This window comes from Halalkalibacter sp. HAAS-P014, from assembly GCF_056619965.1.
Genome location: NZ_JBWQTV010000013.1, coordinates 173,014 through 288,356 on the forward strand (window position 1 = coordinate 173,014; position 115,343 = coordinate 288,356).

Genomic DNA, 115,343 nt, shown 5'->3' on the forward strand with positions numbered 1-115,343 from the left:
CCAACCTTTCCGTACGTTTCAAAATAGCCAAAAGCACCAGATCCCCGTGCGTGTACGACACGTTCAGGTATTTCTTCACGGTCAAAGTGGGAAATTTTCTCGATGAAGTGATAATTTTCTAGAGTGGCAGGACCACGATCGCCAATTGTACGGATGTTCTGATTATCTCGTACAGGGTGTCCTTGGCGAGTTGTCAGCGTCTCGCGCTTTTCGTCATCCTCATTGGATGGATTCATATCTTTATTATCTGCCATAATGCAAGCCTCCTAAAATTAGTACATCCTTTATTTTCCTCCCTGTTGGAAATTTTATACGGTAGTGGGATTAATTTAATGGAGTAATATTGCTAAGAGTAGATGGTTATAAAAACTTTCTATGCAGATTCATCGATTAGGTATGAGCCAGTTGCCATGACAAAAAGCTTGGAGAATCCTCCAAGCTTACGCATACGTCTCTATTTTTACTCTTGATCCTGATACCCGTTTTTCCGTGCTTGCATTTCATCAGCGATTTCGGCATCAAAAGCCTTTATACTTTCAGCGCGACGGTGGTTCTTTTCTTTGATGGCTTCTCGTTGCTCTTCTTGTAAATCAGACTGCAACGTTTCTTCAGCAGCCTCAATATTGTGCTGTGTATTATCCTTCATTTGTTGCAGACGCTCAACGTTATTCTCTCGATTATCCGGCTTTGCCATGTCTATTACCCCTTTTTCTTCAGAAATAGCTGCTTTAAAAGCGCAATCTTAGTATGACAAAGATCGCTAATGATATTCAGAAAAGTAGATATACTTAAGATTAAGGTTAGATAGGTGACACAAGCGAACAACAAAAAAGAAGCAACCACCCGTCAGCCTGCAAAGAGAATGGGGGAGTTGCTTCTTTTTAACATTAAATGGAAGATGGGAGCGCGAGAACCGTCAACACGCTTCAGCTGGGAGCGCTTCCACACTCACTCCTAAGAAGCGTGCGTTCCAGGTGTCAAATCACCTTTGTCTAAAGGTCTATCTTTTGAATTTAGACTAACTGCTGCAAAAATACCGATAGTCGCACAAACAATAATATAAATGAAGGCAGAAACATACAAGCCATTCGAAATTTCAATTAAAAAGCCCATCACCATAGGTGCTAATAATGCACCAATCATTCCGCCGAGATTAACCATTCCAAAAGTTGAGCCTAATACGTTTTTAGGGAATAGCTTATGTGGCAAACTAAAGACTGTCGCTACCACTGGCCCGTGGAATAGCATACAAATTGACTGATAAACAATAACGAGAGTAACGGACGATGCATTGTATAACAAGTACAATGAGCCAATCATAACGAGAAGACTTAAAATGGAAAGGTGCTTTTCTTTTCCACTTAGACGCGACTTAATCAGTTGACCACCGAGAATAACCCCAACTGCTCCAAAAAGGGCAGGTACCGCTGTGAGTAGCCCCATCGACATTAAATCAAGGCCTCTAACATTGACAAGATATGGAGGCATCCAAGAAATGAGTCCCCATACAACTGTACTTACTGCAAACCACATAATCGCCAAGTGCCAGCTTGTTGGAACCTTTAAAATATCTTTAAAAGATGACTTTTCAATTCGATCTTGTTTCATCATTTCAACTAGCATATTTTCTGGTCTTAAATAATGCCACATGAGCCAAGCAAAAAAGATCCCAATTAATCCAATGGCAATAAAAAGGTTTTGCCAACCGATCCACACGAGTAGTGGTGTAGCAATTAAAGGTGCGATGACCCCACCGAGTGAATTGGAAGACATCATAATGGTCTGAGCACTTGTCCGTTCTTCTTTCGGAAAGGTATCGGCTATGGCTTTCGAACTTGCTGCCGGATATCCACCTTCCCCGAGACCAAACATAAAACGAATGATGATCATAGACAAAAGAGACCAAGCCATCCCAGTTAAAACGGTAAAAAACGACCAAACGAGTATGGCAATCGTAATGACTTTTCTTGATCCATATTTATCTGCAAGCCAGCCTCCAGGCAATTGCATTAAAGCATAACCAGCAAAGAAACTACTTAACACGATCCCCATGACAGACGGGCTAAGGTTAAAATCCTTGGCAATTTCGACAATCCCGACATTCATTGCCATCCTATCTAGATAAGACAAACACCATCCTAAAAATAGGAGGATAAGTATCGTTTGCCTTTTACTTTTCTTCGGTGTATTCATAACATTCACTCCTTATCATTTGCTTATATGTAATGAAACTTCCTTGCTATCTTTTTGTGACTGGTTTAGATAATCGAACACGAGTGAGATAAACATCTTTCCAGCGGTCAGAATGGACTGCTCGTCCACATCAAATTTTGGATGATGATGTGGGTAAACCGCTTGAATATCAGCATTTCTTCCGCCTACATTGAAAAAGGCACCAGGTCGCTCTTTTACATAGTAAGCAAAGTCCTCCATCGCCATTTGTAACGGGGATTCCGAAACATTTTCTTTGCCAACGACATCTTCGCCGATTCGTTTAATACGAAGGGCTTCGTCCGAATCATTACAGACAGAAGGGTAGCCGTATTCATAATTGATTTGACAGGTTGCACCTGCTGAGCTACATGCCATTTCTGCGATCTTTCGAATGTTTTCTGCTGCAAGCTTACGTGCTTCCTCTGAAAATGTTCGAACAGTTCCAGCCAACGTCACTTTATCAGGAATAATATTAAAGCTGCTTGCACCATCAAATGAACAAACGGTAATCACAGCAGGGTCTGTCGCATTAATACGACTAGCAGCGATCTGTTGAATATTCGTTACGATTTGACTTCCAATTAAGACAGGATCAGCGGCAAGGTGAGGGGAAGACCCATGTCCACCTTTTCCTTCAATGACAATTTCAAATTTGTCTCCAGCTGCCATCATGTAGTTTTCTTTAAAGCAAACTTGTCCTACAGGTACGTTTGACAACACATGAGCGCCGTAGACTACATCTACATCTGTTAGACATCCGTCTTCAATCATCGCTTTTGCCCCACCAGGAATGACTTCTTCAGCAAATTGGTGAATGAACAGGACATTGCCATGTAGTTCCTCTTTTACCTTACTAAGCGCACGGGCTGTGCCTAGTAGGGAGGCAGTATGAATGTCATGACCACATGCATGCATCACGCCTTCAATTTTTGACTTATAAGGAACAGACTTAGCATCTTGAATAGGAAGTGCGTCAAAATCAGCACGGAGCGCAACCGTTTTGCCTGGTTTTCCTCCTTTGAGTAACGCTGTAACGCCACGGCCTCCTACTCCGGTTTTCACCTCTAGCCCCAACTCTTTTAAATAGGTTGCGATCATTTCTGGGGTTCTTTGTTCTTCAAATGACAATTCAGGGTACATATGCAAATTACGTCTAATTTCGACGAGATCTGCAAATATTGTTTCTAGTTCTTTGAATGCGGTTTTTTTCATTATTGCTTCTCCTCCTAGCCCTTTTTTTGTTAACGTTTTCAAATAAAAGAATAGTAACACTTTTCTGCGTTTCCTAAATATTATATAATCTCAAGTAGAACATCAATGTGTAGTTAAACAAGGTTAGTATAGTGTAATTGTTGATATCAACAACTGGGGTGGGGAAGGTATGCAAGGGAATGAAGTTTTTCTTAAACAATTAAGTCTAGAAAATCAAAGGGCGCTGGACCATGTCATGAATCTGATGGAAAGTTTTCGAGCGATGAATTCGAGTCTTGAATTGGATGAGGTCTTGAAAAAAATCATGCATTACGCGCTAAATATTGTCGAAACAGCAGAGGCAGGATATATCCAAATGTTAGATGAAGCGTCGAATAAACTGGTTATAAAGGCGTATGTGGGTTTTAATGATAGCATCAACTCCTTTAAAGTAAATGTCGGGGAGTCAATCACTGGAAAAGTTTTCAGAGATGGTTGTGTGAGGCTCATGTCTTCAAGAGATGAAATTTATCAGAGTATGGGTGATTTGAGTAGGGAAAATTTTGAACTGATCGATAAGGCTCATGATAAGAATCAAAATATAAAATCGGTTTTAGCTGTCCCTGTATCATTCGGAACAAACCGGATTGGGGTGATGGCGCTTCATTGTTTTGATATCGAAGACGGCATTAGTGAAATTGATCTCCAACTGTTACAAAGTTTCGCTTCGCAGGCAGCGATTGCCCTTTATAATGCTAAACTCCATACAGAAGTACAGGAAACGTTGCATGAAGCAACCCATTTATCACAAAGGCTCAAAGAATCAAATACCTTATTAGAAAAAAGGACAAACATTCACAACCTACTAACGGAGTTATCCGTTCAGAACAGAGGTCTCGATGCGATTATTGTAGAAATGAATAAATTGATGACAAGAACGTTTGTGTATGTCGATTATCTTGAAGGAACATTTTATCCCAAACACAATCACCAAATCGCTAGAAGGATAGATGATGTTTTCCTTCTTTTCCGAACGAAAGCCAAACCCGCATACGTATCGATCTATGACAGTGCTTCGGTAGGTGGCTATATTTATCCGATTAGGTCCGGTTCGATCTTATTAGGCTGTATCATTGTCGAAGGTAACGCGCCTTTATCACAACTCGATCATCTAATCATTGAACAGGGAGCACCTATTCTATCTCTTGAAATTATGAAAAGAAGATCGCAAACGGAAATTATGTATAAGAGAACCTATGAAACCTACCAACAATTTTTGAAAATAAAAAGTCCGAAGCAGGCAGAGCTTGCTGCTGAGGAATTAGGGATCTATCATCACCCGTTTCTTCTAACGGCCCTAATTGAGTTAGATGGAAACATCGATCTGCATTCTCTTGAAAACGAGGCATTGCTTCTACTAGCACACCTGAAAGAGCAAATGTCCTTTAAGGATAGTGTGCTATTTAGCTATAATAATAAAATTACGATATTTTCTGCTTTTCAAAATGCGAGTCAGGAAGCCTACTTGACAGAAGCAATTGTAAGCGCTCTAAAATGGTGGAACGAGCGTTATACCGTAGTAGCCCGAGGAGGAATTAGTACAGGATACTACCATCCTGGACAAGCCGAAGAAAATCATTTAAAAGCAGAGAAAGCTCTTCTGTACCTGAGAAAACAAATGGAAAAAGGCATGATTCATTATAAAAAAATTGGGGTCAGCAGCTTTTTTTTAGACCGTTCTCCAGCAGAAATCGATGCATTCATGAAGGATACATTTTCGCAATTATGGATAAATCATGAGAAAAACGATGAATTGTTAAATACCCTTTTTACATACATTCAGAATAACCGGTCCATGGCTGCGACTGCTAAGGAGCTCCATATTCATACAAACACACTCTATCATCGCATTAAGAAAATAGAGGATACTCTTAGTTTGGATTTTAACCATTACGAGGATTTTCTTAAAGTGCAGCTTGGATTCTATCTTTTTAAAAATTTCTTGGAGCATTAGGGGAGTATGGGGACGGATGTGGCCTCTCCCTAGAGGTAAGGCCAAAATGAAACTTATAGAAGTCATGGATAAGCTGGTAACTATATAGCGAACAGGGAATTAATGTTAAAATTATTATGGGTTGCTACAAAAGGATTGAGGTGAAAAAACGTAGAATATCCTCAATGGATTAAAACAGGTATATCAAAACGTTTTATTAATGAGTTACAAAGCTTTTGCTTGAGGGTGTGGTAATATATGAACAGGGAAAGGCTGTACGAGAAGCTTAACGATTACAAACGTGCGAGTACGAGACTTAATGAAGCAACAGAAATTCAAATAGAATCAGATATTGTTTTTGATGGTGTTATCCAGCGATTTGAGTTCACATTTGAATTAAGTTGGAAGTGGATGAAAATGTTCTTGGAATATACAGGTATAACGGAAATTAAAAGTCCTAGGGCAACGATAAGGGAAGCATTTACATACGGCTTAATTGAAGACGGAGAACAATGGATTGATATGATGGTAGATCGGAATAAAGCTTCTCACCTTTATGATGAGGAAGAAGCGAAACTAATATATGAGAAAGTGAAGAGCCATTATAGCCAGTTGTTAACCAACTTGTATGATAAATTAGAGGAAGAAATCTCAAAGGTATAATGAGAGTGTAAATCAACAAAACAGGGTCTTTAACGAAAGCGTAGGAGTTGTCAATTGGACAACTCCTACGCTTTCGTTTTTACCTTTAATCCTCTTTTTGGTGGCTAGACCAACTCTCCCGTTGCTCATCCTTTTCCTCGAAAAAATCAGAAGCTTTGACTGCGCGCAACATACTCCGGGTGGTGACCGGCCCCGCAGTCCTCTTCGCTAATTGAATGTAAAACAACTTCAGCAAAAGCTTCTACTGCTGGAGACAACCATTTTTTCTTTTTTATTAGCATATGGGGGTAAATGGGGTCGAATTGTTCGGAATGACCTAACATTTTTAGCTTTCCACTCTTAACTTCTTCTTTAACAAGTGTACTGCATTAAAGAACAAGGTAAATAAGGAATAAAAATACCAAATAAAGTAAAAAGTAACCTTAACAAATGGAAAGTTGAGGTTACATCGTGAATAATTTTAACCCTACAGCTAGAGTACGGAGATTCAAGGCGCATGTTAGTGCTATTGGTACTACACAACTACACCTCCGAAATCCATATATCATTGCTTGGTGGTCAGCAGCATTCCCTGGTTTTGGTCATCTTCTTCTATCTAAATATCTTAGAGGTTATGCGCTATTTCTTTGGGAAATCCTCATAAATAACATGACAAACTTAAACCTTGCTATGGTGTACTCGTTTACTGGTAATATGGAAATGGCAAAAAGCGTGCTGGAACCTAAATGGTTTCTCATGTATATCCCTGTCTACCTTTTTGCAATTTGGGATAGTTATCGAACAGCAGTTGATATGAATAAAATGTTTATTTTAGCCGAGCGGGAAAATGCCGACTTTAATTCATACACAATAGGTCCTATTGAAATTAATTATTTAGATAAGAGAAGCCCCATTATGGCAATTGTATGGTCGCTTTTTACACCAGGATTGGGACAATTTTATATACATAGAGTCGTAACAGCCATTTTTACGATGGTTTTTATCATTGTTTTTGTTTACTTCTCGAATGTTCTTGTTGCTATTCATTATCTTTTTTTGGGTGAGATTAACCTGGCTACAGAAGTTGTTGACCCACAATGGCTTTTATTTCTGCCTTCTCATTACGGGTTTGCCGTATACGAATCATACGTTAATACGGTTGAAAATAATAAACTATATGAGAGCGAACAGCGCAAATTTTTTAAAGAAGAATACCAACAATATCGTGTGAAATTTCCTGAATCAATGGGTGAGGTGAAATAAAATGCAGATATTCTCGACTTTTGAGCACTCATCATACCTTGAATTGGCTATTACGTCTTTAGAAAAAGTAGGTGTGAAAAAAGAATGTATACTTGCCGTTCCCCTTATTAACAGAGTAGAGGAAAGAAGGTTATTTGATACACTTCATCGTGCAGATGGTATTAGCCTTTTTGATAAGGGAGCAGCGATAGGGACGGCATTTTCCGTTATTGGAGCAAGTGTAGGTTTTGTTTTAGAGTGGGGTCCTATTTATTGGGGATTAATCGGTGCAGCAGTTGGATTCATACTTGGCTTTATGATCGATTACATCATTTTTAAAGTTGTTCATAAACGAAAAAAGGTAGTAAAAGGGAAAAAGTCAGAAGTGGTACTGGTTGTTGACTGTCCGATAGAATTAGCTGAGAAAGTGGAAGAGGTACTATGGGAGCACCTTGCACTCGGAGTGGCAAAAGTTGGCGCTAGATAAAGATTCAACTTTAATTAAATATAATGAGAATCATCAGTGCATCCTAAATGAAGAGGGGGTACTTGTTTAATGAAATCAAATAAAATATTCGATAAATTATTATTACATACCTTACTTGTTTTAGGACTTGGATTGTTACCTGTAGTATTCAGGAAACCACCAATAAAAGACTGGCTGCTGGTATATTTGTGGAATGCCTTTACGAATGGAATCATTGATAAGGTTGTTGTCTCGAACAATATAGTCAAGTACCCTGTGCGATTATTACCGAAAATGTTTAAAATCCATATATTGTTTGATTTTTTATTATATCCGATTATAACCGTTGCCTATAACCGAATGACAGCAAAAGACAAACCGTTGATGATCGTTTTAAAGTTGCTTTATTTCACAATCCCAATGATTTTGATAGAACTATGGGCAGAAAGAAAAACGGGTTTAATAAAATTTAACAGAGGATGGAAATGGTATCATTCATTTATCAGCCTTAATATTAAGTCTTTGTTAACGAGGCTATGGATTGGATGGGTGAGAAAAGTTGAGGATAAACAACAAAATATTTAAAGTGAGCGTGGGGGTGGTTCACCTGCTTCTTTGAATCTCATGCTACATACTGACTGAAAGAGTTAGTAAAGGGTTCACCTTGCACTAGGAGTTGTACGATGATTACTGAATATGGTTAAAACCAGTTTGCATTCTCCTTATAACAACACCTCTTCAAAAATGCGAAGAGGTGCTGTTATAAATTTTATTGGTATTGTTTCATCCATTCTTGGAAGTTTGCAATGACTCCGTCTAAGTAGGCGATCGTTGTTTCGTCTGTTAAGTTCCCATCAGCATCAAACTTTTCATGAACAGCGCCTACGTATACTTCGTTTCCACCAAGTACTGGAGAACTCAATCCACCAGCAAATAAAATGTCACGCAGGTGCATCTGGGCTTTTACTGATCCGAGAATGCCCATTGAAGAACCCATGATAATGGAAGGTTTTCTTTGCATTACTTGGTCAACGCGGCTTAACCAGTCAATCGCATTTCCTAATACACCAGGAATAGATGAGTTATATTCAGGTGTTACCCAAAGAACAGCATCAGCTGCCTTTACTTTCGCTTTCAAATTAAGAACTTCTTGTGGTGCATCTAATTCAGTATCTTGGTTGTACATTGGTAGTGGAGCTAAGTCTAAAATTTCTAGATCAAATTGATCTGCGTAACGTTTTTGAACATGTTTTGCCAGTTGTAAGTTATATGAATCTTTCCGAATACTTCCTACGATTGCTACTACTTTCATTTTGTTAACCTCCAAATGTTAAATGTTTTGGATCATGTCTTTTCTTTGATCTTTTACTGCTTTAAAAAGCTATATATTGCCATTAAATTATGAAAAAATTACTCAGATTCGAGCTGAATCCATTGCTGAGACCAGCTTTCGATTGTCCTTAAGACAGGTTCCATTGAAAGTCCCTTTTCTGTTAAGGAGTATTCAATGACTACGGGTGTTGTGGGTATAACCTCACGTTTCACGATCGCTTGATGTTCTAAGTCTTTTAAACGGTCAGATAATACTTTTCCACTAATCCCTATAGCAGATTGAATTTCACTGAATCGTTGCGAACCTGCTAATAATTGATAAATTACTAATGCGGTCCATCTTTGACTTAAAATGGAGATGGCTTTTTCGACTTTTGGGCAAATCGATGGTTGCTTCATATGTTAACAACACCTCACTTAGTTAGATTATACCACAAAAGCCCAATTAATTTACAAAAGCAAATGTAGTTACTTGACAAAAGTTAGTTATGAAAATAAACTAAGTTACATAAGGTAAGTAATAAAAAGGAGATAACATTCATGAACCAAAACGAAATAGGGAAACTTATTTTAAGAGTGGTGTGAGGTTTTACATTCTTTATTCATGGATTATCAAAATTTCAGGATACAGCAGTTTTTTTGGTAGCATGGGAATTCCTGGATTTTTGGCATGAGTTGTAGCTATCATTGAATTAGTAGGTGGGATCCTAATTATTTTTGGCTTAGGAACGCGAATTGTTTCGCTCTTGTTTGCACTGGTTATGATAGGAGCTATTTTTATTGTAAAGCTTCCAGCTGGTTTTTTGGGTAATGGGGAAATGGCAGGATATGAATTAGACATAGTATTACTAGCGATGTCTATTTACTTTATTTTAGCCGATAAATCAAAATTTTCTTTAGACCATAAACTATTTAATAAAAAGGAAGATGATAATGGGATTTCACTCTAAACCAACAACATTTGTATCGCACGTCAAAGTAAAAGTAGCAGATTTAGAACGTGCAATAGCATTTTATCAGGGGATTCTTGGCTTTGAAGTTTTAGAACAAACAACGTCGACGGTAAAACTTACAACGGATGGAAAAACAAGTATTTTATCACTTGAACAGCCCGAGGATGTTATGCCAAAACAGGGTAGAACAACAGGGTTATATCATTTTGCCATTCTTTTACCGGAAAAGTCGGACTTAGCCAATATAGTAGTTCATTTAACGGAAAATGGCATCCGCTTTGGGGCTTCTGATCATCTTGTAAGTGAAGCCTTGTACCTCCATGATCCAGATGGAAATGAAATAGAAATTTATATTGATCGAGATCCTTCAGAATGGACGTGGAGTGGAGAAGAAGTAGCGATGACGGTTGATCCACTAAATTTTGAAAAACTAGTAACTCATGTAACAGAGAGCAAATGGACTGGCATGCCAAAGGAAACAGTAATGGGTCATATTCATTTACATGTTGCTGAACTAGAAAAGACAGAAGAATTTTATGTGAAAGGCCTTGGATTTGATGTAGTCAATCGATTTGGAGGGCAGGCGCTATTTCTTTCTAGTGGCAAGTACCATCATCATGTCGCTGTCAATGTCTGGAATGGAGTCGGGGCGCCGAGGCCACCCAAGAATGGTGTAGGCCTTGAATACTTTGTACTAACCTACCCAAGTGAAGCAGCCCGCCAAGAAGCGATCGACAACTTACAAAAAATCGGGGCTGCAATCACTGAGGAAAATGACACCATGATCGCACACGATCCTTCAGGAAACGCAGTTGTGTTGGGTGTGTGAGTGGCAGTGAAAAGGGGGGGTTTTTCCTTTTTTGCTGCCTTATAGGCAATATGCGTAGCCGTTATCCTCTTTTGAAAGCCTTACTATGAGTGGGTTTCTCATAGTAAGGCGTGTGACGTGTGGGGCCATTGCGCTTCTTCGAGGTTCTTTTACTCGTGTTTCCCTCAATGAATTAAAGTAAACAAAATAATGGATTTCTGACTTGAAGTAACAGTTGTCTGATAAGGGAAGCTGCCGTAATGGCAGCTTCTTTGGCTTATTATGCTAACAGAACAGAAGAGTTGAATAAGCAATAGGCCGTCATCAAGCCGATGAAGACCCGGATGAGGGAGAATGGCAAGGGAAAAGGTCATCATCAAGCCGATGAAGACCCGGATGAGGGAGAATGGCAAGGGAAAAGGTCATCATAAAACTGATGAAGACCCGGATGAGGGAGAATGGCAAGGGAAAAGGTCATCATAAAACTGATGAAGACCCGGATGAGGGAGAATGGCAAGGGAAAAGGTCATCATCAAGCTGATGAAGACCCGGATGAGGGAGAATGGCAAGGGAAAAGGTCATCATCAAGCTGATGAAGACCCGGATGAGGGAGAATGGCAAGGGAAAAGGTCATCATAAAACTGATGAAGACCAAACCGGAGGAGAATATCAAGAGAAAAGGTCATCATAAAACTGATGAAGACCAAACCGGAGGAGAATATCAAGAGAAAAATCCATCATCAAGCCGATGAAGACCCGGATGAGGGAGAATGGCAAAGGAAAAAGGCATCACGCATCGTGGCGACGGTTCATTTCAAGTATTTAAAGAAAATGTATGATTTAATGGAAAGTACAGTATAAAGATCAAGAAAGGCGACCGATTTCGATCGCCAAGAGAGTATCCATTCTTTTTTATTATAACCCTGGTGCTGGAATGATTGTCGCAAACCAGAAACTGATCACAGGAAGTAAAGCTATGATAAACAGAAGAAACATCCACGTTAATCCTTTACGATCCAATGCAGAACGAGCATCGCGCACAAGTTCACGAAGTCGTGGTAATTTACTCATACGTAACATTATCAGTTCAAGCACTAAAAGTAGCACTGTAGCTACCGCAGATACGAGACAGAAAGGACAAATCGCTTCAATGACAAACAATTGTAAATACACAAAGAATGCAGAAGACATTACACCAATAATTGTAATGGGTGTTAACACTTTAAGCACTAAAGGATGACGTGTTTGAAACCACACTCCAGAAAGTACGAGAGTTGTAAGGTAATAGAATCCTCCCATTAGAGCAAGTGGAATTCCCATCACATAAGCCCATTCACTCGTCATAACTGCCCACGGTGTTCCAGTTACATCAAAGCTTGCCGGTAGTGGAAGTACCCAGAAATGAACCCCCGTTAAGAAAATACTCACAGCCCAACCAAGTGCGGCAATCGCCGTAAAGAGCGCAAATAATTTCGGTACAGCCGATCCATACGAATGTGCAAAACCAACTGTTGTTTCTTGACTTACTTCTTTTTTAAAATTTATTGTTTTTTCTTGTACTATCTCTTTCAAAGTAATCCCTCCATTCTAGGTGTTAAAAGGGTATAAAGAGGGTATTAGTTGAAGTTTTTAGTATTATTGCTGTGGGAACCATTCTTCTTGTAGGGTGTAACGGAGATACATCTAAGGAGTTAAAAGTACCTACATTAACAGGTGCGAATCAAAAAGAGCATCACTTCATCATGTGACGCTCTTTTTGATTCGTTAAACTTATAGCTCAATTAAGTGAGCTTTAACCTTAACTCTTTCTAAAGCTTAAAATTTTCGCCTTTAAAATTTGGCAAACTTCATTATGTTCATTGAACGTTTCGCACTCAACCAATAGAAGAGCTTGGTTCGGTTTGGATGTAGAAGGTTTGATCTTTTTAATTGTGCTCTTTACATGTAAAACATCATCTGGGCGGGTTGGTTGTGGCCATTTAATCTCTCCACCAGCCCCAATTACTCCATGAGCAAAAGGGAGACTCTCTGTCAATAATCTCATAGTAATCGCTGCAGTATGCCAACCACTGGCAGCTAATCCTTTGAAAAAAGTATCTTCGGCTAGGTTCTCATCACAATGGAAAACTTGAGGGTCAAACTCATGAGCAAATCTTTTAATTTCGTCTGCACTTAATTTATATTTTTTACTGATAAAACTGTCACCAACTTGTAAATCATCAAGATAAAGGGCCATAGAATATCCTCCTTCAATTTTTTTTATGTATATCCATATATTGAGATGCTGTAAAAAAACAACATTTTTATACTTTTCTGAAAATTATAATATATATGTGTAATGGTATTGGTAAGCGTAGTTTCTGTCAAGAAATAAGCATGGGACGGTTTGACGATGACGTTTTCGTTTGAAATAATAATACTGACATATTTAGGAGGCAATAACATGGAGAATTTCACTGATTATTTAGCGACTATTGATAACCCACAACATCGGGCCCGAACGGAAGAAGTTTTGACTTGGATAACTGAGAAATTTCCCAATTTGGTGCAGGAAATTAAGTGGAATCAGCCTATGTTTACCGATCATGGCACTTATATTATTGGCTTTAGTGTAGCCAAACAACATTTGGCTGTTGCCCCTGAGAGAGTAACGATTTCTCGTTTTATTGAAGAAATTGAAAAGGCCGGCTATAGTCACACTAAGGAGTTGGTACGGATTAAGTGGAATCAGCCGGTTGATTTCTCATTGCTTGAGAAAATGATCGAGTTTAATATTTTGGATAAGGCAGACTGTTCGACCTTTTGGCGAAAATAGACAGTTGCCCAATAAAAGGAGCTACCAAATGGCAGCTCCTTTTATCATGCTCGATCTAACAGCTTGTTAGGTGAATAAGACATGTTAAAATTAGTATGATAGGACAGTAGAAATAGATTAGAAAGTAGGAATAAAAAGTGTATAAAATCGGAGTTGTTGGGCCTAGCACGTCCGTAAAGCGGATTCTCAAATTAGCTTGTGAAATGGAACAACAAATGGAATTTATCCCTTACTCATATACAGAGGTAAAAGAGGTAGAGAATATTGTAATTGAACATAAACACGAAGTTGATTTTTGGCTATACTCTGGTTATATCCCGTATATGACTGCGAAACAAAAACAGTTAACTGACGAAAACTCAGTTTACATATTCTCAACGGAATCCAGTATCTATAAAGCTTTTATGGAACTTGTTTATTCTCAAGGAACATTAGTGAATCGATTAAGCATAGATATGATCCCTGCTACTGAGGTAGTGGAGGGAGAGAGCTTGGAACAAGTGAAAAAATTGGTGAAGGACGTTTACGTAAAAACGCTTGATGTGGACATTGATTCCAAGGACCTGTTTCAGTTCCATTATGATTTATGGCAACAACAAAAGACCGATGGTGTTTTAACGTGTTATCCAACTGTTCATGAGGCTTTAACGAAAGCAGGTGTTCCGGCTTATTTGCTGTATCCGACTCGTATTGAAATTTTTCAAACGATACGGGTTTTCTTTGAAAAGATAAAGACATCCTACTATAAAGATACTCAGATTGGTGTTGAAAAAATCGATCTGAAAGATTTTGACTCGATCAAAGAGAAAATGGAGAAAACCTACCAAATCCAGTATTTGGAGCTTAGGATGAAGGAAATGCTTATCCAGCTTTGTGAAAAGGTTGATGGCTCTCTATACGAGGAAGGGAATGGACGTTATACGATCTTTAGCTCTCGAGGTGCCATTGAAAGAGAGCTTCAGACGTTAAAGGAAACAGCTCATTCCTTGTCACTTGAAGCAGATACTCCTGTTTCCGTGGGGATTGGTTTCGGAAAAACAGTATTATCGGCAGAAATTAACGCTCATCGTGCCCTCCAGCAGTCGAAGAAAAAAGAAGAACAAGGGATTGTTATGGTTCAGGATGATGGAACCATTATTGAGTCGGTAAAACAGGACAAAGAACTTAAGTATGCCTATCGTACAGATGATAAAGATTTTTTTGAGAAATTAAAAAAAGGGAAAATCCCTATCAAAACGTTTAAGAAAATAGAAGCCTTGATACATAAAATGGGGTGGAGGGATTTTACGACTAAAGATTTGGCAGCCCATCTTCAAATGGGTGAACGAAATGCCCAGCGTATCGTTGCTGCAATGTGTGAAGTGGGTGTTGCACAGTATATAGGGGAGGAGTCACACCACCACCGAGGGAGACCAATGAAAATTTATCGTTTAAACTAAGCATTCCATAAAAGGGTGCTTTTTTATTTGGGGTTTTATGGAATGAAAAAAATTGTTGAAGGGAGACGTACTTTATCGTAATATGTATATAACGAAATTTTCGTTATATATTCGCAAAATTAAGTTTTTTGTTCATAAAACTTTTTTTGTTTATAACACATGAATCTTTTAACTGCTTCTTTCATTAACAGGATGTATTTAACGAAAGTTTCGTTAAGATTTTTTTAAGTTAGGGAGGATTATTTTGGAATTGAAACAAATCTTGCAACAGATTGAAGAGGTTTCTCAAAATGTTTTGGAATGGCGTCGTTACTTGCATCAACATCCTGAGTTATCTTTTCAAGAGTACGAAACATCCCAATATGTATATGATGTACTTCAAGAATTTGGTGGATTTGAACTCGAGCGACCAACAAAAACAAGTGTTGTTGCACGTCTAAAAGGGGAGAATCCGGGTAAGGTTGTAGCATTACGTGCAGATATGGACGCACTTCCGATTCAAGAAATGACGGAACTCCCTTTTTCTTCCACGAAAGAAGGGTTGATGCATGCATGTGCGCATGATGGTCATACAGCTATGCTGCTTGGGGCAGCAAAAGTATTGAAAGACTATCGACATTTATTACATGGTGAGGTTGTTTTTATCTTTCAACACGCAGAGGAATTACCTCCTGGAGGCGCACAGGAAATGGTTGCAGCAGGAGTGTTGGATGGAGTCGATCAAGTAGCAGGTATCCACTTAATGTCAACCATCCCATCTGGAGTAATAGGCATTCGTCAAGGATCGATTACCTCGGCTAGTGATGTTTTTGATATTAAAATTCAAGGAAAAGGTGGACATGCTTCAACTCCTGAACTTACGGTTGACCCATTAGCTGCTGGGGCACAAATTGTGACAGCCTTAAACCATATTGTATCTCGGACTATTTCCCCGCTCAATTCTGCAGTTGTTTCGGTAACGAAGTTCCTAGGAGGCGGTACTGCTCTTAATGTTATTCCAGATTCAGTTGAAATTGGTGGTTCTGTTAGAGTTCTTGATGGAGATACGAGAGAATTAATTGAACAAAGAATCAAAGAAATAGCCGATGGAATTGCGAAGGCAAATGGAGCTACGGCAAAAATCGAATATCAGTATGGCTATAATCCAGTGCAAAATGACCCGGACGTTACGGAATGTTTACAGGCGATGCTTGAAGAACATTTCAAAGATAACACTATAGAAAACATTAATCCAATGCTAGGTGGGGAGGATTTCTCAGCTTTTAGTGATGAGAAACCGGGTTGTTATGTCATGATCGGTGCAGGGGATGAACAGAAGGGCATTGTGTATCCACATCATCATCCTAAATTTGATATCGATGAGGATGCTTTAAAAGTGGGGCTGAAGTTCCACGTATTAACAGCTTTAACACTGACTTCGAAATAAATAACGAATAAATTGAAAAGGAGAGGGTTCCCTTGCCCAGGAAATTGAAAAACGAGAAGAGGACTATATTTGATCGACTGTTAGATTCGATCGAGTATGGTGGTAATAAGTTACCTGATCCAATTGTTTTATTTTTCATTCTGTGTGGACTAACATTAATTGCATCGTTTGTGACAAGTTTATTCAATGTATCTGCGACCCATCCGGTTACTGGGGAAGAAGTCGTGGCTAATAACTTACTAAATGGGGAAGGTTTAGTTACTATTTTAACAAACATGGTTACAAATTTTAGTACCTTCCCACCTCTTGGGCTTGTTCTTGTCGTAATGATCGGTGTAGGACTTGCTGAACAGAGTGGATTTTTTAACGCGATCATGAAACGTGCCGTTATCTCCACCCCAAAAAGGCTACTAATCCCTTCCATTATCCTTCTAGCGATAATAGGGAATGTAGCTGGAGATGCAGGTCCAGTTGTCCTGCCACCTCTTGCGGCTACGATCATGATGGCGTTTGGCTATCATCCACTAGTCGGCTTGGTAGCGGCGTATGCTTCTACTTTAGGAGCTTTTGCTGCTAACTTTTTCCTTGGAATGTCAGATACATTAGTCGCCGGATTTACAGGGCCAGCTGCACAAACTGTGGATCCTAACTATCTCGTAAATCCAGCGATGAACTATTATTTTATCGCTGTTTCAGCCGTAGTTCTGCTATTTGTAGCAATTTGGGTCACTTATAAGTTTACGATTCCACGCTTTGGTACTTATACAGGAGAAATTCATGAACTTGAGGGAGTTACTCCTGAAGAAAAACGTGGATTAAGATGGGCAGGGGTTTCCACTACGATTTTCACGATTGCAGTCCTTTTCTTAGTTCTTCCTGAAAACGGGATTTTACGAAACCCTGAAACTGGCTCAATCATTGAAAATTCTCCATTAATGGGTGGGATTGTCCCATTACTGGCAATCTTTTTCTTCATCCCTGGTCTTTTTTATGGAATTGGAGCAAAATCGATCAAGAGTTCACGTGACTTTGGCGAAGCACTTGGAAAGTCGATGTCGACAATGGGTCCATATATCGTGTTAGTCTTTGCCGCTTCACAATTACTAGCGTTTTTCGCTTCTAGTAATTTAGGTCCCATCATTGCGATTAAAGGATCAGAGTTCTTGAATAATATTGGGGTTACGGGTGTTCCTTTAATTGTTATGTTTATTCTTTTTGTAGCTTTTATCAATCTATTAATCGGCAGTGCTTCGGCAAAATGGGCGATTTTGGCTCCGATTTTCGTTCCTATGTTTATGTTTTTGGATTATCATCCTGCATTTACACAAGCAATGTATCGGGTCGGTGATGCGATTACTAATCCGATTACACCAATGGTGCCATATCTCGTGTTGCTATTGTCATTTGCAAAGAGATTTGATAAAAACATCGGGTTAGGAAGCTTAATTGCTGCGTTATTCCCGTATACACTTTTCTTCGGGTTATTCTGGATCGTGATCGTTGTCATTTGGTACTTACTAGGTATTCCAGTAGGTCCTGAGGGGCCAGTTCATTTATAAGGTGAGTGGGTAATGTTCGTACCAAATTAAATGATTTAATAAAGTATTGGGGCTGTTGCGATGAGCAGTCCCTTAAGTTTTGACTAACAGTTGCATGAAAAAAAGGATAGATGAAAACATGAATTTAGATCATGTTCATCTATCCTTTATTTTTGTATGAAATGTTTGACACTACATTTGTGTTTTTAGGGAAGAGTTACTTTTAATAAAAAAACCCTAAGACGCTTTTATTCATTTACTGGTAATGAAAAAGAAAAGGTTGTTCCTTCACCGGGACGGCTGTTCACAGTAATGTCAGTATCGTGTAAATCCATGATTGATTTTACAATAGCCAAACCGATGCCGACACCGGTCTTGTTCGATCTTGCTTTATCTGTTTTGTAGAACCTCTTCCATATGTGTTCGAGTTGTTCTTCGCTAATTCCCTCACCTTGATCTTTAATTTTGATATGGACATGATTTGAATGTTTTTCTAAAAAGATTTTGATAACCGATTTGTCAGGTGAGATTTGAATCGCATTTTGTACGAGATTGATTAGAGCCTGTTCAATCCGATCTTGATCAGCAAAGACGATAATTTCTTGATGATCGGGGGTGATCTGGATTTCCATTTCTTTAGCAGCCAAGTGTGGTTCTAGTTTCACAGCAAGCATTTGTAATTGTTTTGTTAGATTATATTGGTTCGGCACAATCTTTACCTGACCTGCTTCTAACCGAGTCATATCTAGAGTATCATTGACTAATTTGATCATTCGTTCTGTTTCATCTTTCATCAATAAGTAGTAATGTTCCCTTCGTTTTTCAGGAATGGTACCGTCAAGCAACGCAATTAAAAACCCTTTTATCGAAGTTAGTGGAGAGCGTAAGTCGTGAGAAACATTGGCAATAAACGTTTTACGAGTTTCTTCTAAGTTGTTCAGCTCAGCAGCCATATGGTTAAATGTTTCTCCGAGTTGACCGATTTCGTCACGCGTTTTCACATCGACCGATTGTGTAAAATCACCTTTGGCAAATTGCAAGGCGCTGTTATTCATTTCTTGTAAGGGTGCAGTGATTTTCTTTGAAATAAACCAAAGGAAAATGCCTGTTACGGCAATAATGATCGTAAATGTAATGAAAATCATAAAGACGATTTGTTGGTATTCGTGGTCTAGATCATGAAAAACCATCACCATCACAAGTTGATTGTCGTGGTGATCTGTTAGTGGTGACGCTATGAAATAGCCTAAAACGCCATCGGTCCAACCACCGTTCGTAATCATCTCTCCTTTGGCAGCAGCTCGTATCCACTCCTGGTCAATGTGCTTTTCTTGAATGACAGTCTGATTAGGAGTATAGATTTTTTCCCCTAGGGAGTTAAAGATATATATGCTAAAATCTTTTTGACTTAAAGATGGTTGAAGGGAGGCAGCTGCTTCTTGTTCGTCCCACTGAAACCGTTCCATTGCTTCAAAGTGATTCGTAACTTGATCGTAATGATGAAAGTATGTTTCTTCATAATCGCTATAAAGATTAATATGAAAAAGCCAAAGAAAGACTAATCCGAACAACAAGAACGATAGAAGGATGATCAACGCATAACTAAAAAATAACTTTGTGAAAATCTTTTTTGTTTTAATCATTCTTTTATTTCCTCAAATCGATAGCCTATTCCACGAACTGTCGTTATGGACCATTGAGAAGAATAGGAGTTTAATTTATCTCTTACACGTTTAATATGAACATCAATCGTTCTGGGATCACCATCGAAGTCATACCCCCAGACACGATCTAATAATTGTTGTCTTGAGAGGACTTGATTTGGATTAGAAGCAAAGAAATAGAGTAATTCGATTTCCTTCGGTGGCATTTTTACTTCTTCCTTACTTATGAAAACTTTATACTCCTGCATGTTCATCGCTAAATTAGAGAAGGTTACATCTTCTTTGTACACTTCTGAAGATTTGGTCCGTCTTAAAGCCGCCTTCACTCTAGCGCACAGCTCATGTGGGTCAAAGGGTTTTACAATATAATCATCTGCACCAAGCTCTAACCCTTTCACGATATCGTAGCTTTCCCCTTTGCCAGTAAGCATAAGGATCGGTATATTTTTATCTTCTATTCGGATGGTTTTACAAACTTCCCACCCATCGACTTTCGGCAACATTAAATCTAAAATAATACAGTCTGGACGTTCTTTAAAATACATCTCTAGTCCCGATTCACCATCGTAGGCAGCTACCGATTGAAATCCCATTTTCACCATATACAAATCAATGAGTTCGGTAATATTTGGATCATCTTCTATCGTTAAAATTTTGATTAAACTGTTCATAACGCAATCCTTCCTCACTTGTACTCGTTCGTTCTTAGTATGCGTAAAAGCCTGTCCGATATGGAAAAGCTAATCCCTAGTTTTACACAAAAATATGAATAGAGTGTTAACGCTGTGGAAATATTTTTTGTTAACGTTATGTTCATATTAAGATATTAAAATCGCAATTGCACGTTCGGAAAACGTTGTCTGAACGTTGGTTAAAAATCGTAGGAAAGAGGATGGAAATGAGAAAGTTAGCTACGTTTGCGTCAAATCGTAAAGGCGTTTGGTTGATTTTATTAGTCTGGGTGTTGGTTGCTGGGTTATTAAGTATGGCTCCTTCTGCGAATGACTACACCGTAAATACAGGAGAAAATGATTTACCAAAGGATGTACAATCAGTCATTGCTAGTGAAAAGCTGAATGAATATTTCCCTGATGAGGGTGGTCTTTTAGCATTACTTGTTTTTCAAAATCAAACAGAGTGGAATGAAGGTAATGTTGCTGAAGTTGATCAAGTCAGCCGGTGGTTAGATGAAGAGACTGAATTCACAACCATTGACTCAGTTGTTCCGTTTCACCAGTTTCCTGATCAGGTAAAAGAGATGTTTGCTTCTGAAGATGGCTCAACGATTGTATTACCAGTTGTGCTGTTTGAAAATCTTGAAATGGCTGATATTCATGATACAGTAAGTGGGATAGAGGAATACGGTCAAACTGTGTTAGAAAGTGGGACACTACTGGTTACTGGTCCTGCAGGAATTGCTTCTGATACAATTGCGATCTTTTCTAATGCTGATCTAGTTTTATTATTTTCTACTATTATTTTGGTTCTGATCTTGCTCATTGTGATTTATCGTTCACCATTGCTAGCTATTATTCCTTTAGTTGCAGTTGCGTTTACGTATCAAATCGTTGATCGTGTATTAGGGTTATTCGCAGCAAATGGAGTGTTTGGAATAGAATCACAATCGTTATCGATCGTAATGATTTTATTGTTTGGTGCAACGATCGATTATAGCCTGTTTGTTTTTTCACGCTTTAGAGAGCAACTAAGAGTTAGAGAAGATAAGCACAAAGCAATGGAAGAGGCTGTAAAAGGAGTCGCGGAACCAATTATTTTTAGTGGTGGAACAGTGTTTGCAGCGATGCTTGTTTTGCTTCTTGCTCAATATGGACCGTACCAAAACTTTGCACCTGTTTTTGCGATTACCATTGCGATCGTGTTACTTGCTGGGATCACACTAGTTCCTGCTTTATTTACGCTTGTAGGACGTCGTTCTTTCTGGCCATTTATTCCAAAGGTTGGGGAGAAGACGTTGGAGAAAAATCGTTTTTGGGGTAAAATAGGTTCATTTGTGACAAATAAGCCTTTAGTTGCTGGAGGTTTAGTGCTTGTTTTTCTACTTATTAATGCAACAAACCTTGGTAATATTCAATATTCTTTTAACATCATTCAATCTTTTCCAGAGGATATGAATTCTCGTGTTGGGTTTGAACAGATCGAAGACCGTTTTCCTGCGGGGGAACTTGCACCAACGACGGTGTTAATCGAGAACAAGGATGGATTTGTATTATCTGAAGAAGAAATCATATCACTTGAAAATCTGAATCAGGAGTTAGTACAATTAGACGGAGTGAGTTCTACAACATTGCCGGATCGAGAGGGAATTGAAGCAGGTGGTGGTCATGGAAATCGCTTGTTAAGTGAATCAGAGCAAGCCTTAAAGTTTGATCTCATTCTTTCGATGAATCCATACGAACAACAATCTCTTGATCTTCTAGACTATTTATCCACTGGAAAAGATGAGTTGTTAGAGAACAGTGGATTAGGTAGTGAGCAATATACATTGCATTTTGCTGGAGAAACAGCAAAATCGGCCGATATTCGAGCAATTAGTGATCGGGATACATGGGTTGTAGCTAGTGTTGTGACTCTTGTTATTTTTATCATGTTAATCTTTCATACCCGTTCTGTGGTCGCACCGATTTATATGATGACGACAATTTTAATTTCGTTTGCTTCGGCCTTGGGATTTAGTTGGTTTTTCTTTGAGCATGTTTTTGGTTTCGAAGGGATGAGTTATCGAATTCCGTTATACGCATTTGTTTTCTTAGTAGCACTTGGGGTCGATTACAATATCATGTTAATTTCTCGTATTCGTGAAGAAAATCGCAAGTTTACTATAAAAGAAGCAACACGACGTGGTGTAGCATTAACAGGTGGAGTAATTTCGTCTGCTGGTTTACTATTAGCAGCTACTTTTGCTGTCTTGATGACACAGCCGATCTTAGAGTTATTTATGTTCGGTTTTATCGTTTCGGTTGGAATTATTATGGATGCCTTCCTCATTCGTGGAATGCTTGTCCCAGCGATCGTTACACTATTAAAACAATGGAATTGGTGGCCTAGTAAAAAACAGATTCATAAATCAAGGGAGGTATCATAATGAACAGATCTAAATTATTATTACGTTTTTCAGCTATTTATGCCGTGATTGGTGTTTATATTGGTTCACATATGGCAGGGGCAGGTTCTCATTTGTTCCGTCCTATTCATACACACATATTAGTTGTTGGGTGGTTGTCTTTATTTGCCTTTGCTTCCTTTTATGCACTATATGCCATCCCTAAACAATCTAAACTGGCAATATTTCATGTTTGGAGTTCAATATTAGGGACATTTGGCCTTACTGCTGGAATGTATCTGTATTATTTTAATCCTGAGTGGATATCAGAAACATTTTCTCTAATCTTTTTCATCGTTGGTGGTTCCATCTTAATGATAGGTTTTGTCGTGTTTGCAGTGATGACGTTTGTTTTTGGTAACAAGATCGTGGACAAAGAGTGAGAAAAGACAATTTAAGTTAGACTAGCAGAAAGCACAGACTGTTCAAGTGAGTCTGTGTTTTTTCGTGCTCCAAACCGGATAAAAGAGCACTGCGGCCACTCATTACATTTGTAACTACTCTGTATATCCTTGGATCAAGTAAGCTAATAGTAATAAGACGTACGAGGAGGGGATTTTATGGCAGTGGTGCAGATGAAAAATGTGGTGAAGCGTTACGGCTCACAGTTAGTTCTAGATAATGTGGAGGTGAAAATTCGTGAAGGAGAAATCCTTGGCTTATTAGGTCCAAATGGAGCAGGGAAAACGACATTCATTCATGCTTTAGCAGGGATGATCGGTTTTGATTCTGGAGAGGTGAAAGTATTTGGCAAGGAACTCCGATCAAATATGATGGAAATCAAACGGCAGATTGGTCTAGTAACACAGGATATTACTGTATTTACTGATCTGAGTGCTAGAGAAAATCTGGAGTTTTTCGGTGGTATCTATGGACTCAAGGGAGAAAAATTGAAAAACCGGATAGACGAAACTTTAGCATTTGTTGGCCTCACAGAGCATGCCCGTAAGCTTCCTACGAAATTTTCTGGAGGGATGCAGAGGAGGCTCAATATTGCTTGTGCGCTTGTACATCAACCTAAGTTCTTAATTATGGATGAACCGACAGTGGGGATTGACCCACAATCGCGCAATCATATTTTAGAAACAATACGCAAATTGAATGAGCAAGGCACCACCATTCTTTATACTACGCACTATATGGAGGAAGTTCAAAATCTCGCTTCGCGTGTCGTGATCATGGATCAGGGACATGTCATTGCCGATGGGACGATCAGCGAGCTAGTGAGCAAAATCCAGCATGAAGAAAAAATTAAGATGGAGGTAGTGGAGCCAACAGATTTGCTTTTAGAAAAGCTTCGTAAGCTAGAAGGGGTAAAAAGAGTAACCTTAAATGGTAAGGAAATACAGATCATTTCCCAAGTAGGCGCGGGGAGTCTGGATCGTGCTTTATCCATCGCCAAGGATTTTGGTGGAATCCATTTTGTTTCTGCAGAAAAGCCAACCTTGGAGGATGTATTCTTAACCCTAACAGGGAAACGCCTCCGTGATGGTGGGGAGGAGTAAACGATGATTCTAAGATCAAGCTATTATATTTTTCGCCGTATGCTGCGCAATTATATTGGCATGGCGATCCTGATATTGCTCCCCGTAGCATTAATTACTGTATTAGGTCTAATCGCCGACGATGCCGTAAATGGATCTCTCGGCATCCCGGTGAAGGATGAAGTTGCGATCACGATGATGCTTGCCTTCCTTTTGTTCGGTGGATTTTATACGATGGAGTATGTAAAAGGGGATCTGATGTCTTCTATGAAATGGCGAGTGTATGCCTTGCCTTATCGTCCTCATCATCACGCTTATGCCATTTTAATTACTAGTTCACTTTTTAATGTACTGCAGAGCTTTGTGGTTGTCATATATACATTCTTTTTCTATGATGTTAACTGGGGAAATTTGGGTTTTGTGCTTTTTACCTTGTTGGTCGTCTCAACCGTTAGTCAATTCGTATTTATTACCTTTGTGTTAGGGGTGAAAAATTACAAAACGGCAGAACGGTTAGGAACTGGATTTGGTTTGGCTTGCTTAATGGTCGCAGAGGTGTGGTTCCTATTGCCTGATGGTGTATTCTTTGAATTTCTATCCACGTACAGTAATCCCTTTTCCTTGGGGCAAAACATGATTTATGCCAACATTACAGGGCAAAACTGGGATCAAGCAATCATCAGTTTCTTCATCTTACTTGGCTTCTCCATCGTACTAGCAATCGTTGCTTCGTTATTAGGAAGGAGGGAGCTTGAATGACGGTATTTAGCTTTGTATTTAAACGGTTTTTTCGTAAAAAATCAAATAGTATCTTTTTGCTCGTTCTCCCGGTTGGGGCCATCTTTCTTCCAATAGGAGAATGGCCTCCCTTGCCACTTGGATTTCACTACTATGGAATCATCTTAATGTTTATTGCTTCAAAGCTTGGAGGCATCATCCTAGAGGATCGAGTTAATAAGACGCTATTACGGCTCAGTGTGGCGCCGATCAGTCATTTTCAGTACTTGTGGCAAAATTTATTAGCCTATACCGTTATATTGACTGCTGTTAATCTAGTGTTTGTCATGTTAGGGGTGCTCGTTCACGGAGACAGCTTACCTTCACCGGGGATATTATTCCTCATTTACACTGTCTATTCCATGACCGCGTTAGGATTTTCCTTAGCATGGTATTCGTTATTCCGGAACAAGGAGGCGGCTTTTAGCATTTTAGGTGGCATTATTATTATTATGGCAATGCTTGGAGGAATCATGTGGCCGGTAGAGATTATGCCTGAATCTTTTCAACGTGCCGTGATGTTATTGCCAACCTATTGGATAGCAGAAGCAACGATCCTTGTGGCCTATGGTGCACCGATCGATGAACTCCTCACTCCGGTAGTCGTCATGCTCTTTTTCTGTATCGCGTTCATTTTATTAGGTAGCAGAAGAAGACTCGCATAGAATCATACACATAAAAAATGGAGCTGTTTAATGATTTTTCCTATTATTTTGGTACGATAGAGGTATGATGATAAGGACGTGAGCATGAATGAATAACAAATGGGAAAAATGGACTCCAAAGTCAGCAATGATGATTTGGCGTACACTTGGATTACTTCTACTTAGTTTGCTATGGCTATACGACGGTGGCAACGAAGGTGGAGTAATCCTTCTGTTGTTTCTTGCAATCATGACATTGGCTCGTTGGCGCTTTCAACTGCCGGGGTGGACCACTCTCATCGACCAGGCAGTATGTGTAATAGCTGTTCTTTTTATTCCCTTTGCAGCCTATGCTTTGGCGTTGCCTGTATTTGAAAGTATGTATAAGAAGCAGCTTTGGTTTAGTTTGCCAACGGTCATTTTTGCCGTCTTTCACCCAGAAACAACGATCTTTCTTATTGCGGTCTTTATTCAAGCAGGCTTGTCTGGGGCCATTCTTGGTGGATGGTACCATGATATGAAACGATATCAGAAGGAATCTGACCAGCAAAGACGGGATCGTTACGAATTAGAAAATGTAAAAGAAGAACTCCTTTTATCTAGTGTGCAAGGGGCGAGAATGGCCGAGCTAACAGAAAGAAACCGAATCGCTCAGCAGCTCCATGATGATGTTGGCCACGAACTAACAGCATCCGTCCTTGCCTTGCAAGCATTTGAGGAACTTTGGAAACAAGGAGATCCTGAAGCAAAAGAAATGTTTTCTCAACTGCAGCAACGGCTCTCCAGAAGTGCCGTCTACTTACGGGAAACCGTACATAACTTAAAACCTGTAAAAGAACTTGGGATAGAGGGGCTTCAAGAAATCAGTGACCAATTTAGCCTATGTCCGGTTAACTTTCATGTTTATGGCGATACGTCTAAAGTTCCTGCCCACTTGTGGGGGATCCTCTATCCGACTTTAAAAGAGGCCTTAACGAATATTATTCGACATGCCGTACCAACCCGAGTAGAAATATCCTTAGATATCAGCCTTCATATTTTGAGGTTATCTGTCTATAACGACGGGATTGAAAAAGGAGAAGGTCAAGGAACGGGTGTAGGCTTGAGAAACCTTCGTCACCGGGCTAAAGCGGTGAGAGGCAGTATATCTGTTGATACTGCTAATGGCTTTTTGTTAATCTGTGTTCTTCCCTTAGAGAATGAGAATAAAGGAGGTGCCATCTATGAAAATTTTGATCGTTGACGATGACCCGTTGGTATGTAAGAGCTTAAAAGTTCTTCTCTCGCGTGAAGAGGACATCGATGTTATAGGGACTGCTCATAATGGTGCCGAAGCGATTAGTGCTTGTCGGATAGAAGTACCGTCCATTGTTTTGATGGATATCCAAATGCCTGTTATGGATGGCATTCAGGCAACAAGGCAAATCAAGGCAGAATGGCCACACGTGCAGGTTATGATGCTAACAACTTTTAAAGATGAAAAGAATATTCGTCTTGCTATTCTAGCAGGAGCCGTTGGGTATTTAATTAAAACAACAGAGGTCTCCAGCATGGCACAGAAACTACGGGCAATAGTAACTGGCTCCACTGTTTTGGATGCAGATGTACTAAGAATACTTACCAATCCTGTCGAAAGGGAGGAGATAGAGCAGTTAACCCCACGCGAAAAGGACATTGCCTCACTAGTTTCCCAAGGTCTTTCCAACAGGGAAATAGCCGAACAACTCTATATTAGCGAAGGCACGGTTCGCAACACCTTGTCTGTCATTTTAGAAAAATTACAGCTTCGCGATAGAACGCAGTTAGCGATTTATTATTTGAAAAGATAAGTGTATAAAAGAACAAAGCATTTCGTGGAAACAAAAGAGTGATAAAACAGTCAGGATCTCAAATAAAAAGACCGTCTCATGGACGATCTGATTATAGGACATATCAAAAATTGAGAAGATGAATTGGGGTTTTTCTTTTGAAATTAAGATTCATTTTTCCATGTTTCCTACTAACCTACTCGCTTTTTCTACTAAGCTTATGGGAAAGAGACATTATGGCCCAAATAGCAGTCGGAAGTGTGATCGCTCCAATTATCATAAATGCTAATAAGCGAAATACACTGCCTAAGTCAGCAACAACTAGTATACTTGCAGCAACTAAGACGAGAAAAAGGATTGGGAACGTTTTTGTTAGATTGGCTAAATCTCTTCGTCCTTCTGCTCTCCACTTATTGGTGTATACGGCAGTTACAGTCCATGACATTGGAATGGTGATCGCAGTGAGGATGACAGCCATTACAGCTAGTGTCAATTGTAACGAATCTGAACTTAGTAATGTTCCAAGCCAAATGAGCGAGGTTATAAAAACCAATGAAATGGCCGTCCATTTCATGGAACTCCCTAAGTTATCGTGCTTTTCAACCACCGTCTCACGATCGCTGTAAATGGGCTTCGTGCCAGGTGCTGCGCGAAATAAGTGAATATTTCCTTGAGATGTAATATGCGTCCATCCAGAAGCAGAAAAGAAGTCTAGATATTCGTCGACATCCTCTTTTTTTAATGAGCGATAATCAACACTATAGATATAATCTGAGCTTGGTCCTTTTTCGAGTGTATACCCCATAAACTTAAAGGAGCTGACATGCCAACCTTTTAAAGAAAATCGGCGTAATTTTTCCATATCCTTATCCTCAGCAAAAGCTAACCCACCTGACATAACATATTTACTTTGTCTCATCCTTCCTCCTCCTTCTTTAATCCCTCTTCTGCTAAGAGAATCATTTGTTTTCTTAGCTTCACAGCATCTTCCAATACTTCTCTTCCTTTTTCAGTAAGCAGATATGTTTTACGTCTTGAATCCGTTCCATCATGCAAATAAATCCACTCTTGTTTTAATAACTTTTTAATAATCGTATACATGGAAGCAGGGCCAATTGAGATTGCGCCATTTGTTGCCTCTTCAATTAAGCTCATAATAGCGTAACCATGCCTCGGTTTCGTTAAAGCAGCCATAATATAGAACATTGAATCTGTTAATTGCTCTGTTGATTTCAACGTAGTACCTCACCTTCTATATGACGATCAAAATATATCATAAAGTGATATATATCCAAATATAATATATCATTATGTGATACTTATGTCTATAGATATATCACAATTTGATACATTAGTCGTTTTTGAAAGTGAACAAAGACAAGTTTGATGGGATCGCAAGTAGTTGTTATATACATGTATCAGAGCATCGATGGGGGGCGAATGGCTAGTTTATGTCTTATGGTGAAAACCAGTTTAATAAATAGCACTCATTTAGAAAAAAATAATATAGGAAGATTTATGTTGACGTGAAACCAAAAGGTGTTATATCATTCAATGTGAAACCAAAAGGTGTTATGTATTCATCGTATAAAGGAGAAATGAAAATGGAAACATTACAAGATATTAAACAAACAGTTATATTTGAAGCACCTATCCAAAAAGTATGGGATACGGTATCAACTTCTGAAGGGATTGCATCGTGGTTTATGCCAAATGATTTTAAACCTGAAATTGGACATGAGTTCCATGTACAATCTCCATTTGGTCCATCTCCATGTAAAGTGCTAGAAGTGGATGAGCCGAACAAGATTTCATTTTCATGGGATACAGATGGCTGGGTCGTTTCTTTTCTATTAAAAGACTTGGATGGAAAAACGGAGTTTACCCTTATCCATGGTGGCTGGAAATCACCAGATACGGTTCTTCCAAAAGCGAACGAGAAAAGCTCTGTTATTCGTGAGAGAATGGATAATGGATGGGTTGGGATTGTTAATGAACAACTTCGAAAGGCAGTTGAAGGATAAATGGGAGCAGCAAAGCATGATGTATTTCAAGCTATTGCTGATCCAACTAGAAGAGAAGTACTGCGATTGCTTGCCAACAAAGACTTAGCTATCTCAGAAATAACATCTCATTTTCCAATTAGTCGTACAGCCATAGCAAAACATCTTCATATCCTATCAGAAGCAAATTTAGTCAGTGGGAGAAAAGTAGGTAGAGAAAAAATTTATCAATTGCAGCCTGAACCATTAACAGAAGTCAAACAATGGCTAGCTTATTACGAGCAATTTTGGAATAACAAGTTAGCGATGCTTAAACATATAGTTGAAAATGATGATGAAAATACATTTCCAGGTATAAAAAAAGACCGTGAATAATGTGTGATGTAATTCAAAAGCTGACAATTTATTGTCAGCTTTTTTCATGAATTTCAACTAATGGGGGTTCTTTATTTTAGGCTGACTCGCATACTTTGTTGTTTTTGGGCTTACGTGTATTCACATGTTCGTTCCATGTCGCTGCAGCACTCGCTTTCCGTGGGCTAGAGCTAGGAATACGGCTATTTTTAAAGGGGGGTTCTCTCTCTGACGCCTTCTTTTTCCTTTTCCTCTTATTTCAGGGTTCCAGTCACTCCCTCTGACGCCTTCTTTTTCCCCTTCCTCTTGTTTCAGGGTTCCAGTCTCTCCTTCTGACGCCTTCTTTTTCCTCGAGGTGGTGCCAGCCTCCTCGGCTGCGCCTGTAGCGTCTCGCCCCTACCTCTAAATCCCACAGGAGTCGAGTGACTTCCACTTCATTTCACTACGAGTGAAAATTTTCTTATAGCAATAATCTTTACGAGTACACCCTTATTTTAATATCATTTTCCTAATACTCAACTTCTTGTCATTTATGTTAGGGTTAGATTAACAGTTTTCTCGAGGAACTTGGAGGGGAAATTTACTGAAGGTTATTAATCAGTAAAAATTAATAATATAGAAACTAAAATGTGAGGTTGAGTAAATGCTTTTAATTCTAATTTTTATGATTATCATTTTGCTAGTTTGTGTACTGGAATTTTCAAAACTGCGAAAACAAAATGATAAGGTAATTGAACAAAATTATCTCATTATCCAACTTTTAGATGAAATCAAGAGACAGAAGTAGGTGTGATTGATTTTATCAGTCGTTCTTTTTTTTCGATAATCACGAATAGCACACACTGCAAAAATGGATTGTCTTATAACCAGACAACCCAATTTTGTTGTTAATTATTCAATTCCAACGTTTCATTCATGTTTGTCGCTTTAGAGCTTTGCCCTGTCATGCGTTTATAGTAAAAGACAATTTTCTTTATGAAATTTCCTTCTTCCCAATATTCGGCTGCTTCCGCTTTTACCTTGATCAAGATTACGTTAGGGTCATCGTAAGAAGTTTGCATAATTTTCTCGTGTACTTTGCTCCACAATTCCTTTTTCTTGTCTAAATCTTCAACGATTTCCGCTCTTCCACGGACGGAAACATACGATTTACCTACATATGCCACATTAACATCTTGATTATGTAATATTTCATCATATTTATTCGTCTCTTTTTTAGTGAAGAACCATAAGTCGCCATCAAACTCTACTTCTTGTGTTCTCATGGGACGAGAAACAAGTCCTTCTTCAGTAGCCGTAGTCAACATGGCAGTGTCTACATCTTTAATTAACTTTCTTAATGTTTCAATTTCATCTTGCTTCATCATGTTAGACATTTCTATCACCTCTTTCGTGGTTATATACTCCCCTCTATACCAACTTTTATTCAGTATAGTGGATCCTAACTTCCTCTTTATCCGATAATAGGGAATTAATGTTAAAATGAATGAGTAGGATAGTTGAAGTAAAGTCAAGGGAGGGGAATTTATCTGGCTAATAATAAATCTAAAAAAGTCAATTTGTGGATTCCATTGCCATTGTTATTTTTAAACATTCTGTTGACCTATTTATTGTTTGCAGAATTAATAGATGCTTCCGAACCGAATTACGGGAGTTTAGCTTTTTTAACACCGATCATTGGTTTAATTTCTCTTCTGTATATTAAAAGATTTAGAAAAGAAGACTTTAGTTTTTTAGTGCGATTCTTACAGGCGTTAAATTGGTTTTTTATTATTTTTCCAATAGCTGTTATTCTGTTTGTTGTTTTTGTTTTTGTATAGAATAATTTGTTGTATCATATTGGAATAACGGGTGCGATGCATAAAGAGAGGGATTACTCTTTTGTTTATTGAGAGAGTTTAGTTTAATATGGAAATATGATAAACTGAAATTAGTACCTGGTTATAAGACTACATATATAATGCTTATTAGCCAACTTAGGAGGACGAAATGGAAGATTTGCTTAAATTGAAAGGGAAAAATATTGTAATCATGGGCGTTGCAAATGAACGAAGCCTTGCTTGGGGTGTAGCTAAGTCACTTTATAAAGCTGGTGCGAATCTTATTTTTACCTACCGATTAGAACGTTCACTGGGAAAATTAAATAAGATATTAATGCAAAATGACTATCCTGCTCCATTAATCGTGCAATGCGATGTAAACAATGATGAAAGTATTAAAGATGCCTTTCAAAAAATTGGGGAAGAATTCGGAACGATCCACGGAATTGTACACTCAGTTGCATTTGCAAATTCAGAAGATTTAAAAGGGGAATTTATAAATACTTCAAGATCTGGCTATGCTTTTGCACAAGATACGAGCGCGTACTCTCTAATAGCGGTTGCCAGAGAAGCAAAACCTTTTATGACAGAAGGTGGTTCGATCGTGACAATGAGTTACCTTGGAGCTGAGAAGGCTGTGCGTGGTTATAATGTTATGGGAGTAGCAAAAGCAGCACTTGAATCGTCAGTAAAATACCTTTCAGCAGACTTAGGAAAAGAGAATATTCGAGTGAATGCTATTTCTGCTGGAGCGATTCGAACACTTGCAGCTAAAGGAGTTGGTTCCTTTAATGAAATCCTTCATAAAATTGAAGAAGTGGCACCTCTAAAACGAAACGTAACACAAGAAGAGGTGGGCGATATGACTCTCGCGATGCTTAGTAATCTATCTAGAGGAGTCACAGGTGAAATTGTATATGTAGATGCAGGATATAATATAATCGGTTAGGCTGATAAACCGACTACTTTTTTTCTTGTTCAAGGAACACTAGCCTTTAACAGGAGATAAAATAGCCCCGGAAGACAAACTTTCGGGGCTATCAATACGTACGTATAAGTCACGTAAGATCTTTGCTGCTAGTCATTTCTTAATTTGGAACGCCAAGTGCAATTTTTGCGTAACGAGACATTCGCTCTTTTGACCATGGTGGACTCCAAACGACATCGACATGGACTTCGTTGATCTCCTTAACTTGAGAAACTCTTGATTTCAAATCAGCGATAATTTCTCCTGCCATCGGGCACCCCATGGAAGTCATTGTCATTTCGATGGAAGCATTTTTTTCTGCATCAACATTTACATCATAAATAAGTCCTAAATTTACAATATCAACGCCCAATTCGGGGTCATTTACCTCTTCTAATACTTCATATATAGATTCAATTAATGGTTCTTTCATTTTATTCACCCTTTTCATCTATTGATTAAGAACTTCTGTTTCCACTATAACCAATAAGTTAGTGTTGGTTTGTGAGTTGAATCACAAGCCTAATGTGCAAGGTAACAAATGAACCGTATAGTTCTAAATAGATTGGCGAACCTATCATATAGGTGATGTAGATGAAGAAAAGTATGTTTCTTGTAATGCTTGGTTTTAGTATCTTAATTTGTGGAGGAAATGGTGGAGTAGTCTATGCCACTACAAACGAGGAGCCTCGGCCTTTGGAAGAGGTATATCCAGAATTTGGGTATAAAACGATTGAAGAAGCTGTCAAAGAATCTGAACACCATTTTGGCCAAAACGTAAAGCTCCCTCTTAGAATTCCACCTATAAGCTTTACTCATCATTTTGGAAGGTTTAATGATGTAAAAGGTGAGATAAATGACTCTTTTGAATTACTATTTATTAATGATCAATATCCTAAAAATCAGTATGAAATCGTAATTCGACCACTTAAGCACAAAATTCCAATCAAGGATAAGCGAGTCGTTGAACGGCTTACCTTGAAAAATGGGAATGAAGCAAAATTGGTGGACATATCAGAATCATTTGAAGCCCTTATCTTTGAAAGGGATAACTGGCAATATAGGTTAAGTATAAATAAAACCATTTCTGATAAGGTTACTCCTGAAGTTTTAGTTGAGATAGCTAATTCTATTGATTTTCCCAAGGAGAAGAAAAATCGATTAGAAAGATGAAGTGGCAGTAATTTCGCATACAAATAGGCCTAAAATATACGATTAATGAATAAAAAAAGTATACTGTGGGCTTTTTTTAACGTTTTTTAGTAAAAGAAGAAATTTTGTATGGATACAAGAAAAACAAACAAAGAAGCAAAGATAATCATATAACCCCAAACTCGTTTATTCTTCTGAAGTTCAATTATCCCTGTAATAAATATAGATGCAGCCACTAACAGCATTAAATAATGCATAAACTCAAAGTTTTGAGTTACTAGACTAAAACCTGCGAACGCAACAATAACGATTGATAGGATTATTCTAACTACTATTAACATTTTTATCCCCCTTTAAAGAAACTAGTCCTTTTCGTTATTCAGTTTAACTGGCCTCTTGAAGATTTTTACCAATTTTATCATAATCGCTTCTTTTACTAAACTGTATTGATATACTGTATATAAGGCTGTGCTCCTTAAATACGAGTGGGGAAGCTTTTACTTGAAGGAACGGAGCGATTAAGAAATTGAACATGTGCTAAAAGGGTGAGTGTATTAATGAACGTGTTCTTTGATATTTCGTGGCAATTATTTCATTTATTTCTTATAGCAATTTTAATAATTGGTGTAGGTGTTATTCTAAGTTTTTTTATAAAAAATAAAATCTTCCTGGTTGGTATCTTACTAACTTTAGTGATAGCGACCGTATTTTTGATTGACCAAACGAAGTATATAACTTTTCAAGAGCTAGTTTCAGAGCAATTAAATGAGGAAAGCACGGTTAAAAGTATATCCATTGCAGTGAATGACCTATCCGGAAATACTCCTAAAACAGAAGCAAGAGCAACGATTGAAGATGAGTCCATCATTAGTGACATCTTGGGGGATTTTTCAGGCATTGAACTAAAAAAAGATGAGGATGCTCTGTTTCTTAATAAGAAGTATACAATAGGGATTACCAGTAATAATGAGGTTAGGGAAAAGTTCTCGAGGACAGCTATTTTCTATTTACAAATGGATAGTCATTATATTGATGAATATAGAATCGTAAATGATTACAATCATTTAGTAACAATTGAATCTCTCATTGATAATGAAGAAGTAGAATGGGAGCATGTAAATAATGGTTTCTGATATTACGTTCACAGGTGCATGTTAAAAGGAGTTGCCGTAACGGCAGCTTTTTTTGTTGTTGTTCCGAGGAGGAAGAAGAGGGATTCAGATAGGCGATGAAGACCGAACCGAGGTAGATAAGCAAGGGAAAAGGTCATCATAAAGGAATTGAAGCCCCAATACTAATAAACTTATGAAGCGCGAGAGCCGTCCCTACGCTCCCCCCGCGCTCCTCCTCAATTAAGGATATCATCTCGTTGATCAATATATATATTTCCAAGCTGATCAATTTGTGCATAGAAAACGTCTTTTACATTCACAATATTATGTTCTTGCAAAATTTGTCTAACCCAGGTCATATCTTTTCCTAACAGTTTTAAGCTATTAGATAGAACTTGGCCATCAATTATAAAAGCTTGGGCGTTACCTCGACTAAGTTGAATATTAACAACATCCTTTTGCATTGCACTTAAATATGCAGGCTTTGCGAGAGCGGTGATCGTACCATCCGTTTCTAAAAATGCCGTTTCAATTTGGTCCACGTAGAAGAATCCTTTTTTACGTAATCCAGTCAATAGACTATCCATAGTTAGCCTCGATTTTTTTAGTCCATCTTCAAGTATTTGCCCGTTTTTGATAAGGTATGTTGGCTCATCCTCCAAAACTTTTCTCCCTAATAAGCTCTTTAGCGCACCTATACTGCTTAGAAACGTATAAAAACAGAATAAGATCAATCCAACCATACTTATTAAAATAGGGGCATCTTTCATAAGCATAGAACTTGCTACGATCGAACCAATTGTAATTCCAGCTACAAAATCGAAAAAAGTCATTTGAGCGATAAGTTTTTTGTTAAGGAGACGACACAAAATATAGAGAATAACAAAACCGATCGTAGTACGAATGAACATTTCAAGAATGCTCATCATATCACCTCGAGACGTAGAATTTAAGGCACCGTTAAACAGGCAATTAATGGCTTTATTAGTATTCTCACCCTGAAATCTCACATGCAATATTTCGGTTTGGAAATAGTTGATTTTTTTTGCGATGGATTTTGAATACAGCGAAGAACAAAAACGGCTGTATAAATTATCCAATTTTATCAAAATCAATTGACAATGTTTATCATTATCAAGTATACTGAGCTTGCGACATCGATAATCATTATCACTATAAAATAAAAAAGCTTCTCCAGACGATCTTTTTTTATGCCTTTAGTTGAGAATGATTATTATTAATTGGTAAGCAGGCTAGTTGGAACAAAACAGAAAGAGCAGGGTAGGTTATGAAACTTAGATACTTAGTCATTGCATTAGTTCTATTATCCTTTGTTTCTTTATTCATTGGTGTGATAGGAATTAGTCCGTTAGACATTTTTCAGCTAACAGAAGAACAGTTGCAAGTATTATTAGTCAGTCGGTTTCCTCGCCTGATCAGCATTATTCTTGCTGGGGTAGGGATGAGTATTTGTGGATTGATTATGCAGCAGCTTACGAGAAATAAGTTTGTCTCGCCAACGACAGCAGGTACATTAGATTCTGCTAGACTGGGAGTTTTAGTGTCTCTGATGCTTTTTACATCTGCCAGTGCTTTTGTCCAAATGTTAGTGGCCTTTACGTTTGCCTTAGCAGGTACCCTAATTTTTATGCAGATTTTAAACAGGGTGAAGCATAAGGATGTTATTTTTATTCCACTTGTTGGATTAATGTTCGGGAGTATTGTAGGTTCTATTACGACTTTTTTTGCTTACCAAAACGATCTAATTCAAAATATGTCATCTTGGCTGCAAGGAAATTTTTCACTAATCATTAAAGGTCGTTACGAACTTTTATACATAAGTATTCCGCTTATGATTATTGCCTACCTCTATGCCAATCGCTTTACGGTGGCAGGTATGGGTGAAGAGTTCTCTGTTAACCTCGGGCTTAATTATAAAAGGGTCGTAAATATTGGTTTAATCATAGTTGCTGCGGTTGCGTCAGTTGTTCTGCTGACAGTCGGGATGATCCCATTTTTAGGTTTAATCATTCCAAACATCGTCAGTATCTACAATGGAGATAATCTAAAAAGGAATCTCCCTCATACGGCGCTGCTTGGTGCAGTATTTGTGCTCTTATGTGATATAGTAGGACGCCTTGTTATTTATCCGTATGAGATTCCAATTGGAACAACGGTTGGGGTAATCGGAAGTGCGATTTTCCTTTACTTATTGATGAGGAGAAAAGCCTATGAGTAATAAAGCGAAATTAATCATATTATTTATTCTATCACTTGTGTTTACGGCCTTGTTTATCTTTTATAACCTCAATTTTAGTAGTAACTTAGATTACATACTGCCTAGACGAGGTACAAAAATTTTAGCCATTATTATAACGGGGGCAGCGATTGCCTTTTCAACAGTCGTCTTTCAAACGATTACGAATAATAGGATTTTAACTCCAAGTATTATTGGTTTTGATTCACTGTATATCTTAATTCAAACATTTCTAGTGTTTGTTTTAGGATCTGCTAGTTTTCTAGTGATGAATAAAGAAGCAAATTTCCTATTATCTGCTGGCATCATGGTGGTCTTTGCAGGACTGTTTTATAAGCTGCTATTTAGTCAGGGTAGAAATATTTACTTTCTGCTGCTAGTAGGAATTGTGCTAGGGACATTATTTTCAAGCATTTCTACCTTCATGCAGGTCTTAATTGATCCGAATGAATTCTTCATCGTTCAAGACAGGATGTTTGCTAGTTTTAATAATGTAAATACCGATATTTTAACGATATCGATCATTTTATTTATTCTTGTTACGATTTACGCTTGGAAGTATTTGAAGTACTTAGATGTTCTTTCACTTGGTAGAGATACAGCAGTTAATTTAGGTGTCGATTATGACCATGTAGTGAAGAGACTTCTTGTTGTAGTGGCACTTCTCGTTTCCATATCAACAGCATTAGTTGGTCCTATCTTATTCTTAGGCTTACTTGTAGCAAATGTAGGGTATGAATTTCTGAAAACTCATAAGCACTCATACCTGATTACAGGTGCGATGTTAATTAGTATTGTGGCTCTTGTCAGTGGCCAGTTTTTAGTGGAAAGATTATTTGCTTTCTCAGTACCCATCAGCGTAATCATAAACTTTATCGGCGGTGTGTACTTTATTTACTTACTTTTAAGGGGGAATAAATAATGGTAGTTGTAAATGGCGTTTCAAAGAAGTACGGAACTAAAAATGTCGTAGAAGATGTTTCCGTAGAAATTGAAAAAGGAACAATTACTTCGTTTATTGGACCGAATGGAGCAGGGAAAAGTACACTCATATCAATGATTAGCCGTCTAATTGCGAAGGACTGTGGCCTGATTAGCATTGATGATAAGGAATTGAGTGAATGCAAGAGTGAGGATTTGGCGAAGAAAATCTCAATTCTTAAGCAGTCCAATCACCTGAATATCCGTTTAACTGTACGTGACCTTGTTGCTTTTGGAAGGTTTCCTTATTCAAAAGGTAACCTGACAAAAGAGGATTGGAAGCACGTCGATCAAGCGATTGATTATATGGAATTACGTGATATGCAAGATAAATTCCTCGACCAATTAAGTGGAGGACAGCGCCAACGAGCTTTTATTTCGATGGTTATTGCTCAGGATACTGAGTATGTTTTACTAGATGAGCCACTCAATAATTTAGATATGAAACATTCTGTGCAAATCATGCAGGTGTTACGAAGATTAGTAGATGAGCTTGGAAAAACGGTTGTCATTGTCATTCATGATATTAACTTTGCTTCCTGTTACTCGGATCATATCGTTGCTCTTAAAGATGGGAAAATTGTCAGGAAGGGTACTACACCTGAAATTATTAACCCAGAAGTATTAAAAGAAATCTACGATATGGATATTCACATCGAGAACATTAACCAAAACCGCATCTGCGTGTATTTCTAAAAAAAAGAAAGTTGAAGGATTAAAAAACCCTCCAACTTTCCGCTCACTAAAAGGTAAATTGTTACTTTATAGGATACCTTGAAGTAAACTGATCACTTATTTCATTATACTATAAAATAACTTTACATAAAATTATTTTATAAAAGGGGAAAGAGAAAAATGAAGAAACAGTTATTATTAGTCATCTTTGCTTTTATTGCAGCAATCATGCTAGTGGCTTGTGGAAGCCAGGAAACTGGTGGGGATGAGACAAGTGAACCAGCTGAAGAACTAGAAGTACAAGAAGAAGTTGTTGAAGAAGCTTCTGATATAACAATTACACATGATTTAGGGGAAGTAACAGTACCTGTTAACCCTGAAAAAGTCGTGGTGTTTGATATGAATGCATTAGAAACTTTAGACAAAATGGGTGTAGAAGTAACAGGTGTTCCTCAAGCGAGCATCCCTGCTTACTTATCTCAATATGAAGATTCAAGTTACGAGAATGTTGGTGGACTAAAAGAGCTAGACTTTGAAAAGATTGCTGAAATCAATCCAGATTTAATCATCATTGCCGGTAGACAGCAAGAGCAATATGACGAATTAAGTTCAATTGCTCCTACGCTTTATCAAACGATTGACTATGATAATTATTTAGATTCAGTTAAAAGCAACATGATGGAGTTAGGCCAAATCTTTGACCAAGAAGATTTTATTGCAGGAGAATTAGCGGCGATTGAAGATGCCATTGCAGCATTACAGGAAAAAGTATCAGCTGATAAAACAGGTTTAGTTGTACTTGCTAACTCAGGTAATGTTAGTGCTTACGGTGTCGGCTCACGTTTTGGTATTATTCATGACGAATTTGGAATTACTCCAGCTGATGAAGATATCGACGTATCAACTCACGGTGCGAACGTATCATTTGAGTACATTGTTGAAAAAGACCCTGATTATTTATTCGTGGTTGACCGTGACCTAGTTGTTAACGGTGAACCTGCTGCTCAAGAAACAATCGAAAACGAACTAGTTCAAAATACGAAAGCTTACCAAAATGGAAACATCTACTACCTAGATCCTAGCTACTGGTATATAGCTGGTGGTGGCCTTGTGTCTATTTCAGAAATGGTAAAGGCAATGGAAGAAGTAGTTCAATAATTGGAAAGGAGCTGTCTCATAGTGTTTGTGGGACAGCCTTTTTTTGACTGGGATGGTAAGAATAGGAGGAAAAGAAGATATGTTGATTCAAACAAGAAGGATTACAGTCCAAACAGGCTATAGTGACCAAGTGGTAGAGCGATTTTCACAGGACAGTCCAATTGATGAAATGGAAGGACTTGTTGATCGAACTGTAATGGTAAACCGAAAAAAGAAGGATCAAGAAAAAGTGATGGTCATGATACGCTGGGAGTCATTAGAGACATGGAAGAATTGGGAGAAAAGTGATGTTCACATCCAAGGCCATAAAAACAACAGAGGAAAGGCAAAACCAGAATATATCCTCGATACCAATGTTAGCATGTATGAAGTAAAAACCGTTAAGCAGCCACAGTCGTAAAAAGCGCAAAGTGGGACGGCTATCATAGATAAAACAAGAAAAGAGTGATTGTGAATGGAAAAAGTAGAACAATATATCGAGTCTGCGTTTCATACGAATGATGCTTTTCTAGAAGAAATAAAAGAGTCAATTGTTGAACGAGGGATGCCATCTATTTCTGTATCTCCAAACGCTGGAAAACTGCTTACGATGTTAGTTACGATAACTGGGGCAAAGCAGGTACTTGAAATAGGGGCACTAGGTGGCTTTAGTGGAACGTGCTTGGCAAGAGGTTTGAGTGAAGAAGGGAATTTAACATCGCTTGAGCTCAAAGAAGACTATGGCAAGCTAGCAGAGGAGAATGTAACGAAGGCTGGTTTAGGTGAAAAGGTCTCCTATATGATTGGAGATGCATTAGCAAGTTTAGAAACACTTGTGAGCGAACAAAAGAAATTTGATTTCTTTTTTATCGATGCAGATAAAGGAAACTATGAAAATTATCTAGAGTACTGCATTAAGCTATCAGAACCAGGTGCCTTAATTGTTACGGATAATGTCTTAGCAGGTGGTAGCGTAGCTGACGAGCAAATCAAACCGAGGAGATATACCGAGACAATGAAGAAGTTCAATGAAATTGTAGCCAATCATCCTCAATTAGAATCGTTGCTTATTCCAATCGGTGATGGAATGACGGTTTCGAGAGTGAAGGAGTAGGCCGGGGTTTGCTGCTGTTTAGAAATTTAGACTGAGTGGGGGATGTCCGAAGGTATGAGTTATACCTTCGGACATCCTTTTTTGGTGGTGGAGGTGGCCGTGGCTGTGCTCTGTCTGAAGAAGCAGCGAGAATGCTAATAAGTCTTGAGAGTTGCAGATAAAATGGGGATTTTCGCTAAGAAATGAGTTTTACCGTTATATTGGGATTTTCGCCGTTATACTAGATTTTTCGCTGTTATATTTGAAGTTTCGCCGTTATATCGAGTATATCACCGTTATATTGGAGTTTTCGCTAAGAAAAGTCTGGAGGGGAGGGCAGGTTGATAAAGCAGCATGAACTTCTGTCAAATTATTATTTATAGAGCTATGATCATAGCTTAAATAAGTCTTTTCATGTGAGTATGTACCTAAGATCTAAGTTTTGCACCATATGGAGGAATATGGTACATTGGATAATGCTTTTTTCAAAAAGGTAGGATTTTGCCTAGTTTTTACGGTAAAAAGTGTATAAAGTATTCAATTTTGGGGTGGAGAAGATGAAAAAATTATTTTTGCTAGGAGTTTTGGCTTTGATACTAGCAGCATGCTCGTCAAATGATGAAGTCATGCAAGAGGAAAAGAGTGAAAATCTATCAAATGAAGAAGAGATTACTGAAGGTGAGATCACTGAAGATGAAGTGGATGCAGGAGAAAATCAACTGTTAGTGGAAATCGATGGAGAACTAGAAGTATTGCCTGTAAAGAAACTTGATACAGTGCATGGGCATACAATGATGATCTTAGACGATTTAAGGGAATTTAGTAATACCAGGCATACAATTGAAACCAGCGATCGCCGATTTAGCATCCGAATGGAACAGGTTGAAGATGATTTAGATGAGTTGACCAAGAGTTATAGAGATGGTAGTTCTGATAGAGAAGTAATAGATTTATCTCAGCATGAAGAGTTAAATTTTGATTTTTATGTTGATCAGAATGAAGAATCTAGCAAACGTTTTTTACGGTTGTATAAGGATTTAGAAAACGGTGAAGTATTAGTGGTTCGAGTGGGAATTTCGAGGGGACAAAGTATGGATGAGTGGTTGGCAAAAGCCCATGCGATGCTGGGGACATTAGAGTACTTCGGGGTAGAAGAAAAACCTTTTGTCAACCAATCAGCCTATGAAAGTGGGTTTGAATTGGAGAATATGCAATTCAGCAATCCTGATGATATAGATACACTTATTGCTCAAGGCGAATCAGGCGAACCAGAAAATGGATTTGGTATTTCATATTCAAGCTTTAATGCAACAGACCATTATAGTGAGGTGGAAGGCTTAAAAGAGTATGAAGGGGAATGGGCAAATGGTAGATACCATGGTGAAGGTAGGTATTATTCCTCCGTCTATATGGCCTCTATTAATTCTGATGGAGAAATCGAGCATGGTTTAGCACATACGGCTTCTACTCTCCACTATTTAGAATACAAAGGAGAATTTAGCGAAGGAGAAAGGCATGGGTACGGAATAGAGTTTTTCCCTTCAACAGATGTGAAACTCCAAGTGGATAGTGATGATGAAGAAGGGGCGTTATTTTTCATCGATGCAGGTAGTATCCACTATGAAGGAGAGTGGCGCGATGATAAAAGGCAAGGATATGGAATTATGTATGATGAAGATGGCAATGTCGAATACGAAGGCGAATGGATGAACAATTATAAGCATGGCCATGGAACCCAGTATGATGTCGATGGAAATGTGGAGTATGAAGGTGAATGGTCTTATAATAAGGTTCAGGAGTAAATGTCGATGTGGTAGGTGCACCACTCGAAAATTGTTGAAAATAGTCTAGCTGGAGACCTATAGCAAATGTGCTATGGGTCTTTTTTTGTTTGGTTGTTTATATATTGTCAAAATTTCCAGGTCGTCTTTTCGTGCAATAAAATTACCGTTGGTTTAATTCATCGGCCGAAATACGGGACTATTGTCGAAATCTGTCTATCAAATTATATAGACGGTACTGGGATTCTGAGTATATTTAAGATTAGTAGTAGTTTATTAAATTGTGAGGAGGCTTCATATTTGATTGGCAGATAGCGCTTTTAAATAGATAATATTACTAAATTTTTTATTGAATATGAGGGGGAGTAAGATGAAAAAGGTTTTGTTTTTATGTGCCTGGGTCTTTATATTAGCAGGATGTGGTCTTGACACGGAAGCGGCTCGAACTGTACAAGAAAAAATAAACAGTGATCCAGAGTTGCAACGATATTTAGAAAGCGATGTAGAGGTTATCCAAGTGAAGAAGTCTTTAAAATTGGAAGGATACTCCTTTATAGGTTTCAACATACAAGCCAACTACAACGATACGTTTGAAAACTTAAGTCTCGTTGAAAAAGAAGCTGCCCTAGTAAAGGTGTTAGAAATTATTAAGGAAGAAGCGTCGATTGGTTATCAGTTTAGTTGTGGCAAAAAAACGGTTTGCAGTTTTAATGACATCACTTTCAGCAACGGAACGAATACTTATGGATTTGAATCGATTAGCTCGGATCGAGAGAAATTACTAGTGGATGGCGAAGCAGTAGACATTTCAGAACCTGCAACTATAGCTGTTACTACAAATCAAACGTCAATAGCTTCTTCTGACTGGGATATTTACGAATATATGAAAACAGAGTATGACAGTATCACAGATTACGGTACAAATTACAATCCTGACATTCATGATGCTCAAGTCGCAAAGCTAGCTAGTAATAAATTTGGTATTTCTGAGGAAGAAGCCGGTCAAATCTATATTGATATGGAAATGGCCACATACTCTAGCAGCCAGCCAGCTGGTTCTCCGTATACAGAAGAGGAACTGCGACAGGACCCTTCTGCTCCGTCTCGAAATCCAGATGATTATAACTCTGACGGTGAATTTGTTCCAAGTAATGGTCCTTCAAATAACCCTGGCGATTACAATGCTGACGGAGAGTACAAGCCAGTGGAAGGAATGAGTCAGAAAGAGATAGAAGAGGAGCTGGAAAAAATGTTTGGTCAGTAGGTTGATGATAGTGGAAGACAGGGTTCTCGTGTTTCCTCAAAAAATCCTCGCTACGCCTTATGATAAAAGTGAGTAGCGAGGATGTTTTGATTGTAAATGTTGTAATCTTTAATTTTTAGAGTATTCTTCACTATTGATAAGACGAATTAAATGCTCACTTTCCATTACTTCTGCATTGGTATGAGAGATATTATTTATTGTAGCTAAGTGATGTTGCTCTGCTGTTAACTGTCCGTATCCACAGTCTGGGTGTGCAACGGTCCCTGTCAAATCTGCTAAGAAAGCTACATCATATCCGTTGTATAATGCGTCTCTTGCAGTTGCAGAACAACAAACATCAGTCGCGACACCAGTAATCACAACGGTATCAATTCCATTTGCTCTTAGAATAAGGTCTAGATTTGTACTAAAAAAAGCACTGTAATATTGTTTTTTGATAATGATTTCTCCGTCCTTTGGGGCACAATCGGGATAAATCTCAACATTTTTTGTCCCCTCTAAAAAGGCTTGGCCATTTTGTGTCCATGTTAATCTTGAATTCATTGGGGAAAAATCTTTTAGGTCTTCTCTCCAGACGTGAGAGGTATAAAGTACCATTAACCCTTTCTCGCGACAAATATCTAAAAACTTGTTTAAATTTGGGACAAATTTTAATCCCATTTCGGAAAAAACAGGCCCTGATGGATCGATAAATCCATTTGTCATATCAACGACTATAACGGCTGTTTTTTCAGGCTTTATTTCGGTTAAAAACTTCGGCATGAAACTTCCCTCCTAAATGTTTGGATTTTGAAGAAGTAATGATAGAAAAACAATATGTCAATTAGGAAGAGGGTATTCCGTTTATTTTTACATTATCAGTAATAGAAACATGTTGGGAATGTAGTCCTTCCTTGAATATACGGAAAGTGAACTAGGCAATTCCTTACATTTCATGTAGTAACTTTAACCTGCTGCCAATATAATAGACTGAAAATATAGAATATTTTTAATTTGTGTAAGGTGGGTGGTACATATCTTCAAGAAGTCTTATTTCACAGAAAAAATAAAGCGCTTACAAAATGTTTTGTCTAGTGAAATGGAGAAAGATTTAATAATCAATTTTAGAGATTAAAAAATAAGGGGGATATGTATGAACTTTAAAAAAATGTTGTTTACCTTATGTAGTGGTTTTACGATTTTGTCACTAGCAGCTTGTGGAAGTGAGCCGACAGATTCAGGAAGCGGTGAAGGAGTAGATCAAAGTGAGACTAGTGATGATGTAATTACGTTGAGTGTTGGGCATGTTGCACCCGAATCGCATTCTTACCACCTAGGTCTTGTTGAATATGCTGATGCAATTGAGGAAGCGACGGGTGGTCAAGTGCAGATAGAGATCTTCGCAAATGGGCAAATCGGTGGTGAGCGTGAAATGGTCGAGCAAGTGTCATATGGATCTTTAGACATGGTGCTATCCACGAGTGGTCCAGTCGGAAACTTCATTGAAAGCTTTGCTGTTGTTGAAATGCCTTTCATCTATAAAGACTTAGATCACGCCTATCGAGTGCTTGATGGGGAGATTGGCCAGGAATTATTGGATGAGTTAAGCAACATTAATATTAAAGGGATTACATTCTTTGAAAAGGGTTACAGTCAATTTTCTAATGATAGCAGAGATATTTATTCTCCTGAAGATATGGAAGGGTTGAAAATGAGAACGATGGAGAATGATGTCTACATTGATATGTATCAAGCTGTAGGTGCTGATCCGGTTGCAATTGCTTGGCCGGAAGTATTTACTTCTGTTCAACAAGGTATTGTGAATGGAGTTGATAATACGATCGGGGCTTTGGAGTCAACACAAATTTATGATGTACAGGAATCAATCAGTTTGGCTGGGTTGTATTACTCATCTGCTGCTTTAATGATTAACCAAGATAAGCTTGAAAGTCTCCCTGAAGATATTCAAGAAATCATCGTTTCAGTAGGGAAAGAGGTTACGCCTGCTCAAAGAGAAATTAACCAAAGTCTTGAAGCTGAACAGCTTGCAACGATGGAGGCTGCTGGAGTCAATATTATCGAAGCAGATGAAATTGATCTCGACGCTTTTAGAGAAAAAGCTGAACTAATTTATGATAAATATTCTGATAGATTCGGAGATTACATTGAAAGAATACAAGAATTAGAATAGGGAACTTTTGTGAAGAAGCAGAGGTAGCGGCTGCTTCTTCGCTTAACTTATAGGGGGAGGAGATGGAATGTGGGGGAAATTGATCAATAAAACAAACAGATCGGTTGAAAATGTCACCTGTGTTTTATTAGCAGGGATGGTTCTCTTAATCTTTTTACAAATAATATCGAGGGCGTTGTTCAATACATCATTTACTTGGACTGAGGAGCTAGCTCGATATTTGATGATTTGGCTTACGTTTTTAGGCGCGAGTGTCGGATTTCAATATGGAGCGCATATTTCAATTGAGTACTTCATCTCAAAAGTAAAACAAGACTTTGCTAAGTGGATTCAAGTATTTGCTTCTGCCGTTTGTCTAATCTTTTTGGCAATTTTGTTTGTGAAAGGGATTGAAATTGTTGAACGGACAATGATTCAAAAGTCAGCGGCACTGCGATTGCCTCTCGGATACGTCTATACGATTATGCCGATTAGTGCGGTGTTAATGGCGTTAAATCTTATTGATGTGACCATTAAATCATTCCGGGTACATCCGGCTTCGATTGGGAAAGAGGAGGGCGAAGTGTAATGATGACATTATTGTTTGTAATTTTACTTGTCCTCTTCGTTATTAATGTTCCTATTGCCTTAGCATTAGGGATTGCTACGGTTACAATTTTTTGGATTGGTGGGGATGTCCCACTCATTACATTGCCTCAAAGGATGTTTGCAGCATTAGACTCGTTTCCATTAATGGCAGCACCATTTTTTATTTTGGCTGGTAAGTTAATGGAGCATGGTGGAATTTCGCATAGAATTGTGGAGTTTGCCAAAAGTCTTGTAGGTTCATTTAAAGGTGGCCTTGCCCATGTCTCGATTATGACCTGTGTTATCTTTGCAGCCTTATCCGGGTCGGCTGCTGCAACAACGGCAGCTGTCGGTGCCATCATGATTGGAGCCATGGTTAAAGAAGGGTATAACCGGAATTTTTCTTCTGCTGTTCAAGCAGCTGCCGGTACAACTGGAATGATTATCCCTCCGAGTGTCCCACTAGTCATGTATGGAGTTGCTGCAGGAGCTTCGGTAAGTGACTTATTTATGGCTGGAATAGGTCCTGGAATCTTAATAGGGGTTTCGTTAATGGCTGTAGCCTTTTTCATTTCCAAAAAAGAAGGGTACGGCGCCACGATTGAAAAAACAAGCTTCAAACGAGTGATAGTAACGTTCAAAGATGCATTTTTAGCATTGCTCATGCCTGTTATTATTCTTGGAGGAATTTATGGAGGAATCTTCACACCGACTGAGGCTTCGGTAGTCGCTGTTGTTTATGGATTTATCGTTGGTTCATTTATTTACCGTCAACTAACACCAAGTGTGATTAGAAAGATCTTAGTGGAATCTTCTATTACATCTTCTGTTATTTTACTCATTATTGCGACTGCTTCACTGTTTGGCTTATTAATTACAAAAGAACAAGTTCCACAAACAGTAGCCAACACTTTTTTAGAATTAGACCTATCACCTATCATTATCATCTTGCTAATCAATTTATTTCTATTAATTGTTGGAACATTCATGGAAACAATCGCATCCATCATCATTTTAACACCAATCTTGTTACCGGTTGTAACAAGCATTGGAATGGATCCTGTACACTTTGGCATTATTATGGCTGTGAATCTATCCGTTGGACTCATTACACCACCGGTTGGAGTGAACTTATTTATTGCTGCCCAAGTTGGCCAAACAAAGTATGAAGGAGTGGTGCGTGCTGTATTGCCATTCTTGCTTATTATGATCATTAACTTGATGTTAATTACATTTATACCGGGCTTAAGTACCGGGTTACTAAATTAAAATAATAGGGGGATTTCGCAAATGATTATTGGAGATTTGGCATCAAATTGTGCAAGACGTTACCCTGAGCGTGAAGCAACTGTATATAGAGGTAGAAGACAAACTTTTAAACAATTTAACGAACGTGTCAATCAAGTAGTAAATGCTTTATATGAACTTGGTTTACAAAAAGGGGATAAAGTGGCGGTTCTAAGTAGGAATAATCCAGAAGTGTTAGAGGTTTGTATGGCCTGTGCGAAGTCTGGAGTCGTCTATGTTCCGCTAAACTTCCGGTTAACAGGGAGAGAGCTTGAATTTGTCATTAATGATGCAGGTGTGAAGGCTGTGTTTGCCGATGAAACTTATTATGGGACGTTAAAAGAGATCGAAGAAAGTCTCGAAATCTCACACTTAGTTGCGTTAAACGACGAGTATGAAAGTCTGCTGAAAGAAAAAGAAACAAATGAACCAGTTAAGAGTACGTCTCCTGAGGATATCTTTGCAATCTTTTATACAAGTGGTACCACCGGTAACCCTAAAGGTGTAGTGTTATCACATGAAAACTTTCTAACAGCAGCTATAAACCATACGATTGCATATGGTTTAAACTCCTCTGACATTTGTCTCCACGTGATGCCTTTTTATCATACGATGGAATGTTCAATGGCCATTTGTCAGTTTTATGTTGGAGGAACGAATGTCATTTTAGAGAGCTTTGATGCCCACTTGTTTTGGGAACTCGTTCAAAAAGAAGGAATTTCGCACATTACAATGGTTCCAACGATGTTAACAGAATCGATTAAAGCCTATCAAGAAGGAAATTATAGTAAGAACAGATTAAAAGCTATTTCAGTAGGAGGGCAAGCGATTCCTGTAGAGCTTATGAAAAAGGCGGTTCATACACTAGGAGAGAATCTAGTATTTACAGTTTATGGGCTAACCGAAGCCTCTCCATTGATCACGTACTTAGCGAAAGAAGATGTTGTAGTTGAGGGAGAAAAAGCCAAGCGCCTTGCCTCAGTTGGAAAAGAATTTTTTCACTGTGAAGTAAGGGTTGTTGATGATAATGGGAGAAGCGTGGCGCCACATGAGCTAGGTGAAGTGATTGTGCATGGACCGAATATCATGAAAGGGTATTGGAACCGGCCTGAGGCAACCGATGAAACATTAAAAGATGGCTGGCTCTATACAGGTGATATCGGAAAATTAGATGAGGATGGCTATCTTTATATTATTGATCGCAAAAAAGATATCATTATAAGTGGTGGAGAAAATATCGCACCACGAGAAATAGAGGAAGTGTTATATAGTCATGAGGCTGTTGTTGAATGTTCAGTGTTTGGAGTTCCGGATGAAAAATGGGGAGAGCAGGTAGTTGCTGCTGTAGTTGTAAAAGATGAGCAGATAGCAAGTGACGACTTGTTGAGCCATTGTAGCCAATATTTAGCTAAATATAAAGTACCGAAAAAAATTGTCGTTCAGGAGAAATTGCCAAGAGACCCAGTTGGGAAAATTCAAAAACGAGTCATTCGCGATCAGTATTTAGCAGAAGTCGTTGGGGAGAAAGAAGGGTTAGCATGAAAACAGGAAAACGCTATAACGAAATCAATATCGGTGATAAGGATACATTCAGCAAAACCATAAGTGAAGCAGAGATTGTCATGTATGCAGGGCTAACAGGGGATTTTAACCCGATTCATATGGATGCAGAATACGCTAAAGAAGGCAGGTTCGGCGAAAGGGTTGCACATGGCACAATTACGTTAGGTCTGATTGCTCCGATCATTGGAATGCAAATGCCGGGACCGGGTGCAGTATTGCTAGATTTACATTCCCGTTATCATGCCCCAGTTAAGATAGGAGATACGGTTACAGCTTATGCAGAAGTAACGGAGAAAATAGAGAAGAATAAGTTTATTAAGATGGAGGTTGATTTTAGAAATCAGCGTAATGAGACTGTAGTGACGGCGACTGCGATAGTGCTGCCACCGGAATAAGATGTGTCAGAGCTGAGCATGGGAGTGTGGCGAACCTAATTATAAAGAGCTGTCTGTTGGTGAACAGATAGCTCTTTTTGTTATTGGAGGGTCTTCTATACCTGTTTATACGGTTTGTAGGCTCCTTCCACAGGAGAGAAGCCCGACTGGTACCCTGAAAATCGAGAAGCGAGAAAAAGAGGGACTCAGAGAGGCCGACTGGCACCCTGAAAATCGAGAAACAAGAAAAGGAGGGACTCAGAGAGGGCGACTGACACCCTGAAAATCGAGAAGCGAGAAAAAGAGGGAGTCAGAGAAGGCGACTGGCACCCTGAAAATGGAGAAACAAGAAAAAGAAGGACTCAGAGAGGGCGACTGGCACCCTGAAAATCGAGAAGCAAGAAAAAGAAGGACTCAGAGAGGCTGTATATTGGAAATAGTTGTTTACTAGAGTGGGATAAGGCAGACTGCGCTACGTTCTCGCGAAAATAGACTGAACTAAAAAAATCGTTGTTTCATAAGAAAGTAGAGTTGGAAAACATTCTCTGTTACACTACTGCTAGAACAAAAAATCTAGGTTGGTGTGAATGAAATGTTAATCGGTCATATAAAAGAAATCGTACGTCACCCGGTCAAATCCTTTCGTGGAGAACGTGTACCAAAAACCAAAATAATGGAATACGGGTTATATGGAGACCGCAGCCATGCTTATGTAGATGAAACGAAAAAAGGAGATTTCTTAACGATCACTCAGTTCCAAGAAATGGTTCGCTATCAGGCAAGATTTGTGGGAGAAGAATCAATGGACGAATATCCGAAAGTCGAGGTCATCACGCCTGAGGAAAAGGTGTTTGATTGGGAAGATCAAGAATTAATTCAAGAAATGGAGATCAAATCGAAGAAAAAAATCTCTACGAAAAAATATACTCCCTCACATGTACCCATTGGAACAATTGCAGTGGAACACGTTCTACTTGCAACAGATGCTTCATTAGATAAGTTGAATGAACTATGGGGGAAAGACGAAGTTGATTTGAGACGGTTTCGTCCTAATTTATTCATCTCATTAAAGGAAAAGAAACCTTTTATTGAGGAAGAGTGGATTGGTCGACGAATTAAGATTGGATCTGAAGTCGAAATGGAATTCGTGGGATATTGTAAAAGATGCATGATTATCACGGTTGATCCCGATAATGCAGAACGAGATGCGAGTTTGCATAAAACAGTTATAGAGGAAAATAACAATCATTTTGGCGTTTATGCTTCAGTGATCAAAACAGGGGACATTCACGTAGATGATGAAGTTCATCTTCTTGATTGAACACCGGTCACTAGGGATATGAGTGTTTACATAGTAGGTTCAGTTTAATGATCTTTTCAAGGCCAATTCGTACAGTAATTGGCCTATTTGGTTTTACGAATATATCAATGCTGGATTAGTTTTTTATGGGAGGTATTTTGCTGAAAGCTGTGTGAAACAGAGGGGAAGTCCTTCATATAAGCTAATGAAGACCAAAACGAAGCTGAGATGCCGAGGAAAGGGTCTTCATAAAGCTGATGAAGACCAAAATAAAGCAGGAACGCTGAGGAAAAGGTCTTCAAAAAGCCGATGAAGACCAAAACGAAGCTGAGATGCCGAATAAAAGGTCCTCATAAGCAGATAACAGGTTTGATGAAGAAAAAATGGAACAAAGTGTTAGTTCTTAATGTTAAACTAGTGGTAACAACACTGGTAAATTTTGTATTGAAACTAGTCTAATTATTGGGGGGAGTCCTTTTGGAGGAAATAACAAAAATCAGAAATGAGCTATCAGTAAGAGGGAAAAATGGAATTGGTTTTTTGTTGTCTGCTGTTGTCATTTGGTCAATCATTACGATAATCTTTTTACAGCCAATCGAAACCCATCAGAAAAACATATTTATGTTATTTTCAACAGGTTTAATGTTTCCACTATCTGTGGGGATGTCTACGTTAATTAAGGCTGATTGGAGACTAAAAGGTAACCCACTAGGTGATTTAGGATTATATTTAAACTTGGCTCAGATTCGATTATAAGAGTAAAGCAAAACGGCTTAACTAGGAGGTCACATTGAATCAATACGTTCAAAATATGATTGCTATCGTTATTATTGTTGTCCTACTTTTATTATTATTCCAGTTTTGGATCAGTCTTCATTTCGGGTTCGGGCAAATACTTTTAATCTTAGCAGGAGGTTATGGGATTTACCTAAACTATCATTCTCTCAAAGCAGAACGGAACAATGATGAAAATCGCTCTGTTCATTAATAAACAGATACAAATTTACGTTTACAGTGAAAAAAGAGCACGAGAAAAGACTATGGTGGGAACATGAATCGAACTTAGGTTTGTAATCGTAGAAAGAATACATATTTCTATAGAGGGGGAGAACGTAATGGAATTCGGCTTTATTTGGATAGCGATAGGGATTGCTGCAGCGGGTTATTTTATTGGAGAGGGATTGAAAAATTTTAAAAACCCCAATGCGAAAAGTTTTTTAGAATCCTTGGATGAAGGTGATGAACATGGGCTTATTAAAGAAAAAGATGTACATCATTTTATGGGCATATCAAAAGACGATGCGAAGTCTTTAATTCAAGATCACTCAGACATTCCACACATTATTATAAATGGAAGCGTGTACTATCCAAAGGAAAAATTGCGGGAGTGGTTAAGGTCTTTAGGAGAGTGATTGTTTGAATTGTAGCGAGCTAATGGAGGGATTTTATGAAAGAGAAAAGGAAGAAATGGGCGATTTCTTTCGCTCTCGTTGCTTTCGTAGTATTCACTGTATTTTATATCGCTCGTCCTTTTTGGATTGATGCACAAATTGAGAGAAAAGTAGAGCTTTTACAACCACATTTGGAACAACAATATCCAAGTGAGAAATGGGAAATTACAACGGTTGCTCATCGAGAAGAGGGTTACAATCACCTAAATCCGTATTATATTGGAGTCATTTTTAAAAGTGAACCAGATGTTATTTATCATTATTGGGTAGAAACTGCCGATGATATTTATCAAATCATGTATACAACGAACAAAAATTTAGAAGAGTTACAGTATAGGGAAAGTGAGTAATTTACTGATATTGACTTATAAAAATACCACGAGGGTCCAAAGATGTTATTTGGATCTTTTGAAGTGCTCATTTTATTTTAATAAGTAGCAATATGAGTATATTCTACCAGTAATTGCAAACACTACGCTAAAGATGTTTTAGTTGAGGAGTTTTGTAATGACTGGAAAGACTTTCAATATACGTCATATTTTCATTATCTTCATATTATCTACAGGGCTAACAAATCACGTTATTATCATACCTCTTTTATTAAATGCAGCCGGAAGAGATGCGTGGTTTTCCATTCTCATGTCCTTTTTTCCAGTTATTATTTGGCTTGCCCTCCTATTTATAGTAATGAAGCGTCTTGGTCAGGAGAAGCTGTACGATTGGCTGAAAAATAAATATGGAAATGTGATTGCAAACCTAATCATTATCCCTTTTTTTATTTATGCGATTGTTAATTTTTATATCACATTCAGAGATACGACCACTTGGATTGATTTATCCTATTTGCTATATACGCCCAATTCAATTGTTGCGTTTGTTTTTTTAGTTTTGCTTTTTCTTGTTGCAAGATCTGGGGTACATTCGCTTGTTATGTGCGGGGTTGTTATTTTACCATTTGTTGTAATATTTGGTTTTTTTGTAGCGGCAGGAAATATGCCAGAAAAAGATCATTCGTTGCTTTTTCCTATACTTGAGCATGGATGGAATCCGGTTTTTCACGGGATGGTTTATGTGATAGGTGGGACCTTTGAGATGATTCTCCTTCTTTTGATGCAACACAGAATAAAAGGTGAAATTCGCTTCTTTCATCTTATTATTTTGAGCCTTATCTTAATAGGTTTAACATTAGGGCCTACGATTGGAGCGATTACTGAATTTGGCCCTATAGAAGCCATGCAACAACGATATCCTGCCTTTGAACAATGGAGACTATTAACACTTGGTGAGTTTGTTGACCATCTCGATGTTATGTCCTTTTATCAATGGATGTCTGGTGCATTAATTCGACTCGCATTTTTCCTTTTTATCATAAGCAATCTCTTTTTACGTGACGATTCAAAGCATCACTCGAAAGTTTTATTTCTGATTATCATTGGCTTTGTCATTTTGAATGCTATACCAATTAGTGATGAGATTTTCTTACATATATTATTGAATTGGTTTTATCCAATTAATATTATATTCGTAGGTTTACTCACCGTTTTACTATTTCTATTGAGTCAATTTGCAACCATGAAAAAAGGGGGCAATGCTGATGAAAATCACAAGCAGACTCTCTAAATTACGAAAACAACAGCTCAATACTAATAAAAGTGAAACAGATAGCAAGGATAGTCAAGAGTTACTGCCGGAAAAAATAACAGAAGAAGCGATTTTAGAGACATTTTTAAATACAGAAGATGTCATTACACAAAACTATATGCTCGGAACTAAAGATGAACCGGTTCGAATAATATACTGTGAAGGTTTAGCAAACTCAAAGGAGTTATATCAATTTTTCTTGCCTCGTATTGAGGAAATTATTAATGAATCAGAAAATGACTATCAGTTTTACAATCAGTTACAAAAACGGCTACCTATTCGTCCTCTTGCTACCGATGAGAGTATGGAAGAGGTTGTTTACAATGTTTTTTCCGGTGACTTAGTTTTATATTTCAAAAGTACTAGACGAATCTTCTTCTTAACGATTTCAGAGGAGCCTAATCGTACACCTGAAGAATCAAATACAGAAATATCAATTCGTGGTCCAAAGGATGGATTTACGGAAGATTTAAGTACAAATGTTGCGTTGGTGAGAAAACGATTACGGACAAATACACTGTATAGTGAAACATTCATTGTTGGGAAACGAAGTAAGACAAAGGTTTCATTATTATATCTAGCAGACGTTGTAAATCCAGAAGTTATTGAAGAAGCAAGAAAGCGTATTAAGGATATTGATATTGATTTGCTGGAATCTAGTGCAAAGCTAGAGGAACTTCTAGCAGACTCACCTTATTCCATTTTTCCACTATGTGAGTTTGCGGGTAGACCCGATTATGTTGTTAACTGTCTCAACTATGGGAAATTTGCAGTATTGGTTAATGGCGTACCAAACGGTATTATTGCACCTGCTACATTTACAGTGCTATTAAAAACACCAGAGGATTTACATACGCCATACTATTTTGTTTCTTTTGAGGTTATGTTGCGTTTTACTGGTTTAGTTATAGCCATTTTTCTACCTGCACTATGGGTTGCGATTATGACTTTTCATTTAGAACAAGTGCCATTTCCATTATTAACAACAGTTGCTTTATCAAGGCATGGGATCCCCTATCCCACTGCACTTGAAACCGTAATAATGTTACTCTTTTTAGAACTATTTCGTGAAGCGGTCGTCCGGTTAGCCAAGCCGGTCGGGCAAACTGTAGCCGTAGTAGGTGGCCTTATTATTGGAGATGCAGCCATTCAAGGGGGGCTAGCTTCTGCTACTTTACTTGTGGTTATTGCATTGTCCATTGTTGGGACCTTTACACTTGTGAATCAATCTTTAAACGGGACAGTGACGCTTTTAAGGATTTACTCTTTTATATTAGCTGCATTTTTAGGGATTTTTGGTTTTATTATCAGTCTTTTTTCAATCCTATGGTACTTAACAACCCTTACATCTTTTAATGTGCCATATTTATCAACAGGTGGGACGATTAATTTTAAAGAGTTTTTATCTACCTTTGCCAGGTTACCGTGGTCGATGATGAAGAAACGGCCTTCTAGCATGAAGACTCAGGATAAAACTCGAAAGGGAGAATCATCATGAGTTTCTGCTTTTCTCGCTCAGCATTGGTTAGTATGTTGCTCAGTGTGATTGTTCTTTCTGGTTGTTGGGATGCAAAATTAATGAACGAAATGTACTATGCAGTAGCAATAGGGATTGATTACGATGAAAAAGTGGAAGAGTATATTGTCTACGTTCAATTTATTGATTTTGCATCAGTTGCTGCAGCAGATGTTGGACAACCAGCTGAACAATTTCCACCTTGGATTGGACGAGCTACTGGGGAGACGGTCAATACTGCCGTATCAAATTTATATGAAGAAGCACAGCAACGTGTTTTTTGGGGACATATGTCTGCATTAGTACTCTCGGAGAGTGCAATAAAACAAGGTCTAGGCGATAACCTTGATTTTATCAGGTATCCAGAATTTAGATATACACCTTGGGTATTTGGAACAGAAGAATCACTAATGGATATTCTTTCGATGACATCGATTTTTGAACTTTCACCATTACAAACGATCCTGCATGATCCAATGCCTACCTTTGAACAAAGCTCAATGATACCAAGAGTTCGTTTGAATCACTTTTTTACTTCATTATATGAACCAGGTGCAATACTAACCCTCCCGAACCTAGTAGTATCAGATGAAAAGTACTACGAAGATACAGAGGCAAGGGAAAAGTACTCGATAAATGGTGCTTTTTTTATACAAGAGGAAAGCTATAAAGGGTTACTAGAAAAAGAGCAACTAGCTGGGTATCGTTGGCTCCAGGAAGAAACCTTCCGTACAGGACTTCCTATTGACGGTGACAAGGGCCCCAAAGCGATAGCTATCTTAATAAGTCCAGATGTTGAAATTGCGTATACTGAAAGAAATGGAGAAGTAAAATTTGATTTGGATTTATCGTTTGAAGTGAATTTGACCGAAGTATTAGAACCGACTTCAGGAGAAGAGGTTGAAGATAGAGTAAAGGAAGAGGTTATAAAGGAAATAAGAGAAACGTATCTTGAAGGGTTGAAAATTGGAGCAGATATTTATCAACTACGAGAACGAATTTATCGTGATGACGTTCAACTGTGGAAGGAATTAAATCAAGATAAACCTTTCGAGTTAACAGAAGACTCACTAAATGAAATTAATGTCGACGTTAATTTAATCCATACAGGGAAATACCAACTAAAAAACAAAAAACTTTATAATGATAAATTATGGGAAAAGGTGAACTGAAGTTTTACGTTACAATTGGGTGGTAACCGCTAAGTTTTCTTTAGTGGTTAACCCATTTAATACACAAAGAAAGTGTGCAATAAAGAAAGTTTTTTTACATATATTGAACTGCCTACCCTAAGAAAAAGCTTTAATTAAATCGAGCATATGGAGGTTCCAAAAGGGGGAATTATCTTGGGTGTAATGGAAATTTTGGCCTTTGCAGTAGCTGCTGGTGCGCTTTCTTTTGCCATTTCTTCGGATGAAAAAGTTAAGAAACTGGAAAAGAGAATAAAAGAGTTAGAGGATAAAATAAAGGAAAAATAGTGTGTTGTAAGGAGCCGGATGGTAGGTATTCGGCGATAATGAGAAAACAATTACTGAAGCTGTTTTTTTACTTTAAGAAGGGAGGAGAAATTATGTTTTCATTTAAACTTAATGAGGATACTGAATTACGATTGTTAGAAACAAGACATGCAGAAAATCTATTTCTATTAACGGATCAATCAAGAGAGTATCTTAGAGAATGGCTGCCTTGGGTTGATTTTACAAAAGAGGTAAGCCATTCAAAAGAGTTTATCGAAGGGACACTGAAGCAATTCAGCGAGAATAATGGCTTTCAAGTTGGAATTTGGTATAAAGGTGAATTAGCAGGAGTCGTAGGCTTACATGGTATAAACTGGGCCAATAAATCAACTTCATTAGGGTATTGGTTAGGTGAAGAATTTCAGGGGAACGGGTTAATGACTAGTGCTTGTAAATCAGTTATCGACTATTGCTTTAATGAACTAAACGTAAAAAGAATCGAAATACGTGCAGCAACTGAAAATCGAAAAAGCCAAGCGATTCCTGAAAGACTTGGTTTTCAAAAAGAAGGCTGTCTCCGAAGTTCGGAATTCTTATATGACCGGTATGTTGACCATTACGTCTATGGATTGATAAAGGAAGATGAGAAGCGACTTACGTAAGAAAAGAGATACTAGAGCAAAAGGGCGCCTTTCTATATTGCAAAATTAGCACATAGGAACATAAAGCTGATGAATACTAAAAACAAGCAGGAAAGCAGAGGAAAGGGTCTTCATAAAGTCGATGAAGACCAAAAACAAGCAGGAAAGCAGAGGAAAGGGTCTTCATAAAGCTGGTGAAGACCAAAAACAAGCAGGAAAGCAGAGGGAAAGGTCTTCATAAAGCTGATGAAGACCAAAAGCATGCAGGAAAGCAGAGGAAAGGGTCTTCATAAAGCCGATGAAGACCAAAACGAAGCAGAAAAGCAGAGGGAAAAGTCTTCATAAAGCTGATGAAGACCAAAAGCATGCAGGAAAGCAGAGGAAAAGGTCTTCATAAGCAGTTAAAGACTTACATCGAGTCTCTAAGGTTATGTTAAAAATGCTTAAAATATACAATAAGGGGATTTGAAATGAGCAATTTAACAATTAAAGAACTTCAATCACAAGCTGAAATTATAAAAGTCTTTCCAGTTATGAAACGACTACGAACTCACCTTGATGAAGATACCTATCTGGAATTAGTTTTGGAGGCAAAAGAGAAAGATAGGTATAAACTGTTTGCGTTACTTGATGAAGGAGAAATAGTTGCAGTGGCAGGCTTTAAACCTATGATCACATTATATTATGGGAGATTTGTTTGGGTTTGTGATTTAGTAACGGATCCTACTAAGCGTTTAAAAGGCTATGGTGAAAAACTGCTTACATACGTTCATGAATGGGCAAAGGAAAACAATTATGAAACTGTTGCTTTATCTTCGGGATTACAGCGTACGGACGCACATCGTTTTTATGAAGAGAAAATGGATTATGACAAAGTTAGTTATGTATTTAAAGCAAGTCTGAAATAAGTGGGAGTAGGGAGGGGGGATAGATGTATGGGATAGAGTCTACTTTTTGGCTGAATTTATTATGGTTGTTAGCTATTGTAGTAGTATTGTTGGTTGCGTTTCATACACTGATGAGAAAATGGCTAAAAGTTGAGAGAAAGAAATTCTTTACCTATAACCACGTTAATGAGAAACATAAAAAGATAGATTGGACGATTAGAATCACTACCATCGTCATTATCTTTATAACCTATTTTATAAACATCATGAGAGGCCCTACGGATTCACTTTGGTATTTACAACCGTGGTTTATTTTATTCGTTTTTATTGTTGTTTCTGAAATGGGTAGAGCAGTGATGGAGTGGAAGTATGCAGAAAATCCAAATGATTATAAATTGACAGTTAGTCAAATAGTGTTTGCTCTTTTATTGTTCTTTACCTTGTTCAAGACTGATTTTTGGGGGCTAATTTAATTTGATTGCTTTGCAGGAAGGAGGGAAGAAAATGACTGTTGCTCAGTTATGGTTATTGCTCATTATCCCCATAGCCATAGGTATAACGGTATCGCTAAGTATTGGAATATACAAAAAGTCAAAAGTGTCAAAAATCGCTATCTATACCGTTATTACGTCTATTTTTGTAGTGCTTCTTAATGTTCTTTTACTAGGTAGTGATGATCTAGGATTATCACTTAGTACGATTACGTGGAGCGTTATTCTCTCAATTATCGCAGCAGGGTTTACACATGTTGATATAGCTAATTTTAGTAGGAAAGAAGTCAACTAAAATGGAGCTAACTGATGCAATCTCTTACTAACAGGGATTGCTTCTTTTTATTGAATTAGGTGGGATGGGAGTTAAAATCTTAATATGAGGTATGCTTCAATTGTTGGATAAACAAGAGAGAAAGAAAAAGAAGGCTGTATAACGATATCAAACATAACAAGCAACGTTTCAACTTCGGTTGGAACGTTGCTTGTTTATGTTAAAGCATTCTTTACGTTCTTGGAGTTACTAGAGTGTTAAAAGCTGCACTGCCTCTATCAATGGAATGGAGCAGTGCAGCTCTCTGTTCAATTATAGATCCGTAACGGCGCCTTTAGAAGCGGATGAGACAAGGCGAGCATACTTGTTTAAGACACCTCTTGAGTAACGAAGTGGTGGGGCTTGCCATTCTTTTAAACGTTGTTCTAATTCTTCTTCACTAACATCTACAGTCAATTCTTGTGTTTCACTGTTTATCGTAATGGTATCTCCGTTTTTTAGAAGTGCGATTGGTCCACCAACTTGCGCTTCAGGAGATACATGTCCAACAACCAACCCATGTGTCCCTCCTGAAAATCTTCCGTCAGTAATCAAGCCTACTTTTTCGCCTAATCCTTTTCCGACGATGATCGCGGAAATGGATAACATTTCGGACATGCCTGGACCTCCTTTTGGACCGGTATAGCGAATGACTACGATATCTCCAGGCTTAACCTCATTGTTCAAGACAGCTTCTGTTGCTTCCGGCTCTGAATCAAAGACTTTTGCGGGACCCGTCATCTTTTTAACTTTCAAGCCGGACATTTTCGCAACCCCTCCTTCGGGTGCCAAGTTCCCTTTAAGAACAAAAAGTGGTCCAGTTTCACGAATCGGATCGTCAAATGAGCGTATAATGACTTGACCTTCTTTTAATGGTTCCTGTTCTGCCAAGTTTTCAGCGATTGTCTTACCTGTGACCGTTAAACAATCACCATGAAGGAGCCCCTTTTCTAATAAAAGTTTCATGACAGCCGATACCCCACCAACTGAGTGCAAGTCGTGCATAACATATCGACCACTTGGCTTTAAGTCAGCAAGATGTGGTACTTTCTTACGGATCCGTTCAAAATCGTCTAATGTTAAATCAACATCTACAGAATGAGCAATTGCTAAAAGGTGCAGAAACGCATTCGTCGAACCACCAAGTGCCATCACAACTGTTATCGCATTTTCAAAAGCCTTTTTTGTCATAATGTCTCTTGGATAAATTTCTTTTTCTAAAAGATTCACAACGGCATGTCCTGATCTTTCACAATCATCGAGTTTTTCCGGCGTCTCGGCAGGGTTGGATGAACTTTGTGGAAGACTCATTCCCATCGCTTCAATGGCAGAGGCCATCGTATTTGCTGTATACATTCCGCCACATGAACCTGCACCAGGACAAGCATGGCACTCAATGTCTTTTAAATCTTCCTTATTGATCGCACCAGCGTTATACTGACCTACTGCTTCAAATACAGAAACGATGTCAATATCTTTTCCTTCTTTCGACTTCCCGGGAGCAATCGTTCCTCCATAGACAAATACAGCCGGAATATTCATTCTGCCGATCGCAATCATGCAACCGGGCATATTTTTATCACAGCCCCCAATTGCAACCACGCCATCTAGTCGTTCAGCCCCAACTACCGTCTCAATCGAATCGGCAATCACTTCTCGACTTGGAAGAGAATAGCGCATTCCTTCATGCCCCATGGAAATTCCATCGGAAACCGTAATGGTATTAAAAATTAATGGAGAGCCTCCTCCGCTTTTCGCGCCACTCTTAGCCTTAAGAGCTAATTGGTCAATATGCATATTACAAGGCGTAACTTCACTCCATGTACTCGCAATACCAATCATTGGCTTTTGAAAGTCTTCATCATTAAATCCAACTGCTCGCAGCATCGCTCTATTCGGGGAACGGTTTTCCCCTTCGCTGATATCGATACTATGGATTCGTAAATCTTTCTTATCCACCTTAAATCCCCCTCGAAATTTTTATTATTCTCGGTAAGTATTTCCTTTTTTGTGCTTGTGTAAACAGAACAGATATATATGAAGGACAAGTGAAAGTGGAAATGCAGAGGAAGAGGTCTTCATAAAGTCAATATAAAATTATTATTGTTGGTTTTATTAGTGATGAGAAGGTTCCTAACCGTAAGCTTATTAATAGGTGTATGTATGCTAAAATAATGAATATAAGAAATACTCCATTTAAAGATGGCATGTAAAGGAAGATAGATAACGATGGTAACGGTTATGAGTAAAGCAGAGCTAGTAAAAGCAGTCAAAAATAAAGAGAAAGTGATTGTCATAAAGGGAAAATTAGCACAAACACTGAAACCCTTGGCAAAAGTAAAGAAGACTCCGGATGTTCACGAAGGAATGAGCCATAAAGCACTTGCTGCTAGCATAGCTGGATCTAGTGCAGGAGCATTGGCAGTACCAGTCCTAATTACAATTGTTGTTACATTAGGGGTAGTGATAGTTGTTGCAATCTTACTGAACTATAATGTGAGGTTAGTAACAAATGTGGTTACGGGGGAGATTGAATTGGTGCTTGAGAGGAAATAGAGGTATGTAGTAGTGAGTGACGGGGGATTAGCGCTTGCCATCGATGTGAAAGGGGGTGCCAACTCGGCATCCCCTATTAATCTATTCTTAATCTTCGTATCTTAAATTCCAACCGTTAGTAACGGTATCATATTTTCTAATTAGAGCTCCTTCTAATCTTTTTGCTTCTTCTACAGAGTTACAAACTTTTAAAGAAACCGTGATTTCATGTCGGTGATCAAATAATTCTCTTTTACAGCTTGCAGATCCTCTCCAATGTTCTTGGAGCCTTTTTCTTAATCCTTTAGGACTTTGGTTGGGGCGGTCTTCAATGCCACGCCCTACGTATTTCACTGTTCCTTTATGATGCATAATATAGACTCCGACTTGGTTTGGGGCTCTATCCTTTACCTTTTCAAAGCTGTTCATCGTATTTACAGCAGCGCTTGCGGCACTTGCTAACTTCTTTAATAGGCTCATAGTCTTATCTCCTCTTTATGTAATAGATAAAGTTTATTCTAATAAGGTAAAATTGCCTACTATTATTTTTCGTCAAATAACGACAAGTTTCGGAAAACTCCATGGCATCTTTTAATAAAATAAAACGTACCGACGTCGTTATGATGGATATGGGAGAGAAACAGGAGCAACCACGGTGTTGCTCCTGTTTCTCAAATTTTTGAAAGGATCTATCCGTTAGTTAATCATTACATGAAGCGATACTTGGTGGCGAGGCCAGAACGCTTCAATCACGAGTGCTTGTGGCTGTAAGTTAGCTGGAACAGTAAATTCGTTGTTTGTATCCGAAATTCTTTCTGTATGGATGATTCCGTCTAACAGATACGTTAACTCTGTTGTATAGTTCTCATTTGGCTTTTCAATAAAGGAGACTGAAATGGTATCTCCTTCCTTAATATCATGTAGATCATAGTGAGGGTCTTCTACTATTCCTTTTGGGAGAACGTACGGTTCTAAGCGGATTCCGTCTGTTCCTGAAGAGTTGTAGCGCGATATTGGGTCAGCGACTGCAACTTCTTTATCGTTAATCATGATTACGGGTGATGGAAAGCCGACTTGGTTGATTTCCTCTAACTCCTGCGACACTTGATGGTTATTCAGCCAAGATGGCACAAGCGTGAGGAAAAGGATGACGATAGGCGTAACGGATAACAAGGCCTTCTCTCTTCTATTCGTGAAATGTGGTAACTCATCAAATGCAAAAAAGATGGCAGCCACGACAACGGCGATTGAGACAAATTCACTGAATTCATTAAAGAGGAGCAAGCTTATTAGTACAGCACTACCTATATGTAGGATGAAATTAACGACCAGGCGTGAAAAGCCTTTTAGTAACCTGGTGACATAGCCTGCTAAAACCGTTACGGGAAGAGCCGTTAATAAAATGATCGGCACGCCGTATAGCATGAACCAAAGGACAAAGATTAAGGTATCCTCGAATCTGTAATCTGCGGCCACTCCATTTGGGCTAAACAAGTGATGTGACAGAGGCAAAATAAATAATAAAATAAGGTACGCGATCAAGCTTTTGAAAGTGACTTTTGCTTTGTGTTTGAACATATAATCCCTTTCTAAACTAGTAGTATTGTTGGTAGTTTTCAATTTTGTGAGTAAGTTACGCTATTGCAATTTTAACATAGTATCATTGTGTTGCCTGTCACCACCCGAAATTCCTCAAGTTAACTGATTATCAATGTATGCAGCTCACTTCAACATGATGGTTACCTCTCTGCCACAAGTATGGTAAACTATGGTGGATTTTAGAGTGGAGTGAATAGTTTGTTGCTTTTTTAGTAAGGGTATGCGGGAGTGAAGAAAGCTAATAGAAAAATAGAAAAAGGGAAACTCTCTGAAACATTTCAAGGTTGTGTTGATTGATTACGAACAAAGGTGTGACACGGTGAGATATTCAACATTTTTTATAATTATTTGTACGTTATTAGTAACAGGTTGTTCGTTTGGAAAAAATTTGGAACAAGCTAATGAGATAAGGGTTATTGGTCAAATGAAACCGACAGAAGAAAATCAGTATCATCTCTATAGTTACTTTGATTTTGACGGCAGCCCGGCGCCTCCAGAACCATTTGTATCTGATGATGAAAATCAACAGTATCAATATGAGGTTTACAACTCCATGAACGTTGTTTTAGAACTTGGAAAACTTCATTTATTTAGTGTTCAAGGAGCTGAAGGTGGCGAAGAACAAATTGATGTTTTGAACATTGAACAATTTCCCACTTTTGTATTGTTAGATAAGGAAGGGGTCTTATTGCAAACTTCTGATATAGATTCAGTAAACGCGCTGTTAAGTGAAATTCCCGATATTGAAGAGAGGGAGAAACAATAGGGACATAAGTAATCTCAATGTAAGGGGGGATTTTCTTGAGCGAAGAGAAAAAGGGTCTGTATATCATGATTGTCTTAGGGGCAATTGGAACTGTCTTGGTGTTAGTCGGAGCGCTGCAATTTTTTGAAATGGACGGTATGAACGGATTCATGACCATTTTGATTGGGTTTTTACTAACGATGACATATATTAATTACTTAGAGATGAAAGCACGTGTCCCAAAAAAGGTCATTTGGCTGCGAGTGATTTTTTCAATCTTGTTATTTGTTATGTTAACTCTCTTTATTTATTAAGTAGTTAAACGAGGAAGTGCAGATGAAAAGGAGGGAATCGCTAAATAGGACGTTTCGCCGTTATATTAGGGTTTTTACCGTTATAATGAATCTTTCGCCGTTAAATCGAGATTTTCACCGTTAAATCGAGATTTTCGCTAAGAAAGTCAGAAGTAAGAGCAAGGTTGGTGGACTGCGGTATAGTTTCGAGAAGAAATGTGGATTTTTTGAAGAAGATGCTCTGCTTTCACTAAGATGAGGGCAAACATCAACTAGATATTTGCTTTTCTGAGATGAAATACATTGTTTCGTTATCGGTGTTAAACAATACAGCAGTCCTCTTTTTACTCATGCGTCATCGGTATCGTAAATCCAAACATCTTCATGAGACTCAATGACAAAGCCACCATGAAGGTCGTCCTCATGATCAAACAATTGCTCAACCTTTTCTTTAATGGATCTGACTTTTCCTGCGTGGTCATTTTGACCTTCCTTATAGAGGGACTTGATGAGACCATCGAAATCGTTAATGATTTCTGCTTTTTTTCGCTTGGACATGGATATCACCTCCTGTGTTGGTGTTACCTTCATTATACCAGTTATCGGTAGTACTATGCTAGGAGCTCGGGCTCGGGGTGGCGATAGTTGCCTAATTATTCTGAGGGGTCAGACCCCTGTTTTGATGTCTACCTTAGTCGTTGTAAGCTTCACATGCGTAATCTAAGCTACTTGTAAAATAGCAGGAGTTGTAACTGCTACTACTTTCGACATAAAAATTGTGAAAGAATTAGCGAAAAGTACAAAAGTACAATAATTAGGAATAAAATAACAAAAAATTACAAATATAAAAAGGAATATTGACTAGCTTGATGGAATACTACTACTCTATCAAGTCTTTTTTTGTTGAATAGAGTTCATATTAACCGGGAGGATTGTCATGCAAAGAAAGTGGAACTGGGTATGGTTGCTTCTTCTTTTCTTGAGCTTTGGCGAAATGGGACAGGTTCAGGCGAATTTTACTATTCAAGAAGGAACGCAATATCACCCGATCCATTCCCAAATGGAACTTCTTGAAGATGAAGAAGGGAATTGGGAAATAGAGGATATTATGTCATCGGCTTTTTCACAATCCTTTAGAGAGAACGAAGGTGGAATTCCTAGTTTCGGATTTAATGCGCCAGTATATTGGTTGCAATTTCAAATAGAAAATACCTCACAAATTGAAAACTTCATTTTAGAATTACCTTATGCGCCACATGACTCCATTCAGTTTTACTATCCAAATGAAGACGGTGAATACATGCAACTTGATGGAGGAGACTTGCTTCCTTTTCGAGAAAGGGCACGAAATCATCGCCATGTCACATTTGATGTCTCGCACCCTAGAGGAGATACTAGGACCTATTTTTTACGTATAGAGAGTGAAGGTTCGATGCAGCTTCCGGTGAAGTTGTGGACAAGAGATGCTTTCTTTGAAAAAAGCATAGGTGAATACTTAGTGTTAGGGTTGTCGTACGGGGCTGCGCTCGTGATGATTGGCTATAATTTATTTCTTTACTTTTCCCTCCGAATTCGCAGTTACTTGTGGTATGTCGTCTATATTGTAGGTGTAACGATGACCCATCTGACGTTAAATGGACTAGCGTATCAATTTTTATGGCCTGAGAGTCCGTGGTGGAATAATCGATCGATTGTTTTTTCTCTAGCGATTGCCAATGCTGCTGCAGCTCTATTTGCCAATGAATTTTTAAAAGCGCGAACCTATACACCAATACGTAGTAAAGTGCTTTTATGGTCTGTAGTGGTAAACCTTCTTTTAATTGGCGTACTAATGGTTAATTATAGTCTTGCGTTAGACTTAGTCATGGCTTGTACGGTGATAGTTGTTGCGCTAATTTTATCAGTCGTTGCCCACAGTTGGAAAAAAGGCTTCAAGCCAGCTGGCTACTTCTTTCTTGGTTGGTTTATCTTTTTGCTAGGAACTTTATTAACTGTACTAGCAGATGCGGGGCTAATTCCTGTTACAACTTTCACAAAGTATGCAGCTCAGATTGGGACTGGGTTTGAGATCGTTTTCTTCTCTCTTGCACTTGCCGAACATGTGAAAGTGTTTCAGAAGGAGAAGGAAGAGGCGAAGAAAGAGGCCTATGAGAACAAGGAAATAGCGATTCAGCAGTTGCAGCGAGCAGACAGGTTGAAGGACGAATTTCTTGCCAATACGACACATGAACTGCGAACACCTCTATATGGAATGGTTGGTATTGCTGAATCATTGCGAGATGGTGTAGCTGGCAAGGTGAACGATCCGGTTAAGACCAATCTTTCTATTATTATTAATAGTGGACAGAGGTTGGCCCATTTAATTAATGACCTCCTTGACTTCTCCAAGCTGAGGCACAAAGAACTGACTTTGGATAAACGAGCGATAAGCCTTAGAGATGTGACAAAAGTAGTTATTGCGACTATGGAGCCGTTGACGAAAAACAAAGACCTGCGAGTGGTTAATCAAATTCCTGATCATCTCCCTTTTGTTGAAGCCGATGAAGACAGGGTGCAACAGATTTTACATAATCTGATTGGAAATGCGATAAAATTCACTGATCGTGGAACAGTGACGCTTACGGCTGAAAAAGGGATTGGAGAAATCATTATAAAGATCATTGATACAGGTATAGGGATGACTCAGGAGGATCAAAGCATTGTTTTTAATGAATTTGAACAAGGTCATAACTTTGGAGTTAGGCAACGTGGGGGAACAGGACTGGGGCTAAGTATTACAAAGGATTTAGTAGAACTGCATGGAGGAACGATTTCACTTGATTCTACTCCATCAAAAGGCACGACTGTCCTATTTACTTTGCCAATCTATAAGGGGAATCAACAAAGTAGACCTGTGAAAGCGGATATTGTTGAAGAAACGATAGAATGGCATGTGAGCGATACTTTGCCCTCGTTAACAAAAATAAAAAACGCAAGAGTTTTAATTGCTGATGATGAACCAGTAAACTGCCAAATTTTGGCGAATCATTTGACTCATAATGGCTATGAGGTGATCTTTGCAAAAGATGGAGCAGAGGTCATTGAGAGAATTAATAAGGAACCTACTATTGATTTAGTCATTCTTGATATAATGATGCCGAAATTATCAGGGTTTGAAGTGTGCAATCACTTGAGGGAAACGTTTTCCTTGACCGAACTTCCGATTTTAATTTTAACAGCAAGAAATCAGTTGCAAGATGTGGTCACCGCCTTTGAGGCCGGGGCAAATGACTATTTAACGAAGCCTTATTACAAAGAGGAGCTACTTGCACGAGTTGAGACGCTTTTAACATTAACAAAGGCGATTACAGAAGTGACCTCGAAGCAAGAAATGTTAGATAAGCTAAACCGTGAGCTGTTTACATTGACCCAGGAGTTAGAAGGTCGAGTAGAAAAACGAACAAGAGAACTTGAAATCAGAACAGAAGAGCTCATGCAATTAGAGCAATCGCGTAGGACTCTACTATCTAATATTTCACATGATATAGGTACACCGATGACGGCGATCAAAGGATATGTGAGCGCCATGATCGATGGAGTGATCGATTCAAATGATCGTTCCTATCTTGACATTATTTATAAGAAAACGGTGTTTATTGAACGGTTAATCCAAGATTTATTTGATCTTTCGAGATTAGAAGCCGGACAAGTGAGTTTTCGCTTCGAGCCAGTCACTGTTGAAGACCTGGTCGCCGATTTCTATGATAGTTTCAAAGAGGATGTCCGGCTAAAAAATGTGAAGTTTGAGATGATTCCACCAGATAAGATGAAAGAGCTACTGCTAGTAGTAGATATGGATCGCATTAATCAAGTTATGTCAAACTTAATTAATAATGCGTTGAAATACACATCTTCAGGAGGGTCAGTTACGATTACGATGAGGGAATTGGAGGATTTCTTCTCTACTATAGAAGAGGGGATGGAGCATACGAGTGAAATTGCGGCTGGATTAGAAAAAGAAATAGGCAGCATGCGTTTTCTCGTGATTTGTGTTTCTGATACTGGTTCAGGCATTGAGCCAGAGCGCTTGCCACATATTTTTGAACGTTTTTACCGTGGTGATGGAAACGAAAGTGACTCATCCTATAGAAATAGAGGGCTTGGTCTAACCATCTCTAAAGAAATCATTAAAATACATGGTGGGATCATGTGGGCAGAGAGTACACGAGGGAAAGGAAGTTCATTCTATTTCACATTACCTCTTGGAAAGGATCGAGAAGCAAATGGAGAAGGAAACTATTATCGTAGTCGAAGATGATAAAGATATTAGAAATCTACTTGAGCTCTATCTCGAGCGCCATTATCATGTCTGTTCATATGAAAATGGTGATGAAGCGTTGAAGATGATAAAAGAAAAAAGACCAGATCTAGTTATTCTTGATGTCCTCTTACCTGGTGAGAATGGATTTGCGATTTGTCAAACGCTTAGGGAAGAAGAAATTGATGTTCCGATTCTTTTTTTAAGTGCCAAAAGAGAGATGGAGGACTTAATTTATGGGCTTGAGCTTGGGGCCGATGATTACATGATAAAGCCTTTTGACCCTGGAGAATTAATGGCTAGGGTCAAAGCGCATCTTCGCCGTAGTCAAGTGATGAAACGAAAAGAGGAAAAAGACAAACATATTATCAAGGTGGGAGATATCGAGGTTAACACTTATAGCTACGCAGTTACCCAGAATGGAGAGAAAATCCATTTGTATACGAAAGAACTGCAATTACTGTTAGCTCTTGCCAAACACCCATTTCAAGTATTTAGTACGGAGCAGTTATACAATATTGTTTGGGGTGAAAACAAATACGGAGATTTAAAGACGGTTTCGGTTCATATTCGAAACTTACGAAAAAAGATTGAAAAGAACCCTTCAAAACCGAAACACATAATCACGGTAAGAGGTTTTGGTTACAAATTGCACCCGACCGACAGTAAACAGTAAGTTCAGTAATTTTATTAAGAATTATTAGAATAGTTTGTTATTTTTACCTAGTTTTAAAGTGACTGTTTTACAATTGTCCTAGATCAATCAAAAAGCTCTAAGGGAGGCTATATGATGGATATTGAATTAGAGGAAGAATGGATTAAGTTAATGAAACAAGCTAGGGATTTAGGGATAACCAAAGAAGAGGTTCGTCTGTTTTTGCTAGAGGAGAAACAGAAAGAGAAGACTATTAACGCAGTTTAATCTCATTATAAGAAAGTGATATAAAAATGGACAGATGGATTAATTACATTGCTATTTTTGTATTTCTTTAATGATAATTGGCCCTTGTATAGGGTTATTTTTTTTGGTGTGAATATGGAGGCAAGGGAGATTCTAGTATTGTGGGGGATATTGTCTTCATTTAATAATCTTATAATACCATTCTATTTTAGGGAAAGGAAGAGAAATTTATAGAAATTTTGAGAAAATTTCCACCTTTTGTCGAGGATGAGGGTATGTTGCTAATAAAGAGGCAATATTGCAGAAGAAAGTTGAAAAAGAGCTAAGAAGTAAGTTTCGCCGTTATATTGAGATTTTTGCCGTTATTTTAGAATTTTCGCCGTTAAATCGTGACTTTCACCGTTAAATCTCTATTTTCGCTAAGAAATATACGTTTGGGGCAACTGAAGGTGCTGGGGGCGATTTGTCGCTGAGAAAAGGAGCACCCAAATAAGAGGGTGCGCTCTTACTCCGAAAGATTAATGAGTAGTGTTTGTAAGGTCAATCTCAGAGATGTCTGTGAATAAATTGTAGAAAACATCTTCTTTTTCAGGGAAATACTGTTCCTTTAAATGAGCGTGGATTTCATTCCGATTTGGCTCTCCCTCAGATTCTACAATAATTCCTTTAAAAGGGATTCCGTATTCCTTAACGATCTCCTCGTCTAATATGATTGACCATGTTTTCACAGTAAACGCCTCCTAAGTCGTGGTGAAAGCTTGTCTCCATATGAGATGGAAATAAGTTGTTACTTAGTATGTACATAAAAAAGAATTATATGAACAGTGGGATTTTTTGGGAGGTAGGGGTCTGACCCCTACCTCCCCTGGGTATCTCCTTACTCGCGATCAAATTCATCGGGATCAGCGAACGAGCGCTTTCCTGTATCCAAACCGTTGATTAATTCCATCTCCTCTCTTGTTAATTCAAAGTCAAATACATCGGCATTCGAGATGATCCGGTGTTCTTTTGTTGACTTTGGAATCGTGACTACACCACTTTGTATGTCCCAACGGATGATGACTTGTGCTGTAGATTTCCCGTGTTTTTCGGCAATCTGTATAAGCGTTGGGTTATCAAGAAGTTTGCCTTGCTTAAGTGGTGACCAAGCTTCTAGTTGGATTCCGTGCTCTTTGCAGTATGCTCTTAGTTCCTTTTGAGCAAAGTGAGGGTGGAATTCGACTTGGTTGACCATCGGTTTGATTTCAGCCTCATTCATCAGCTCATCTAGATGATGCTCCTTGAAGTTACTGACACCAATAGCACGAACTTTGCCATCTTTATAAAGTTTTTCGAGCGCTTTCCATGTTTCTTTGTATTTTCCTTTCGCAGGAAATGGCCAATGAATTAAATAGAGATCAAGATAGTCTAATCCGAGCTTGCTTAAGCTTTTTTCAAAGGCTTGTAGAGTGGACTCGTAACCTTGATGTTTATTCCAAACTTTTGTTGTGATAAAGAGTTCTTCGCGTGCGATTCCTGATTCTTTGATCGCTTGGCCAACGCCTTCTTCGTTTTGATAGACTGTTGCGGTATCAATACTTCGGTAGCCGTTTTTAATCGCAGCTTTCACCGCATCAATTGTTTCCTGCCCGTCGGCTACCTTAAATACCCCAAGACCGATCCAAGGCATTTTCACTCCATTATGTAAAGTCGTCGTGTCTTTTAAGCTTTTTAGCATGAGAACTCCTCCTTTAAATGTGGTTATCTCTTATTGTCGCATAGGAATTTGTTTCCTGTCACGAACTTACCATTGCAAGTGTAAGTAGCGAAAATACCTGCTTACTGCTGCGCTGCGAACACAGCTTCATTTTTGGATAGGACTGGTCTTATAGTAGTTAATATTGTCAATCTTTGGGCTTGCTTTTGAGTTAGGGAGGAGAAAGGTATTAGGGAAAATGTGATAAAAATCGTAAAAATTGTACATTTTTCCATAAATTTTCTATATAATAGTTAGTGCATTTGTCATGTTGTTCTCGTGTAAACTTATTGGTAGTGCAATAATCAGGAAAAAGGACGGGGTTCTTTTCTTAGAGAAGGGTGGGTTATTAGCTCTTTTATTAGTGTTGCATACATATTGTTTATCAATTGAGGTATTGAAAAAGTTGAACTTATGGAGATTAGTAGTGGTGGCAGTGATTGCGTGATGCCCCTAACTATTTATGTATAGAGGCATTACTTCAATAGGAGGGATAAGATGAAACTTAGTAAGTTAGTAGTAATTGGACTGATACAAATTATTTTATTAAGCATTGTTTCAACGGTAATAGCAGAGGAAGAAAAGGATGATGACATCATCGAGTTTGCCGATGAGAACTTAGAGGCGGTAATTCGAAAGGAAGTTGACAAGCCTTCCGGAGACCTCGTGAAAAGTGATGTTGAATCAATGACGTCTTTAACTGCTCAAGACGAACATATTCAATCACTTGAAGGAATTGAACATCTTGAGTCTTTAACAGAGTTAAATGTAGGAAGCAATCGTATTCAAGATCTCACGCCCCTTGATTCATTGACCAATTTGCAAGTGCTGAATGTAAGTGAAAATGAAATAGAAGATCTTTCTCCATTAGAGGAGCTAAGCAATCTTGATCGGTTGTATCTATCTAGAAACCGTATTAGTGATGTCGGGCCGTTAGAGGAGCTTGAATCGTTAACGATTTTACAGATGGATCATAATGAGATTAGCAATATCGTACCACTTGGCAAGCTAACGGATTTAGCAACTCTTTGGATTGATCATAATGAGATTGAAAATGTTTCAGAATTACAGCACCTGCATCAACTAGAAGTATTACGGGCCAATGATAATGATATTTCTGATGTGACATCGATACAGAATTTAAAAAATCTACGAGTCTTGCATCTATCAAATAACCCGATTGGTTTCATCAAGCCATTAGGTGGATTATCAGAACTGGAAGTGCTTTTTTTAGATGAGGGGAATGTAAGAGAAGTAATTGATTTTCAAAGTTTAACAAACTTGAAGATTTTAAGCCTGAAAGACAACAATATTGATGACATTGTTCATTTGAGAACATTGCACAATCTAGAGGAATTATACTTAAGTGGCAATAACATCAATGATTTTACGCCAACAGAATCTTTTTATAGCACGTTAAGATCAAAAGATTTTACATTAGATGGTTCAGAAGTTAGTGAAGACACTTCCTCTCAAAGCCAAGAAGAAAAAAACAATGATCTATTGCTTTATATTTTGCTTGGAGTCGTCATTCTTCAATCGGTTGTTGTTGCAGTAATTCTAGCAAAGAGGAATAAATCGGCATAAATGAGCTAGGTTGGTGGCATTTCGTTAATGTCACCTCCTTTCATTTGAAATTGTAATACAAAAGGTTGGTGAGAGACATGAGTGCTCCTATGAAAGATGTAAAAAGTGTTCTAACGATATATGTGCAAGGAAAGCTAGCAAGTACGATTGATATGGAATATAGCAAAGACAAGAGCCAATACACACTTGGCCGGGCGAGTGAAAATGATATCGTGATCAATTCGCCGATTGTGTCTACATTTCATGCTGTGTTTGAATTGCGGGATGACGGCTGTTATGTATTCGACTCCAATAGTACAAACGGTCTTTATGTAAATGGGGAGCAAGTAACAGGTGTGAAACTTGAAAATGGCGATAATATTCGGATTGATGACTTTTATCAACCACATGATGACGGTATCTTAATGATCTATTCAGTCTTAGATGATCACAGTGATGAAAGGTGGACTGAATTGCCGCTTGTGTCAGATAGAGTAACGATCGGCCGGGACGAGTTAAATGATATCCCGATTCCACATAGCCTAGTCTCAAGGACACATGCTGTGGTTGTGAGAGAAGGAAATTCTTTCATTCTTGAAGACAACCATAGCACAAATGGTACATACATAAATGGTCAACAGTTAATTGGAAGAACGAAGCTAAGTCATGCTGATGTGATCATTATCGGCCATACGAAGCTGATTTTTCAAACGGATAAAATTATTTTTAATGTGCAATCGAAAGGGCTTCGTATTGACGCGATTCAAATTACAAAAGATGTTCAGGATTCAGGTGGTGGCTACTTTAAAGGGAAATCGACGAAACGTATTTTAGATGATATTAGCGTTAGCATTAAGTCTGGCGAGCTTGTCGCGTTAATCGGGGGCAGTGGCGCAGGAAAATCAACGTTTTTGGATAGCTTAAATGGGTTCCGTTTGCCGACAGAAGGGAGCGTGTTGGTTAATGGCGATGATTTCTATACCAATTATAATGCATATAAAAACATCATGGGGTACGTACCACAGCAAGACATTGTCTATGATACGTTAACCGTTTCAGAGATGTTAACGTATGCAGCTAAGCTACGGATGCCAGAAGATACAACAGAGGAAGAAATCGAAAACCGAGTTCAAGAAGTAATAAAAGATGTTGAACTTGAAGGCAGAGAGGATTTAGTTATTAAACAATTGAGTGGTGGGCAAAGAAAGCGTGCCAGTATTGCCGTTGAACTGTTAGCGGACCCTAAATTGTTTTTCCTGGACGAACCGACCTCTGGTTTAGATCCGGGCATGGAACGGAATATGATGAAGTTGTTGCGTAAGCTGTCTAATAGAGGCAAAACCATTATTCTAATTACCCATGCAACAGCGAACCTTCATTTATGTGATAAGGCCATTATTTTAGGTTTTGGAGGGAAACTTTGTTATTTTGGGCCTGCTAACGGTGCACTTACATTTTTTAATGTAGAGGACTATGCCGATATTTACGATTTAATCAACAAGGAGTCGCATATTTGGCAACAAAAATTTAAAGAGTCCCCATATTTTGGGTATCATAATTCATTGGTTCAAAAGGATGCAAAAACAACGGAGCGAAAGGCTGTTACAAAAAGTAGCAGCTTCAAGCAACTGAGCATTTTAACGAAACGTTATTTAAAGCTTACACTCATTGACAAGCAGCGATTAGCATTTCTCATTTTACAGGCGCCGTTCATAGCGTTTTTATTGAGTATGGTTAGTGATCGGGATGCCTTTGACTTATATGAAACGTCAAAAGAAGTAGTCTTTACGTTATCGGCCTCCGCTGTTTGGATCGGATTATTAAATTCATTGCAAGAAATTACAAAAGAGAAAGATATCTACCGGAGGGAGCGGGCTGTTAATTTAAAATTAGGGCCATACATTACGTCAAAATTGATTGTATTAAGCATGCTCACTTTTGTTCAGACATTTGCTTTTGTTGGTGTGTATGTCTTTATGATGGATATCCCAAAAGAAAGTTTGCTTGGTTCCTTTGCGTTGGAGTTTTTCATAACCTTTTTCTTAACAACGATGGCTGCAACAACGTTAGGTCTCTTTGTTTCCGCTATGGTTGATAACTCTGATCGGGCAATGGGGTTAGCGCCAATCTTGCTCATCCCTCAGTTGATTTTCAATGGACTCGTTTTTAAATTAGAAGGGTTTTCAGAAGTTATTTCCAATCTAGCTATTAGTAAATTTGCGTCAAGGGCATTTAGTATTTCGATTGATTTAAATGGAAAACCGACTGAAATAGAGACACAAGCGTTAGTACCACCTCGTGACCTCCCGGCTTATTATGCTTATGATCTATCATTGCTCTATCAAAATTGGGCGATCTTACTAGGGTTTGTGATAATTAGTATTTTTGCTAGTTTACTGTTCTTAAAGATAAAAGAAAAACAATAGATGGGAGTGGAAGCTGATGGAGAATATTTTACTCTATGTCATCATTGGTGTGATTGTCGTGATGAATCTCGTGATCGTTTTATTAGTGAGGAACAAACCGAACAAAGCTGTAAACGTGGCAAACGATCAAAATGTAGTTCAAGAAAAGCCTGTTACCCAGTATGACAAGACGGAGGTAATCGGCCAGCGAAGGCAAGAGAGAGGAAACCAAAGTCCGGAACGTGCAGCTTCTGTGGGGAAGCCAGATGTGATGGAAGAAATTACTCCGTTTACAGCCCGAGAAAAGGAGACCATTCGGAACAATCTGGATGAAACGGTTCTATTAGGACAGGAGGAACAAGTGGCTCCGGTAAACAATGAAGCACAGCCTTTCGGGGTTCTCTGTTATCAAGAAGGGGGCCAGCTTGTTGAGGTAGAGTTGTCTGAGGAAAAGACGTTAATCGGAAGAGACCCAGCTATGTGTGATGTGCTAATAGAGAGTGATCATGCTGTCGGGCGAAGTCACGTTATGTTGCATAAACAGGGGGATAAGATCTTCTTGGTTGATTTAAATAGTAAAAACGGTTCCTTTATTGACGGGATCCCTTTCAAAGGAAAAATAGAGGTCCATCTAAATACAACGTTCACAATTGGGCAAACGGAAATGACATTAAGCCCAGTGGAGGTAGGCGTTGAATCATAGCCAATTGGAAGAAACGCAGCCTCTCTTGTCCCTCCGTTATGGTTCTTATTCACATAGAGGAGTGAGAAGTGAAAATCAAGATTCGCTGCTCCTCTATCATGATCATATTTTGTACTCTTTTGGTATTGCAGATGGTGCAGGTGGACATAAGTTTGGGAAGCAAGCGAGTTTGGCGACCGTGAGAGCTCTTGAAGCTGAGCTTAGGAGCGATCACGTTTATACGATTGGGTATCTCACGCAAGTAATTAAAAAGAAATATGATCAAATCAACAAACATATCTACAATCATGGCCAAGCAACAAAAAATGTGATGGTTACGACATTATCGATGATCAATATTTTAGACCGACGCATGATCATAAGCAACGTAGGCGATACAAAGGTTTTCCGAATTCGAAACGGTACAATCAAGCTACTATCAAAAGTTCACACTGTCGCTTGGTTGGAGTATGAGCAGGGTTTGATAACGAAACAACAATTAATCGATCACAAGGAAAAACATGTTCTAACTGAAGGGATTGGTGGGTCTGAAACAATTAATCCATACATAGCAACGGCAACTTTTCAGGATGGAGACATTTACATTCTTTGTTCAGATGGCCTTTATAACTTCGTAGAGGAAGAGGAGTTGCTTGAGTTATTCCAGGTGGCCCGTAAGTATAAAAATGAAGAGCTAGATGAGCAGTGTAAGCAGTGTGTGTATCGAGCACTAAACAACAAAAGTGATGATAATGCCTCGATAATTGCGGTGCAGGTATAAGATAGGGGGTCAGACACTTCGGTACTGCTGTACAGTGGTAAAGAGGTGTCTGACCCCAAAATCTAATAGGCATATATGACTTTTGGCGTAATAAGTATAGGAGAGAATATGGGAAAGTATCAAAAAATTGTATAAAAGATTGCGTGTTTATATTATAATGAAACTTGCGGAATTTTGATGGAGGTTAATTTACAATTATACCTATATATTTAGCCTTATTGAATCAGGACTTATCATCTAATTTAAAAAATTTTGAAAGGGTGGTTCGGTGAACTGTAGAAACTGTCAAGGAACGTTAGAGGAGGGTATGAAGTTTTGTCTTCATTGTGGTACAAAAGTATTGAATGATGAAGCCAATCAACAAGTCCCTTCAGAGCAACAGCAAGTTACTTATTCACAGCAACAAACAGCTAGCAGTACGGAGGCTTATGCTGGAGCGCAGGAAAAAAATAAGTATGTAGAACAAGGAAAGGCTGCAGGGAAGCAATATTATCAATTTATGCTGCAAGTTCTTAAGAACCCAATGAACTTTAGCAGAAGGATTACTAGCAATGATTTCGTGAATGGAATTATTACGATTGTTCTCTTTTCTCTTTTCTTGCCATTATTTTCTTATACGATCATGAATCAGATGAGCCGTGGATTTGTTAGTATTCCGTTTGGCGAAGTGGTTATAAAGCCGTTCTTTATGCTTGTTATTTTTATGGCTGTTCTTATCGCTGTCATGTTTGGGGCGAGCAAGTTAATGAAGTCGAATATCGATTTTAAAACATTAACAGCTAAGTTCGGTACGTTCTTACTATTGCCGATGTTAACGGCAGTTGTTTCAGTTATTTTTGCTTTTCTATCAATCTATATGTTTGGAAGTATCTTATTCCTTTTAAGTCTTTTAGGATTCTTTCTATCGGTTGCGGTTACGCTGTTCTCGATTAAAGGTGAAGACCCGAATGGACTTGACCTATATTATGGAATTGCGGGCACGTATTTGGTACTGATGATCATTTTAGCTGTGATCGGTGACGGCATCGTCGGACAGTTCTCTGGTATTTTTGACTACCTGTAGAAAACAGTCTGATCAGTTAGGAAAATCTTAAAAGAGAGTTGGTTCGTTTATGAATATAAAATTTCTATTAAGAAGAATTGCAGCTGTTCTTATTATTGTCTCTTTATTTTTACCGATGTTTGATTACTTTTTTGGCGAAATGACAGGGATCGAATATATTCAGGTAGCTTTTGAATTCGGCGATGCTGATTTATTAGTGTTAGCATGGATTCAAATTGTAATGACCGTTTTGGCAGTCATCTTGCTTATTGTGCCGAAAGTGATTCCATTGATCCTTTTGTTGGTAGTCGGTGGTTTCTATTCTTTAATTATGCTATCAGGGGAAATGCGTGATTTTGCATTAATTGGTGTGTACATGACTCCTGCAGCGCTTGTTGTGATGATTGCTTCTTTCTTTATTAAAAACAAAGACCAAGGTCAAGTCAATCATACAGCACAAGCGCCTAACCACCGTGTACAAAGGCAGGAAAGTGCACCAGCACCTGCACAGAGAGCGCAACAACCGGTACAAAGGCAGACCAATGTACCTCCACAAGCGCCTCCAAACGCTGATATGCATGTGACAGAGTTGCTTACGGAAAAGGAAACTGCTACGACAGCGGAAGCACCTACTGAACCGGTGAAAGCACCTGCTACGCCGGCGAATGCGTCAGCGCAAGCGTCTACTGAGGCAGCGCCGAAAGTAAAATTCTGCACAAATTGTGGCGAGAAGCTTAAAGCAGAAGCCGTTTTTTGTACGGAATGTGGGTTTAAGGTCGAGTAATCGGATAGGATTGAGCACCGTCTTTGGGCGGTGCTTTTTGTTTAAGAAATGGTTGTCCAAGGTAGTGGTCTTCTACCTTGTGCATAACGTTTTAGCAGGAATTTTCTTAATAGCCGTAATATGTAGAGGGGAAGTACAAAAGGAAAGAAGGTTTTTTCATGAAAACTGTACTAAATGGATTGGTGATATTGTTTACTGCATTACTACTGGCAGGTTGTGGGGGCAATGAAGTCAAACAGGTGGAACTTGATGATGATATGGGGATGCCGACAGTTCAGCAAATAAAAGAGAAAGCGATTTTTGAAGCACAAAATGAGTGGGTTTTATTAAACGCAGCCAAGTATTTCATGTCAGGTGTAATAGAAGATGACTACAAAAAAATTTCCGAAGTAAATCAGGCAGATGGAAAATTGTTTTCAACCGATTTGATTTTGGAAGAAGCGAAAAAAGACGGATTAACTGGTTTAGATCAAAATGACTATGAGTTGCAACAGATGGAAGAAAATACAGTTTTGGTTACGTTTGAGAATGCTAAGATCACACCGTGGTTACTATCGTTTGAAAAACGAGGAGACCGCTATTTTTTTGTTGACCTTGATAAAAGCATCCCTGAGGTGGAAGCAGAGGACCTGGATGGTGGAATTGCTCCGTCAGAGGATTTTGATACTGATTCTGTTGAGGAAGCTTTTGACAAGGGGCTTTTGGTAAAATCAATGACATTTCAGGTATTAGAAGAGGGAAGTTCAAAAGGGACGTTTCAGATTGATTTAGAAGACTATGCTTTGCCGTTGCAGGTAGGTGGTGGCATAGAGGTGGAAGTGAGCGAGTATTTTCCCGATTATTACATGAACGACCAACACGAACCAGACACTAGATCTTCCTCGCCATATAATCCGATGTTCATTTTCTCTGTAACCAAAGGAGATTACGAGGAAGTCATCATTAGGGGCATGAATACAAATCTAAACATATTTGAAGCTGATCCCCTTTTTGAATTAGTGCTTGTTGATGTTGAAGTGGAGTGAGAGTGCAGAGTGTGGGTCAAAATTAACCATAACAGTTAATGGTACATTAGTTTTCTAGTTTCATTCAGCGGGTCTGACCTCTTTATCGCAGATAAAAAAGGTGAAAATGCTAATAATGCACTTTCGCCGTTATATTAAGATTATTACCGTTATATTGGAAATTTCACCGTTATTTTGGGATTTTCGCTAAAAAAGTAGGGGAAGAGCCTGGTTGACGGAAGTGATTGCTCGTTTAGATATCCTGGATCTAACAAATTCGCTAAAAACAACGAAATTTGCTATTAAAACGAAAAAAGCAGTTCCATGGCAAACTCTCTGCCATGAAACTGCCCACATCGTCGAATCGGGGTCAGACCCCCCGGCACTGCTGTGCAGCGATAAAGAGGGGACTGACCCCTCTTTTAAAATGGGAATGGGCGTTTTTCGTTTTGTACGGATACCCAGCGCAGTGTCGTGAACTCTTCTAGTGACCATTCGCCACCGTAGCGTCCTAGACCAGAGCATTTTTCTCCACCAAATGGAATGGTCGGTTCGCAGTTAATGCTTTGGTCATTGACATGGACCATGCCTGTTTCAATTTGGAGGGCTACATCAACACCTCGCTCGACGCTACCAGCAAAGACGGAGCCACTCAGCCCGTATTCGCTGTCATTGGCAATTTGAATCGCTTCTTCTTCACTGTCTACAGGAAGGATAGCTGCAACTGGGCCGAACAGTTCATTTTGAGCTACCGCCATGTCATTGGTCACATCAGCTAAAATGACTGGTTCCATTAATGTACCGGTTACATTGCCACGATGAACAACGCTTGCGCCTTCTTCGATGGACTGATCGATAAGCATTTGGATTTTATCCACTTGTCTTTGGCTGATGATCGGCCCAATAAAGACTTCAGGATCAGCCGGGTTTCCGACTTTGATCGCTGCAGTTTTCTCAGCAAATGCTTTGACAAACTCATCATAAATGTTGCGATGGACGATGATCCGGTTCAATGCCATACAAATTTGGCCTTGGTGGAGAAACTTTCCGAAAACAGCGGCGCTGGCAGCTTGTGCGACGTCGGTATCCTCTAGGACGACCATGACATTGTTTCCTCCCAACTCAAGCGCGACTCGTTTTAAATTTTTCGCACAAAGCTCGGCGATATGGCGACCGACGGCTGTTGAGCCTGTGAATGAGATAACCTTTGGAATCGGGTGCTCGATAAAAGCATCTCCGATTTCGTTAATATCAGCGACAGTGACATTTAATAATCCTTTTGGTAAGCCGGCTTCTTCAAAGATTTTCGCGATGATAAGCCCTCCTGACATGAATGTTTGAAGGTCAGGCTTAACAACGACTCCGTTTCCAACAGCAAGAGCCGGTACAATCGCACGGATTGATAAGTATAATGGAAAATTAAACGGACTGATGACACCGACAACACCGACAGGAAGGCGATAAATGCGGTTTTCTTTGCCAGGGACGACAGACGGAACCGTTTCTGTTTTCATCTTGAGTGGAAGCGATGCAAATTCATTAATGTCAGCAAGAGCAAGGTCGATTTCTGCATTTGCTTTTGCATGGCTACTTCCTGTTTCAGCTACGAGCATAGCAACAATCTCTTCTCGTTTGCCTTCAAGAATCTCAGCCGATTTTTTCATGATGGCAGAGCGTTCATAAGCTGATGTTTTTTGCCACTTTGCTTGCGCTTTTTTTGCTTCCTTGTAAGCATTGTCAATATCGTCTCGAGTAGCTAGCTGAATTTTAATTAAGGCAGATTTGTCATATGGATTTTGATTTGTATAATCGTATTGGCTGTTCCCGGCTTTCCAAACACCACCGATGTACTGTTTATTCCAATTGCTAAATGCTGTCGTTGCTTGCATACCTATCCCATCCTTTTTATAAAATATATCGTAACTAGTCTGTTAATTAACTAGAAACATCACAACTTGAGGAACAAATGTAATGAATAGTAATAAAGCAATCATGACTAGAATTGGCAAGGTAATGTGCTTTGTGAGCTTTTGAATGCTTACTTTCCCAACGCTAGCAGCGGTAAAGAGACATACGCCAAATGGTGGGGTTGCTAACCCGATTGCCGTCCCGATTACGACGACGATTCCAAAATGAAGTGGGTCCATTCCTAAACTAGTGACAATCGGTAAAAACAATGGAACAAGAATGACTAATGTCGCAGAGGTTTCCATAAACAATCCAATCAGTAAGATGATGAAATTAATGATTAGGAGAATGATAATTGGGTTGTCAGATATTGCAAGGAATGTTTCAACAATGCTCTGTGGAATGCCTTCTGCTGTTAATACCCATGCTAGTAAGGAGGCATTGGCGATAATGAACATAATATTTGCCGTTAATTTTGCTGAGCCATAAAAAAGTGGCAGAATGTCTTTGAATTTCAAATCTTTATAAATAAACAGCCCTACAATCAACGCGTAGAAAACGGCAGCAACTGCTGATTCTGTAGGGGTGAAAACACCTCCGAAAACCCCACCGACTAAAATGACCGGCGTTCCTAATGCCCAGATCGAGCTCTTGAAAGCAGACCAAAACTCTTTTCTATCAAAAGGCGTATTTTCAGGTTTATAGCCATGCTTTTTTGATAAAAAGTAAACTAGGATCATTAAAACAAATCCAATTAGCAGCCCGGCTGGAATCCCAACCTTATACAAGTCAGCGACAGAAACTCCTGTTAAACTGCTATAGATGATAAAGGAAATACTAGGAGGAATGATAACTCCTAAAGGACTCGCTGTTGCCACAATCGAGCTGGCAAATCCACGGTCATATCCTTTGTTCACCATAGCTGGAATCATTAGGCTTCCTAACGCGGCAGCTGTGGCGACACCACTACCCGAAATGGCAGAAAAGAACATGCAGGCAATGACTGTGACAAGGCCTAAACCACCACTGACTCTTCCAACAAGTGAGCTCGCTAAGTTGATCATACGTTTGGCAAGCCCGCCCTTACTCATGAGGTCACCTGCTAGAATGAATAAAGGAATTGCTAGTAATGATGTAACATCAACCCCACCGATAATTTGCTGAGTAATGATGTTAACGGGAATGTCGTTTAGAAAAATATACCCAACCGAGACAACCCCAATCGTGACAGCAATTGGAATACCCATGGTCATAAGGAGCAGTGCGACGATTAGTAAAATCGTAATCATGCGTAATCATCTCCTTGACCTGTTTTTTTAGGGAGCAAATGAACGATTAGATGAATAACCATAATAAAGGCCGATATCGGCAGTACGGCGTAAAGGAATGTCATTGGCACTGACATATTAGGAGAAAGTTGATTCTGTACGAGTTGAAGCGTGCCGAACCCTACTTTAGCAAGAATGATTCCGTAGATTAATATAATAAGAGTTTGAATGATGCCGAGCAGTCCTTTTAATCTTGGAAAAAAGCTTTCTAAAATATCGACACTCATTAGTGATTTGTCTTTCGTTGCAATCGCAGCACCTAAAAACACGAGCCAAACTGTCGCATACCGAGCAAGTTCATCTGTCCAGAACGTCCCACTATTAAGAACAAAACGTGCAAAAACCTGGATGAATAACACAATGGATACCGTCACAAGCAAATAGGTAATGATATGTTGACAAATTTTATCAATGACTGTGCTAATTTTATTTGCTAGTTTCATAGAGACTTTTTCCCCTCTTTCTATGAAAACATTTTAGAAGGAGTATCCCAGACCGGGGTCTGACCTCGGTCTGGGATCTTCCACGTTCTTATTTTAAGTCTGTGATTGCTTTGTAATAGTTTTCCCCGAATTGTTCACTATACTTCGCTTGTGTGTTCGGTACGGCGTTCATGAACGCCTCTTTATCGACTTCATTGATTTCCATGCCTTCTGCTTCTAGGTTCGCGCGTAACTCATCTTGTAGCTCTTTGTTCTGCTGGGCTAGTGTTGCAGCTGCGTCTACAGCGGCTTCAGCTAGGATTACTTGGATATCTTCTGGTAGTTTATCGATTGTTGCTTTACTAGACATGAGTGTATTGATGGCAAAAATATGCTCAGTTAATGATAGATACTTTTGTACTTCAAATACATTTTGAGTGTAGTTAATCGTATAATCATTTTCTTGACCGTCAATCGCACCTTGTTGCATAGCAGTGAAGGCATCAGACCATGGCATTCCCGTTGCAGTAGCACCTAACTCGTTAATCGTGTCTAAATACACGCCGCTTTCAATAACTCGTAATGTTAGGCCATTCATGTCTTCAGGTGTGTGGACAGGGTGCTTTGAGTTCGTTACACTTCTAAACCCTCTAGGGACAAATGCGTAGCTGTTAATCCCAACACTTTCCGTTTCTTGCAAGAGATCTTGGGCAACATCAGACTCAATGAAGCGCTCTGCATGATCCCAATCCTCAAATAAATAAGGAACATCGAGAATACCGAACTCAGGTACAAAGTTCGTGACAGGAGAACTCGTAATAACGGCTAAATCAATATTTCCATACTGCATCGATTCTAGTAGTTCGCGCTCTTGTCCGAGTTGGCCGTTAGCAAAAATATTAATTTTGACTTGGCCATCGGTACGTTCTTCGACTAAGTCTTTATATTCTAAAGCTAATAAATGATAAGGGTTTGTTTCGGTTGCAATATGACCTAAGCGTAGCTCGATGACCTCATCGCTGCTAGTGGCACTTGGTTCTTCACTTTCTGTGCCTGCTTGTTGCCCCCCCCCACTACCACACGCTGTTAACACGGCAAAAGATGACAGAACAGCAAGACCTCTCGTTACAAATTTCTTCATAATAAATTCCCCCATTTTAATTTGGCATTTTCTTTTTTAAATCTGCTATATTGTTAGCTGTCTCAACGAGCTTCTCAATGACAAAGTCTTTCTTGTTATTTATCCGAGTCGTCGCACCGGATACACTGATAGACGCAATCACTTTGCCGTTATGGTCGAGAACAGGACACGCAAAACAGGTTAAGCCTTCAACCATTTCTTCTCTATCCATCGCATAGCCTAGTTGTCGAATCTCTTCTATCTCTTCTAGGAAAGCGTTTGCATTAGTGAGCGTATGATGTGTATACTTTTTCCTCTTCGTATTGTTTAGATAGTCTTCGATTTTGTCATTTGACTCATAGCTTAATAGCAACTTCCCTGAAGCTGTGCAATAAAGGGGAGCATTCCACCCTATATACGATCCCATATTCAGGTCCAAATCTCCTCCTGATTCTACTTTATCTACAAATGTTGCTAAGCCGTTATTCTTTACAACGAGATGGACGGTTTCTTTTAACTGGTCTCGTAACTCAATTAAATAGGGATGACTGATCGTCCGAATATCTAGCCTCTTCAGAAATAGGGAGGCTAGGTGAACGATTTTTATACCGATATGGTACTTCCCTGTATCGTTGTCACATTCTAAAATGCCTCCTTCTCGCAAGGTATATAAAATACGAAACAGGTTCGTTCGATTCATTTTTACTCTATTTTCAATTTCATTTGAGGTCAGCTCAACTTCTTCTTCAAATAAATTTAAGACGTCTATGGCATTGGACAATGTTTTCAATAAATACTGGTCGCTCATCGTAACTCACTTCTTTGTCTTGGATTTTGTTCACTATCTGAACAAGGTGTTCACTATCAAAGCAAAAAAATAAATGTTTCCTCCTCTCGTAATCGGTTTAGTAATGTGTATGAATCAATATACAAAAATATCAACTATTTTTCTAATCACTTTCAATTTGTACAAGGACATGTAGGTAAACAAAGTGTGGTAAAGACTTAATTTTGAATCACTTAGTATGTTCTGTATACGCTTACATAACTTTTTTCAGAAACTATCGTCATAATAACACGATGGTGTACTTAGCTGTCAATACCGAAATCGGAATAATTTTTATTTTCTGAATTGTATCCTTCGCTTCAACAACTATGAAAATAACTTTTTTTTAAATGTTTCATAAACATTTTTAAACTTTCAGAGTGGTAAACATCCTTCCGTAAAATGATTCCTACTGTTGTTTGCTCAAGCATATCAGTAATTTTTATTTTACAGACTTCTCGATTATCAATATTGTTCAAATAATTTGCTGGAAGAATAGTAGCTCCGATATTTAATGCTGTTAGTTGTATTATTGATTCCAATGTGGACAGTTCAATTATCGGTTCGAGTAGTCCATCATTTTTTAATTTTTTATCAATAATCTGCCGAATTAAAAAATCTTTTCGTAAAAGAATAAGTTTAATCTCTTCTAATTGTCTAAACTCTATAGTTTCTTCATTTGCAAGTTCGTGATTTTTTGACACGACTAAATAAAACTCCTCGTTAAACAGTGGTTCGCTAATAACCTGTTCCTCTTCAACTGGTAAATAGATGATTCCCATATCAAGTTCATTGGTTAATAGTGCTTGTTTCGTGTCTTCTGTAGGTAATTCTACAATTGAAAGATTAATATTCGGGTATTGCTGATGAAAAGAAACAATTGTAGATGTCAGAAGATAAGATCCACAGCAGCCTATAGTCAACTTACCACGTTTAAGCCCATTAATCTCATTTATAGCCACTTTTGCTTGCTCGAGCTCATAGAACGTGCGGAGCGCATGTTTTTTTAATACATTACCGGCTTCTGTTAAATTAATTTTTTTCCCTATTCTATTAAATAAGGGAGTTCCAATAGTATGTTCGAGCACCTTTATTTGTTGACTTAACGTTGGTTGACTAATTCCTAATTTTTCTGCAGCTCTTGTAAAGTGGAGCTCTTCTGTAACCGTTAAAAAGTATTCTAGAAGGCGTAACTCCATAAAATCACCCCAAACTATAGATGTTACCTATTATCATAATAGTAAATATTGTATTGATCAATGGTCAGAATATTCTATAATTTAGAAAAGGACACAATATTCACAAAAAAAGTCTAGCATTATAGAACCCATTGTTAGGGAGCATAGTCATTTTTCACTTAATAGAGTGTTCTAAAAGTAGTAGAGAAGTGATATACGTTAAATATAAATCTTCTACGGGGGAATGGATATGAAAATTGCTATAGCAGGTTCAGGTGCAATGGGCTGTCGCTTTGGCTCTATGCTATTTGAAGCTGGAAATAAGGTTTTATTAGTAGATAGATGGACTCAGCATATAGAAGAAATTAACAATCATGGATTAGAGATTACGAGAGAAGATGGGAAAGAGACTCTTAAAATGAGAGCTTCGTTACCAGAAGAGAGTGAAGGAGATTTCGATTTAGTGATCGTTTTTACGAAATCGATGGATACCGACAAGATGATTCAAAGCTGTCAGCATTTAATAAGTAGCAATACCCGGGTGTTAACGTTACAAAATGGCTTGGGAAATATTGAAACGCTTGAGAAATATGTTGCTAAAAGCCATCTGTTAGCAGGGGTTACGACATTCGGGACAGAATTGCTCGCCCCTGGAAAAATTCAAGCTCTCGGTTCCGGGCATGTTCAAATTATGCAAGTTGATGGGAACCAGACAAAGGAAATAGAAACGATTGCAGAAGCCATGAATGAGGCGGGAATGAATGTCGAAATCTCTTCTGATGTAATGATTAGTATTTGGAACAAAGTAGCATTTAACTCGGTACTCAATACACTTTGCACGTTGATCAACAATACCGTCTCAGCCGTTGGAAACTACAGTCAAATAGAAGAAGTGATTGATAGCATTGTTGGTGAAATCATGATTGTGGCAAAGGCAGAAGACGTCCAACTAGAGCGAGATGTAATTTTTAAGATGATTGTTGATTGCTTTGATCCGAAAATGTCAGGAAATCATTTGCCGTCAATGGTTCAAGATATGCAAAATGGTCGGATGACGGAAATTGACTATTTAAATGGTGCGATTGTAAGAATAGCAGAAAAACACCAGATTTCGGTCCCGACAAACCGTTTGATTTATCATTTGATCCGAATGCTGGAACAATCGAGATAAAAGAAAGGATGATGAAGTAATGACAAAAATCTCAATTATCGGAGCTGCTGGCACATTAGGTGCAGCTTGTGCGATGACGTTATCTATGAGTGGTTTAATCGATGAACTATGTTTAATAGATGTGAATGAAAAGCTTTTGGATAATCATGTAATGGATTTTGAGAATGCCTTCCCAGCTGAAAATATTTACCGTGGGACCTATGAGGATTTACAAGGTTCAAAGATTGTCATTATTACAGCGGGTGTTCCAAACCGTAGTGAAGTGACTTCAAGAAATGCTTATTTACATGACAACATGACGATTTTTGAAAAAATAGGGACTGAAATCAAACGGTATTCACCGAATGCGATTATTGTAACCGCTTCAAATCCCGTTGATGTCCTAAATTACTACCTTTATAAAAAATTCGATTTCAAGCGCAATCAACTGATTGGGTATACATTAAATGACTCGTACCGGTTTGAATGGGCACTGCGAAAAACATTGAATATAGACCCTCACTCGATGATCAGCACCCCAGTCATTGGCGAGCATGGAAATTCTCAAGTCCCACTGTATTCACAGGTCAAGCAGAACGGGAGCGAATTTGCGATTACTGAGGAACAGAAAGAACGTATTAATGAAGAATTAAAAACATGGTTTGTTCGGTTCAATCGTCTGAATGTACCTCGGACAACTGGCTGGACAACTGGTGAAGGGATAAGCAAATTGGTCGGAAAGCTTTTGAGAGTGGAAACATCTGAAACGATTGGGTCAGCAGTTTTAACGGGTGAATACGGACTAAGTAATATTAGCATCGGCGTTCCTTTAACGGTAAGCAATGAAGGAATTCAATCGATCCATGAATGGAAGCTCAATGATCGTGAAGCAAGTGCATTCAAACAATCTGCAAAAAAGATCGAGGACATTGTCACAGAAAATCAATCGTATTTTTCATAATAGAAGAAAGAGGGAGATAATATGTATACAACAAGCACGGCTTTTCTAGAGGCGTTACAGGAAGCGAATGTATCCTATATTTTTGCTAACTTAGGCAGTGATCACCCAGCGATGATCGAAAGTTTAGCTGAAGCACAAAGAAGCAATAAGAACTTACCTGAAGTGATTATTTGCCCAAATGAAATGGTGGCCTTAAGTGCAGCGCATGGCTACGCGCAAAAAACGGGTATCCCTCAGGCTGTGGTTATACATGTAGAATGTGGGACGCAAAATCTCGGTGGGGCGATTCATAATGCAGCAAAAGGGCGAGTGCCTGTCCTTATTTTTGCTGGAGCCTCTCCTTATACACAAGAAGGTGAATTAACAGGGAGCCGGAATGAATTTATTCATTGGATTCAAGATGTCTTTGATCAACGTGGCATTATGAGAGGGTACTCGAAATACAACAATGAAATTAGGTCAGGGAAAAATGTCAAACAATTAGTGCACCGGGCAATGCAGTTTGCAAAAAGCGACCCGAAAGGACCTGTTTATTTAATGGGAGCACGAGAAGTAATGGAAGAAGTAATCGAAGAACCAGTAACCATTGATACGGCCCTTTGGGAGCCAATTGCACCTAGTGCGATTCCACCAAAACAATTGGAAGAAATGGTAAACGACTTACAAAAAGCGAAAAATCCACTCATTGTCACGTCTTATTTAGGCAGACAAGAAGAAGCAGTGAATGAACTAATTAAGCTCTCTGAACGATTGGCAATTCCGGTACTTGAATCGTGTCCGAACTATATGAACTTTCCAGCTGATCATCCGATGCACATTGGCTTTCAATGGAACACACCGGACCAAAATAAGTGGCTAGATGAAGCAGATGTCATCTTAGTTTTGGATAGTGATGTCCCTTGGATCCCGTTAAAGAACAAACCAAAAAAACAAGCGACCGTTTATTATATTGACGTTGATCCGATCAAGGAACAAATGCCATTATGGTATATCCCATCAAAGAATTTTTTCAAAGCCGATTCATTGATTGCGCTTCAACAATTGAACCAAGAATTTAGCAAGGATGAAGTGATCGATAAGGCGATCATTTCAAAACGTTGGGATAAATACGAAGCGATCCACCGTGAATTGAAGGAAACTTTTCATGTGAAAGAAGACATTTATGATGATGATATTACACCTGAATACTTAACGGCATGTGTTCGCGAAGTCATTGATCAGAACACAGTCATTATTAATGAAGGAATTTCTAACTATCCGACGATCTCAAACCACTTAGAGCTCAAACGAAGTGGCTCATTATTTGGAAGTGGTGCTGGTTCCTTAGGTTGGAATGGAGGAGCAGCGATCGGAGTGAAATTAGCTGAACCGAATAAAACAGTCATTAGTCTAACAGGTGATGGAGCATACTTATTTAGTATTCCTTCAACGGTACATTGGATGTCCACACGATACGAGACACCGTTCTTGACCGTTATTTACAACAACCATGGCTGGAAATCACCAAAGCTTTCAACGCTAGGCGTCCATCCAAACGGCATTGCCCAGCAAACAAATCAATTTTTCGTTGATTTTACACCAGATGCCGACTTATCAAAAATTGCAGAAGCGGCCGGTGGAACATATGCCAAAAAAGTAAGTCAAGCGAGTGAATTAAAAGATGCATTAGCAGAATGCTTGCAGGTAGTGAAAGAAGGACGATCTGCCGTTTTGGATGTTCATCTGCCGAAGGTTTAGGCTGGTATGAGAGGTGAGGTGGCGTTCAAGTGGAACGCGTGCCTTCTCGAAAAAAATTCAACAGAAGTAAGCATCCCGGTAAGTAAGGATACCAGGTGCTTACTTTTTTGCGTTTGACAAAATTTCGTTACCATCATAACCGAAAACAATATGCTAAAATATGGATATCATAACATGCTGACGTTAAAGAGGAGGGCATCACCATGCGGAGTATTCGAAGCAGAGTAGTCGAGCGTTTCCTTTTTAAGTATGGTCCCAAAAAAAAGCTCACGGATAAAAAGCTTTTTGCTGATTATATGGAACAAATGCGTTTTGAGAATCAACAACCATATGTGATCCCTCATCGCATACAGCGAAAGTCCTCGATTACGAAGCAAACGTTTCATGGAATGGATTGTTACATATTCAATGAAGATAACGACTCTTCGAAAAAAGAAATCCTCTATCTGCACGGTGGTGGGTATGTCAATCAGCCGGAAACTGAACACTGGAAATTTCTAGGGAAAATTGCAAAAGAGACTGGTTTTACGATTACGGTGCCGATCTATCCGAAAGCACCGAACCATCATTATCAAGAGTCATTTGCAAAAGTGCTTCCACTTTATGAACAACTTTTGCAAAAAGTTAGTGGGGGAAACATCATTTTAATGGGTGACTCGGCTGGGGGAGGCTTTGCCCTCGCGCTTGCGCAATTGCTCTTGGAGATGGGATTGCCACAACCTAGGCACATCATTTGGATTTCACCTTGGCTTGATATTACGATGAAGCATCCTGATATTGATGAATACGAGAAGAAGGATTCGATGTTGGGATTGTACGGGATTATTGAAATGGGGAAAGCGTATGCTGGTGGTGCCGATTGAAACCACTATTTACTAAGTCCGATCAACGGAAAGCTAAATGGGCTTGGCGAGATCTCTCTATTTGTTGGAACGAATGAGTTGTTGTTGCCTGATGCAAGAAAGTTTCGAGATCTTGCCAAGTCGCAAGGTGTGAAACTGAATTATTATGAATATCGGGAAATGAATCATGACTTTCCACTTTATCCAATACCAGAGGCGAGAAGAGCGATTAAAACAATCGTGGATGTGTGCCTGAAGTTTGATTGAATTTACTAGTGACGATAATAGATCCTTCTATGATTTCCCATTACTACCAATTATGATAAAATAGATATAGGAAGAAAGTAATAATTATGTTAGGGGAGAATGATAATGGGATTGTTACGTAAATTAACAGCGAAACTAGTAGGTTCACGAGAAGTAGATTTAGTACGTGCGAAAAAAGAAATCCAATACAATGCTGATAGACTCAAATATAAAGAAGAAGCAGTTGCTTTAGAAAGCATCATTCGTGATAGTTATGAACAATCACTAGAAGAAATTATACATAGATTAGGAAATGCCACTCGTCACCATGCCAATCTATCATCTGCGGATCATTTCAAAACAAGTCCATTTCTTGATAGATTTATTGAGTATTATGCATTGGAAAGTTTCACAAAAGGGGCTTCGTTCGGTCATCAGCTTGCTGCTGGGACGGCTGATCCGAAGTACCAAGAAGAGATTGTATTAATGCTAGATGATTTAACACAAGAGCTGTTAACGGAAGCGAGGAACTATTTTACGCAAAAGGAAGCGGAGTGTTTTTCATTTGCTGCTCAAAGAGCTTTTGAATTAGGAGTCGAGACAGGACAAGAGATCTATAAGCAGGAGTTTATTGCTGTTCGTCGTTAATAGTAGCTAGATTTTATTACTCGGAGAAGCGATTTTTGGTAAGGAGTGTTTAGTATTTCAAAGAATGCAATTGCTATTATTATGATCTTATTAGTCATTATCATTGGTTTGCTAGGGTATATCGTTTTCCAACAGTCACAGTCGCCAAAGGAAACTGTGAAGCAGGGGCTGGAAGATTTATTTACTGAAGCCGGCCAAGAAGCGGAAAAGCGAGTAGAAGAGACAATGACATCTCAGTATCCTGTTTTAGGAAGCTCCCTTGATACGTTGGTAGGCCAGTTAGGGGAACCGGATGATACGCTAGATACTGAATATGTCCACGTCAATTATGAGTATGGTTATGAATTTTCTTATCGCTATCGTCTACAGCCATTTTCAGTAATGGTTGGGCTGCATGGTCATCAAGTTGACTCAGGGCAACTTGAGGGGGTAATTACGTCTTACTATATTGATGGAATTGATGCTGATAAGGAGGATGTCGTTCAATTTGCACAGCAACTTCTACCTAGTAATGCCATCTATCTAGATGAGTTAGTCGATGTATTGGAGGAGAGATCATCTTCTTATCGAGACAATCTTATTTCTTACTACGTCTACGAGGTTGATCATTTCTTAGGAAGTCCGATGCTAGCCGGTATAAAAGTTACAAAGCCGGTGTCTGGTGACGAAGACTCTGATCGTCCATTTGGTAGGTACAAATTATTTGTGACAATGATGACAGAGGCAATGTTTTTGGATGAGTTAGTGGCTACGGACCCGACGCTTCCATATCAATGGAGGCAGAAGAGAGCAAATGGAGAAATGCAGGAAAGGAACCAACCTGACCTTGGCGCCGGAAATGATACTAGCGCATCAGATATCGCTAGGTCTGACTCTAATGATCGTCAGGAGGTGGAGACAGAGACCTCTAACGTTAATGAGGTTTGGGACCTTTTGTATCAAGTGGAGGCAACGGATGTCTACAATCTTAATGGAGAAGCAACTCGATTAAGTTTTCAGTCAGATCATGATGTTTTGTTTTATTTCATTGCGTCTTTTTGTATACCGTGTGAGAACGGATATAATCTGCTAAACGAGGCGTATTCGCAGTTAACTGATCAAAATGTTCGGGTTATTATAGTAAATATGTCTGAAGGACAGCAACATATAGAAAATAGCTTTTTGGCAAAGCAACCTAGCCCTCATATCGTTGTTATTGACGACGATCGAGAAGTGCTAGACCTATTCAATGTGGTTTCACTGCCGAAACTTGTTTATTTTAACATGAGCACGGGAGAAAGGATCGAGCATATGGGAGAATTTGATCGGCACTTTTTGGATTTGCTTAGAAGATGATATAAGTCTTGTGTAGTTGTTGAAAGTTGAAGAGGGGTTACCAGGGGAGAAAAAAGAGCAATCTTTCTCTCCTTGGCCTGACCTCTCCTTCGTTCTCTCATCTCAAGACCCCATCTAAAATGACATAAACTATAGAAAACAACAAGCCTGCACCTACCAATTTTAGCAATAATTTTAGTTGCACCCACTTCCTACCCTTCCATGGCAAATGCTCCACCTTCGCACTTAATTCCGTTGCTGGACCGAACAGAATCTTAATCAACCGATTAAATAGAAAGTCTGATTTTTTCCTAGGGTACTTGGTGTATGAATGGTCAAGAGTTGTAACGTCTACTGTTAAATAAAGAAAGGCAAAGATGGAGTACACACTAAGAACATAGGTCGCTCCCCAAAACAAAATCTTAAAAAGTAAATCGATCATGGAAGCAATCATCGCAAGTTGATCAATTGCCCTTCATAATCCCAGAAGTCATCTATCTTCAAATCGATTTTGTTATTATTATCCTGTAACTTTTTCGGCACTTCAAAGTACATATACATCTCTACTTCTCCCTGTTTCGGTAACTCGTGATCAAAATCAAAGTCACTTAAATCATCGGTTAAATACAAGAAGCTAGAGAAAAACTCGTAGAATTCGTCTTCAATTAGTGTAAAGCGAACAGGGATATCAAAGATCATATCGATGTCCTGATCTGATAGGTTTGTTGTCGTCATTTCAATGACATAGTAAATAGTATTGTCTTCTGATGTTTTATGAAAAATAGTAGGGTAGTCTTTGTTATAGTTTGATGGCTCGATCACATTGGTAAAATAGGAATCTTTTATTTCATACTCGAGTAAATTTTCAACTTCAATGTGGTGATCAGAAATGTTTATTTCGACTGCAGAGTCTGCCCATTCATCGTCAAATTCCTCAAATGCACCAACGGCCTCGTACTCTTCAGTTAGTTCCTCTTCTCCAAAGAAATAGCCGATTAAACCGAGAGCGAATAAGCCTGTAACTAGAAAGCCTACCGCTTTTACGATCCAATCCCCTTTTTTATACTCCTTACCCTTTCTGATTGAAGCATAGTGTGTCATCATCGAAACGAGTGTATCAATTTTTGAACGATCGATGTTGCTGAAGACAACTGACTCTTTGTAACCTGCTTTAAAGTCAAATGTTAGCTTCGCGTTTGTAAAGGTGTCAAGACTTGAGGAAATATTTGAAATATAAGGGTACTCGTATGTTTGTAAATAATCTAAATTGTTATCACCAGTTGAAATACGAGGAAAAAACAGCACACGATAGTCGCTAAAAACTAAGAGTCCTTCATAATTGGTACCATCCATTTCGAAATAGTAATCAGCTTCAACAATGCCTTTAATTTCTTCACGCTCTTTCTCTAAATAGGTGAAGCAAATTTCAGCTTCTTCATCTGTGAGAATGATAGTCCCGTTTGTTAAGTATTTTACTGAATTTTTAATGTTCTCGATCTCCCAAGGTTTGTCGGTCAATGTCTTTCCTCCTTTGAGTGATGGCAAGCACTATATTATATTGGACGGATTATCAGCCTCCATTTACAATAAGGTCCTCGGAAATCTTGTAGTTTCTCGAGGTCTAAAATATCTGTTTCCTCTGCAATTTTACGATTTGGGTTGAGGCTAGAGCTAACAAATGGTACCCATCGTCAACAGCGTCATACAAGTAATTCTCTAACTGTGGACTATGGACGTCATTATGAAGATCTTTCATTGGGTACCCCCGTTAATAAACTATGAATAGTAGAACAGTTTTTATCATACAGCATTTTCCATAAAGGGAATATGAGGAAAAAATACCGGTTAGTTGGAAGTAATGAGAGGGAGAATATATGTGTTTGATGCTGTTTTTATAAGGCTATCGTACTGGTGTGATAATGAGGTTGTGGATTACTGAGAATCACGATGGAGACGTTACTCACACAACTCACATATTCTTAACAAAAAAGGTGGATAAGCTGTAATTTTATAAATTTTCTATCCACATAAAAAGAGATATTCACAGTTTTTTTTAGTGCTGGAAAACGAAAATTTTTTAGTTGAGTGAAAAGGGGCTGCTACTTTCTCATAATCTGTGGATAAATAAGGGGATGTCTCAAAAGGTTACAAACCCCCCGATTAAAAAGGCAATGGCCAACTCGCCGTGCGCCAGTTAAGAGAACCCCACTCATAACAGGCTTAAAAGACTACGACGGTTTGGCTCATTGCTTCGGGGATGTCTCAAAAGGTTACAAACCAACCTTTTGAGACATCCCCTTCTGCTTATACTTTCGCATCTGTATGTAAGGGCAATGATGAAGTTACGTGATGTAGCAAGCCTTTTGTTGTATTTGATAGTGGTTTTTTCCGTAAGCTCACAGACCCGATTCGGACATAGACTTTTTCATTGTTTGACAGTAGGGGGATGAGCTTGAAGCCGTCTTGTAGATGGAAGTGATGGTCCTTAAGCGTTAAGTCCGTAAAAAAGCTGATGGCTAGTCCATTTAATATGCTTTCTTTCATGACACTTACATTTTCTGTAATTAAATTTAGTTGGAAATTTGTATCGAGGTCAAAAAAGTGTTGAAACCAGGCTTTCATTTGGCGGGTGTAGACAATTGATTTTTCACTCACGATATCTTCAGGGGTTACTGTCGACTTTGCTGCGAGTGGGGAATCCGTTTTTATACAGACAAATACTTGTGTTTTAAGGATCTCCTTTACAAGAAGCTCTCGGTCCTGCTCGTACTTATCTGTTATGACAATAAAGCCTAAATCTGTTTGATCTTTTTTCATATCGTGAACGATTCTCATCGAACTTTTCTCAGTAATTTCAATATGAGTATGGGGGTGGGTTTCGACAAAGTGATTGAATGTTTTCGATAGCGTTGTCATAAAGCCACGCGTGCAAGCTACTTTTATAGCTTTGTCACTATTGTGGTGATGGTCAACGGCAATTTTCTCAAACGAGCGTAATTCCTCCAAGATGTGGTCTGCTTTTTCTAATAATTCACTTCCGATCGTTGTAAGGTCGACGCCTTTTCGTGATCTTATAAACAAATTGACCCCAAGCTCTTGCTCCAATTTCGCGATTGATTTGCTAACTGCGGATTGGGAGACTCGAAGTTTATGAGAGGCACTGGAAATGTTTCCAGATTTGGCAACGGCAACAAAATACTCTAATTGTTCAATTTGCATAAAGACCTCCACTTGAATTCATTCATAGTAGTATGATTTAAAACTATTTTACCAAAAGTTCGATAAGAATAAAATTAGTTATTAGAAAAGTTTGAAAATTAGAGTTTGGGATAAGGTGAATGGTTTGGGATCCTTTTAACCAAGGAAAGTCGACAGCTAAAGGGGAGGTTCTTCATTAGGTTTCAATTGGCATAGTCATTTTGAATAAGCTTTGAGTTTTCTCTGCGTATTCGCTTGTAAGTATGGTATAGTATAATTGGTTTATTATGGAAGTTGATGCAGTTATAGAACGGTTTTGTCGACGAAACGCGCACTATTTATTAAAATAAAAGAAATACGTTAGCAGAGAAATTAGTAGGCGTGCATAACAATCTAGGAGGAGAGAAATGAACGTAATACTAATCTTAGTTCCGATTATCATTTGTTTGATCGCTTTAGTTGTGACATTATCACTAACTCGGAAAGAGGACACGAATTATAGTGGCAATAAAAGTATTAACAACCAATTATGGATGTATCTCGGTTTAATTCCGGTCATCGCGATTATTATCGTTGTTAGTTGGAGGTTTTTATTTTAGATGGATGAGGAGCATCTAAAGAATAAGTGTCTATATATTAAATTTGCAGAGGATCGAGTGTGATGGCACTTGATCTTTTTTGTTTCAATTAACCTATGGAAAGTTGTTGGTAAATGAGTCGAAGTGTTCAATATATTACCACTCTCTGTCAAAAGTAGATTTTCTTATTATATAGAAACATTCGCCGTACTATCAATCATACTACGAAAGAGCCGGCGTAGGCCTTAAGTCATCGTGCGCTTACGTCGGATTGAGTCTTTTTTCTTAGATCGTAATACCTGATTAGGAGACCTCCTAAATATTTCATTTTACTTGCTTTGGTTAGGACCAATATAATAGATGTATAGAAATTTGTCGAAAATTCGTTTAGTAGATTGTAGAGAGTCCTATAGATCCTGTAGTGGACACCTTAGATTTGTAGTCATAGTAAATAGATGCTGATGCTAATGAAATTAGAGGTATTGCGATGGAAAAGGAAACGATTATTTTTTTGCATGGTATTGTAGGAAATAAGAATGCGTTTAAAAAGGAAATCGATCTATTAAGTGCTTACTATCATTGTATCTCGTACGATTTATATGATCCAAAAGATTTAGAGGGAAAGGGACTACTTTCCTTGGAGTTATTGCTTGAACTGCTTCATCATAAATTTATGATCGCTGGAATTAAAAAAGCTCATTTGTGTGCACTTAGTTTTGGTTCGCTTATCGCAAGTGCCTTTGCTAAGAAATATCCTGAGCTCGTAATAAGTATGACGTTTGTAGGGGGATATTGTTGTAAGGTCCCTTCTACATTTTATCAGAATCTTACTAGAGTGTTAGAAATGAAAGAACAGTTAGATTACAAATTATGGTTAAGGCTGTATGGTAGTTTGCTAAATCCTAATATTTGTGGGATTCAAGAAGATTCGGAAGCGATCTTCTACAATTGTGCGCTTGAAGTTCATCCACTTGTATTAGAGAGGGCGATACGCTTGCAGCTGGAATTTGATTCAAAAAAGGTATTAGTTGGAATGAAAACCCCAATTTTATGGGTAATGGGAGAGCATGATGAATTGTATAAAGGAACACTAACGAATTTGACGGAGTACATCCCGCATGTTGTCTATAAAGAGATAAAGGATGCGGGGCATGTGGCGCATATTCACCAGCCTGCTGAATTTATGTCAATTTTTCAATCCTTTCTAAAGACAGATAAATTATTCAGGAGTGCGTAACTAGCTTTTAGTAGGAGGTTAATTGTGTCAATAAAAAAGAAACTGCCCTTAATTTTCACCTCGTTGGTACTGTGTATTTTGATTGCGTATAGTACAATGCATTATTTTCGATCGCAAGAGAAGTTAATCGAATTCAATGAGAAAGAGATCGAGTTGATTACTCAAGAAGTCTCCTATCAAGTGGAAAACTCAAAAAATGGGGCTCTGTATGTGGAGGACCTTATGGGGAAGGAGTTGCGAACGGCTTCGATCGCGATCCAAAACTCTTTGCCACCTAATTACGAAGATGTGACGAATGAACAACTAGTAGAGTTAGCAGATAAGCTAATGGTTTCGCATATTACTTTACTAGCTGAGACAGAGGATGACATTGTCGGTGTGAAATCGTCTGATCCTCATGAGATTGGGATGTCCACGAATGAATGGCTCTTTTGGTACGATGCTTTTAAGCAGCTCCTTGCTTTAGAGCCTGTAACGGTGGAAGAGGGCTTGGCTCTACCAAACTATTGGACAGGACCGATTGAGATTGCAGCAAGTAACCCTGATCATACTGACAAATGGGGTTATTATTATGACGGGACGACCGATTATATTATCAATCCATATAACCGTGACAGCGAGGTACTTGAGTACGAGGAACGCTTTGGTCCAGGAAATATTATGGATCGCTTTACAGAAAAGCTAGAAGGTGTTCTAGAACTGACCGTGTTTAATCCGAATAGTTTTGGCCAAGAGACGGAAATGCGCCACTTAGAAGGGAACAGTTTTATCCGAATTGTCGATCAACCGATTTGGTATGGAACCTATGAATTTGTCAATCAAACAGCAGATGTTGAATTGGTTCAAATGGCGATGGAAACAGGGGAAACACAGAGCTATATGGAAGAAATAAATGGCGAACTTGTAACCAAAACATTCGTGCCGATTACAGACACGCAGGAACCATATGTCATTGGGGTAACCTATGATTACAGTTTAATTCAGGATGAGCTTGATAAAGAATTGATGCAGCATCTCGCTTTATCGATCCCGTTTATCTTGGCAGTGTTTCTTACTAGTTTAGTGTTTTCGCGCTCAATTACAAAACCAATCAGCGATATTGTTGAAAATGTAAATGAGATTGCCAAAGGAAATTTTGGACGAGAAATTCATTTAAATCGGAAAGATGAACTAGGCCACCTTTCTCAAAATGTTAATGAATTATCAAATTCGTTGAAAACCTATGTGACAGATTTAGAAGAAAGTCAAAAGCTTATTCAATTTCAAGCTTACCATGACCCATTGACAGGATTACTTAATAGACGCTATTTCCAAGAGGAGCTAGAAAAGAGAATCGCCCGTTCCCAACAAACAGGCGAGACGGTTGCCATTTTATTTATTGATGTTGATCGCTTTAAAGACATCAATGACACATTAGGGCACGCCAAAGGTGATCAATTATTAGTGTTGGCTTCCGAGCGTATTAAAAACTGCCTGACTACAAGCGATACGGTATTAACAAGGCAGGGTGGCGATGAGTTTGTGATCTTATTTAGTGGACTAGAGGAAGAAGACATTCAGGAGATCGCTGATACGATTGTTACAAAGATTAACGAGCCTTATGTGATTAATGAAAATGAAGTGATTGTCAGTGCCAGCTGTGGAATAAGTATGTATCCAAAGCAGACAGAAGATATGGAATCGCTCATGATCTATGCAGACGGTGCAATGTATGCTGCGAAAAAGCAAGGCGGCAATAAAGTCATGTTTTATAATGAACAAATCAACAAAGAAAAGAACGAGAGACTTCTTATTGAAACTCGGTTAAGAAAAGCGATTAAAGCTGAAAAAATTGAAGTCTATTACCAGCCAAAAATAGATGCTCGCACAGATAAAATGACCGGGGTAGAAGCATTACTAAGATGGACAGATGAGGAACTAGGCTTTGTCTCGCCAGAAGTGTTTATTTCTGTTGCTGAGGAAACGGGACTCATTCATCCATTGTGGAAAATCGCGATGAATAAAGCTTGTACGCAAATCGCAACATGGAATAAAAACCGTAAAGAGCCACTCAGCTTAGCTGTTAATTTTTCAGCAAAGCAATTTCAAGACCCTACCTCTTTAGTGAAGCAGGTCAAAGAAATTCTCACTAGCTGCGAGTTGGCACCGAGTCTTTTTGAAATTGAAATCACTGAAAGTACGTTGCTGTTTAATACAAAAGAAACGATTAGCGCTTTGAAAGATTTACAGGAATATGGAGTCTCCATCTCAATTGATGACTTTGGAACAGGCTATTCGTCGTTAAGCTACTTAAAGTCATTGCCAATTGACTGTCTGAAAATTGATCGTTCCTTTATTCAAGACATTAAAGAGGACTATAGTAACGCTGAAATTTCAGAGGCTGTCATCAACCTTGCGCGTGGCCTGCGCTTAGAAGTAGTTGCTGAAGGTGTCGAGGAAGAGTATCAGAAGGAATTTTTACTTCAGAATCAATGTTACCACATGCAAGGGTATTTATTTAGCAAGCCAGTTAGTGCAGAGGAACTTGAGAGAATGTGGGGATGATAGCCCCCACAACTTTTTTACAAAATAGTTTGATAACATTTCTAATATTTCCTTTCGTTTTTGTGGTAAAGTAGCATTTGGTGATCATTTCATCAGCATGACCAAGAATACTGGAGGAATAAAGTTGATTATTGATAAGTTAACAAATGCAAAATTGTATGACAACCTACACCCAAGGTTGAAAAAAGGGCTCGACTTTTTACTTGAAAATGACTTAGAAGAATTAGAAGTAGGTACTTATCAAGTTGAGGATGATAAAGTATTTGTGATGGTTCAAGAGTATGAAACGAAACGAGCTGAAGAATGCAAGTATGAAGCTCATTATAAATATACGGATATCCAATACGTAATTAAAGGCCAAGAAAAAATGGGTTATGCAAACATTGAACAGACAAAAGTGGCTGAGGAAGTCGAATCAAAAGACGTCGTATTTTTAGAAGTGGATGGAGATCTTTTTACCGTGCATCAAGGTTCTTTTGCTATTTTTACACCAGAAGATGCTCACATGCCTGGTCTATGTGTTGATCAACCAGAACCTGTTCGAAAAGCTGTTGTAAAGGCGCTGTGTGAATAGGCTTTGATAAATAAAGTAGAGGAAAGCTCATCACCTTGAAGGTGGTGGGCTTTTTTTTGTTTAGGAATTAGGACAGGTATCTATCGGAATTCGTAAGTTTAATTAGGATATATCTTCCATTATATCTTGTGGTAGGTCAAACATAGTTATATACTTGATATAGGGCTATTTACCTAAAAGATCAGAGTCATAGATAACTTATTTGGAGGAGGAAGAGAGCATTGCATATTTCTTTATTTATTTTACTACTTTTACTCATAGGCTTAACGCTTACAATGTACGTTTATATAAGAAAATTGTTTGCTCAGACCGTTGAGACAACGCAGGCTAGAATGGAGGAGATGGAGGAAACGATCGGTGAGTTAGTTAAGAGGGTAGAAGGGCAAGTGTCCAAGCAATTCGATGAATCTATTAAAATTCAGAAAAAGGTAAGTGAGGATCTACTGCTAATACATGAAGATACGTATCAAGGTCTTTTACATGATTATAAAAATCAATTCGAGGTCTATCAATCGGAACAAGCAAAAATCATTGGGCATCAAATTGAACAAAGAGGAAAAGAAGCCGTTGCTCGCTTAGATGCCTATCTTAATGAAGAAATGAAAGAGATCAAAAGATGGGAAGAATTGATTGAAGAGAAAGAGGGCGAGCCAGCTGAATTAATGGAAGTTCTTGAATCAGCGTTAAACAAATTTCCGAGTCATAAGCCATTTATGAAGTTATTGAAAGAACAGATTGATAGACTTATGGAGACACCTAATCCGATTGTGAAAAAGAGAGTAATCGAGCGTTACAACCGAGCAGCGCGCGTGTTTCTGGATAACTGTTCAGCTGTTGATTACACATATGCAAAGGATAAACTCGACCATTCGCTTACGATTGGGAACCGATATATAAATGAGGTTGAGAATAAACGGCTATCCGTTCAGAAAAAAATACTAGAATCGCTGGAGCTAAAAGTTGAGGCATTGCTATTAAGCCAAGATTTCACCGATGCTGAGTCAAATGCGATTGAGGATCTTGATCAAAAAGTCAATAAAGAGTTTATAAAGCAATATCCGAATTTACATAAGCAGTACCAGGAGATATCGAAAAAGTTAATGAAATACTTCTCTCCGGCAGAAATGGGGGAAGCTAAAGTGAAACAGTATAACTATGAGGCGATTGAATCAATTAAGAGTGCCTATCAAACGTTCCAAAGCAACCCGAGCAGTTACCGTAACGGAGTGAACTTTCAAGAAATTACGAAAAAACTAGGGGGCTGGGATTCGCAATATCTAGAGCCAGCTACCCAAATCTATTTCCAATCAGTCTATCAAGAAATCTTTTCAAAACTCAATCCGGATGTTAAAGCAAAGTTTGCTAGAGGTATCTTGAGGGAAGACAAAAAGGAAATTAGTTAAGATGAGTTTAGAGAAACGAAAACGAGTGAATAACCGGAACTTTCATTCATCTAACCGGATTGGGGAAGGGATTGCCTTAAGCTATCTATCAAGTTATTGGATGGCAGATAAATTGATTGTGGAACCTAAGGAAATGGAGTTTCTTGAGTACCAAGAACAAGCAACGGAACAATATGAAAAGCTGCTAGAGAGTTTTTCGAATGATAGTATTTCAAGTATCGATACGGCTAGAAGCTTGGGGGTAAGCCGTGAGTGGGAAGTGTATAACTTCTTTGCGCAAGATTATATGAACGCACCTGAAGATGTTTTTACCTATATTAATGATAATGGTGAAGCTGTTGCATTTACTGAAGATGAGATCGAGCTTATTGCACAAATGGAAAAAGGGGGCAGTCGTCCTGTAGAGGGGATTGAAGGGCATCACATGGAGCTTGTTAGCCATAATCCTGATAACGTTGATTTAGCAGCAGATCCCGATAATATTTTGTTTGCTACGGAGCAAGGACACCGGGAGTTTTTACATAGTGGTAACCCATCCAACGCAACTGATCCAGCTTATTTTGCTTTTTCGAAGACAACGGATGAGAAATTTGAGATGACGATGATTCATAATGAAGATGTTATGACATTAAGTGGCTGGGAAACAGGTGCCCTTGCGATAGGTGGAGGGACGACTTTTTATGTTTCGGTAAGTACACTTATAGAGTGGCAGAAAATAAAAAATAACCCTTCGCCTTGGAGTGAGAAGCGCGAGCATCTAATTAAGAGCGCTATTGCGGCTTCTGTATTCGGCGCAGGACTAGCATCGGTAGGGTATGTTACCCATATGTCAGTTGGTGGCATGTTATCAGATGTCTCCCCTGGTGCAATGGAACATTTCTTTACGGAAATGGTAGCGATCAATACCTCTTTTTTGGCCATTACAGCAACCGGAGCTTTACTCAGGTATTATTGGAGCATTCGAGAAGGACAATCGGCCGAGTTAGCTAAAAAAGACTTTCAGCATGTCATGATGGTCGCAACAGCTGAGTTCCTTGCTTTTTCAGCAATTGGGGTTGGACTTGATGCAGCTGGTAGTTTAGTGTCAGATACATTTGCAGACGCTCTGATTCCCGATCCAACGGGTGTATTAATCGCGCTAAGAATTGGCTACGGCATTTTTAAAGCAGGCAAGACGATGCGTGATTCAAGGCAAAATAGAGAAGCTCTTCAAGAATGCATTGATTCCCGGTTGAGGTATTTGTATGAGGGAGCGCAAAAGGTGAACCGCAGTGGTAATGACTTGCCGGCGATTTAGGAAACCATGTTTTGTTTTATGAAAAAAATTAGATTAAGATCGAGTGTTGGTCACTGGGTCTTTATTTTGCCGAATTTTATTTAATGATGAGCATGAGAATTTTTTCGACTATCGTGTATCAATAAAGTTAACAAGCTGTGCCCTCTCGTGGTTTTGATCGTAAAAAGTCAAGGGTGCTTACTTTAACCCTTTGTTTTTTAACAGTGTTTCAACTTTTGGGATGGTATGTTAAGTTAGTCTGTCCTAAAGTTTTCCATTTTATTCGATAACGATTAAGCAAACGAAGTAGCGCTCATTCCCAAGAGAACAGAAAAAATTCAAATAATAAAAACAACTGAATATAGAAAAACTTATTTAGAAGGTACCATGTACAGAAGGATGTGTTTACATGTCAGAAACAGCAGATAACCCCCAAATCGATATTCAGATCAATGACAGAATTCAAGTAACAGAAGGCGAATACAAAGGCGAAAAAGCCGATGTCATAAATGTTTATAACAATACGATCGCTGTGTGCTTTGATAATGTAAAGCAAAAAGATGGCAGCAACTTTCGAACCGTTGTGAAGCATGATAAGTATAAGAAAATTTAAGCTGCTATACTGGTAGAACTGATATGAACGTGCAATAGTAAATGTATGCCTGCTGCAGTCAATTTTAAAGCAGCTAAAGAGCCTTGTAGTCAATTATGGCGTAATTAGGGCTCTTTTTTCGTTATTTGATTCCCATCAAACTGAAATTTTTGAACAAAGTTACACCTTGAGCAGGCTCTTCCTGTTTGTACATGAGTTACCGGGTCTTTATAATAAATTTCCTCAAATTCGCAAACGGGGCATTCCATAATGTGCAGGATTTCTCTCTCACCTAAAACAATATCCAATAAGTTCTCAAAATACATGAAAGATCACCTCTATCTCTGACTAACATAACTGTACCAAATGGGCAGTGTGAACGAACTCGAAGTTTGTTGCGAGAAATATTTTTTTGTGCGACAAAAGTTGATAACGTTATGTGAGGCGAGGAGGCCGGTCGAGGGGCAGGACTGGAGGCGATATGGGAGGTGGCCGGAAAAGAAGGGAGACCGGCCGGAAAGAGAGGGAGTGGCCGGAAAAGGAGAGAAGCTGGCCGGAAAGAGAGAGGGAGTGGCTGGAAAGAGAGAGGAACCGGCCGGAAAAGGAGGGGAACTGGTCGGAAAGAGAGAGGAGGTGGCCGGAAAGAGAGGAACCGGCCCGAAAACGAAAGGACACTCAAAAATCAAGGAGTACAAGCTCTTCTTCTAGCACCTTGCACACACATCGCATTCCCGCGCATGCCAAAAAAAGAAGCCTCACCAAACTCCGACGTAGAGTTAATAGTGAAAGCTTCTTTCTAAACGAATTTACCCGACCCACTGCGTAACTTGAGCAAAGATTAACACCATAACGGCAATTCCAACCCAGATTAAAAAGAGAGGGAAGTAAAAGCGAACCCACTTTTGCCAAGCGACACCGGCTAGAGCAAGTGTTGCCATAAAATAACCTGATGTCGGGAATAGAATATTTCCGAGTCCATCCCCTAATTGGAAGGCAAGTACAGCTGTTTGTCTCGTGACTCCAATGAGATCTGAAAGGGGAGCCATGATTGGCATCGTTACCAACGCTTGCCCACTTCCGGACGGAACTAAAAAGTTAAAAAATAGTTGAACGCTGAACATTCCAATTGCACTGAAGACAGCTGGAAATTCACCGACAAATGTTCCGAGAGCATAAACGATCGTATCCATAATTTGTCCGTCTTCCATGACAACGGCGACAGCTCTAGCAACACCAACGATCATCGCACCAACCAATACATCTCGAAAACCGTCATTGAACCCTTCACAAATTTCAGTAGCCTTCAAACCAGCAATTAGACCGACAACAATTCCCATAACGATAAAGAGACCTGACATTTCAAGCATGAACCAGCCTTGAACTAACACACCATAGATCAATATTCCAAAAAATCCGAGTGCGGCAAATGAGGCAATTAACTGTCTTTGTGTTGCTTTGAGTGCTTTTGTATCACCAGTTGACTTGTATAGCTCGCGTTTTTCTCTATCCTCATCAAAAACTAAGCTAGCCTCAGGATTGTTCTGGACTTTTTTCGCATAACGGATTACGTAAAGAATCCCTGTAATAATTATCAATGAAAAGACAAATGTACGAAGACCGATACCAGAATATACTGGGATTTCTGAAATTTGTTGTGCTAAGCCGGTATTAATCGGATTCAAGATCCCTGCTGTAAAGCCTGCTGTTGTTGCAATAAGTGCTACAGCTGCTGCAACGACCGAATCAAAACCTAATGCAATCATAAGTGGTAGAATAATTGGTACATACACTAAACTTAATTCTTGTGTTCCGATTAAACTACAAACGACGGCGAAAACCACCATTAATACTGGAATAACGACAACGTTTCTGCTTGAAAATTTTCTAGTTAATTTATCAACACCAATTTCAATAATACCTGTACGGCGCAGAACCATGAACATGCCACCGATAATAAATGTGAAAAAGACGACTTCTCCTGCAGCGACGAGACCGTTTGGAATGGCTAACATAAAATCAATGAGACCGACTGGAGTTTGCTCAACTACTTGATAAGAGTCGGGATCAATCGTTGTTCTCCCTTCCGGACCAGGAACTCGTTCAAAGATTCCAGCCGGGACAAAATAAGTAGCGATTGCTGCAATAGCACTAAAGAAAAACAAAATGACATAAATGTGAGGCATTTGAAATGTAGGCTTCTTCTCATTGAGTTGTCCTATCTTATTAGGATCAGGTTGGTTTGATTTCGTTGCTAATGACATTGAATCAGTTCCCCCTTCTTATGTATACAATCACGAACAATTGTCAGAAAAATTTAACTATAGTTAGGATTCTAAAGGGGGAATGGGGTGAAGTCATTGGTTAGGATGACCAAAGCCTCTTATACCTGTTGTGTCAATTCAATAATAAGTAGTAGTCGAGCTAGTTGTGGGAATTGTCTAACAACAGCCCGCAATGTAGAATGGGACAATCATTTTAACGTATGAAAAGGGACAGAAAGCCAAAAAACCGGTTTTTTAACCGGTGGTAACTAATGTAACAATCGAAATTAATACCGTTGATAGATTATCTTACATCTGTAATAAAAAAAATGAGATAAGGGGTCAGACCCCAATGTGTTGCTGTACTGTAATGCAGTAGTGTCTGACCCCTAGCTCTTTCGTTATCCTCCTTTTGCAAACTGGGAAGGTGTCACCGATGTAAGCTTCTTAAATACCCTCGTAAAGTAGTTCAAATCATTAAATCCGACCATAAAAGCGACATCCGTTATTGAGATTGTGCCTCTTCTTAAATAAAGCTTTGCTTCTTCAACTCTTTTCATGTTGATGTATTCCGTTATTGTCATACCTGTGTCTTGTTTAAATTTTCGTGAGAGGTGCGAGGCGTTGACGTGCAAAGTAGCTGCAATCTCTTGAAGCGTGAGAGGCTGTTCGAGATTTAGCTGAATGTGATCGACTGCTTTGCTGACAATTGGGCTATAATTCTGGGTTGAGTAGGTTTTAACTAAATCACAATATTCGTTTAACATTATTCTTCCCAAGTCTTTTAATTGGGTTAAAGTTGTCGTGCGCTCGATTAAGACCGCAAACTTCTCTGATATGTTATCGATGTAAATAGGATGGACACCTCCTCGTTCTGCAGCGATTCTGCACACTGTGTTTAGAACAAGTGTGATGTTTTTCGATGATCGCAGTGGGCTTTCTGGAATTCGGTCAGAAAAGTCGAGAGTACTAACTATTTCTCGGATACAATGGGCGACTCGATCGCGATCCCCCTTGGCTATGGCATTTCTAAGTTCCTTTTCTTGTTTGTAACGTAGCTCGATAATGTGCTTATTCTCATGGATGGTTATTTGTAGCTTTTCCTTGTTTAAAGCGGGTACCATCGCTTCGGAAGTGATGATCGATGCATCAATGAATTGGTTTCTACACATGTTTATAAGAAGTTCTCCTATTGCTTTATATTCCGGGCTACTAATTATCGTCAAAGATTTGAAATAGGCTTCAAGTTGTGTCCGTTGACTTATGGGGAGATTGTTTCTTGAAATAATGTCACTCAGTAAGTCCATAAATGAACTATTTGAAAGAAACGGGCCCATTAAAACAGTCCCACTAAACGATTCGTCTAACCAAAGCGCACCAGCTATAAATTCAAGTCCGTACGCATTTGTATAGTAATAGTAAGTGTTCGAGTTATTTTGTTTTAATACGTCCATAATAGTAAGGTACTCTTTGTCGATATTTTGCAAAATGGGTGGAAAAGGTCGACTGACTAGGTCATAAATCTCTTTGCCTTCTTGGTCAACTAGCCTGACATCTAATTTTGAAATGGCATTTAGGTTGTGACAAATTTTTTTCAGATTATTAAAGTTGTCTGGCATGATCTTCAACCTTTCTGTTACTTGCTTCTCTTTAATGTAAATCGTTCGTCACAAAAATGCAATATATGTACTAATTAAGGCAAAACCATATGATTACGTACAAGCTCGATAGTATATACTTTAGTTAATTCAAATGACTCAGAAAGCAAACAGGAACTTTACTGGAGATTTTGATAATCATTATGAAAACGTTTTAACCGTAATTTATTAGAGGGGGAACTAGTAATGAGAAAAGTGATTAACATTAATGACGCGTGGAAGTTCATCAAGCAAGATGAGGCAAGCGCAATGCAAAAATCGTATGACGATAAAAATTGGGAAGATGTAACCGTACCGCACACGTGGAATGCCATTGATGGTGCGAACGGGTTTGATTTTTATAAAGGTGCTTGCTGGTACCGTAAAGAAGTATTTATTGAAACAGTAGCAGAAGGAAATAAAGTATTTATTGAATTCAAAGGTTCAAATAGTATTACGGATGTCTATGTTAACGGAACGCACTTAGGGCAACACCGTGGTGGGTATTCAATTTTCCGTTTTGATGCAACTGACGTAGTAGAATTTGGGAAGAACAACTTAGTTGCTGTTAAAGTAGATAACACTGTGGTTGACGATGTGTATCCACAAATGGCTGACTTCACGTTCTACGGTGGGATCTACCGTGATGTGAACGTAGTGATTGCAAACCCGGTTCATTTTGACTTAATGGATTATGGTTCACAAGGTGTATACATTGTTCAAGATAACGTTTCTGATGCAGAAGCGAAATTAACAGTTAAATCACGTTTAGTGAATGCTCATGATGCTGAGAAGAAAGTTAGACTTTGGGCAGATATCGTTGATGCAGATGGAATTAGCGTGGCGTATGCGACGAAGGAAGTGTTTCTAGCTGCAGGCGAAACGAAAGTCGTAGAAATTCCAGCAACAATTAAGAATCCAACTTTATGGAACGGTAGAAAAAATGCTTATCTGTATCAAGCAAACGTATCGCTTACAAGCTTTAATGATACGATTGATGAGCTTTCAATTCCAATTGGTGTTCGCTACTTCGAAGTTGACCCGGCAAAAGGCTTCTTCTTAAACGGTGAATCATTGCGCTTAAATGGTGTATCACGCCACCAAGATCGTAAAGATATGGGTTGGGCGATTACGAAAAATGAGCACAAAGAAGACATGGAGATCATCAAAGAGGTGGGTGCAACGTCGATTCGCTTAGCACACTACCAACATGATCAATATTTCTATGACTTATGTGACCAAGAAGGTATGGTTGTATGGGCTGAGATTCCATTCATTTCCGTTATGTCAAAAACAGAATTAGAAGGAATCAACGCGAAGCAACAGATGATTGAATTGATTCGTCAAAACTTCAACCATCCATCAATTATTTTCTGGGGAATTCAAAATGAAATTCAAATTAGTGGGGAAAGACCAGAGCTTCGCAGGCTAGTAAAAGAATTGGACGAGTTAACGAGAAAAGAAGATCCAACAAGATTAACAACGATGGCGAATGTGATGTTTGTACCGGATGAAGATGAGTACAACTTTATCACAGATACAGTCGGCTACAATAAATATTATGGTTGGTATAATGGTAAGTCTGAGGATTTCGCTGGCTGGCTTGATGAGTTCCATGCGAAAAATCCAAACGTAAAACTAGGGATTTCAGAATATGGAGCAGAAGGAATTTTGCAATATCACTCTGATGATCCAAAAGTAAAAGACTATACAGAAACATATCACACGCTATACCACGAAACGGTTTGGAAAATTTTCTCTGAACGCCCGTTCCTATGGTCGACGTATGTATGGAACATGTTTGACTTTGGTGCCAATATCCGTGATGAGGGTGGCGTGCAAGGAAGAAACAACAAAGGGTTAGTGACGTATGATCGCCGTATTAAGAAAGATGCATTCTATATGTATAAAGCGAACTGGTCTGATGAGAAGTTTGTTCATGTGACAAGCAAACGATTTGTTGATCGTGCTACAGATGAGATCACAGTAAAAGTGTATTCAAATTGCCAGGAAGTTACGCTATATGCAAACGGAGAAGAAGTTGGTACAAAAACAAATGAAGACAACAAGTTTGTGTTTGAAGGTGTAGCTCTTGCATCTGAGTTAAACGAAATCAAGGCTGTAGCGACAGAAGACGGCACTCTTTTTGAGGATGTTGCATGGTTTAACAAAGTTGCTGAGCCAAACCCAAGTTACGACGCTCCTGAAAAGGATACAGGCGGAGTTGTAGCAAACTGGTTTGACATGCCAGATGATCTTGCAGATGTTGAGGTCGGAGAAGTTACCATTACCGATGATGTGTATTCAACTCGCGATTCATTCGAAACTCTATATGCAAACGAAGAAACAACAGCCATTGTTGAAAAATATTTGGGCAAAGTATCTGAAGGACCAATGTATGGCATGATGGCAGGTATGAGCGTTGATATACTTGCGTCAATGGATGATGAAACATTCAATGAGAAAATAATGTACTTGCTGAACAAAGAGCTTACGAAAATTAAAAAAGCATAATTAAAACGAGGTTGTCTCAAGCTAAGATCTGACCCCTGCTCTTAGAGGAGGGGGTCAGACCCCTTTATGAGCCAACCTCGCCTATTTTATGTTGTCAGGGAAATCTAAAATCAGTTCCGGAACTTCGAGAAAATGTTGAATTGCTAACGCGCATGCACCTAAAACTCCAGCTTTGTGCCCGAGTTCTGACAAAACAATTTCACAGTTTTGACTGATGGATGATTGTAAGTGACTTTCAACTTTATCTACTGCGTTTGGAATCATTTTTAGTATTTCTGAGTTTAGAACGATTGTTTCAGGGTTATAGAAATTAATAATATTGTTTAAACCGATTGAAATATTAAAGATGAGTTTTTCAATCTCCTTTTTCGTAATAGCATCTTCATTTGCTAGTAAGTTACGAACATGTTTGTGTGTAACATGGGGGATCTCGAGCTGCTTGGATAATTGTTTAAAAAGACTATGTTCCGAAGCGTAAAGCTCCCAACAGCCTTTATTGCCACATTTACAGGGTTCGCCATCAATGGACACGATCATATGGCCCATTTCACCAGCGTAGCCGTGATATCCTTTTTGAATTTTTCCGTCAACCATAATACCAACACCAATTCCTAATGAGAAAAGAATACTAATTAAATTTTCACTAGTATGATGTTTATATACTTTCTCGGCATAGGCAGATAAGTTAGCGTTATTCTCAATGGAAATCTCTAAATCTATTTTTTTCTGAAGGTCAGTTTTTAGCTGTTTATTATGCCATTGATATCTAGGAACAAAATAGATGCTATCTTCTTTATTAACCGTTCCGTGGATTCCGATCATCGCGCTAATTAAGCCGAAACGACTGTGAGTGTATTTCTTTTGAAGTTTTTTGATTTGTTTGATGAGTAACTCAACAATTTCATCATATTCTTCTGTGTCAAATGTTTCTTTCTTGTGATAGACGGGAACGCCTTTTAAATCTGAAACGGTATAATGAATTTCTTTATAATCTAAATCAATCCCCAATACGTATCCAGCCTCACCATTTAAAGACAGCATAATCGGCCGTCTTCCCACAACATTATGCTCTTGCTGTGTTTCGTAGACTAGTTCTTCCTCTAATAAATCAGAGACTTGTACAGAAATTGTAGCTTTATTAAGGCCAGTTATTTTTGATAAAGCAGCTCTTGATATCATTCCATGTTCAATAATCTTGTCCAGTATTATCCCTCTATTGATTTTCTTTATGAAGGCGCCATCTCCAGTAACCATGGTAAATCCCTCCCTGATCAATTGTATTCTCTATTTAATTAATACGTTTCAAGTAAAGAATAATAATATAGCAGTCATTTATCTCTATCATATATGAATTGGTCAGAAAAAGAAATCGTTTTCAAAAGGAGATGAAGTACGTTGTAGTATAAATGAGAGTTTTCACTATAAAGGTGGTGGATTGTAACAAATTATCCTCATTTTTTCAAATGAAAAGGCTTGCGCGATAAAACGCTTTCGCATATTATAAATGTAACAAGTTAATTTGTTTGGCCAACAAAATAATTTACCATTTGGTGACCTTTTCTCAAAGTGGAGATATACCCTACTGTTTATAAGCATTAGCAAATATGAAATAATTTCTAAAAAAAATATGTTGCATTTTAAAGCGCTTTCATTTATTCTGAGTTTACAAGTTAATTTGTTTGGCCAACAAAGTAATTCAACGTTTTAATGAACACTGCCAGTTTTGAAAACGCTTTTATAAAACCGGATTTTGGGAGGGATTTTGATGTCAACAATCGGAGTACAAAATGCAGAGAAATACCACACGGCAAAAAAGTGGCAAGTTGGTTTATTCGCTTTAAATAACACAGCTACCAACCTTTATATGTTCGTAATGATTTTTGTTTCTTACTACGTAACAGGGGTTGCTGGTTTAACAGTTGTTTTAATTAGTACAATTTTAACATTCATGCGTATCTTTGACGGGATTACTGATCCAATCATTGGATATGTTATTGATAAAACCGAATCGAAATTTGGTAAATTTGCACCACTGATGATTTTAGGAAATGTTATTCTGGCAACGACAACGTTTATTACCTTTACGTATACACACATGATGCCTGATGGTTTCCAAATGCTCTTTTTCATAGTGATTCACGCGATTTACATTATTGGTTACACGATGCAAGCTGCTTGTACACGTGCAGCGCAAACTGTTTTAACAAATGATCCAAAACAACGTCCATTATTTGCAATCTTTGATGCGATCTACAACTCTGTCCTATTTATAGGTGGTCAAATGTTTATCGCAATGTATCTTGTTGAAAAGCACGGCGGATTCACATTATCTTTATTTACAGAGTTAAAGTATTACGCAATTATCTTAGGTGGTATTTTCACAGTTCTGGCTGTTATCGCAATTAAAGAGAAAGACAAAAAAGAATATTATGGATTAGCAGAGCAAAACGTTAAAACAGGCTTCCGTGATTACTGGCCTGTTATTAAAGAAAATCGTGCATTGCAAATGTTAATTGTCGCAGCTTCTACGGATAAATTAGCAATGCTAATGCCTCGTCAAGCGGCAGTAGGGGTTATGTTCTTCGGTATCGTATTAGGAGATTACGCATTAAGTGGTACAATGGGGTTAATCACATTAGTTCCTATACTTCTGGTCGTATTCCTCGGAATTGGCAAAGCCCGTAAAATTGGAATGAAACGTGCCTTTGTATTAGGTACATGGATTGGATTAATCACATTTGGTGCAACAGCAGCTTTCTTATTATTAGTTGATTCAACAGCTATTTCATTATCGAATCTTGGATTTGTTACAATTGGATTCTTAATCCTATACAGCTTATCGCAAGGTTTCGCAAACTTAACTGGTAACATGGTTATTCCGATGATTGCAGACGTTTCTGACTACGAAACGTACAGAACAGGACGTTATGTACCGGGAATGATTTCAACAATCTTCTCATTCATTGACAAATTGGTCTCATCTCTAACGCCGGCAATCGTTGGTTTCGCAGTTGCGTTGATTGGTTATACGGACACGTTCCCGGAAGTTGGAGAAGCATTAACAACTGGTTTATTGTTCGTAGCGATATTCCTAATGTTCGGTGTCCCGATGATTGGTTACGCTCTTTCGCTAATCGCTATGAAGTTCTACCCACTAGATGATAAGAAGATGGATGAAATTCAAACAGCGATTGCTGAGATTAAAGAAGGAAAAGATAAAGAAGCAGTTTAAATCTAAGAATCGTAAAGCGCAGGCTCATTTTATGGGTCTGTGTTTTTGTTATTAGAATTGCATGATGGATCGAATTACTTCTATACAATAGAAGAAACTACAAATTGACTTGAGAAGATTAGGTTATGATCAATGAAAAAAACGGTATGATTTCCTTGTTCTACGTTCATCCTAAAAGAAGAACATGTTAGGAGGAATCAAAATGCCGGAAAAACCTGCAATCACTTCATCCGAATTAGGTGTATTGTGGCTTACATATCAACAGAAGACAATGATTGCTCGAATGTTAGAGTACTTTATAGAAAAAGCTGATGATGAGAAAGCGAAAGAAATCATGACTAATTTATATGGAGAAATTGGCCCTTATATTGATAAGATAACAAACATTTTTAAGAGTGAGGGTGCCGTAATTCCTCTTGGCTACACAGAACAAGATG

Annotated in this window: 116 protein-coding genes and 2 pseudogenes (2 of these 118 only partly in view); 83 read left to right on the top strand and 35 right to left on the bottom strand. The window is 38.6% G+C overall.

Translation table 11 applies throughout. The annotated features are described in order from the left end of the window. The 4 genes from AC1FXZ_RS10885 to AC1FXZ_RS10900 all read right to left on the bottom strand — a co-directional run. A protein-coding gene (locus tag AC1FXZ_RS10885) for a catalase (protein WP_480053450.1) crosses the window boundary here: on the bottom strand, positions 1-254 show its 5' portion. Its footprint begins 1,396 nt before the window's first position; 254 of the gene's 1,650 nt are visible here — the first part of the coding sequence; it begins with the start codon at positions 252-254; its stop codon lies beyond the left edge, outside the window. Between the two features lie 206 nt (positions 255-460). Next, positions 461-694, bottom strand: a complete 234-nt coding sequence (gene tlp / locus AC1FXZ_RS10890; protein WP_480053452.1) for a small acid-soluble spore protein Tlp — start codon at positions 692-694, stop codon at positions 461-463. A gap of 260 nt (positions 695-954) precedes the next feature. Next, positions 955-2,193, bottom strand: coding sequence for an MFS transporter (locus AC1FXZ_RS10895; protein WP_480053454.1), 1,239 nt, complete (start codon positions 2,191-2,193; stop codon positions 955-957). A gap of 15 nt (positions 2,194-2,208) precedes the next feature. After that, positions 2,209-3,426: a M20 metallopeptidase family protein gene (locus AC1FXZ_RS10900; RefSeq protein ID WP_480053456.1), complete on the bottom strand. Its 1,218-nt coding sequence runs from the start codon at positions 3,424-3,426 to the stop codon at positions 2,209-2,211. Positions 3,427-3,595: 169 nt separating this feature from the next. Here AC1FXZ_RS10900 and AC1FXZ_RS10905 point away from each other — a divergent pair, with 169 nt between their 5' ends. After that, complete coding sequence (locus tag AC1FXZ_RS10905) at positions 3,596-5,419, top strand: helix-turn-helix domain-containing protein (RefSeq protein WP_480053458.1); 1,824 nt, start codon at positions 3,596-3,598, stop codon at positions 5,417-5,419. A gap of 237 nt (positions 5,420-5,656) precedes the next feature. After that, positions 5,657-6,061, top strand: a complete 405-nt coding sequence (locus tag AC1FXZ_RS10910; protein ID WP_480053460.1) for a nucleotidyltransferase substrate binding protein — start codon at positions 5,657-5,659, stop codon at positions 6,059-6,061. Between the two features lie 146 nt (positions 6,062-6,207). Here AC1FXZ_RS10910 and AC1FXZ_RS10915 read toward each other — a convergent pair whose 3' ends face one another. Next, the gene (locus AC1FXZ_RS10915) at positions 6,208-6,384 is read right to left on the bottom strand and encodes a hypothetical protein (protein WP_480053462.1); all 177 of its coding nucleotides are present in this window, start codon (positions 6,382-6,384) and stop codon (positions 6,208-6,210) included. 127 nt (positions 6,385-6,511) lie between these two features. Between AC1FXZ_RS10915 and AC1FXZ_RS10920 the strand changes: the two genes are divergently transcribed. From AC1FXZ_RS10920 to AC1FXZ_RS10930, 3 genes are all read left to right on the top strand, one after another. Then, positions 6,512-7,303, top strand: coding sequence for a hypothetical protein (locus tag AC1FXZ_RS10920; RefSeq protein ID WP_480053464.1), 792 nt, complete (start codon positions 6,512-6,514; stop codon positions 7,301-7,303). Position 7,304: 1 nt separating this feature from the next. Next, on the top strand, positions 7,305-7,769 hold the full coding sequence (locus AC1FXZ_RS10925) for a hypothetical protein (protein ID WP_480053466.1): 465 nt from the start codon (positions 7,305-7,307) through the stop codon (positions 7,767-7,769). A gap of 69 nt (positions 7,770-7,838) precedes the next feature. Continuing rightward, positions 7,839-8,333, top strand: coding sequence for a CBO0543 family protein (locus AC1FXZ_RS10930; RefSeq protein WP_480053468.1), 495 nt, complete (start codon positions 7,839-7,841; stop codon positions 8,331-8,333). 184 nt (positions 8,334-8,517) lie between these two features. Here AC1FXZ_RS10930 and AC1FXZ_RS10935 read toward each other — a convergent pair whose 3' ends face one another. Both AC1FXZ_RS10935 and AC1FXZ_RS10940 read right to left on the bottom strand, forming a co-directional pair. Then, positions 8,518-9,060 (bottom strand): NADPH-dependent FMN reductase, encoded by a 543-nt coding sequence (locus AC1FXZ_RS10935; RefSeq protein ID WP_480053470.1) that lies wholly within the window; start codon positions 9,058-9,060, stop codon positions 8,518-8,520. A 98-nt stretch (positions 9,061-9,158) separates the two neighbouring features. Further along, positions 9,159-9,479, bottom strand: a complete 321-nt coding sequence (locus tag AC1FXZ_RS10940; protein ID WP_480053472.1) for a winged helix-turn-helix transcriptional regulator — start codon at positions 9,477-9,479, stop codon at positions 9,159-9,161. Between the two features lie 201 nt (positions 9,480-9,680). Between AC1FXZ_RS10940 and AC1FXZ_RS10945 the strand changes: the two are divergent. The 5 genes and pseudogenes from AC1FXZ_RS10945 to AC1FXZ_RS10965 all read left to right on the top strand — a co-directional run bounded on the left by AC1FXZ_RS10945 (position 9,681) and on the right by AC1FXZ_RS10965 (position 11,702). Beyond that, positions 9,681-10,030 (top strand): annotated as a pseudogene (locus AC1FXZ_RS10945) (DoxX family protein). Continuing rightward, positions 10,014-10,862 carry a VOC family protein gene (locus tag AC1FXZ_RS10950; protein ID WP_480053474.1) on the top strand — a complete coding sequence of 283 codons (849 nt, stop codon included), beginning with the start codon at positions 10,014-10,016 and terminating at the stop codon, positions 10,860-10,862. The pseudogene AC1FXZ_RS10945 and the gene AC1FXZ_RS10950 overlap by 17 nt, the downstream one beginning before the upstream one ends. 333 nt (positions 10,863-11,195) lie before the next feature. After that, on the top strand, positions 11,196-11,324 hold the full coding sequence (locus AC1FXZ_RS10955) for a hypothetical protein (RefSeq protein WP_480053476.1): 129 nt from the start codon (positions 11,196-11,198) through the stop codon (positions 11,322-11,324). 27 nt (positions 11,325-11,351) lie between these two features. Continuing rightward, positions 11,352-11,480 carry a hypothetical protein gene (locus AC1FXZ_RS10960; RefSeq protein WP_480053478.1) on the top strand — a complete coding sequence of 43 codons (129 nt, stop codon included), beginning with the start codon at positions 11,352-11,354 and terminating at the stop codon, positions 11,478-11,480. Positions 11,481-11,537: 57 nt separating this feature from the next. Next, positions 11,538-11,702 carry a hypothetical protein gene (locus AC1FXZ_RS10965; protein WP_480053480.1) on the top strand — a complete coding sequence of 55 codons (165 nt, stop codon included), beginning with the start codon at positions 11,538-11,540 and terminating at the stop codon, positions 11,700-11,702. Positions 11,703-11,756: 54 nt separating this feature from the next. Here the strand turns inward: AC1FXZ_RS10965 and AC1FXZ_RS10970 are convergent, their stop codons facing one another. Then, positions 11,757-12,413 carry a vitamin K epoxide reductase family protein gene (locus AC1FXZ_RS10970; protein ID WP_480053482.1) on the bottom strand — a complete coding sequence of 219 codons (657 nt, stop codon included), beginning with the start codon at positions 12,411-12,413 and terminating at the stop codon, positions 11,757-11,759. 226 nt (positions 12,414-12,639) lie between these two features. Then, positions 12,640-13,077, bottom strand: coding sequence for a MaoC family dehydratase (locus AC1FXZ_RS10975; RefSeq protein ID WP_480053484.1), 438 nt, complete (start codon positions 13,075-13,077; stop codon positions 12,640-12,642). 207 nt (positions 13,078-13,284) lie between these two features. Between AC1FXZ_RS10975 and AC1FXZ_RS10980 the strand changes: the two genes are divergently transcribed. From AC1FXZ_RS10980 to AC1FXZ_RS10995, 4 genes are all read left to right on the top strand, one after another. Further along, complete coding sequence (locus AC1FXZ_RS10980; protein ID WP_480053486.1) at positions 13,285-13,656, top strand: iron chaperone; 372 nt, start codon at positions 13,285-13,287, stop codon at positions 13,654-13,656. Between the two features lie 137 nt (positions 13,657-13,793). Further along, positions 13,794-15,095: a hypothetical protein gene (locus AC1FXZ_RS10985; protein ID WP_480053488.1), complete on the top strand. Its 1,302-nt coding sequence runs from the start codon at positions 13,794-13,796 to the stop codon at positions 15,093-15,095. A 244-nt stretch (positions 15,096-15,339) separates the two neighbouring features. Continuing rightward, the gene (locus AC1FXZ_RS10990) at positions 15,340-16,521 is read left to right on the top strand and encodes an amidohydrolase (protein ID WP_480053490.1); all 1,182 of its coding nucleotides are present in this window, start codon (positions 15,340-15,342) and stop codon (positions 16,519-16,521) included. A 32-nt stretch (positions 16,522-16,553) separates the two neighbouring features. After that, positions 16,554-18,080 (top strand): AbgT family transporter, encoded by a 1,527-nt coding sequence (locus AC1FXZ_RS10995; protein ID WP_480053492.1) that lies wholly within the window; start codon positions 16,554-16,556, stop codon positions 18,078-18,080. Between the two features lie 227 nt (positions 18,081-18,307). Here the strand turns inward: AC1FXZ_RS10995 and AC1FXZ_RS11000 are convergent, their stop codons facing one another. Both AC1FXZ_RS11000 and AC1FXZ_RS11005 read right to left on the bottom strand, forming a co-directional pair. Continuing rightward, entirely contained in the window at positions 18,308-19,702 is a 1,395-nt protein-coding gene (locus tag AC1FXZ_RS11000; RefSeq protein WP_480053494.1) for a sensor histidine kinase, read from the bottom strand. After that, positions 19,699-20,394, bottom strand: coding sequence for a response regulator transcription factor (locus AC1FXZ_RS11005; protein ID WP_480053496.1), 696 nt, complete (start codon positions 20,392-20,394; stop codon positions 19,699-19,701). Before AC1FXZ_RS11005 ends, AC1FXZ_RS11000 begins: the two co-directional genes overlap by 4 nt. A 227-nt stretch (positions 20,395-20,621) precedes the next feature. Between AC1FXZ_RS11005 and AC1FXZ_RS11010 the strand changes: the two genes are divergently transcribed. The 7 genes from AC1FXZ_RS11010 (at position 20,622) to AC1FXZ_RS11040 (ending at position 27,578) form a co-directional block, all read left to right on the top strand. Continuing rightward, positions 20,622-22,826 carry an MMPL family transporter gene (locus tag AC1FXZ_RS11010; protein WP_480053498.1) on the top strand — a complete coding sequence of 735 codons (2,205 nt, stop codon included), beginning with the start codon at positions 20,622-20,624 and terminating at the stop codon, positions 22,824-22,826. Beyond that, positions 22,826-23,227 carry a hypothetical protein gene (locus tag AC1FXZ_RS11015; protein ID WP_480053500.1) on the top strand — a complete coding sequence of 134 codons (402 nt, stop codon included), beginning with the start codon at positions 22,826-22,828 and terminating at the stop codon, positions 23,225-23,227. Before AC1FXZ_RS11010 ends, AC1FXZ_RS11015 begins: the two co-directional genes overlap by 1 nt. Positions 23,228-23,404: 177 nt before the next feature. Continuing rightward, entirely contained in the window at positions 23,405-24,349 is a 945-nt protein-coding gene (locus AC1FXZ_RS11020) for an ABC transporter ATP-binding protein (RefSeq protein ID WP_480053502.1), read from the top strand. 3 nt (positions 24,350-24,352) lie between these two features. Beyond that, positions 24,353-25,087 (top strand): ABC transporter permease, encoded by a 735-nt coding sequence (locus AC1FXZ_RS11025; protein ID WP_480053504.1) that lies wholly within the window; start codon positions 24,353-24,355, stop codon positions 25,085-25,087. Beyond that, positions 25,084-25,770 (top strand): ABC transporter permease, encoded by a 687-nt coding sequence (locus tag AC1FXZ_RS11030; protein ID WP_480053506.1) that lies wholly within the window; start codon positions 25,084-25,086, stop codon positions 25,768-25,770. Before AC1FXZ_RS11025 ends, AC1FXZ_RS11030 begins: the two co-directional genes overlap by 4 nt. Positions 25,771-25,858: 88 nt before the next feature. After that, entirely contained in the window at positions 25,859-26,992 is a 1,134-nt protein-coding gene (locus AC1FXZ_RS11035; RefSeq protein WP_480053508.1) for a sensor histidine kinase, read from the top strand. Next, a complete protein-coding gene (locus AC1FXZ_RS11040; protein WP_480053510.1) occupies positions 26,973-27,578 on the top strand; it encodes a response regulator in 606 nt (201 codons plus the stop codon). The genes AC1FXZ_RS11035 and AC1FXZ_RS11040 overlap by 20 nt, the downstream gene beginning before the upstream one ends. A 175-nt stretch (positions 27,579-27,753) precedes the next feature. On the opposite strand, the gene AC1FXZ_RS11045 is transcribed toward AC1FXZ_RS11040, so the two are convergent. Together AC1FXZ_RS11045 and AC1FXZ_RS11050 are read right to left on the bottom strand one after the other, a co-directional pair. After that, positions 27,754-28,476: a DUF2812 domain-containing protein gene (locus AC1FXZ_RS11045; RefSeq protein ID WP_480053512.1), complete on the bottom strand. Its 723-nt coding sequence runs from the start codon at positions 28,474-28,476 to the stop codon at positions 27,754-27,756. Then, complete coding sequence (locus AC1FXZ_RS11050) at positions 28,473-28,793, bottom strand: PadR family transcriptional regulator (RefSeq protein ID WP_480053514.1); 321 nt, start codon at positions 28,791-28,793, stop codon at positions 28,473-28,475. The genes AC1FXZ_RS11045 and AC1FXZ_RS11050 overlap by 4 nt, the downstream gene beginning before the upstream one ends. Before the next feature lie 362 nt (positions 28,794-29,155). On the opposite strand from AC1FXZ_RS11050, the gene AC1FXZ_RS11055 reads away from it, so the two are divergent. Further along, a complete protein-coding gene (locus AC1FXZ_RS11055; protein ID WP_480053688.1) occupies positions 29,156-29,581 on the top strand; it encodes an SRPBCC family protein in 426 nt (141 codons plus the stop codon). After that, complete coding sequence (locus AC1FXZ_RS11060; protein ID WP_480053516.1) at positions 29,582-29,935, top strand: ArsR/SmtB family transcription factor; 354 nt, start codon at positions 29,582-29,584, stop codon at positions 29,933-29,935. A gap of 866 nt (positions 29,936-30,801) precedes the next feature. On the opposite strand, the gene AC1FXZ_RS11065 is transcribed toward AC1FXZ_RS11060, so the two are convergent. Then, positions 30,802-31,290, bottom strand: coding sequence for a pyridoxamine 5'-phosphate oxidase family protein (locus tag AC1FXZ_RS11065; protein WP_480053518.1), 489 nt, complete (start codon positions 31,288-31,290; stop codon positions 30,802-30,804). A gap of 195 nt (positions 31,291-31,485) precedes the next feature. On the opposite strand from AC1FXZ_RS11065, the gene AC1FXZ_RS11070 reads away from it, so the two are divergent. After that, positions 31,486-31,734 carry a hypothetical protein gene (locus tag AC1FXZ_RS11070; RefSeq protein ID WP_480053520.1) on the top strand — a complete coding sequence of 83 codons (249 nt, stop codon included), beginning with the start codon at positions 31,486-31,488 and terminating at the stop codon, positions 31,732-31,734. Between the two features lie 169 nt (positions 31,735-31,903). Then, complete coding sequence (fabI, locus tag AC1FXZ_RS11075) at positions 31,904-32,683, top strand: enoyl-ACP reductase FabI (RefSeq protein ID WP_480053522.1); 780 nt, start codon at positions 31,904-31,906, stop codon at positions 32,681-32,683. Between the two features lie 139 nt (positions 32,684-32,822). Here fabI and AC1FXZ_RS11080 read toward each other — a convergent pair whose 3' ends face one another. After that, a complete protein-coding gene (locus AC1FXZ_RS11080; protein ID WP_480053524.1) occupies positions 32,823-33,134 on the bottom strand; it encodes a metal-sulfur cluster assembly factor in 312 nt (103 codons plus the stop codon). Positions 33,135-33,295: 161 nt separating this feature from the next. Here AC1FXZ_RS11080 and AC1FXZ_RS11085 point away from each other — a divergent pair, with 161 nt between their 5' ends. Next, positions 33,296-33,874: a hypothetical protein gene (locus AC1FXZ_RS11085; protein WP_480053526.1), complete on the top strand. Its 579-nt coding sequence runs from the start codon at positions 33,296-33,298 to the stop codon at positions 33,872-33,874. Between the two features lie 86 nt (positions 33,875-33,960). On the opposite strand, the gene AC1FXZ_RS11090 is transcribed toward AC1FXZ_RS11085, so the two are convergent. After that, entirely contained in the window at positions 33,961-34,194 is a 234-nt protein-coding gene (locus AC1FXZ_RS11090) for a DUF3953 domain-containing protein (protein WP_480053528.1), read from the bottom strand. Positions 34,195-34,410: 216 nt separating this feature from the next. Here AC1FXZ_RS11090 and AC1FXZ_RS11095 point away from each other — a divergent pair, with 216 nt between their 5' ends. Continuing rightward, positions 34,411-34,986, top strand: coding sequence for a hypothetical protein (locus AC1FXZ_RS11095; protein WP_480053530.1), 576 nt, complete (start codon positions 34,411-34,413; stop codon positions 34,984-34,986). A gap of 215 nt (positions 34,987-35,201) precedes the next feature. On the opposite strand, the gene AC1FXZ_RS11100 is transcribed toward AC1FXZ_RS11095, so the two are convergent. Continuing rightward, complete coding sequence (locus tag AC1FXZ_RS11100; protein WP_480053532.1) at positions 35,202-35,891, bottom strand: DUF421 domain-containing protein; 690 nt, start codon at positions 35,889-35,891, stop codon at positions 35,202-35,204. A 362-nt stretch (positions 35,892-36,253) separates the two neighbouring features. On the opposite strand from AC1FXZ_RS11100, the gene AC1FXZ_RS11105 reads away from it, so the two are divergent. The 8 genes from AC1FXZ_RS11105 (at position 36,254) to AC1FXZ_RS11140 (ending at position 44,153) form a co-directional block, all read left to right on the top strand. Further along, the gene (locus AC1FXZ_RS11105) at positions 36,254-37,204 is read left to right on the top strand and encodes an ABC transporter permease (RefSeq protein WP_480053534.1); all 951 of its coding nucleotides are present in this window, start codon (positions 36,254-36,256) and stop codon (positions 37,202-37,204) included. Then, positions 37,197-38,144 carry an iron chelate uptake ABC transporter family permease subunit gene (locus tag AC1FXZ_RS11110; protein WP_480053536.1) on the top strand — a complete coding sequence of 316 codons (948 nt, stop codon included), beginning with the start codon at positions 37,197-37,199 and terminating at the stop codon, positions 38,142-38,144. Before AC1FXZ_RS11105 ends, AC1FXZ_RS11110 begins: the two co-directional genes overlap by 8 nt. Further along, complete coding sequence (locus AC1FXZ_RS11115; protein WP_480053538.1) at positions 38,144-38,899, top strand: iron ABC transporter ATP-binding protein; 756 nt, start codon at positions 38,144-38,146, stop codon at positions 38,897-38,899. The genes AC1FXZ_RS11110 and AC1FXZ_RS11115 overlap by 1 nt, the downstream gene beginning before the upstream one ends. 159 nt (positions 38,900-39,058) lie before the next feature. After that, complete coding sequence (locus AC1FXZ_RS11120) at positions 39,059-40,036, top strand: siderophore ABC transporter substrate-binding protein (RefSeq protein WP_480053540.1); 978 nt, start codon at positions 39,059-39,061, stop codon at positions 40,034-40,036. Positions 40,037-40,115: 79 nt separating this feature from the next. Continuing rightward, positions 40,116-40,436 carry an antibiotic biosynthesis monooxygenase gene (locus AC1FXZ_RS11125; protein ID WP_480053542.1) on the top strand — a complete coding sequence of 107 codons (321 nt, stop codon included), beginning with the start codon at positions 40,116-40,118 and terminating at the stop codon, positions 40,434-40,436. Between the two features lie 54 nt (positions 40,437-40,490). Next, positions 40,491-41,129 (top strand): O-methyltransferase, encoded by a 639-nt coding sequence (locus AC1FXZ_RS11130; protein WP_480053544.1) that lies wholly within the window; start codon positions 40,491-40,493, stop codon positions 41,127-41,129. A 536-nt stretch (positions 41,130-41,665) separates the two neighbouring features. After that, positions 41,666-42,910, top strand: coding sequence for an MORN repeat-containing protein (locus AC1FXZ_RS11135; RefSeq protein WP_480053546.1), 1,245 nt, complete (start codon positions 41,666-41,668; stop codon positions 42,908-42,910). 349 nt (positions 42,911-43,259) lie between these two features. Continuing rightward, positions 43,260-44,153 (top strand): hypothetical protein, encoded by an 894-nt coding sequence (locus AC1FXZ_RS11140; protein WP_480053548.1) that lies wholly within the window; start codon positions 43,260-43,262, stop codon positions 44,151-44,153. Positions 44,154-44,261: 108 nt separating this feature from the next. On the opposite strand, the gene AC1FXZ_RS11145 is transcribed toward AC1FXZ_RS11140, so the two are convergent. Further along, positions 44,262-44,915: a cysteine hydrolase family protein gene (locus tag AC1FXZ_RS11145; protein ID WP_480053550.1), complete on the bottom strand. Its 654-nt coding sequence runs from the start codon at positions 44,913-44,915 to the stop codon at positions 44,262-44,264. Between the two features lie 370 nt (positions 44,916-45,285). Here AC1FXZ_RS11145 and dctP point away from each other — a divergent pair, with 370 nt between their 5' ends. The 18 genes from dctP (at position 45,286) to AC1FXZ_RS11235 (ending at position 59,793) form a co-directional block, all read left to right on the top strand. Then, the gene (gene dctP / locus AC1FXZ_RS11150) at positions 45,286-46,323 is read left to right on the top strand and encodes a TRAP transporter substrate-binding protein DctP (RefSeq protein ID WP_480053552.1); all 1,038 of its coding nucleotides are present in this window, start codon (positions 45,286-45,288) and stop codon (positions 46,321-46,323) included. 67 nt (positions 46,324-46,390) lie between these two features. Next, a complete protein-coding gene (locus AC1FXZ_RS11155; protein ID WP_480053554.1) occupies positions 46,391-46,891 on the top strand; it encodes a TRAP transporter small permease in 501 nt (166 codons plus the stop codon). Next, the gene (locus tag AC1FXZ_RS11160; RefSeq protein WP_480053556.1) at positions 46,891-48,159 is read left to right on the top strand and encodes a TRAP transporter large permease; all 1,269 of its coding nucleotides are present in this window, start codon (positions 46,891-46,893) and stop codon (positions 48,157-48,159) included. The genes AC1FXZ_RS11155 and AC1FXZ_RS11160 overlap by 1 nt, the downstream gene beginning before the upstream one ends. A 21-nt stretch (positions 48,160-48,180) precedes the next feature. Next, the gene (locus tag AC1FXZ_RS11165; RefSeq protein ID WP_480053558.1) at positions 48,181-49,719 is read left to right on the top strand and encodes a class I adenylate-forming enzyme family protein; all 1,539 of its coding nucleotides are present in this window, start codon (positions 48,181-48,183) and stop codon (positions 49,717-49,719) included. Then, positions 49,716-50,135 carry a MaoC family dehydratase gene (locus tag AC1FXZ_RS11170; protein WP_480053560.1) on the top strand — a complete coding sequence of 140 codons (420 nt, stop codon included), beginning with the start codon at positions 49,716-49,718 and terminating at the stop codon, positions 50,133-50,135. The genes AC1FXZ_RS11165 and AC1FXZ_RS11170 overlap by 4 nt, the downstream gene beginning before the upstream one ends. A gap of 571 nt (positions 50,136-50,706) precedes the next feature. Then, complete coding sequence (locus tag AC1FXZ_RS11175) at positions 50,707-51,435, top strand: MOSC domain-containing protein (protein ID WP_480053562.1); 729 nt, start codon at positions 50,707-50,709, stop codon at positions 51,433-51,435. A gap of 456 nt (positions 51,436-51,891) precedes the next feature. Continuing rightward, on the top strand, positions 51,892-52,170 hold the full coding sequence (locus AC1FXZ_RS11180; protein ID WP_480053564.1) for a DUF7010 family protein: 279 nt from the start codon (positions 51,892-51,894) through the stop codon (positions 52,168-52,170). Between the two features lie 34 nt (positions 52,171-52,204). After that, positions 52,205-52,402, top strand: coding sequence for a hypothetical protein (locus AC1FXZ_RS11185; RefSeq protein ID WP_480053566.1), 198 nt, complete (start codon positions 52,205-52,207; stop codon positions 52,400-52,402). A gap of 127 nt (positions 52,403-52,529) precedes the next feature. Continuing rightward, positions 52,530-52,826: a DNA-binding protein gene (locus AC1FXZ_RS11190; protein WP_480053568.1), complete on the top strand. Its 297-nt coding sequence runs from the start codon at positions 52,530-52,532 to the stop codon at positions 52,824-52,826. Positions 52,827-52,861: 35 nt separating this feature from the next. Further along, on the top strand, positions 52,862-53,215 hold the full coding sequence (locus AC1FXZ_RS11195; RefSeq protein ID WP_480053570.1) for a hypothetical protein: 354 nt from the start codon (positions 52,862-52,864) through the stop codon (positions 53,213-53,215). Between the two features lie 157 nt (positions 53,216-53,372). Then, on the top strand, positions 53,373-54,485 hold the full coding sequence (locus AC1FXZ_RS11200; RefSeq protein WP_480053572.1) for an endospore germination permease: 1,113 nt from the start codon (positions 53,373-53,375) through the stop codon (positions 54,483-54,485). After that, complete coding sequence (locus AC1FXZ_RS11205; protein WP_480053574.1) at positions 54,460-56,004, top strand: spore germination protein; 1,545 nt, start codon at positions 54,460-54,462, stop codon at positions 56,002-56,004. The genes AC1FXZ_RS11200 and AC1FXZ_RS11205 overlap by 26 nt, the downstream gene beginning before the upstream one ends. Beyond that, a complete protein-coding gene (locus tag AC1FXZ_RS11210) occupies positions 56,001-57,194 on the top strand; it encodes a Ger(x)C family spore germination protein (protein ID WP_480053576.1) in 1,194 nt (397 codons plus the stop codon). Before AC1FXZ_RS11205 ends, AC1FXZ_RS11210 begins: the two co-directional genes overlap by 4 nt. Positions 57,195-57,368: 174 nt before the next feature. Next, positions 57,369-57,500, top strand: coding sequence for a hypothetical protein (locus AC1FXZ_RS11215; RefSeq protein WP_480053578.1), 132 nt, complete (start codon positions 57,369-57,371; stop codon positions 57,498-57,500). A gap of 92 nt (positions 57,501-57,592) precedes the next feature. Continuing rightward, entirely contained in the window at positions 57,593-58,141 is a 549-nt protein-coding gene (locus AC1FXZ_RS11220; RefSeq protein WP_480053580.1) for a GNAT family N-acetyltransferase, read from the top strand. Between the two features lie 449 nt (positions 58,142-58,590). Further along, a complete protein-coding gene (locus AC1FXZ_RS11225) occupies positions 58,591-59,028 on the top strand; it encodes a GNAT family N-acetyltransferase (RefSeq protein ID WP_480053582.1) in 438 nt (145 codons plus the stop codon). Between the two features lie 23 nt (positions 59,029-59,051). Then, a complete protein-coding gene (locus AC1FXZ_RS11230) occupies positions 59,052-59,480 on the top strand; it encodes a DUF4181 domain-containing protein (RefSeq protein ID WP_480053584.1) in 429 nt (142 codons plus the stop codon). Between the two features lie 31 nt (positions 59,481-59,511). Continuing rightward, positions 59,512-59,793, top strand: a complete 282-nt coding sequence (locus AC1FXZ_RS11235) for a hypothetical protein (protein WP_480053586.1) — start codon at positions 59,512-59,514, stop codon at positions 59,791-59,793. Positions 59,794-60,084: 291 nt separating this feature from the next. Here AC1FXZ_RS11235 and ilvD read toward each other — a convergent pair whose 3' ends face one another. Beyond that, positions 60,085-61,770 carry a dihydroxy-acid dehydratase gene (gene ilvD / locus AC1FXZ_RS11240; RefSeq protein ID WP_480053588.1) on the bottom strand — a complete coding sequence of 562 codons (1,686 nt, stop codon included), beginning with the start codon at positions 61,768-61,770 and terminating at the stop codon, positions 60,085-60,087. A 270-nt stretch (positions 61,771-62,040) separates the two neighbouring features. On the opposite strand from ilvD, the gene AC1FXZ_RS11245 reads away from it, so the two are divergent. Further along, a complete protein-coding gene (locus AC1FXZ_RS11245) occupies positions 62,041-62,367 on the top strand; it encodes a hypothetical protein (RefSeq protein WP_480053590.1) in 327 nt (108 codons plus the stop codon). A gap of 87 nt (positions 62,368-62,454) precedes the next feature. Here the strand turns inward: AC1FXZ_RS11245 and AC1FXZ_RS11250 are convergent, their stop codons facing one another. Together AC1FXZ_RS11250 and AC1FXZ_RS11255 are read right to left on the bottom strand one after the other, a co-directional pair. Further along, positions 62,455-62,826: a GIY-YIG nuclease family protein gene (locus tag AC1FXZ_RS11250; RefSeq protein ID WP_480053592.1), complete on the bottom strand. Its 372-nt coding sequence runs from the start codon at positions 62,824-62,826 to the stop codon at positions 62,455-62,457. A gap of 216 nt (positions 62,827-63,042) precedes the next feature. Next, entirely contained in the window at positions 63,043-63,924 is an 882-nt protein-coding gene (locus tag AC1FXZ_RS11255; protein WP_480053594.1) for a hypothetical protein, read from the bottom strand. A 340-nt stretch (positions 63,925-64,264) separates the two neighbouring features. Here AC1FXZ_RS11255 and AC1FXZ_RS11260 point away from each other — a divergent pair, with 340 nt between their 5' ends. Together AC1FXZ_RS11260 and AC1FXZ_RS11265 are read left to right on the top strand one after the other, a co-directional pair. Further along, a complete protein-coding gene (locus AC1FXZ_RS11260; RefSeq protein ID WP_480053596.1) occupies positions 64,265-64,711 on the top strand; it encodes a hypothetical protein in 447 nt (148 codons plus the stop codon). Between the two features lie 35 nt (positions 64,712-64,746). Beyond that, complete coding sequence (locus tag AC1FXZ_RS11265) at positions 64,747-65,004, top strand: hypothetical protein (protein WP_480053597.1); 258 nt, start codon at positions 64,747-64,749, stop codon at positions 65,002-65,004. A 327-nt stretch (positions 65,005-65,331) separates the two neighbouring features. On the opposite strand, the gene AC1FXZ_RS11270 is transcribed toward AC1FXZ_RS11265, so the two are convergent. Beyond that, on the bottom strand, positions 65,332-65,541 hold the full coding sequence (locus AC1FXZ_RS11270; protein ID WP_480053599.1) for a hypothetical protein: 210 nt from the start codon (positions 65,539-65,541) through the stop codon (positions 65,332-65,334). Positions 65,542-65,920: 379 nt separating this feature from the next. Here AC1FXZ_RS11270 and AC1FXZ_RS11275 point away from each other — a divergent pair, with 379 nt between their 5' ends. From AC1FXZ_RS11275 to sinI, 3 genes are all read left to right on the top strand, one after another. Then, positions 65,921-69,280 (top strand): ATP-binding protein, encoded by a 3,360-nt coding sequence (locus AC1FXZ_RS11275; RefSeq protein ID WP_480053601.1) that lies wholly within the window; start codon positions 65,921-65,923, stop codon positions 69,278-69,280. Next, positions 69,246-69,956, top strand: coding sequence for a response regulator transcription factor (locus AC1FXZ_RS11280; protein WP_480053603.1), 711 nt, complete (start codon positions 69,246-69,248; stop codon positions 69,954-69,956). The genes AC1FXZ_RS11275 and AC1FXZ_RS11280 overlap by 35 nt, the downstream gene beginning before the upstream one ends. A gap of 114 nt (positions 69,957-70,070) precedes the next feature. Beyond that, entirely contained in the window at positions 70,071-70,202 is a 132-nt protein-coding gene (sinI, locus tag AC1FXZ_RS11285) for a DNA-binding anti-repressor SinI (RefSeq protein ID WP_480053605.1), read from the top strand. Positions 70,203-70,699: 497 nt separating this feature from the next. Here sinI and AC1FXZ_RS11290 read toward each other — a convergent pair whose 3' ends face one another. Next, positions 70,700-70,909 (bottom strand): hypothetical protein, encoded by a 210-nt coding sequence (locus tag AC1FXZ_RS11290; protein ID WP_480053607.1) that lies wholly within the window; start codon positions 70,907-70,909, stop codon positions 70,700-70,702. A gap of 149 nt (positions 70,910-71,058) precedes the next feature. Beyond that, on the bottom strand, positions 71,059-71,898 hold the full coding sequence (locus tag AC1FXZ_RS11295; protein ID WP_480053609.1) for an aldo/keto reductase: 840 nt from the start codon (positions 71,896-71,898) through the stop codon (positions 71,059-71,061). A gap of 516 nt (positions 71,899-72,414) precedes the next feature. Here AC1FXZ_RS11295 and AC1FXZ_RS11300 point away from each other — a divergent pair. The 7 genes from AC1FXZ_RS11300 (at position 72,415) to AC1FXZ_RS11330 (ending at position 80,201) form a co-directional block, all read left to right on the top strand. After that, positions 72,415-73,503 (top strand): leucine-rich repeat domain-containing protein, encoded by a 1,089-nt coding sequence (locus AC1FXZ_RS11300; RefSeq protein ID WP_480053611.1) that lies wholly within the window; start codon positions 72,415-72,417, stop codon positions 73,501-73,503. A gap of 89 nt (positions 73,504-73,592) precedes the next feature. After that, complete coding sequence (locus AC1FXZ_RS11305) at positions 73,593-75,908, top strand: FHA domain-containing protein (RefSeq protein ID WP_480053614.1); 2,316 nt, start codon at positions 73,593-73,595, stop codon at positions 75,906-75,908. 16 nt (positions 75,909-75,924) lie between these two features. Continuing rightward, a complete protein-coding gene (locus tag AC1FXZ_RS11310) occupies positions 75,925-76,590 on the top strand; it encodes an FHA domain-containing protein (RefSeq protein WP_480053616.1) in 666 nt (221 codons plus the stop codon). Beyond that, positions 76,580-77,350, top strand: coding sequence for a PP2C family protein-serine/threonine phosphatase (locus tag AC1FXZ_RS11315; RefSeq protein ID WP_480053618.1), 771 nt, complete (start codon positions 76,580-76,582; stop codon positions 77,348-77,350). The genes AC1FXZ_RS11310 and AC1FXZ_RS11315 overlap by 11 nt, the downstream gene beginning before the upstream one ends. Before the next feature lie 307 nt (positions 77,351-77,657). Further along, positions 77,658-78,413 carry a hypothetical protein gene (locus AC1FXZ_RS11320; protein ID WP_480053620.1) on the top strand — a complete coding sequence of 252 codons (756 nt, stop codon included), beginning with the start codon at positions 77,658-77,660 and terminating at the stop codon, positions 78,411-78,413. Between the two features lie 49 nt (positions 78,414-78,462). Next, complete coding sequence (locus AC1FXZ_RS11325) at positions 78,463-79,176, top strand: zinc ribbon domain-containing protein (RefSeq protein WP_480053622.1); 714 nt, start codon at positions 78,463-78,465, stop codon at positions 79,174-79,176. Positions 79,177-79,334: 158 nt separating this feature from the next. After that, positions 79,335-80,201, top strand: coding sequence for a hypothetical protein (locus AC1FXZ_RS11330; protein WP_480053624.1), 867 nt, complete (start codon positions 79,335-79,337; stop codon positions 80,199-80,201). A gap of 401 nt (positions 80,202-80,602) precedes the next feature. On the opposite strand, the gene AC1FXZ_RS11335 is transcribed toward AC1FXZ_RS11330, so the two are convergent. The 6 genes from AC1FXZ_RS11335 to AC1FXZ_RS11360 all read right to left on the bottom strand — a co-directional run bounded on the left by AC1FXZ_RS11335 (position 80,603) and on the right by AC1FXZ_RS11360 (position 86,983). After that, positions 80,603-82,069, bottom strand: a complete 1,467-nt coding sequence (locus AC1FXZ_RS11335; protein ID WP_480053626.1) for an aldehyde dehydrogenase family protein — start codon at positions 82,067-82,069, stop codon at positions 80,603-80,605. A 42-nt stretch (positions 82,070-82,111) separates the two neighbouring features. After that, a complete protein-coding gene (locus AC1FXZ_RS11340; protein WP_480053628.1) occupies positions 82,112-83,377 on the bottom strand; it encodes a TRAP transporter large permease in 1,266 nt (421 codons plus the stop codon). Then, on the bottom strand, positions 83,374-83,859 hold the full coding sequence (locus AC1FXZ_RS11345; protein ID WP_480053630.1) for a TRAP transporter small permease: 486 nt from the start codon (positions 83,857-83,859) through the stop codon (positions 83,374-83,376). The genes AC1FXZ_RS11340 and AC1FXZ_RS11345 overlap by 4 nt, the downstream gene beginning before the upstream one ends. Before the next feature lie 88 nt (positions 83,860-83,947). Continuing rightward, positions 83,948-84,979, bottom strand: a complete 1,032-nt coding sequence (locus tag AC1FXZ_RS11350; protein WP_480053632.1) for a DctP family TRAP transporter solute-binding subunit — start codon at positions 84,977-84,979, stop codon at positions 83,948-83,950. A 16-nt stretch (positions 84,980-84,995) separates the two neighbouring features. Next, positions 84,996-85,766 (bottom strand): IclR family transcriptional regulator, encoded by a 771-nt coding sequence (locus AC1FXZ_RS11355; protein WP_480053634.1) that lies wholly within the window; start codon positions 85,764-85,766, stop codon positions 84,996-84,998. Positions 85,767-86,104: 338 nt separating this feature from the next. Continuing rightward, a complete protein-coding gene (locus AC1FXZ_RS11360) occupies positions 86,105-86,983 on the bottom strand; it encodes a LysR substrate-binding domain-containing protein (protein ID WP_480053636.1) in 879 nt (292 codons plus the stop codon). 229 nt (positions 86,984-87,212) lie between these two features. Here AC1FXZ_RS11360 and AC1FXZ_RS11365 point away from each other — a divergent pair, with 229 nt between their 5' ends. From AC1FXZ_RS11365 to AC1FXZ_RS11390, 6 genes and pseudogenes are all read left to right on the top strand, one after another. After that, positions 87,213-88,133 carry a ketopantoate reductase family protein gene (locus tag AC1FXZ_RS11365; RefSeq protein WP_480053638.1) on the top strand — a complete coding sequence of 307 codons (921 nt, stop codon included), beginning with the start codon at positions 87,213-87,215 and terminating at the stop codon, positions 88,131-88,133. A gap of 19 nt (positions 88,134-88,152) precedes the next feature. Next, entirely contained in the window at positions 88,153-89,073 is a 921-nt protein-coding gene (locus tag AC1FXZ_RS11370; RefSeq protein WP_480053640.1) for a malate dehydrogenase, read from the top strand. Between the two features lie 21 nt (positions 89,074-89,094). Next, entirely contained in the window at positions 89,095-90,810 is a 1,716-nt protein-coding gene (locus AC1FXZ_RS11375) for a thiamine pyrophosphate-requiring protein (RefSeq protein WP_480053642.1), read from the top strand. Positions 90,811-91,199: 389 nt separating this feature from the next. Next, positions 91,200-91,919, top strand: a pseudogene (locus tag AC1FXZ_RS11380) (alpha/beta hydrolase fold domain-containing protein). 105 nt (positions 91,920-92,024) lie between these two features. After that, entirely contained in the window at positions 92,025-92,546 is a 522-nt protein-coding gene (locus AC1FXZ_RS11385) for a hypothetical protein (protein WP_480053644.1), read from the top strand. A 45-nt stretch (positions 92,547-92,591) separates the two neighbouring features. Further along, positions 92,592-93,881: a peroxiredoxin family protein gene (locus AC1FXZ_RS11390; protein WP_480053646.1), complete on the top strand. Its 1,290-nt coding sequence runs from the start codon at positions 92,592-92,594 to the stop codon at positions 93,879-93,881. A gap of 429 nt (positions 93,882-94,310) precedes the next feature. Here AC1FXZ_RS11390 and AC1FXZ_RS11395 read toward each other — a convergent pair whose 3' ends face one another. Then, the gene (locus AC1FXZ_RS11395) at positions 94,311-95,378 is read right to left on the bottom strand and encodes a hypothetical protein (RefSeq protein ID WP_480053648.1); all 1,068 of its coding nucleotides are present in this window, start codon (positions 95,376-95,378) and stop codon (positions 94,311-94,313) included. Positions 95,379-96,164: 786 nt separating this feature from the next. Continuing rightward, positions 96,165-97,079 carry a LysR family transcriptional regulator gene (locus AC1FXZ_RS11400; protein WP_480053650.1) on the bottom strand — a complete coding sequence of 305 codons (915 nt, stop codon included), beginning with the start codon at positions 97,077-97,079 and terminating at the stop codon, positions 96,165-96,167. A 386-nt stretch (positions 97,080-97,465) separates the two neighbouring features. On the opposite strand from AC1FXZ_RS11400, the gene AC1FXZ_RS11405 reads away from it, so the two are divergent. From AC1FXZ_RS11405 to AC1FXZ_RS11440, 8 genes are all read left to right on the top strand, one after another. Beyond that, the gene (locus tag AC1FXZ_RS11405; RefSeq protein ID WP_480053652.1) at positions 97,466-97,657 is read left to right on the top strand and encodes a BshB3 potential contributor to bacillithiol synthesis; all 192 of its coding nucleotides are present in this window, start codon (positions 97,466-97,468) and stop codon (positions 97,655-97,657) included. 466 nt (positions 97,658-98,123) lie between these two features. Further along, a complete protein-coding gene (locus AC1FXZ_RS11410; protein WP_480053654.1) occupies positions 98,124-98,873 on the top strand; it encodes an alpha/beta fold hydrolase in 750 nt (249 codons plus the stop codon). 24 nt (positions 98,874-98,897) lie between these two features. Beyond that, a complete protein-coding gene (locus AC1FXZ_RS11415; protein WP_480053656.1) occupies positions 98,898-101,417 on the top strand; it encodes an EAL domain-containing protein in 2,520 nt (839 codons plus the stop codon). A gap of 124 nt (positions 101,418-101,541) precedes the next feature. Next, positions 101,542-101,991, top strand: a complete 450-nt coding sequence (locus AC1FXZ_RS11420; protein ID WP_480053658.1) for a NanQ anomerase/TabA/YiaL family protein — start codon at positions 101,542-101,544, stop codon at positions 101,989-101,991. A gap of 221 nt (positions 101,992-102,212) precedes the next feature. After that, positions 102,213-103,394 carry a hypothetical protein gene (locus tag AC1FXZ_RS11425; RefSeq protein WP_480053660.1) on the top strand — a complete coding sequence of 394 codons (1,182 nt, stop codon included), beginning with the start codon at positions 102,213-102,215 and terminating at the stop codon, positions 103,392-103,394. Position 103,395: 1 nt separating this feature from the next. Next, a complete protein-coding gene (locus tag AC1FXZ_RS11430; protein ID WP_480053662.1) occupies positions 103,396-104,691 on the top strand; it encodes a hypothetical protein in 1,296 nt (431 codons plus the stop codon). Between the two features lie 388 nt (positions 104,692-105,079). Further along, complete coding sequence (locus tag AC1FXZ_RS11435; RefSeq protein ID WP_480053664.1) at positions 105,080-105,283, top strand: DUF2187 family protein; 204 nt, start codon at positions 105,080-105,082, stop codon at positions 105,281-105,283. Positions 105,284-105,637: 354 nt separating this feature from the next. Then, positions 105,638-105,970, top strand: a complete 333-nt coding sequence (locus AC1FXZ_RS11440) for a hypothetical protein (protein ID WP_480053666.1) — start codon at positions 105,638-105,640, stop codon at positions 105,968-105,970. Positions 105,971-106,068: 98 nt separating this feature from the next. Here the strand turns inward: AC1FXZ_RS11440 and AC1FXZ_RS11445 are convergent, their stop codons facing one another. Both AC1FXZ_RS11445 and AC1FXZ_RS11450 read right to left on the bottom strand, forming a co-directional pair. Continuing rightward, positions 106,069-107,523 (bottom strand): YfcC family protein, encoded by a 1,455-nt coding sequence (locus AC1FXZ_RS11445; protein ID WP_480053668.1) that lies wholly within the window; start codon positions 107,521-107,523, stop codon positions 106,069-106,071. Positions 107,524-107,924: 401 nt separating this feature from the next. Then, the gene (locus tag AC1FXZ_RS11450) at positions 107,925-109,142 is read right to left on the bottom strand and encodes a helix-turn-helix domain-containing protein (RefSeq protein ID WP_480053670.1); all 1,218 of its coding nucleotides are present in this window, start codon (positions 109,140-109,142) and stop codon (positions 107,925-107,927) included. 225 nt (positions 109,143-109,367) lie between these two features. Here AC1FXZ_RS11450 and AC1FXZ_RS11455 point away from each other — a divergent pair, with 225 nt between their 5' ends. Next, positions 109,368-111,674, top strand: coding sequence for a glycoside hydrolase family 2 protein (locus AC1FXZ_RS11455; RefSeq protein ID WP_480053672.1), 2,307 nt, complete (start codon positions 109,368-109,370; stop codon positions 111,672-111,674). 81 nt (positions 111,675-111,755) lie between these two features. Here AC1FXZ_RS11455 and AC1FXZ_RS11460 read toward each other — a convergent pair whose 3' ends face one another. After that, positions 111,756-112,928 carry an ROK family protein gene (locus AC1FXZ_RS11460; RefSeq protein ID WP_480053674.1) on the bottom strand — a complete coding sequence of 391 codons (1,173 nt, stop codon included), beginning with the start codon at positions 112,926-112,928 and terminating at the stop codon, positions 111,756-111,758. A 511-nt stretch (positions 112,929-113,439) separates the two neighbouring features. Between AC1FXZ_RS11460 and AC1FXZ_RS11465 the strand changes: the two genes are divergently transcribed. Beyond that, positions 113,440-114,906 carry an MFS transporter gene (locus AC1FXZ_RS11465; RefSeq protein ID WP_480053676.1) on the top strand — a complete coding sequence of 489 codons (1,467 nt, stop codon included), beginning with the start codon at positions 113,440-113,442 and terminating at the stop codon, positions 114,904-114,906. 202 nt (positions 114,907-115,108) lie between these two features. Beyond that, a protein-coding gene (locus tag AC1FXZ_RS11470) for a DUF3231 family protein (protein ID WP_480053678.1) crosses the window boundary here: on the top strand, positions 115,109-115,343 show its 5' portion. 770 nt of this gene lie beyond the right edge of the window; 235 of the gene's 1,005 nt are visible here — the first part of the coding sequence; the start codon lies at positions 115,109-115,111; its stop codon lies off the right edge, out of view.

What these genes read in the sequence shown, in the direction of transcription:
- tlp (WP_480053452.1), bottom strand. Translation starts at nt 694, where the DNA reads ATGGCAAAGCCGGATAATCGAGAGAATAACGTTGAGCGTCTGCAACAA.
- AC1FXZ_RS10895 (WP_480053454.1), bottom strand. Translation starts at nt 2,193, where the DNA reads ATGAATACACCGAAGAAAAGTAAAAGGCAAACGATACTTATCCTCCTA.
- AC1FXZ_RS10900 (WP_480053456.1), bottom strand. Translation starts at nt 3,426, where the DNA reads ATGAAAAAAACCGCATTCAAAGAACTAGAAACAATATTTGCAGATCTC.
- AC1FXZ_RS10905 (WP_480053458.1), top strand. Translation starts at nt 3,596, where the DNA reads ATGCAAGGGAATGAAGTTTTTCTTAAACAATTAAGTCTAGAAAATCAA.
- AC1FXZ_RS10910 (WP_480053460.1), top strand. Translation starts at nt 5,657, where the DNA reads ATGAACAGGGAAAGGCTGTACGAGAAGCTTAACGATTACAAACGTGCG.
- AC1FXZ_RS10915 (WP_480053462.1), bottom strand. Translation starts at nt 6,384, where the DNA reads ATGTTAGGTCATTCCGAACAATTCGACCCCATTTACCCCCATATGCTA.
- AC1FXZ_RS10925 (WP_480053466.1), top strand. Translation starts at nt 7,305, where the DNA reads ATGCAGATATTCTCGACTTTTGAGCACTCATCATACCTTGAATTGGCT.
- AC1FXZ_RS10930 (WP_480053468.1), top strand. Translation starts at nt 7,839, where the DNA reads ATGAAATCAAATAAAATATTCGATAAATTATTATTACATACCTTACTT.
- AC1FXZ_RS10935 (WP_480053470.1), bottom strand. Translation starts at nt 9,060, where the DNA reads ATGAAAGTAGTAGCAATCGTAGGAAGTATTCGGAAAGATTCATATAAC.
- AC1FXZ_RS10940 (WP_480053472.1), bottom strand. Translation starts at nt 9,479, where the DNA reads ATGAAGCAACCATCGATTTGCCCAAAAGTCGAAAAAGCCATCTCCATT.
- AC1FXZ_RS10950 (WP_480053474.1), top strand. Translation starts at nt 10,014, where the DNA reads ATGGGATTTCACTCTAAACCAACAACATTTGTATCGCACGTCAAAGTA.
- AC1FXZ_RS10955 (WP_480053476.1), top strand. Translation starts at nt 11,196, where the DNA reads ATGGCAAGGGAAAAGGTCATCATCAAGCCGATGAAGACCCGGATGAGG.
- AC1FXZ_RS10960 (WP_480053478.1), top strand. Translation starts at nt 11,352, where the DNA reads ATGGCAAGGGAAAAGGTCATCATCAAGCTGATGAAGACCCGGATGAGG.
- AC1FXZ_RS10965 (WP_480053480.1), top strand. Translation starts at nt 11,538, where the DNA reads ATGAAGACCAAACCGGAGGAGAATATCAAGAGAAAAATCCATCATCAA.
- AC1FXZ_RS10975 (WP_480053484.1), bottom strand. Translation starts at nt 13,077, where the DNA reads ATGGCCCTTTATCTTGATGATTTACAAGTTGGTGACAGTTTTATCAGT.
- AC1FXZ_RS10980 (WP_480053486.1), top strand. Translation starts at nt 13,285, where the DNA reads ATGGAGAATTTCACTGATTATTTAGCGACTATTGATAACCCACAACAT.
- AC1FXZ_RS11000 (WP_480053494.1), bottom strand. Translation starts at nt 19,702, where the DNA reads ATGATTAAAACAAAAAAGATTTTCACAAAGTTATTTTTTAGTTATGCG.
- AC1FXZ_RS11005 (WP_480053496.1), bottom strand. Translation starts at nt 20,394, where the DNA reads ATGAACAGTTTAATCAAAATTTTAACGATAGAAGATGATCCAAATATT.
- AC1FXZ_RS11010 (WP_480053498.1), top strand. Translation starts at nt 20,622, where the DNA reads ATGAGAAAGTTAGCTACGTTTGCGTCAAATCGTAAAGGCGTTTGGTTG.
- AC1FXZ_RS11015 (WP_480053500.1), top strand. Translation starts at nt 22,826, where the DNA reads ATGAACAGATCTAAATTATTATTACGTTTTTCAGCTATTTATGCCGTG.
- AC1FXZ_RS11020 (WP_480053502.1), top strand. Translation starts at nt 23,405, where the DNA reads ATGGCAGTGGTGCAGATGAAAAATGTGGTGAAGCGTTACGGCTCACAG.
- AC1FXZ_RS11025 (WP_480053504.1), top strand. Translation starts at nt 24,353, where the DNA reads ATGATTCTAAGATCAAGCTATTATATTTTTCGCCGTATGCTGCGCAAT.
- AC1FXZ_RS11030 (WP_480053506.1), top strand. Translation starts at nt 25,084, where the DNA reads ATGACGGTATTTAGCTTTGTATTTAAACGGTTTTTTCGTAAAAAATCA.
- AC1FXZ_RS11035 (WP_480053508.1), top strand. Translation starts at nt 25,859, where the DNA reads ATGAATAACAAATGGGAAAAATGGACTCCAAAGTCAGCAATGATGATT.
- AC1FXZ_RS11040 (WP_480053510.1), top strand. Translation starts at nt 26,973, where the DNA reads ATGAAAATTTTGATCGTTGACGATGACCCGTTGGTATGTAAGAGCTTA.
- AC1FXZ_RS11045 (WP_480053512.1), bottom strand. Translation starts at nt 28,476, where the DNA reads ATGAGACAAAGTAAATATGTTATGTCAGGTGGGTTAGCTTTTGCTGAG.
- AC1FXZ_RS11055 (WP_480053688.1), top strand. Translation starts at nt 29,156, where the DNA reads ATGAAAATGGAAACATTACAAGATATTAAACAAACAGTTATATTTGAA.
- AC1FXZ_RS11060 (WP_480053516.1), top strand. Translation starts at nt 29,582, where the DNA reads ATGGGAGCAGCAAAGCATGATGTATTTCAAGCTATTGCTGATCCAACT.
- AC1FXZ_RS11065 (WP_480053518.1), bottom strand. Translation starts at nt 31,290, where the DNA reads ATGTCTAACATGATGAAGCAAGATGAAATTGAAACATTAAGAAAGTTA.
- fabI (WP_480053522.1), top strand. Translation starts at nt 31,904, where the DNA reads ATGGAAGATTTGCTTAAATTGAAAGGGAAAAATATTGTAATCATGGGC.
- AC1FXZ_RS11080 (WP_480053524.1), bottom strand. Translation starts at nt 33,134, where the DNA reads ATGAAAGAACCATTAATTGAATCTATATATGAAGTATTAGAAGAGGTA.
- AC1FXZ_RS11085 (WP_480053526.1), top strand. Translation starts at nt 33,296, where the DNA reads ATGAAGAAAAGTATGTTTCTTGTAATGCTTGGTTTTAGTATCTTAATT.
- AC1FXZ_RS11090 (WP_480053528.1), bottom strand. Translation starts at nt 34,194, where the DNA reads ATGTTAATAGTAGTTAGAATAATCCTATCAATCGTTATTGTTGCGTTC.
- AC1FXZ_RS11095 (WP_480053530.1), top strand. Translation starts at nt 34,411, where the DNA reads ATGAACGTGTTCTTTGATATTTCGTGGCAATTATTTCATTTATTTCTT.
- AC1FXZ_RS11100 (WP_480053532.1), bottom strand. Translation starts at nt 35,891, where the DNA reads ATGAGCATTCTTGAAATGTTCATTCGTACTACGATCGGTTTTGTTATT.
- AC1FXZ_RS11105 (WP_480053534.1), top strand. Translation starts at nt 36,254, where the DNA reads ATGAAACTTAGATACTTAGTCATTGCATTAGTTCTATTATCCTTTGTT.
- AC1FXZ_RS11110 (WP_480053536.1), top strand. Translation starts at nt 37,197, where the DNA reads ATGAGTAATAAAGCGAAATTAATCATATTATTTATTCTATCACTTGTG.
- AC1FXZ_RS11115 (WP_480053538.1), top strand. Translation starts at nt 38,144, where the DNA reads ATGGTAGTTGTAAATGGCGTTTCAAAGAAGTACGGAACTAAAAATGTC.
- AC1FXZ_RS11120 (WP_480053540.1), top strand. Translation starts at nt 39,059, where the DNA reads ATGAAGAAACAGTTATTATTAGTCATCTTTGCTTTTATTGCAGCAATC.
- AC1FXZ_RS11125 (WP_480053542.1), top strand. Translation starts at nt 40,116, where the DNA reads ATGTTGATTCAAACAAGAAGGATTACAGTCCAAACAGGCTATAGTGAC.
- AC1FXZ_RS11130 (WP_480053544.1), top strand. Translation starts at nt 40,491, where the DNA reads ATGGAAAAAGTAGAACAATATATCGAGTCTGCGTTTCATACGAATGAT.
- AC1FXZ_RS11135 (WP_480053546.1), top strand. Translation starts at nt 41,666, where the DNA reads ATGAAAAAATTATTTTTGCTAGGAGTTTTGGCTTTGATACTAGCAGCA.
- AC1FXZ_RS11140 (WP_480053548.1), top strand. Translation starts at nt 43,260, where the DNA reads ATGAAAAAGGTTTTGTTTTTATGTGCCTGGGTCTTTATATTAGCAGGA.
- AC1FXZ_RS11145 (WP_480053550.1), bottom strand. Translation starts at nt 44,915, where the DNA reads ATGCCGAAGTTTTTAACCGAAATAAAGCCTGAAAAAACAGCCGTTATA.
- dctP (WP_480053552.1), top strand. Translation starts at nt 45,286, where the DNA reads ATGAACTTTAAAAAAATGTTGTTTACCTTATGTAGTGGTTTTACGATT.
- AC1FXZ_RS11155 (WP_480053554.1), top strand. Translation starts at nt 46,391, where the DNA reads ATGTGGGGGAAATTGATCAATAAAACAAACAGATCGGTTGAAAATGTC.
- AC1FXZ_RS11160 (WP_480053556.1), top strand. Translation starts at nt 46,891, where the DNA reads ATGATGACATTATTGTTTGTAATTTTACTTGTCCTCTTCGTTATTAAT.
- AC1FXZ_RS11165 (WP_480053558.1), top strand. Translation starts at nt 48,181, where the DNA reads ATGATTATTGGAGATTTGGCATCAAATTGTGCAAGACGTTACCCTGAG.
- AC1FXZ_RS11170 (WP_480053560.1), top strand. Translation starts at nt 49,716, where the DNA reads ATGAAAACAGGAAAACGCTATAACGAAATCAATATCGGTGATAAGGAT.
- AC1FXZ_RS11175 (WP_480053562.1), top strand. Translation starts at nt 50,707, where the DNA reads ATGTTAATCGGTCATATAAAAGAAATCGTACGTCACCCGGTCAAATCC.
- AC1FXZ_RS11190 (WP_480053568.1), top strand. Translation starts at nt 52,530, where the DNA reads ATGGAATTCGGCTTTATTTGGATAGCGATAGGGATTGCTGCAGCGGGT.
- AC1FXZ_RS11195 (WP_480053570.1), top strand. Translation starts at nt 52,862, where the DNA reads ATGAAAGAGAAAAGGAAGAAATGGGCGATTTCTTTCGCTCTCGTTGCT.
- AC1FXZ_RS11200 (WP_480053572.1), top strand. Translation starts at nt 53,373, where the DNA reads ATGACTGGAAAGACTTTCAATATACGTCATATTTTCATTATCTTCATA.
- AC1FXZ_RS11205 (WP_480053574.1), top strand. Translation starts at nt 54,460, where the DNA reads ATGAAAATCACAAGCAGACTCTCTAAATTACGAAAACAACAGCTCAAT.
- AC1FXZ_RS11210 (WP_480053576.1), top strand. Translation starts at nt 56,001, where the DNA reads ATGAGTTTCTGCTTTTCTCGCTCAGCATTGGTTAGTATGTTGCTCAGT.
- AC1FXZ_RS11220 (WP_480053580.1), top strand. Translation starts at nt 57,593, where the DNA reads ATGTTTTCATTTAAACTTAATGAGGATACTGAATTACGATTGTTAGAA.
- AC1FXZ_RS11225 (WP_480053582.1), top strand. Translation starts at nt 58,591, where the DNA reads ATGAGCAATTTAACAATTAAAGAACTTCAATCACAAGCTGAAATTATA.
- AC1FXZ_RS11230 (WP_480053584.1), top strand. Translation starts at nt 59,052, where the DNA reads ATGTATGGGATAGAGTCTACTTTTTGGCTGAATTTATTATGGTTGTTA.
- AC1FXZ_RS11235 (WP_480053586.1), top strand. Translation starts at nt 59,512, where the DNA reads ATGACTGTTGCTCAGTTATGGTTATTGCTCATTATCCCCATAGCCATA.
- AC1FXZ_RS11245 (WP_480053590.1), top strand. Translation starts at nt 62,041, where the DNA reads ATGGTAACGGTTATGAGTAAAGCAGAGCTAGTAAAAGCAGTCAAAAAT.
- AC1FXZ_RS11250 (WP_480053592.1), bottom strand. Translation starts at nt 62,826, where the DNA reads ATGAGCCTATTAAAGAAGTTAGCAAGTGCCGCAAGCGCTGCTGTAAAT.
- AC1FXZ_RS11255 (WP_480053594.1), bottom strand. Translation starts at nt 63,924, where the DNA reads ATGTTCAAACACAAAGCAAAAGTCACTTTCAAAAGCTTGATCGCGTAC.
- AC1FXZ_RS11270 (WP_480053599.1), bottom strand. Translation starts at nt 65,541, where the DNA reads ATGTCCAAGCGAAAAAAAGCAGAAATCATTAACGATTTCGATGGTCTC.
- AC1FXZ_RS11275 (WP_480053601.1), top strand. Translation starts at nt 65,921, where the DNA reads ATGCAAAGAAAGTGGAACTGGGTATGGTTGCTTCTTCTTTTCTTGAGC.
- AC1FXZ_RS11280 (WP_480053603.1), top strand. Translation starts at nt 69,246, where the DNA reads ATGGAGAAGGAAACTATTATCGTAGTCGAAGATGATAAAGATATTAGA.
- sinI (WP_480053605.1), top strand. Translation starts at nt 70,071, where the DNA reads ATGGATATTGAATTAGAGGAAGAATGGATTAAGTTAATGAAACAAGCT.
- AC1FXZ_RS11295 (WP_480053609.1), bottom strand. Translation starts at nt 71,898, where the DNA reads ATGCTAAAAAGCTTAAAAGACACGACGACTTTACATAATGGAGTGAAA.
- AC1FXZ_RS11300 (WP_480053611.1), top strand. Translation starts at nt 72,415, where the DNA reads ATGAAACTTAGTAAGTTAGTAGTAATTGGACTGATACAAATTATTTTA.
- AC1FXZ_RS11305 (WP_480053614.1), top strand. Translation starts at nt 73,593, where the DNA reads ATGAAAGATGTAAAAAGTGTTCTAACGATATATGTGCAAGGAAAGCTA.
- AC1FXZ_RS11310 (WP_480053616.1), top strand. Translation starts at nt 75,925, where the DNA reads ATGGAGAATATTTTACTCTATGTCATCATTGGTGTGATTGTCGTGATG.
- AC1FXZ_RS11320 (WP_480053620.1), top strand. Translation starts at nt 77,658, where the DNA reads ATGAAGTTTTGTCTTCATTGTGGTACAAAAGTATTGAATGATGAAGCC.
- AC1FXZ_RS11325 (WP_480053622.1), top strand. Translation starts at nt 78,463, where the DNA reads ATGAATATAAAATTTCTATTAAGAAGAATTGCAGCTGTTCTTATTATT.
- AC1FXZ_RS11330 (WP_480053624.1), top strand. Translation starts at nt 79,335, where the DNA reads ATGAAAACTGTACTAAATGGATTGGTGATATTGTTTACTGCATTACTA.
- AC1FXZ_RS11335 (WP_480053626.1), bottom strand. Translation starts at nt 82,069, where the DNA reads ATGCAAGCAACGACAGCATTTAGCAATTGGAATAAACAGTACATCGGT.
- AC1FXZ_RS11340 (WP_480053628.1), bottom strand. Translation starts at nt 83,377, where the DNA reads ATGATTACGATTTTACTAATCGTCGCACTGCTCCTTATGACCATGGGT.
- AC1FXZ_RS11345 (WP_480053630.1), bottom strand. Translation starts at nt 83,859, where the DNA reads ATGAAACTAGCAAATAAAATTAGCACAGTCATTGATAAAATTTGTCAA.
- AC1FXZ_RS11350 (WP_480053632.1), bottom strand. Translation starts at nt 84,979, where the DNA reads ATGAAGAAATTTGTAACGAGAGGTCTTGCTGTTCTGTCATCTTTTGCC.
- AC1FXZ_RS11355 (WP_480053634.1), bottom strand. Translation starts at nt 85,766, where the DNA reads ATGAGCGACCAGTATTTATTGAAAACATTGTCCAATGCCATAGACGTC.
- AC1FXZ_RS11360 (WP_480053636.1), bottom strand. Translation starts at nt 86,983, where the DNA reads ATGGAGTTACGCCTTCTAGAATACTTTTTAACGGTTACAGAAGAGCTC.
- AC1FXZ_RS11365 (WP_480053638.1), top strand. Translation starts at nt 87,213, where the DNA reads ATGAAAATTGCTATAGCAGGTTCAGGTGCAATGGGCTGTCGCTTTGGC.
- AC1FXZ_RS11370 (WP_480053640.1), top strand. Translation starts at nt 88,153, where the DNA reads ATGACAAAAATCTCAATTATCGGAGCTGCTGGCACATTAGGTGCAGCT.
- AC1FXZ_RS11375 (WP_480053642.1), top strand. Translation starts at nt 89,095, where the DNA reads ATGTATACAACAAGCACGGCTTTTCTAGAGGCGTTACAGGAAGCGAAT.
- AC1FXZ_RS11385 (WP_480053644.1), top strand. Translation starts at nt 92,025, where the DNA reads ATGGGATTGTTACGTAAATTAACAGCGAAACTAGTAGGTTCACGAGAA.
- AC1FXZ_RS11400 (WP_480053650.1), bottom strand. Translation starts at nt 97,079, where the DNA reads ATGCAAATTGAACAATTAGAGTATTTTGTTGCCGTTGCCAAATCTGGA.
- AC1FXZ_RS11405 (WP_480053652.1), top strand. Translation starts at nt 97,466, where the DNA reads ATGAACGTAATACTAATCTTAGTTCCGATTATCATTTGTTTGATCGCT.
- AC1FXZ_RS11410 (WP_480053654.1), top strand. Translation starts at nt 98,124, where the DNA reads ATGGAAAAGGAAACGATTATTTTTTTGCATGGTATTGTAGGAAATAAG.
- AC1FXZ_RS11430 (WP_480053662.1), top strand. Translation starts at nt 103,396, where the DNA reads ATGAGTTTAGAGAAACGAAAACGAGTGAATAACCGGAACTTTCATTCA.
- AC1FXZ_RS11435 (WP_480053664.1), top strand. Translation starts at nt 105,080, where the DNA reads ATGTCAGAAACAGCAGATAACCCCCAAATCGATATTCAGATCAATGAC.
- AC1FXZ_RS11445 (WP_480053668.1), bottom strand. Translation starts at nt 107,523, where the DNA reads ATGTCATTAGCAACGAAATCAAACCAACCTGATCCTAATAAGATAGGA.
- AC1FXZ_RS11450 (WP_480053670.1), bottom strand. Translation starts at nt 109,142, where the DNA reads ATGCCAGACAACTTTAATAATCTGAAAAAAATTTGTCACAACCTAAAT.
- AC1FXZ_RS11455 (WP_480053672.1), top strand. Translation starts at nt 109,368, where the DNA reads ATGAGAAAAGTGATTAACATTAATGACGCGTGGAAGTTCATCAAGCAA.
- AC1FXZ_RS11460 (WP_480053674.1), bottom strand. Translation starts at nt 112,928, where the DNA reads ATGGTTACTGGAGATGGCGCCTTCATAAAGAAAATCAATAGAGGGATA.
- AC1FXZ_RS11465 (WP_480053676.1), top strand. Translation starts at nt 113,440, where the DNA reads ATGTCAACAATCGGAGTACAAAATGCAGAGAAATACCACACGGCAAAA.